Below are 114,023 nucleotides of genomic sequence, written 5' to 3' on the forward strand. Positions count from 1 at the left end.
TGCGTTAATTTCGAACAAAGCAGGGCATTTTGAGGGGTTGCGCGTTATGGGGAAAACGGACGTAGTGAAAGCCGGGACCAATAAGATTGTCGCCGCGGCTTATCCGTGGGCGGAAGAGATCGCCAACAGCATCAGCCACGGCATCGGGCTGGTGTTCGGCATCGTCGGCCTGGTGTTGCTGTTGGTGCAGGCGGTGAATACCGGCGCCGATGCGACGGCCATCACCAGTTACAGCCTGTACGGCGGCAGCATGATCCTGCTGTTTCTCGCTTCCACGCTGTACCATGCGATTCCGCACCAGAAGGCCAAGCATTGGCTGAAAAAGTTCGATCACTGCGCCATTTATCTCCTGATTGCTGGCACTTACACACCGTTTTTGCTGGTGGGGCTGGATTCGCCGCTGGCGAAGGGATTGATGGCGGTAATCTGGGGGTTGGCGCTGCTCGGCGTGCTGTTCAAACTGGCCTTCGCCCACCGTTTTGAAGCCCTGTCGTTGGTGACCTACCTGACGATGGGCTGGCTGTCGCTGATCGTGATTTATCAGTTGGTCACGCGGCTGGAGGCCGGCGGCGTCACGCTGCTGGCGATCGGCGGGGTGGTCTATACCCTGGGCGTGATTTTCTACGCTTCCAAGCGCATTCGCTTTGGCCACGCCATCTGGCACGGCTTCGTGCTCGGCGGCAGCGCCTGCCATTTCATGGCGATCTACCTGTACGTCTAAGCGTTGCCGCTACGTCTGAATGCGTATTGAACTGGCGCCTCTTTTGTTTTAAAAAAGAAGCGCTTGCTTCTTTCGGGTATCCAGCAAGCCCGTTCCTTCATTTCTGAGCCCGCATACCGTTTCTTTAACCTCTGTTCAGGACTCACCAAGATGATCGTTCGCTTATCCAAAGCGCTGCTGGTCTGCGCTATCGCCTTGTTCGCTTCGCTGGTCGCCTTCGGCAACATCACCGACTACGGCTCCAACTTCGCCTTTGTGCGCCATGTCTTTATGATGGACACGATTTTCCCCGACGCCACCATCGGCTATCGCTCGATACAGACGCCGTGGCTGCATCACGCCGGTTATATTTTCATCATCGCGCTGGAAAGCCTGACCGCGCTGCTGTGCTGGATCGGCGGCCTGCGACTGTTGGGCGGCCTGAAACTGCCCGCCAGGGCCTTTAACGGCCGCAAAAAGCTGGCGGTGGTCGGCCTGACGCTGGGCTTCCTCACCTGGCAGGTCGGTTTCATGTCGATAGGCGGCGAGTGGTTCGGCATGTGGATGTCAAAGCAGTGGAACGGCGTCCCCGATGCCTTTCGTTTCTTCATCACCATCATTTTGGTGCTGATTTATCTGGTACAGCGCGACGGGGAGATGGACGAGTAACGAAGATGGCCGCAGGCAGGGCGCCTGCGGCCGACGGATTATTTCTCTTCGGCCAGCGAGTAGGGCAAGGGTTTGATCGCCAACTGGCTGGCGGCATCGTCGCGCACCCGCAGCTTGCTGTCGGCGTCCAAATCGTTGTTCATCACCACCTGCACCCACAGCGTGCCGTCGGCCAATTGGCTCGACGCCAGTACGGTGCCGGTGCGGCGCCAATTTTCACCCAGCTGCAGCTCCAGATCTTCCGCCGCCTGCGGGGCGCGAGCTGCTTTACCTTCCAGCCAGTAGAGCGCGCGTTTGTTGGCGCCGCGGAATTTGGCGCGCGCCACCATCTCCTGGCCGGTATAGCAGCCCTTGCTGAAGCTGATGCCTTCCAGCGCCTGCAGGTTGGTGGCCTGCGGGATCAGCTGCGCGCTGTTGGCGGCGTCGATAACCGGATAACCGGCTTCGAGCTCCAGCGCCAGCCACTGGCTGCTGTCATTCAGTTCCGCCTGATCATGCAGTTTCCCGATCAGCTGTTCGGCCACGGCGGGGCGGGTCACCAGCAGAAAACGTTCCGCCGGCGCAGCGAAGTGCAGCAGCGTGGTTTCGCCTTCCTGCACCACCGGGTGCTCGGCGCTCGGCAGCGTGGCGAACAGGCCCGCCAGCGCGGCGCGCGCCTGGAAACCGGCGACCCCCAGCAATACTGCGTCATTATCGGCGGCGATGGTGACTTTGGAGAACACCGCATATTTTTTGATTTCAGCCAGTTGGCTGTCCAGCACGCTGCGGCGCTCCAGATAGGCGAAGCCTTCGCCACGGTGGAACAGACGCAGGTTGCTCCACATTTTGCCCTTGGCGTCGCAGTGGGCGCACAGCACGTGTTGATCGGCCGCCAGCGCGTCGATGTCCGCCGTCACCTGGCCCTGGAGATATTTCACCGCGTCCGGCCCGTTCAGCGTCACCAGCGCCCAATCTTCCAGCGAGATCAGCGTCAGGGGCAGATGGGTGGAAGCGGAGGGCTGACGGGGTGGGAATGGAATGTTATGCGCCATAGTAAGTTCCTGCTCAACGTTTAGCTTACCTGAAGGGTATTGAACCCATGGTAAAAGAGGCGGCGGGCTTTGCAAACTGTTATTCGCGCCGCGGCGCCGGGGGGCGCTTTTTTTGGCATTTTGCGCTTTATTGCGTTTTCCGCCACAAAGCGCCTTCCCGGCGTGTATGTCAAATTGTTACTCTATAGGCTTGCGGCCAGGGCACCCTTGCAGACAGATCCCCGGTTGATGGAATTATATTGCGACGGCGTTGCCATACAGTGTGTCATTTGAACCCTGCGCTGGCGCTGCCGCGCTGAAAAGAGGTGAGTCATAACAACATGGATATTAACAACAAAGCACGTATTCACTGGGCTTGCCGTCGTGGCATGCGCGAGCTGGACATCTCCATCATGCCGTTCTTCGAATACGAATACGACAGCCTGAATGACGCGGACAAGGCGCTGTTCATCCGTCTGCTCGAGTGCGACGATCCCGATTTGTTCAACTGGCTGATGAATCATGGCGCGCCGCAGGACAGCGAGCTGCAAAGAATGGTGACCCTGATCCAAACGCGAAATAAAGATCGTGGCCCAGTGGCGATGTGATATCCGCATTTCCTGGCGCACCCAGCTGTTCTCTCTGTTGACCCACGGCGTCCTGATCCTGCTGATCCTGATTTCGCCCTGGCCGGAAGGCTTTGGTCCGCTCTGGCTGGTGTTGCTGACGCTGGTGGTGTTTCAGTGCATTCGCAGCCAGAAGCGCATCGCTGCGGTGCAGGGTGAACTGCGGCTGCTGGCGGACAGGCGTTTCAGCTGGCACGGCCGAGAATGGCGGCTGGCGAAAAAGCCCTGGATGCCGGGCTACGGCCTGCTGCTGACGCTACTGCCTATGGAGGGCAAAAAGCGCCGTCGGCTGTGGCTGGCTTCCGACTGCATGAGCAAAGAGGAGTGGCGCCACCTGCGGCAGCTGTTGCTGTATCCGCCGGCGGGTGACGGCGAACAAGACTGATAGGGGCGCCGGCGCGAATCATGTCGCCGGCGCTCGGCGTTTGGGGAAGATCGCCCGATAGCGGCTACAGCAGCGGCTCCATCTCCAACAGGATCTGTTCGCACCATTGCTGCAGGCGCTCTTCGCTCAGGTCGTATTGGTTGACCTCATCGAGCGCCAGGCCGACGAAGTGTTTGCCGTCGGCGCTCAGCGGTTTGGGGCTGGTGAACTCGAAGCCCTCAGTTGGCCAGAAGCCGATGAACTGCACGCCCAGCGGCGCGATGTGATCGTGCAGCATACCTAGCGCGTCGAGGAACCACTCGCCGTAACCGAGCTGATCGCCCATGCCGTACATGGCGACGATCTTGCCTTTCAGATCCAGCGCCGGCAGCTGCGGCCAGATCGCTTCCCAGTCTTCCTGCAGTTCGCCGAAATCCCAGGTCGGGATGCCGAGGATGAGAATGGAATAGTCCTCCATCAGCTTGGGCGAGACGTCTTTCAGGTTGTGCAGGTCGACCAGGTCTTCACCCAGAATCTCACGGATTTTTTCTGCCGCCATCTCGGTGTAGCAGGTGCTGGAGCCGTAAAACAGACCAATCTTCATGTGTAAACCGTTACGTTGCTGTTTAGAGAATTGCAGCGAGTATACCTGATTTGCGTCGGCTTAAGGCATAATGGCGCGGGTGGAAATGCAACGAAGAGAGGACCGCGTGCAACAGCAAGACAATGCGCTGATTGAGCAATTCCTGGATGCGCTGTGGCTTGAGCGCAATCTGGCGGAAAATACGCTGGCCTCCTACCGGCTGGATTTGCAGGCCCTGGGCGCCTGGCTTGGCCAGCAAAACACCGACTTGCTGCAGGCTCAGGCCTTGGATCTGCAGGCGTTTCTCGCCGAGCGGGTGGACGGCGGCTACAAGGCCACCAGCTCCGCGCGCTTGCTGAGCGCCATGCGTCGCCTGTTTCAGTATCTGTACCGCGAAAAGCTGCGCGCCGACGATCCCACCGCACAGCTGGCTTCCCCGAAGCTGCCGCAGCGTTTGCCGAAGGATCTGAGCGAGGCACAGGTCGATGCGCTGCTGCAGGCGCCCTGCGTCGATCAGCCGCTGGAGCTGCGCGACAAGGCGATGCTCGAGGTGTTGTACGCGACCGGGCTGCGGGTCTCTGAGCTGGTGGGGTTGAACATCAGCGACGTCAGCCTGCGTCAGGGCGTGGTGCGGGTGATCGGCAAGGGCAACAAGGAGCGGCTGGTGCCGCTGGGCGAAGAAGCGGTCTACTGGATAGAAAATTATCTGGAGCACGGGCGCCCGTGGCTGGTCAACGGCCAGACGCTGGATGTGCTGTTCCCCAGCAACCGGTGTCAGCAAATGACCCGACAGACGTTCTGGCATCGCATCAAACACTATGCCATCCTTGCGGGCATCGACAGCGAGCGTCTGTCGCCGCACGTGTTGCGGCACGCGTTCGCCACCCATTTGCTGAACCATGGGGCCGATCTCCGTGTCGTACAGATGTTGTTAGGCCACAGCGATCTCTCGACCACGCAAATTTATACTCATGTAGCGACCGAACGACTGAAACAGCTACATCAACAGCATCACCCGCGCGCCTGAGCGGCGGGTTCGAAAGGATTGGAACAATGAAAAAAGGTTTAATGCTGCTCTCTCTGCTGGTGGCTTCGGTGGCCGGCGCCGCCCATGCCGATGACGCGGCGATCAAAAAAGCGCTCGCCAGCCTGGGCATTCAGCAGGCGGACGTGCAGCCTTCGCCGGTCAACGGCCTGAAAACCGTGCTGACCGACAGCGGCGTGCTGTACGCCTCCGAAGACGGCAAGCACATCCTGCAGGGCCCGCTGTTCGACGTCAGCGGCAAAGAGCCGGTCAACGTGACCAACCAACTGCTGAGCACCAAGATGGACGCGCTGAAAGATCAGATGATCGTTTACAAAGCGCCGAAAGAGAAACACGTGATCACCGTGTTCACCGATATCACCTGCGGTTACTGTCACAAACTGCATCAGCAGATGAAAGAGTACAACGATCTGGGCATTACCGTGCGTTACCTGGCGTTCCCGCGCCAGGGGCTGGCTTCCCAGGCTGAAAAAGACATGCAGTCGATCTGGTGCACCGCCGACAAGGCCAAGGCGTTCGACGCCGCCATGAAGGGCGACGCCGTTTCTCCGGCGACCTGCAAAACCGACATCAGCAAGCATTACGAGCTGGGCGTGCAGTTCGGCATTCAGGGCACGCCGGCCATCATCCTGGAAAACGGCATGATGATCCCGGGCTATCAGGGGCCGAAAGAGATGGCCGCCATGCTGGACGCGCATCAGGCCGCCACCAAAGCCGGTGGTTAATCGCCGGTGAGTATCAAAACGCAACTACGCCGCCGCCCGGCGGCGGACGACACGCATCTGCCTGCCAGTTTGCCGCCGCTTCTGCGCCGGCTTTACGCCCTGCGCGGCGTGCAGGCTGAGCAAGAGCTGGAGCGCGGCGTCAAGGGCATGCTGCCCTGGCAACAGCTGGACGGCATCGACGACGCCGTCCAGCTGTTGCAGCAAGCGCTGGCCGACGGTCGCCGCATCATGGTGGTGGGCGATTTCGACGCCGATGGTGCCACCAGCACCGCGCTGACGGTGCTGGCGCTGCGCAGCATGGGCGGCGCAGCCGTCGACTATCTGGTGCCTAACCGTTTCGAAGACGGTTACGGCCTGAGCCCCGAAGTGGTGGAGCAGGCGGCGGCGCGCGGCGCAGAACTCATTGTTACCGTCGATAACGGCATCTCCTCCCACGCCGGCGTCGACGTGGCGCACGCCAAAGGCATGCAGGTGCTGGTGACCGATCACCACCTGCCGGGCGAGACCCTGCCGGCGGCTGAAGCGATCGTTAACCCCAACCTGCGTGGCTGCGGCTTCCCGTCCAAATCGCTGGCGGGGGTAGGCGTGGCGTTCTACCTGATGCTGGCGCTGCGCGCCCGGCTGCGGGACAGCGGCTGGTTCGAGCAGCGCGCGCTGGCGATGCCGAATCTGGCGGAACTGCTGGATCTGGTGGCGCTCGGCACCGTGGCCGACGTGGTGCCGCTGGACGCCAACAACCGCATTCTGGTGTATCAGGGATTAAACCGCATCCGCGCCGGCAAATGCCGACCGGGCATCCGCGCGCTGCTCGAAGTGGCCAACCGCGACGCCCGCCAACTGGCGGCCAACGATCTTGGTTTCGCCCTCGGCCCGCGGCTCAACGCCGCCGGCAGGCTGGACGACATGTCGATCGGCGTGGCGCTGCTGTTGAGCGACGACATCGCGCAGGCGCGCATGCTGGCCAACGATCTCGATGCGCTGAACCAGACGCGACGCGAGATAGAGCAGGGCATGCAGGTGGAAGCCCTGCAGCTGTGCGATCAGCTGGAGCGCACCAGCACCGAGCTGCCTTACGGGCTGGCGATGTATCACCCGGAATGGCATCAGGGCGTGGTGGGCATCCTCGCTTCGCGCATCAAAGAGCGTTTCCACCGTCCGGTGATCGCTTTCGCGCCGGCGGGCGACGGCATCCTGAAAGGCTCCGGCCGTTCGGTGCCCGGCTTGCACATGCGCGACGCGCTGGAGCGGCTGGATATGCTGAACCCCGGGCTGATGATGAAGTTCGGCGGCCACGCGATGGCGGCCGGGCTGTCGCTGGAAGAGGCCAAATTCGACGAGTTCCGCCAGCGTTTCGGCGAGCTGGTGGGCGAATGGCTCGATCCGGCGATGTTGGAAGGGGTGATCTGGTCCGACGGCGAACTGGCGATGCAGGAGCTGTCTCTGACGACGGCGGAGCTGCTGCGCGAGGGCGGCCCGTGGGGCCAGGCGTTCCCGGAACCGACCTTCGACGGCAAGTTCCGTATCCTGCAGCAGCGGTTGGTGGGTGAGAAACACCTGAAGCTGATGGTGGAACCGCTTGGCGGCGGCCCGCTGCTCGACGGTATCGCGTTCAACGTGGACACCACGCTGTGGCCGGACAGCAGCGTGCGCGAAGTGGAACTGGCCTACAAACTCGACGTCAACGAGTTTCGCGGCAACCGCAACGTGCAACTGCTGATCCAACACCTTTGGCCGCGCTGAAGTGAAATTGAACACAACTCGGGGATTGGGCTCTCCAATCCCCGGCATCCTTCCCGATCGCCACAAAAACTGACCAACTCGCTATAAACTGCCGCCCGGATCCGTTAGAATTAGCGGTTCCAATGGCATTCCGCCATCGACGACATCAACGTAAAAGAACGCAAAACCATGTTTGAAATTAACCCGGTAAAAAACCGAATTCAGGACCTGTCCGAGCGGACTGCGGTTCTTAGGGGGTATCTTTGACTATGATGCCAAGAAGGAACGCCTAGAAGAAGTCAACGCCGAGCTGGAGCAGCCGGACGTTTGGAACGAGCCGGAGCGCGCACAGGCGCTCGGCAAAGAGCGCGCCGCGCTGGAAGCCATCGTTGAAACCATCGATCACCTGCAGCAGGGCAGCGAAGACGTCAGCGGTCTGCTGGAGCTGGCGGTGGAAGCCGACGATGAAGAGACCTTCAACGAAGCGGTCGCCGAACTCGATCAACTGATCGCCAAGCTCGAGCAGCTGGAATTCCGCCGCATGTTCTCCGGCGAATACGACAGCGCCGACTGCTATCTGGACATTCAGGCCGGCTCCGGCGGTACCGAAGCGCAAGACTGGGCTAGCATGCTGCTGCGCATGTACCTGCGCTGGGCTGAAGCCAAGGGCTTCAAGACCGAAGTGATCGAAGAGTCCGACGGCGACGTTGCGGGCCTGAAATCGGCCACCATCAAGATCATCGGCGACTACGCGTTCGGCTGGTTGCGCACTGAAACCGGCGTTCACCGCCTGGTGCGCAAGAGCCCGTTCGACTCCGGCGGCCGTCGCCACACCTCGTTCAGTTCGGTGTTCATCTACCCGGAAGTGGACGACGATATCGACATCGATATCAACCCGGCGGATCTGCGCATCGACGTGTACCGCGCCTCCGGTGCGGGCGGTCAGCACGTCAACAAAACCGAATCCGCCGTACGTATTACTCACCTGCCAACCAACATCGTGGTGCAGTGCCAGAACGATCGTTCTCAGCATAAGAACAAGGATCAAGCGTTTAAACAGCTGCGAGCCAAGCTGTACGAGTTTGAGATGCAAAAGAAAAATGCTGATAAACAGGCGATGGAAGACAACAAGTCCGACATCGGCTGGGGCAGCCAAATCCGTTCTTACGTGCTGGATGACTCCCGCATCAAGGATTTGCGCACCAACGTCGAAACGCGTAACACGCAGGCCGTACTGGATGGCGACCTGGATAAATTCATTGAGGCAAGTTTGAAAGCCGGGTTATGAGGAATAGAAATGTCTGAACAACAAGTACAGGGCGCCGATCAGGCGCTGGATCTCAATAACGAGCTGCAGTCCCGCCGCGAGAAACTGGCCGGCCTGCGTGAGAACGGCATTGCGTTCCCGAACGACTTCCGTCGCGACTCCACCTCCGACAAGCTGCACGCCGCGTACGGCGATAAAGACAACGAAGAGCTGGAAGCGCTGGGCGTAGAAGTGACCGTCGCCGGCCGCATGATGACCCGCCGCATTATGGGCAAGGCATCTTTCGTTACGCTGCAGGACGTGGGCGGCCGCATTCAGCTGTACGTCGCGCGCGACGATCTGGCTGAAGGCGTATACAACGAGCAGTTCAAGAAGTGGGACCTGGGCGATATCCTCGGCGCGCGCGGCAAGCTGTTCAAAACCAAGACCGGCGAACTGTCGATCCATTGCACCGAACTGCGTCTGCTGACCAAAGCGCTGCGTCCGCTGCCGGACAAATTCCACGGCCTGGCGGATCAGGAAACCCGTTACCGCCAGCGTTACCTGGATCTGATCGCCAACGAAGAATCGCGCAACACCTTCAAGGTGCGTTCTCAGGTGATGTCGGCTATCCGTAACTTCATGGTGGAACGCGGCTTCATGGAAGTCGAAACCCCGATGATGCAGGTGATCCCGGGCGGCGCGTCGGCGCGTCCGTTCATCACCCACCACAACGCGCTGGATATCGACATGTACCTGCGCATCGCGCCGGAACTGTATCTGAAGCGTCTGGTGGTCGGCGGCTTTGAGCGCGTGTTCGAAATCAACCGCAACTTCCGCAACGAAGGCGTTTCTCCGCGTCACAACCCAGAGTTCACCATGATGGAACTCTACATGGCTTACGCGGATTACAAAGATCTGATCGAGCTGACCGAGACGCTGTTCCGCACCCTGACCGAGAAAGTGCTGGGCACCTCTCAGGTGCAGTACGGCGACGAAGTGTTCGACTTCGGCAAGCCGTTCGAGAAGCTGACCATGACCGAGGCGATCAAGAAATACCGTCCGGAAACCGATCTGGCTGACCTGGCCGACATGGGCAAAGCGGTGGCCATCGCGGAATCCATCGGCATCAAGGTTGAGAAGAGCTGGGGCCTGGGCCGCGTTGTGACCGAGATCTTCGAAGAAGTGGCGGAAAGCCATCTGATTCAGCCGACCTTCATCACCGAGTACCCGGCTGAAGTGTCGCCGCTGGCGCGCCGCAACGACGTGAACCCGGAAATCACCGACCGCTTCGAGTTCTTCATCGGCGGCCGTGAAATCGGCAACGGCTTCTCCGAACTGAACGACGCCGAAGACCAGGCGCAGCGCTTTGCCGATCAGGTGAACGCCAAAGACGCCGGCGACGACGAAGCGATGTTCTACGACGAAGACTACGTCACCGCGCTGGAGCACGGCCTGCCGCCGACCGCCGGTCTGGGCATCGGCATCGACCGTATGGTGATGCTGTTCACCAACAGCCACACCATCCGCGACGTGATTCTGTTCCCGGCGATGCGCCCGCAGAAATAATCGCGTTTAGCGTGAAACCACCGGTGCAGGCAACTGCGCCGGTTTTTTTTCGCCCACCGGACTTAACCGCTTAAAACATCGACAGTTACGCGCCATCTCCGCTTGCCCGCCGCCGATAACCGGTTATAATGCCTGTCGCACACCGATGCGGGTGTAGTTCAATGGTAGAACGGCAGCTTCCCAAGCTGCATACGAGGGTTCGATTCCCTTCACCCGCTCCAAGCCGGTTTACTCCTTCGTCTTACACGTTCACAGCACGCGCTATTTCCCGTTTCAGCCTCTGGCACTCATCTCGCCGAAGTCATTCTGACATTGCGCCTTGTCTCTCAATAAAGCAGGTCAGCGTTTGGCAAAGGCCGCCTGTATGCCGTTATTCTCCGCGTGCAGGGACCTGACATACTCGCTGGGCGACTGGCCCACCAGAGCGCGAAAATCGCGAGCGAAATGGGCCTGATCAAAATAGCCCAATTCCAGCGCCAGCCTGCTCCAATCGCGAGGCGTGTGAGCCTGCAGTTGCGCGATGGCTTCATGCAGACGATAGCGTTGGATCACCCATTTGGGGCCGACGCCTACGTATTTATGAAATAGCCTCTGTAGCGCGCGTTTGTCTATCGCCGCAGTGCCCAGCAATTGGTTTACCGACGTTATGCCAAGGTTGCCGGCGATAGCGGCCACGAGCCTGTTCGCTCGCGCGACGTTAGGATCGGGTTGGGGCCGCTGCGCCAGCAGGAAAGCCTCCGCCACGAGCGTCATCGCACTCGTCGTAGCGCACGTGGCGATACGCTTCGCCAGCGACTGGCAATCAGCGCCAAACACGGTCTGCGCAGGCATCGAGCGGTTCGCGAGCGTCGATATGGGCGCTTGCAGAAAGGGATGGAAGCCGCCCGGCTTAAACTTGATGCCGAAGGCGAAGCCTCGCCCTTCAAGGAGCCGCTCGAAGCGATCGGTGTGAACACCGTAAACGTATGATTCATTCCGTTCGATCACCAGATGCACGTTGGGGTGGGGCAGCGTCGCTTGCCGCTGAGGCGGTAACTCCCGCAGATCCCAGCGCACACACCAGTAGTGCTCGACCAGATCGGCCAACGCAGCTGATGGCGAGTGGCGCTCGTGTATAAACTGACTTTGCGTCGGCTGCGGATGCAGCACTCCGCGCGGTTTGGCATTCCCGGCCGTCATCTTGAGCTACCGTCATGCGGGGCGACTTGTCGCGTTTTTGCAATCATCTACCTGGTCGCTCCTGATACATTCACATATGTCTTCGCGCCGCGTTATGCGCCGCGATAGCTGCTGGAAGATAATGACGATTTTATAACTCGACAGATTGATCTGTATGGGCGCGTTTAATCTTTGCCGCGGCCATTGCCAGGAACGCAGCGCGCACCGATGCGTCTGTGTCATCAACCTTAACAAAGGGGTTTGTAAAATGCATGCGACAGGAACATTCGACATCAAATTGACGCCGCAAACCGCAACGGCCGAAATTGAGACGGCCAAGCTCAGTCGGATGACGATTGATAAGCAATTTCATGGTGACCTGACTGCGGCCAGCCTCGGAGAAATGCTGGCTGTACGCATGGATGCGCATGGCTCCGCCGGTTATGTGGCAATGGAGCGCGTAACGGGGACCTTGCATGGCCACAAGGGCAGCTTCGTGTTACAGCACAGCGGCACCATGAACCGTGGGGTTTCGTCGCTGCAGTTGACGGTCGTCCCCGATTCCGGGACGGGTGAGCTGACGCAATTGAGTGGATCGATGACGATCGAGATCGACCAAGGCACGCACCGCTACACGATGGATTATGTCCTTCCCTAGGGGGAATAAACGAGGTGAACGGCGACCCAAACTTGTGTCAGCGCCGTGGTGAAGAAAGCAGGGCAAAAAAATGCCGCCCCTGGGGACGGCATGTCGGCATTCAGCGCACCAGATGCAAGAAATGCAGATGCTTTTCGTACTGGTCGAGAATATCGTTTATCAACTGCTCCTGATTCCAGCCCATGACATCGTAGTTCTGGCCGCCTTCTTTCAGGTAGATCTCCGCGCGATAATATTTGTGCTGCTCGGCTTGCTGTTCATCATTATCCAGCCCGGCCAGGGCGAAGGTCGGCGAGCTGTAGCCGCGCAGTCTGACTTCATAGATAAAGTTAAGCTCATCGCCTAAATCAACCTCGAAACGAATGCGATCTTCCGCGCCGGTGTTGATACTGCTGAGCGTGCCTTGTTTACTCAGCTCCTCCTGCACCAGCGTCATGGCCGACTGGATGACTTCGTCCATAAAGCGCTTAACCAGCGAGCGCTTTGGCAGATAAGCGATATTACGCAGCCTGCGCTGCCAGGGGATAGGATTGCGGGCGGCGGTAGGGGCGATGGTGGCCATATTCTGGCTGTCGCGCTTGGTCAGATCGCGACGCAGCGCCTTAAGCAAACCGTAAATGGATATCAGCAAGATGGCCGAGAAAGGCAGCGCGCTGGCGATGGTGACGGTTTGCAACGCGCTGAGCCCCCCGGCGATCAGCAAGGCGATGGCGACGATGCCCATCAGCGACGCCCAGAAAATGCGTTGCCATACCGGCGTGTTGCTGGAGCCGCCCGAAGCCAGGGTATCCACGACCATGGCGCCGGAGTCGGCGGACGTGACAAAAAAGACGATAACCATCGCCATGGCGATAAACGAAAGCACGCTGGAGAATGGGAAATGCTCCAGGAAGTTAAACAACGCCAAGGCCACGTCTTGTTGTACCGTAGCGGCGAGATCTGTCGCGCCCTTTTCCATGATGAGGTAAATGGCGCTGTTGCCGAACACGGTCATCCACATGAGGGTGAAGCCGGCCGGGACGAACAGCACGCCCGTGACAAATTCGCGGATGGTTCGGCCGCGGGAAACCCGTGCGATGAACATCCCGACGAAAGGCGACCAGGAGAGCCACCACCCCCAGTAGAGCAGCGTCCATCCGCCTAGCCAGTTGCTGGATTTGGGTTCATAGGCATACAGGTTGAAGGTTTTGCTGACCAGCTCGGACAGATAGCCGCCGGTATTTTCCACAAAAGATTTCAACAGCAAAACGGTTGGCCCCAACAGCAAGACCAAGGCCAGGAGCAACAGCGCCAGGCTGAGGTTCAGCTCCGACAGAAAGCGTATGCCCTTCTCCAGCCCGGAAACCACGGAAATGGTGGCCAGCCCGGTAATCACCACGATTAATATCACCTGAACGGTTTCGTTGATTGGCACGCCAAACAGGTGGTTAAGCCCGGCGTTGACCTGCAATACGCCATAACCCAGCGAGGTCGCGACCCCGAATACGGTGCCGATGACGGCGAAGATATCGACGGCGTGGCCGATAGGGCCATAAATGCGATCGCCGATGATCGGATAAAGCGCGGAGCGCAGGGTCAACGGCAGGCCATGCCGATAGCTGAAGAAGGCCAGAATCAACGCCACGATGGCGTAGATCGCCCAGGCATGCAGCCCCCAGTGGAAAAAGGTCAGGCGCATGGCCTGTTTGGCCGCCTCGATGCTCTCGGGCGTGCCGACCGGCGGCGAGAGATAGTGCATAACCGGTTCCGCCACGCCGAAGAACATCAGACCGATGCCCATCCCCGCCGAAAACAGCATGGCAAACCAGGAGTGGTAGCGAAAATCGGGTTGCGCATGATCGGGGCCAAGTTTGATGTCGCCGTAACGAGAAAGCCCCAGAAACGTCACGCTGAGCAATATGAGCGCCACGGCCAAAATATAAAACCAGCTGGCGTTGGTGAAGATTTGTTGCTGCAGAAGCTTGAAGTTTTTGTCAGCGACGTCGGGGAAAAAGGCGGCGAAGGCGACCAGAAGAAAAATGAGGACTGCAGAGGTGAAGAATACCGCTTTGTTGATATGGCTTTGCGGCTTATTTAAGGAGGTGTCTTTCTCACTCATAAATTGATTTATTCCATTTGTTTGATTATCGCCCTGAATGGAGGAAAGGTGGTGACTGTAATATCGTAGCAAAATAGTCGGGCTGGCGCAGGAGGCCGGCGCCGCTCTATAGAGCGGAATTACCGCTGTCTTTACGCGGTAATTCCGAATAATTCACGTTGCCGTTAGTTAAATAAAAAGGCCAATAACCCCGTCACCTTATTCTTATTTTCCCATCCCTCCAATTTCATGCAGGCATTAACGTGTTCTTTTCTGCGCATTTCATTACGGTCCGAAGGAAAAACGACGCCGTGAGTATTGGGGATATCCGCACCGTTGATATTCATGGAGGAGAATACAGGCGAGCGGGTGTCTAAAGACTGGCTCACGGGATAGCGTTGTTCGGCTTCTTGTCGGCAGCTTGCTCTGGCGGCTTTAAGGGGTGTCGGAGCCGCCGTTTGCGCTTCCCACTTTTCCGGCGTGGCGCAGGAAGACATCATCAACGCGGCGGTGATAACGGCATATTTTCTCAACGTTAAAATCCCTTTTCAAAAAAATCCCGCCTATTCTACCCACCCCCTCAAACAGGGGGAGCGTTATTCACGTTTAACGCCTCCGGCGACACGCACGGCTATTTATGCGGTGTGGCCCGCCGGAAAACCGGGCGGGCCGTTATGGCGCATTAACCGAGGATCTCCTTGGCGAGTATTTCAAACAGCGTATCGATCTCATCAAGGGTGTTGTAGTGCATCATGCCGATGCGCAGCACGCCGCCGTCCTGCAGCCCCAGTTGCTGAATCAGGCCCAGCGCATAGAAATGTCCGCTGCCGGCGCAGATGTTGTGGTGCCCCAGCCGTCGGGCGATCGCGTCGGGCGCCTGGCCGCTGAAGGTCAGGGCGAAGGTCGGCGTGCGGCGTGCGCTGTCCGCCTGCGGATTGCCGTAGAGCCGCACGCCGTCGAGTTGCTGCAGCCGTTGCAAAAAGTGGCGGCACAGCGCCTCTTCATGCCGGTGGTAGGCGGCGAAGCTCTCCTGCAAGCGCTGCCTTAACGGCGCGCCGGGCGTGCCCCACTGCGCCAAATACTCGATAGCGGCCGCGACGCCGGCCAGCGCTTCGAAGCTCTGCGTGCCGGTCTCGAAACGGCCGGGGCCGACGTCGGTGGCCGGCTCGACTTTGTACGGCCGCAGGCGCTGCAGCCACTGCGGCGCGATGTAGGCCATGCCGACGTGCGGGCCAAAGAATTTGTAGGCGGAGCACACCAGGAAGTCACATCCCAACGCCTGCACGTCGATCAGGTTATGCGGCGCGTAATGAACGGCGTCGACATACACCTGCGCGCCCACCCGATGTGCGGCTTCAACGATGGTTTTGATATCGACGATGCTGCCGGTGACGTTGGACGCGTAGCTGACCGCCACCAGACGCGTGTTGGCGTTGATGCGCGCGCACACTTTTGCCGCGTCGAGAGAACAATCGGCGCTCTCCAGCGCTATCTGGTGCACCACGGCGCCTTTGTCGGCGGCGGCCTGCTGCCAGCTGGAGACGTTGGCGTAGTGATCCAGCGCGGTGACGATGACCTCATCGCCGTCCCGCCAATCGCGACTGATGATGCGGCTGAGATGAAAGGTCAGCGTGGTCATGTTCATGCCGAAGACGATGTTGTCGGGCGACGGCGCATTTAACAAGGCGCGCACCGATTCGCGCGCCTGACTCATCACCTCGCCGGTAACCCGGCTGGAGAAGTAGTGCCCGCCCAGGTTGGCGTTGTACTTCCCCAGGTAGTCGGTCATTTTTTCCAGCACGCCCCGGGAAACTTGCGCACCGCCGGGGCCGTCGAAAAAGATCGCCGGTTTGCCGTCGATCTGCCGGGACAGGGCGCTGAACTGGCGTCGGGCGAGCTCGGGGGTAAAGGTCATGCTTTCTCTCCCCGAGCGGTGAGGACGAAGAGATCCAGATAGCCTTCTTCATTCGGGCTTACGGTATTGATCGGCGTGGCGTTGTGCCACAGTTTACTGTCCGCCAACAGCACGGCTTCACCGTCGGCCAGCGCTTTTTTGAAGAAAGGATCGTGGCGGCTGTCGTCGTACAGCATGATTTCGCCGCCGACGATATTGTGGCGATGAATGGCAATCATCGCGATATGGTCGAAACCGTCCTGGTGAATGCCTTCCGGCGCCACCAGCGTATCTTTTTGGATGGCGACCACGCGCATCTGGTGGATCTCTATCTCGGCGCCTTCCGGCAGTTCGTTATTTTCGGCAAACAGGTTGCACATCTCCGCCATGCCGGCGCTCTGCAGCACGGCGCTGTCGATAGGCTCGAAGCGGCGCACCACGTTGCCCTGGAAATGGTTGATCTGATCCGACTGCATGAAGGTGCGCGGCCCTACTTCGGCGATGTTGGGGTTGAGGTATTTCACGACGGAATAACGGCGCAGGCGATATTTGCCGTCGGCATGTTGCGTGTGGGGCAAGGAAGAAAATGAGGGCATCAGCTCTTGGGTGGCTTGCGGGCTTAGTACAGTCATACTTATTACGTTTTCGTGTTTCTGTAACATAATCACCTCTAATAATAATAATTTCTGATGTTGTAGGGGGTAATTCGATTGAATTGTAGACGACTCTATAACCAACGCAATGTGGGGTTGGCGAGGTGTGATGGCGGTCGTAAAGTGGGGAGAGCGCAAAAAGATAACGTGGCGAAAAGTCGGCTGGTGCGGCGGTGAAACGGCGCGGCATCTTGCCCGCACCGGCAGGTATCAAGCGATGGGCGCGCGGCCCTCGTGTTCAGAATGTCTCGAAATAAAGCTCGCGCAACAGCCAGGAGATTTCGTTATTGGTGCGGTTCAGGACGTCTATTCTGTGAACCCCTATCGCTTCTGCGCGCAGGTCGAGCAGCAGGTTGCGAATCTGCCGGAATAATGGGGTTTGCGGGTTGGGTTTGGCCAACTGCTGTCCACACAGTTTGATACCGGCGTCGCAGCCGGTGGCGATGTCCGTCAGGCAGCACGGGCAAGCGGTTTTTTGGCGCGCCATATTGCGGCATTGTTGCCCGATTACCTGGTTGAAGTGGCGTAATTGCAGGCAGACTTCCCGCGAGTTCAACGGTTTGGAATGGGTTGTCATCGGTTTCAGCTCCCTTGTCTTCGCCTATATTGGCACTTACCGATGAAGATAACCACGGACAAGCTGAGGGGGTATCGCCTTGTTTTGTTTGCAAATGGGGAGGGGATGGCGGCCCGCCGTCGGCGGGCCGTTACGATCAGGCGCGTTTAAACAGATTCGCCGCCTGGAACAGGGCAAAGGAACTGACCAGCATCTCGATGCCGACGATCGCCGTCACCAGCGTCACCGATGCCGCAGGGCCTGAGCCGATCAGCATCCAGGCGATGATCAAATCGAGCACGCCGATGACGAACTGCAGCCAGTTGCCCGGCAGGCCTCGGCGCATATAGCCTGCCGCCAGGCGCGCGATGCCGCCGAGCGCAAACAGCACGGCGAGGTAGACCGCCAGCGCCAGAATGCCCGCCAGCGGGCTGGTGATGAACACATAGCCGATAATCAGGTAGGCCACGCCCAGCAGAATGCCGCCGATCATCGGCCAGGTATTCTGCGCCCGGTTGGCTATCATGGCGATAATCAGCCCGGCGCCGCTCAACAGCAGCAGAATGCCCACTACGATGCTCAGCGCTGCGCCGGAGGCGAAAGGATTCACCAGGCACAGTATGCCGCCCGCCAGCAGCAGGAAGGCGATGATCAGCAGGGTGGTGCGTTGCTTTTTGAGCAGCTCTTCGCTCAGGAGGGGCAGATTATTGCGGTCGAGGTTCAACATGACAGTACTCCATTTCGTCGTTGGGTAATTAATCAGTCATCCTTACCTGTTTAGCATAGACCGTCTGGGGGTTTTTGACTGACCCGGCGCAAATGTTACACTGTGCGGCTGACGCGTATCAGAACCGAAAAGACGATTGGGGACAGGATTTGAGCACAGGAAGCAAGCTGGCAAGGTGGCGCCGCATCGCGGTGTGTCTGACATTGGGGCTGCTGTTGGCTGGGTGTTCGGGTAAAAACACCTACAACCGCGACTACGACAAACTGCCGAAGGGCAGCTACACCGGCAAGTCCTACACCGTCAAACGGGGCGATACGCTGTACTACATCGCCTGGATCACCGACAGCGAAGTCGGCGATCTGGCCAGAATCAACAAGATACGCCCGCCCTATAATCTGGAAGTGGGGCAAAAACTGCGGCTGAGCGGCGGCGCGCCGACCAAAACCGCCGCTACGCGCCGTAAAACATCCTCGTCTTCCGCCGCGATCGCCAAGCAAACGCCGCCGCCGGGCGCCGCACGTTGCTGGCGCTGGCCGACCAGCGGCCGGATCGTGCAGGCGTACTCCAATGCCGATGGCGGCAACAAGGGCATCGACATCGCCGGTAAACGCGGCCAGCCGATCTATGCTTCCGCCAAGGGCAAAGTGGTGTACGTCGGCAACCAATTGCGCGGCTACGGCAACCTGATCATGATTAAGCACGGCGAAGACTTTATTACCGCCTATGCGCACAACGACACCACGCTGGTGCGCAACGGCCAGGATGTGAAAGCGGGGCAGAAGATCGGCACCATGGGCAGCACCGGCACCGATTCGGTGTTCCTGCATTTCCAGATCCGCTACCGCGCCACCGCGCTCGATCCGCAGCGCTATCTGCCGCCGCAGGGATCGTCGCCGTCCTGTTAACGTCAATCCGGCTCCTTGCGGGGCCGGATGTCAGCTATTTCAGCGGCAGATAAAGATCGGTCACCAATTCATATTCCGCTACCTCGTGCACGAAGTTGTGGTAGTGGAAATAGAGCGGAAAGTCGCGCAGCTCCTCGCCGCTGGCCGGCAACCACTCGCTGTAGAGATAGCGGGCGCTTTCCGAGAGCCCATCCAGCGATCCGAGATGGCGCAGCACCGCGCAGCGTCCGGCCGGCAGCATGCTGTTCACCACGCCGAAGGCGTTGTCCTCCGGGATCGGCGCCGTGACTTCCCCGCAGAGGTAGAAGCGGAAGTCCTGTGCTTCGGTGGTGGCCGGATCGTGCGGCGCGATGCCGTACGTGCGGCTGCTTCTGACCGGCGACAGGCCGCTGGTTTTACGCCACTCGATAAAGCGCGCGGCGGTTTCATTGACCAGCGCGGACGGGCCGCGATGTTCGAGCATCGCCACCGGCGTGGCCGGGCAGTCGACAATGTCTACCTTCATGGGGTGTTTCCTTCTGTGTTTCGGTTCGGGAAAGCGCTGCTGCCAATCGATCCAGGCCGGCTGTTTGCGAAACTGGCTCGGCGTTTGGCTGAACGCCTGTTTGAAGGCGCGGCTGAAGGACTCCGGGTTTTGAAAGCCGGCGTCCAGCGCGATGTCAATCACCGGCTCCAGCGGGTTATACGCCAGGCGATAAGAGGCGCGTTTAAGCCTCATCCACTGGATATAACGCCACACCGAGATGCCGCAATACGCGCTAAACTGGCGTTGAAAGTGGAAGCGCGAAAAATGGGCCACTTCGCTCAGCTTGTCGACGGTAAGCGCCTCGTCCAGGTGGCGGTCGATATAGTCAAAGACCTGCGCAAAGCGCTTTGCATACGTCTGGGTCATGTGATTGTCTCCTCCATGCCTGAACTTTGCCCGAGTCGCCGCCGCTTCTCCTGACGGATGATGCTGAGTTGCCATCGTAGGAAAACGGAATGGCTGCGGCGTTCGCCGCCGGCCAGGCCAAACTCATAACCCCCGCGCGGCCATGCGCCGCGAGCCCGACCGAGAAGATGAATATTACATGATGGATCGTTCCCGCTTGCTGAAATTCCTGCTGCCCTATCTGTGGCCGAAAGACAACCCGCGGCTGCGGGGGTATTTGGTGGTGGCCTTCGTGTTCATGGTGGCGGCCAAGGTCAGCACCACGCTGGTGCCGCTGGCCTACAAAGCGATGGTCGATGCGCTGAGCGGCGAGACGGCGAAAATGCTGGCGGTGCCGCTGGGGCTGATCGTCGCCTACGGCGTGGCGCGGGTGGGCGGCGCGCTGTTTGAGGAACTGCGCAACGTGATGTTTATCCACGTCAGCCAGAACGCCACGCGCCTGTTGGGCGTGCGGGTGTTTCGCCAGCTGCATGCGCTGAGCCTGCGCTTCCATCTGGAGCGCCAGACCGGCGGGCTGTCGTTGTCTATCGAGCGCGGCACCCAGGCGGTGTCCACGGTGCTGTCGCGATTGTTGTTCTCCATCGTGCCGATCCTGTTCGAGCTGACGCTGGTCACGGCGATCATGTGGCATATGCTGAATGGCTGGTTCGCGTTGGCGATCCTGACCACGGTCGGCTGCTACATCCTGTTCACCGTGCTGGCGGTGAGCTGGCGCACCCGCTTTCGCCGCGAGCTCAACAAGGCCAACGCCGACGCCAACAGCAAATCCATCGACAGCCTGCTGAACTATGAGACCGTGAAGTACTTCGGCAATGAAGCGTTCGAGGCTGAGCGCTTCGATCTGTCGCGCCGGCTGTACGAATACGCCGCCATCAAGAACCAATTCAGTTTTACCGCGATCAACCTGGGGCAAACCGCCATTATCTCGATCGGGCTGATCGTCATGATGGCCATGGCGGCGCAGGGCATTACGCAGGGGACGATGACGGTCGGCGACTTCGTGCTGGTCAACGCCTACCTGCTGCAGCTGTACCAGCCGCTGAACTTCTTCGGCTTTATCTACTCGGAGGTGCGCCAGGCGCTGATCGACATGGAGAACATGTTCGATCTGCTGCAGGAAAAGCGTGAGATCGTCGATAGCCCGGATGCGCAGCCGCTGCGCCTCGAGCGCGGCGAAGTGCGGTTCGACGCGGTCAGCTTCGGTTACGACACGCGTCGGCCGATCCTCAAGCAGGTGAGCTTTACCATTCCGGCGGGCCACACGGTGGCGGTGGTCGGCGCCTCCGGCGCGGGCAAGTCCACGCTGTCGCGCCTGCTGTTTCGCTTTTACGACGTGCAGGGCGGCGCCATTACCCTCGACGGCCAGGACATTCGCCAACTGACCCAGGCCAGTCTGCGGCAGGCGATCGGCATCGTGCCGCAGGATACGGTGCTGTTCAACGATACGCTGCGCTACAACATCGGCTATGGCAAAACCGGCTCCAGCGATGAAGAAATCGAGCGTGCGGCGCGGCTGGCGCATATCCATGATTTTATCGTCGGTCTGCCCGACGGTTACGACACCCGGGTGGGCGAGCGCGGGCTGAAGCTGTCGGGCGGTGAAAAGCAGCGGGTGGCGATTGCGCGCACCATTCTGAAAAATCCGGCCATCCTGGTGTTCGACGAGGCGACCAGCGCGCTGGATACCCAGACCGAGCGCGAAATCCAGGGGCACCTGAGCGAGGTGAGCCGCAACCACACCACGCTGGTGATCGCCCATCGGCTCTCCACCGTGGTGGACGCCGATGAGATCATCGTGCTGGAGGCGGGGGAGATCGTCGAGCGCGGGGGGCATGAGGCGCTGTTGGCGGCGAACGGCCGCTACGCCGCCATGTGGCAAACCCAGTACAGCGAAGAGCAGGAACCGCGCTGACGCTGCCGTTCACACCATCGATGACGCGGCCTTGAGCCGTTGTATCACGTAGTCGCAGGCGATGCGGTAATCCTGCTGAAGATCGGTGTCATCCCCGGCCAGGCTGCCGCGCAGCCAGAGCCCATCGATCATCGCCGCCAGCCCGCGCGCCGCGTCGCGCGCCTGCTGCAGCGGCAGCTCGCGGCGGAACTGGCTGCATATATTGGAATAGAGCCGCCGATCGTTGGCGCGCTGCAGGCGGCGCAGCACCGGCTGGTGCATGCTGGCGGCCCAGAAGTCGAGCCAGGCGCGCATGGAAATGGCGTTGGTTTGACTGGGGTGGAAGTTGCCCTGAATGATGGCGCACAGCTGCGACTGGCTGTCGCTCGCCGCCTGAGCGCGGCACTCGGCCACCGCGTCGCGCAGATCGCGCAGGATCTTGCGCATGGTCGCGCTCAACAATCCCTCCTTATCGCCAAAATAGTGGCTGACGATGCCGGTCGACAGCCCGGCTTCTTTCGCCACCTGCGACAGGGTGACGCCGGCCAACCCCACCACGCTGATGGTTTCGAAGGCGGCGTTAATCAACTGCTCCTTGCGCTGCTCAGGAATGTCTCTGCGGTACATATTTTCCCCAACTGATAGGCAAATCACACTTTGAATTTGATTGATTGAATGGTCAATCAATACTCTATATGCTGCGAAAATGTCAAATAAATGACGATAAAATGTTAATCAAAGGTTGCATTTAAATCGTCTGTCTTTCGCATCATGGAAGCCTGCCAATGACAATAAAAACTCCTCCATCGCTTGACGAAGAACCTGTCAGATTGAATGTCCCGGTATTTTTCGGCTCAGCCGCGGTGATCTTGCTGCTGGGGGCGCTGATTGTGCTGTTTCCCGCCGCTAGCAAACAGTGGCTGAATGTCGCGCAAAGTTGGGTGGCCGACGTGTTCGGCTGGTATTACATGCTGTTGATGGTCGCCTGTATGGTGTTCGTGTTCTGGCTGGCGCTGTCGCGCTTTGGCCATATTCGCCTCAGCCAGGATGACGAGCCGCCGCAGTTCAGCTATCCCTCCTGGGTGGCGATGCTGTTCTCGTCGGGCATTGGCATTGCGCTGGTGTATTACGGCGCCTATGAGCCGTTGGATCACTTCCTGTCGCCACCGGAAGGCAGCGGCGGCAGCGTACAGGCGGCGCGACAGGCAATGGCGCTGACCTTTTTGCACTGGGGGCTGCACGGCTGGGCGCTGTATGCGCTGATCGCCACCGCGCTGGCCTATTTCGCCTATTGTCGCGGTTTGCCGCTGGCGCTGCGTTCGGCGCTATACCCGATCTTCGGCGAGCGCATCCACGGCGGCGTCGGCCATCTGGTGGACAGCTTCGGCATTCTGGTGACGGTTATCTCGATGGTGACCAACCTGGGGATCGGCGCGCTGTTGGTGAACTCGGGGCTGTTCTACCTGTTCGACATTCCGCAAAGCACCGGCGTGCTGCTGGCGCTGATCGTGGTGATGATGGTGGTGGCCACGCTGGCGGCGGTCACCGGCGTCGAGAAGGGCATTGCCATGCTGTCGAACATCAACGTCGGCTTCCTGTGCCTGCTGTTGCTGTTCGTGTTTCTGGCCGGCCCGACGCTGAACCTGCTCAACGGCATGTTGCAGAACATTGGGGATTATCTGACCTCGCTCGTCAGCCGCAGTTTCGATATGTATCTGTACGGCAAGGCGCGCCAGTGGCAGGGTGCCTGGACGCTGTTCTATTGGGCCTGGTGGGTGGCGTGGGCGCCGTTTGTCGGGCTGTTTATCGCGCGTATTTCCAAAGGCCGTACCATCCGCGAACTGATCTTCGGCGTGTTGTTGATCCCGCTGGGGTTCACGCTGGCGTGGCTGTCGATCTTCGGCAATACCGCCATCAGTCTGGTGCTGGAGGGCGGGCAAGCGATTCTGGGGCAGGTGGCGCAAAGCGATCCGCCGATGGCGGTGTTCAAGCTGTTCGAATACCTGCCCTATACCCAGCTGACCGCCGGCTTTGTGGTGGTGATAAGCTTCGTGCTGTTCCTGACGCCGGTGGACTCCGGCACGCTGATGATAGCGAATCTGTCCTGCCAGGGCGGTTCCGCCCACGATGACGCGCCCGCCTGGCTGCGGGTGTTCTGGGCAGCGGTCACCACGCTGGTGTGCGCCGGGCTGCTGTACGCCGGCAGTTTCAGCGCGATGCAGACTGCCGTGGTGCTGTGCGGTTTGCCTTTCTCGGCGGTGATCGTGCTGTACATGCTCAGCCTGCGCAAGGATCTGCGCGGCTACGCCATGAAGCCGGCGCTCCCCTGAGGCGGCTTATTCGTCCGCGCGCGGCCGGTGATGCACGTATTCGATAATCGTGCCGTCCGGCAGGCGCGCATTGAAACAGGCGCCGGTGGGCACTTCCACCGGGCCAAAGAAGATATCGGCGCCGGCGGCCTGTAGCCGCTGGTGGTAGGGATAAATGTCATCGACCAGCAACGTGCCGACGGTGCTGCGAAAAGGACGCAGGTTTTCTTCCGAGCCTTCCAGGATCAGAAATGGCCCCACCGCCGCCAGCACCAGCCGATGCTCGGGGAAGTCGAAACGCATATCCGCTTTCACGCCGTGCAGCTGCTCGTAAAACGCGATGGCGCGGTCAATCTCGCCTTCGTCGACGTAGACTCGGATCAGCACGCGCGGCTCGCGCAGCGATGAAGAGTCGGCGGCTTTGCGCCAGAAAGCGGCTTTTGTCAGTGCTGTCGTCATGTTCATCTCCTTGCTGGTTACCTGCCGCTTATCATGCCGCCGTTTTTCCATCCGGGGTTGGAACGAGTTGGCATAAGCTAGCCGCGCCGGTAATAACCCGCTCGCAGGACGTTAAAGGGGATTCTGTTTGTGATTCCGGTCACGGCCTGCGCTTTTATTATTATTCAGCATTGATAATCTCATGGCGTGATTATTGATTAACACAATAGAGTTAATCGTTCGCGCCATAACCGCGATAAAGCAAACGGATTCAAATAATAAAGCGGGTGGGGCAATGCGGCCGATGAAAAGGGAAATAGCGTCAATTTATAAGGTGAGGTTAAGTTTTATTTGTTAACCTGTTTATAAATCACGGCATTTTGGCTTTTTCAATAAAAGTAAAAAGTGCTGGGTAATTTTATTTAAATCAGTAAAAACATAATGTTGATTTATTTTCATGTCATTCGCGCTCTGTGAAAAATACCTGATTTGCCACCCCGTCGTCGTTTTCAACGGCCCTTTGACATGCCCGTTACTTGAGATAAGTTTATATCGTTAATATGTTAATGAGTTGTTATCGTGACCGATGGCCAATGTTTCTCTTGGCTGCGCGCTTAACCGACTTATGCCATGGCCGCTCGCCATTCATAAGTTAACTTATGGACTAATGACGCTATGAATAATTCGCCAGGACAGCGCTCGCGATTGAGCGAAGAGAACCGATTGCTGATCATTTTGTTTTTCGTTTTCGGCTGCGTGTTCGTCGATCGTCTGACCATCTCGTTTCTGTTTCCGATGATTGCCGCCGACCTCAAGCTCAGCAACGTGCATCTCGGCACGCTGTCGGCGGTGTTGGCGCTAACCTGGGCGCTGTCCGGCGCCGGGTTGGGGGCGATAGCCGATCGCTTTAATATCCGTAAACCGATGCTGATCTTGTCCATCTTGGTGTTTTCGCTGTTCTCCGCGCTGTCGGGGCTGGTCAGCGGGTTTGCCATGTTATTGATCTTCCGTGCGCTGATGGGGATTGCTGAGGGGCCGGTATTGCCGATCGCGCAATCGTTGATGGTGGAAAGATCGCAGCCGCAGCGCCGCGGTTTCAACATGGGATTAATCCAGGGCGCGGCGCCGGGGCTGTTGGGCGGCATCATCGCGCCGCCGCTGATCATCTATCTGGCGCAGAAGTGGGGATGGAGCATGGCGTTTCACCTGACCGCCGTGCCGGGCATCATTCTGGCGTGGCTGATCTATCGCTATGTGAACGGCAAAAAGGATCCCGCTTTCAGCGCCGTGCCGGCGGCCGGTAAGCCGGCGGGCAAGGCCGCTTACGGCGAGCTGTTCAAAATCAAGAACGTGGCGCTGTGCATTCTGATCTCCTGCGTGTTCGTCACCTGGTTCATGATCATCATTACCTTCACCCCTAACTTTTTGGTGACCGACCGTGGCTTCGGTGAAGGCACGATGGGCGGCATCATGAGCGCCATCGGCGCCGCCTGGGTCTTCTGGGGCGTGGCGGTACCGGCGATCTCCGATCGCCTCGGGCGCAAACCGACGCTGATTTTCTTTTCGCTGCTGGCGGTGTGCTGCCCGCTGTTCCTGAGCTACGTCGCCAATCCGTGGCTGCTGGGCGTGCTGGTTTTCCTGTCTTATACCGGCCTTGGCTGTTTCACGCTGTTTATGGCCACCATCCCGTCGGAAACGGTGTCGCCGGCGCGCATCGCCACCGCGTTGGGGCTGGTGATGGGGATCGGTGAGGTGATTGGCGGCTGCCTGGCGCCGTTTATCGCCGGGCTGATCGCCGATCGCTACGGCCTGGTCAGCGTAATGTGGCTGGCGGCCGCCGGCGCCGTGTGCGCCGGGGTACTGAGTTGTTTTCTCGATGAAACCGCCCCTGCCGTGGTGAACCGCCGAGCGGTGAAGCCGGCGGGCGTCGCCGACGTTTGAGACGAGTTTTATCCCATTCAATCAAGGAGAGCGAAGATGTCAGCAGAATCATCCGTACTGAATCAAAATGCCGAGCCGGACTGGAAGAATTACGACGATTTCGCGCGTGGCATCGATACCAACCGGTTGCCGGGTACCCAGGACTGGCGCGGCAAAACGCTGCAGATCGCCTTTGAAGATGGCGGGGACATCACGCTGCGTTTCAGCGCCGACCGGCAACGGGTGCTGTGGGCCTGGGGAGGGGAGAGCGGTGAGGACGCTTACGAAGAGGTGCAAACCTCCGCCGCGCGCTATTTCTTCAATATTCCGCTGCAGTCGCCGGGCAACGAATGCCTGACGCTGGTGCTCAACCGCGGCAGCGGCCGGGCGCTGCTGGTGCGCAGCACGCTGTTGCCCGAACAAACGGTGGAAAAGGGATCCCGCCTCAAGCAAAGCTTCCACGTTGGGCTGATTGCCGGCGTCACGCCGGGCGGCATCGCGCCGCATTTGACCCGCGAGCTGATCGGTTATCGCACGCTGAACGTTTACAGCCCCAACCATTACTATGAGCACTTCTACGTCAACACCGAGCGTTATGCCTGGCAAAACCTGCGCGGCGAGCAGTTCGGGCACGGCGACATGGATTACGCCACTTACTACAAGTTTGAGGACGAGATGTTCCTGTTCACCTTCCGGGAAAAGATTATCCCGGTGTGCTCGGTGTTCTTCTTCGACTTTATCTCCGGGCGCTGCACCGGCACCTTCCTCGGGTTGGACGCCGCCGGCCGGGTTCTGGTGTCACCGGCCGGGGCCTTCATCAGCAAGATGAGCTACAACGCTTATCCGGAGGGCGTGCAGCCGCTGTGAGTCAGGCGTTTCTGACCAGCGATCCGGCGTTGATCTCCGCAATGGTTTTCGCGCCGGTGAGCGTCATGGCGACGCGCATTTCCTTGTCGATCAGATCCAGCAAGTTAGCCACCCCGGCTTCGCCGGCCGCCGCCAGCGCATAGACGAAGGCGCGCCCCAGCAGCACGCTGTCGGCGCCCAGCGCGATCATGCGCACCACGTCCAGGCCGCTGCGGATGCCGGAATCGGCCAGTAAGGTAATGTCGCCTTTCACCGCGTCGGCGATCGCCGGCATGGCGCGCGCGGTCGACAGCACGCCGTCCAGCTGGCGGCCGCCGTGGTTGGAGACGATGATGCCGTCGGCGCCGAAGCGCACCGCATCTTTGGCGTCTTCCGGATCCAGAATGCCTTTGATGATCATCGGGCCGTCCCAGAATTCGCGGATCCACTCCAGATCTTTCCAGGAAATCGACGGATCGAAGTTGGCTCCCAGCCAGCCGATGTAGTCTTCCAGGCTGGTGGGTTTGCCGCGGTAGGCCGAGACGTTGCCCAGATCGTGCGGCTTGCCGAACAGGCCGACATCCCAGGCCCACTGCGGATGGGTAAACGCCTGCAGCACGCGGCGCAGGGCGGCGTTGGGGCCGCTCATCCCCGAATGGGCGTCGCGGTAACGGGCGCCGGGCACCGGCATGTCGACGGTGAATACCAGCGTTTTCACGCCGGCGGCTTTGGCGCGCTCCAGCGCGTTGCGCATAAAGCCGCGGTCTTTCAGCACGTAGAGCTGGAACCACATCGGCCGATCGATCGCCGGCGCCACCTCTTCGATGGGGCAGACCGACACGGTGGACAGCGTGAACGGAATGCCTTTTTTGGCCGCGGCGCGCGCGGCCTGCACTTCGCCGCGGCGGGCGTACATGCCGGTCAGCCCCACCGGCCCCAGCGCCACCGGCATCGCCAACTGCTCGCCGAACAGCGTGGTCTCCAGGCTGAGTTCGGACATATTGCGCAGCACGCGCTGGCGCAAGGCAATATCGGCCAGATCTGCGGTATTGCGCTTCAGCGTATGCTCCGCGTAGGCCCCGCCGTCGATGTAGTGAAACAGAAACGGCGGCAGTTTGGCCTGGGCGGCGGCCCGGTAGTCGGTTGACGCGGAGATGATCATAGTGTTTACCTTCTTGTCTTCTTGCAAATAACGGGTTGTCAGTCAGAGCGAGAGGATCGCCGCCATACCGGCCGCGATCCCGCCGTACGCCAGCATCGGCAGCGCGGTCTTTCTGATGATTTTGCCTTCGGCGTTGCCGATCCCCAGGATCGAACAGACCGCGATAATATTGTTCAGGCACACCATGTTGCCCATGGCGCCGCCGACGGACTGCAAGGCCAGCGTCAGATTGACGTCGAGGCCGCTGCTCTGGGCGATCGATTGCTGAATGCCGCCGAACGTCAGGTTCGAAACGGTGTTGGAACCGGAGAAGAACGAGCCCAGCGCGCCGAGGAACGAAGAGAACAGCAGCCAGCTGTCGCCGGTCAGCGCCGCCAACGCTTTTCCGATCAGGATCACCGGCGCGTTGTCGCCGCCCAGCATCATCAGATTGACCATGACCAGCGCGCCGAACAGGGCGATAAAGGGGCGCGTGATGCGCCCGCCGGTTTCGCTGAACATTTGCCGCACCTGGCCGCCATTCAGACGGAACAGCGGAATGCACAACACCACCACCAACAGAAACGGGATCAGCGCCGGGACATACAGCGTTTTGTAGCCGGCCGCGGCGGAGGTGCCCAGCACTTGCCGCAGTTCGACGATCAGCGCTTGGCTGATGCGCAGCTCCCCGAGCCAGCCGAGGTTTTCCTGCCACAGCAGCGTGGTGGTGTTAAGCAGCGCCTTGAGGCCCAACTGGTGAATGCGCGTCACTATCAGGATAGCAATCAGCAGCAGGGTCGGCGTCATCGCCTTGACCACCTGCATGAACGGCACCGCCTGCGCGGCGTTCTGCGGTTTTTCCGCGCGGGCGAGGCCAATGCCGCCGCGCGCCAGCAGCACCGACAGCGCCAGGCCGAGAGCGCCGCCGACCAGCGCCGGGAACTCATAGTTCACCTGGGCCAGCAGCAGGTAGGGGACGGTGCAGCTCAGCACGCTGAGCAAGATAAACGGCAGGTTGCGGCGAATATCCTGCCAGGAAACGATAAAGCGCAGCGCCAGCAGAGGAATGACGAAGCCGGCGACAACGTGGATCAGCGCGGTTTGCCGGCCGATCTCCAGTAGGCTGGCGTCCGACAGGCCGAGGTTGGCGAAGCCGAACCAGGTGGGGGTGCCCACGGCGCCGAAGGAGACCGGTACCGAGTTCATCACCAGCGTCAGCAGGGCGACGCGCAGCGGGTTGAAGCCCAGCCCGACCAGAATCGGCGCGGCGATGGCGGCCGGAGTGCCGAAGCCGCTGGCGCCCTCGATCATAAAGGCGAACGCCCAGCCGATAATCATCAGTTGGGCCACCGGGTTGGGGCTAACGGTTTCCAACCAGCGGCGCACCACGTTTTCCGCACCGCTTATCTGCATCAGTTTGTTGAGTAGAATGGCGCCGGCAATGATGGTGATCGGCGTCAGCGTCGAGACCAGCGCGGTGATGATATTGGCATGCAGCAGCCGCAGTGAGGCATCGAACCACCAGAGCTGCAGGGCATATACCACGGCGGCCGTCAGCGGCAGGGCCAGATAAGAGGGCACACCATTCCTTTTGGTCATCATCCATATTAGCAGGACGATGGGCGCAATACTGAAAAGCAGGGGCATAAGATCCTCAGGGTTATTATTTTTATGGGCAGAGATATGTAACTGAAAGGTTAATTACCGCAACATTTTCATTCTAATCACAACGTTGGCGATGATGCCACGCGATAATTTTTTAACATCGGCGAATGGCGCCGGCGGTGGGAAAAATGCCGGCTGTTGAGGCTGAATTAAATTGATTTAAAATCAATTGGATGGGTTTTTATGTTGTGTAATGAATGCGCTGGATCACATTAATTAGGCGTTAATGTTCACGAGTTCATGTCCAAAAATGCGGTAATCCACGCGGTACTTTACGACGCGTGGAAATAATCAGGAGTGGAAACTTAAAAGTAGTGGCTGATATTTTGATAGGAACCGATGATATGTTCGATCAGCAGGCGAGTTTTTAACGGCAGATTGCGGGTGTAAGGATAGACGGCGTATATGCCCAATACCTTGCCGCAGTGGCCGGCCAGGATCTCCGTCAGTTTGCCGTCCTGCAAATCTTCATACACCATGCAGCGCGGCACCATGGCGATGCCGTGGCCGCCGATCACTGCTTTGCGGATCGCTCGCGCATTGTTGGCCGACAGGTTGCCGTTAACCTGCAGCTCGTAGATTTCGTTGCGCCCCGGCCGTTTCATCAGCCAGTTGGCGGTGCCGCTTTCCTGGTAGGTGTAGGTCAGGCAGTTGTGGTCGAGCAGGTCTTCGGCGCTGCGCGGTTCCGGGTGGCTTTCCAGGTATTCCGACGAGCAGACGATCACCCAGCGGGAATCGAAGATCGGCCGGGCAATCAGGCTCGAATCCGGCATGGTGCCGGTGCGGATCGCCAGATCGATACCTTCTTCCACCAGATCGACAAAGCGATTTTCCAGCCGCATCTCGACTTTCAGGTTGGGGTGCAGAGCGCAAAATTCCGCCACGCTCTCGCTCAGCAGCAGCTCGCCCGAGATGGTCGGCACCGACATGCGAATGGCGCCGGTCAATTCTTCGCTCTTTTCGCTGACGGCGTACAGCGCCTCCTGCACTTTGGCGCCGATCTCTTTGGCCTGCTGGTAGAGCGTCTGGCCGCTTTCGGTCAGCGTCAGGCTGCGGGTGGTGCGGTACAACAGCCGGGCGCCCAGCGATTTTTCCAGCCGCCCGATGCGTTTGCTGACCACCGAGCTGGTGATGCCGGCGCTCTCGGCGGCCTTGCTGAACGAGCCGCAGTCGACAATCAGGGCAAACAGAATCAGGTCGTTGGCGTATTCGTGAGTGGCGAGCATGGGCATCCTGTAGAGTGAGAGTCCTGCTGCCCAGTGTAAATCCGGCGCGGCAGGAAGCAATCTTTTCAGCGTGTTGCACGTCATTGCCAACTGGTCAGATCTGATTTTTTCTTATTTTATTTTTCATTTTATTGAGAATTATCCTTTTTTGTTTTCCTTGCTGTAACAGGAGTTGGTCTGGCTTTCTTGTTTTTGGTCCAATTTAAATTGGAATAGTCCCGTAATAGAGGGTTACTTATTCGATTAACTTTAACTTGCAGTGTAAATAATTGTATTGATCTGCTCGTTTGGGATGGCTATGCTTTTTCCCGAAGTGCTCTCATTGTTATTTATTAAATGTTTTTGAAATGTATTGAAGAATTGCTCTGTCTGCCGACAGAGTAATGGGTAGTGTGTTTATGTTTTAATATAAATAAGGATATTGTAATGAAGAAAATCAATCTGTCAGAAGCGGAAAACATCGTCGGCGGTACTTTTGTGTGTACCAAGGAGTTTGCCTGGGTGGGCAGCGGCAACAACCGCACCTGCCAGCTGGTGAAAACCTGTGCGAACAAATTCGGTGGCGTACAGAAGTTCTATTACCCTGCGCCGGTAGCAAGCTGCCCGTCTAACCCAACCACGCCAAGTTGATGCGGGTTGACCCCCTGCATTTAGATTAGCGGTGGGCAGGCGGGCAACGTTTGCGTTGTCCCGCCTGATACCGGGCGACAAAGTCGTCTTTACGTCCTCATTATTTACGGTATTAACTCTTTTTCACGTGTTCACTCTGCCAAGTGAATATTAATATATGCGCAGGATGCGTCCGTTATGTATAAACGTCCCTTGCTTTTCATCAGCTATACGCTCGTTATTATTTTGGCCTCTTCTTTTTTGACCGCATTTTATTTTCAGCATTACGTCATGCAACCGCCGGAGGCGGAAAGCCTGAGCTTTATCTCCCCGGAAAAAATCGAGCAAGGCCCGTTGCAAGACGATAATACCATTGTCGAAGTCTTCTCTTATGCCTGCCACTATTGTGAAGTCAACGAAAGCGGCGTGGCCGAGCTGGAAAAAAGTTTACCGGCGGGGGCCAAGTTGGTGCGCTTGCACCTCAGCGACGACAGTCAAGCCGGCATGGCGGCTTTTGCGCCCCTGTTCGCCACGCTGACGATCATGGGGATCGAAGCGCAGCATCGCCCCGCCGCTTACCGCGCCATTATCAAAGAAAATCTCAACCTGGCGGACGACAAACAGCTCAGCGCCTGGCTGAAGGCCAACGGCATCGACGAAGCCGCCTATCAGCAGGCCAGAGAGTCTGAGCGGGTCAAAGAGCTGTTGGCGTATATGACGGCAGTGAGCCGCTATTACCAGATCAACGCGACCCCCAGTTTTATCGTCAATCGCAAATGGCTTGCGCTGCAAGATCGTGAGTTTTCCGCTTTCAGCCAGCAGCTGCTGTCGCTGTTGCAGCACGATAAGCCGCTGGCCCCCTGATGCGCCTGCTCGCGGTTCGGGGCTATCTGGCCTGGCGTAACGGCCTGGACGCCGTGGCGCGTCTCTCGGCTGTCCGCACCGGGGTGAGCCGGAGTCTGACGTGCGCTCTGCTGCGGCGCGTGGATTATCGCCTGTGGCTAAAGATGCAGAGGCGGTTGAGGTGGGGTCTGCAGCAACGCCGTTTTCGCCACCGGCAAGCGGTCGCTGAGGCGAATCGCCAAAGCCTGTTGGGCGACGGCAGGCTGAACTTCGCCTGGCTGATGCAGCGGCGACAATGGCTGGATTTGGCGGCGATCCAGGCCCGCAACGCCGCGTTGATGGAGCATTTGGCGCAGTGCACCTCACAGCTCAATCAGGTGGTGGAGCCGCTGCATCGCGCCGGGGTGCCGGTGTTGTTGGCGCCGATGCACACGGTTTCCGATGTGCTGGCGACGCTGGTCGGCGCGGGCGTTTATCCCGGGCGGGCAACGGTGATCGTTTCCGGCGACGCACAGACGTTAGCGCGGCGAGCGCCTGAGGGGGAATGGCGGCAGCGGCTCGACTATTGCTCGATTCACGACGATCCCCGGCATATTGCCGGCACCTTGTCGCAGGCGCTGCTGGAGGCGACGGAGCATCGGCGCAACATCATCCTCTTCCCGGACATCACGCCGGATTACACCTTGAACAGCACCCGGGACGCCTCGGCCAAACTGGCTTGCCGTTTGTTCAACCGGCCAGCGCATTTGCATAGCGGCATCGTTCGATTATCTCGAGCGATGCGGGCTCGAGTGGTGTGCTATTCGCTTTATTACGATCGCGGCGTTCGCATTCACATAGAAGAACCGATTGCCACAGAGCTGGTCGGCCGCGCCGTGCCGGAGATCGTCGAGCGCACCCTGCGGCGACATGCGGATGATTGGTTGCTGTGGCATTCGCACTCTTTATTTTTTATCAACGAATAAGTCAGGGATATCACTACGCATGGAAAACACCCTCCCTACGCCGGTCTTGCAGAGCGAAATCAATGAGTGCGGGCTGGCCTGCATCGCCATGCTGGCGGAAACGCAGGGCGTTCGCGCGCCATTGACGGAACTGCGTGAGCGTTACCCCGCTTCGCAACACGGCACTTCGCTGGCGACGCTGTGCGCCATTTTAGGGGAGCTGGCGTTGCCGGCTTATCCGGTGGCGTTCGAGCACCGGGATCTGGCGGCGCTGCCTTTACCGGCGATTCTGCATTACGGCGCGGGCCACTATGTATTGCTGGCATATCGTCAGGGCGGTTACGTGTGCGTAATGAATCCGGCGTTGGGGCAACAGCTGCTGCCGTACGCCGCTTTGAAAGCGGAAATCAGCGGCTACGCATTGGTGCTCGATCGCGATGATTTACCGTCCACCGCCCCCGCTGCGCGGAGCCGCCGACGCGGCGCTTTCGCCAGTTTAAGCCTGAAGGATACCGCCGGCATCGCCGGCATTTATCGCCTGGCGGCGATGACGTTTCTTATCTCGCTGACGCTGTTCATCATGCCGATGATGGTCGCCAGCGCGATCAATCAGGTGTTCGCCATGGCCGGTGAGGTCGCGTTCCCTTACGCCTACTATCTGCTGGCGTTTGTGGCATCCACGGCGCTGGCCTTGATGGCGCGCATCATCACCGAGCGTTTTATCAAAAACTTCGTGTTGCTGCACGGCGCCGCCGGGTTTTCCCGCCTGCTGGAAAATTCGCTGAATTTCTTCAGCAAGCGCGCGCCCGGCGAGATTTTCAGCCGTTTCACCAGCTGGCAGATGGCCGCCGGCCAGAAAATCGAGCTGGATAACGGCCTGCGCACCGACTGGATCATCGCTGCTATCGCGCTGGCGGTGATGGGCTATTTGAGCCCGATGTTGGCGCTGGTGCCGATTGCCGGCGTACTGCTGATGGGGGCGATCAGCGTTTGGGCTATTTATCGCGATCGCCACTTCACCCAGCAGCTGCAGGTGAGAGGGGCGGCGCAGAATGATTTTATTCTGGAAACCATTCAGGGGTTTTCGACCATCAAGTCCGCCGGGCTCGCCGGCCAGCGGCAAGAGGGCTTTGCCGAGCATGCCCGTTCGCTGTTCAACTGCCTGCAGCGGCAAAAAGTCTATGAGCAGGTCAAGGGCAGCATTTATCAACTGATTGGCAGCCTGGAAATGGTGGTGTTCATGCTGCTGGCGCTGCCGCTGCTAAAGGGGGGCGAACTCAGTCTGGGGGCATTCTTCGCCTACAGCTTTCTGCGCGAAATTTTTACCTCTTACACCAGCAAGATCTTTTTTGCCGTCCTGCAGAAAAACCAACTGCACGTGATCGATGAGCGCGCGCGGGATCTGTTTCCTGCCGTATCTCTGCGTACCGGGTCTGGCGACGAAAGCGTGAACCATTTTGATGTGCAGTTGGCGTATCGGGGAGTGAGCTTTGCGTACGACGCCGGCCAACCGGTTTTGCGCGACCTGTCGCTGACGCTGGAACGGGGCGAGTGTATCGCCATCTGCGGCGGTTCCGGCGCGGGCAAGAGCACCTTGCTGAAGGTGCTCGCCTGTCTGTTGACGCCGCAGCGGGGGGAACTGACGCTGGATGGCCGCGTGCTGGCTAACGCCGCCGCGCAGCGGCTGTTCTTCCTGCAAAGCCAGGAGGACATTCTGTTCAATGCCTCGGTGTTGCAAAACGTCACGCTGTTCGCCCCGTCGGCGCCAGGCCAGCAGAGACAAGTGGAACAGGCGCTATGCAGTTTGGGGCTGGCGGATGCGGTGGCGCAACTGCCCGGAGGCGTAAACGCTCTGGTGAGAGAGAGCCATGCCGGGCTGTCGCTGGGGCAACGGCAGCGTCTGTTGCTGGCGCGTGCCATGTACAGCCGTTGTCCGGTGTTGGTGCTGGATGAACCGACGGCGAATCTGGATGAAAAAACCGCTGCGGCGGTGATGTCGGCTCTGGTAGCGCATTGCCGTGAGAAGGGTAAAACCCTGGTGACCGTGACGCATAACCCGCGGCTGCTGCCGTTGTTTGATCGGGTGCTGCACTTGTCGCAGGGCCGGTTGTTGGCCGCCGTTGACACCAGGATGAATGACTGTGCTGAGGTGGAGTGACGTGCCCGGAAAGAAACGCTGGCGGCGTGTGGCGCTGGTGGCGATCGTGTTGGGGGGGCTGGCCGGCGGGCTGTTAGGGTTGAATCGGGCGCCTGACGTATCACCGCCGCAGACGGCGCGCGTCGATCGCGGCGACATCGAAAAAAGCGTGTTGGCTACCGGCATTTTGAAACCGGCCCGGCAGGTGAACGTTGGCGCGCAGGTCAACGGCCAACTGAAAAAACTGTATGTCAAACCGGGGGACAGAGTGGCTCAGGGCCAGCTGTTGGCCGAGATAGATCCGACGTTGCAACTTAACGAACTGCGCAAGTCGCAGGCCGAATTACGCAGCGCGCAGGCGCAGAAATTGGCGAGTCAGGCGCAGCTCAAGCAGTACCAACTGGAGTTGACGCGGCAAAGGGCGTTGGCGCGAGATCGTGCCGGCGTGGCCAGCGATTTGGAAAAAGCGCAGGCGCAGCACGACGCGCAACTGGCGCAGTTGAAAGTGAACGAGTCGCAGATCGTTCAGGCCGAAGTCGCGCAGGAAACGGCGAGAGCCAACCTGGCTTTTACCCGTATTACCGCGCCTATCGACGGCGAAGTGCTGGGTATCGTCACTCAGGAAGGGCAAACCATCGTCTCATCGCAAAGCGCACCGACCATTTTGGTGATGGCAGACGTGGATACGATGATGGTGCATACCCGCATATCGGAAAATGACATCTTGCAGGTGAGGGCGGGGCAGCCGCTGTGGTTTTATGTCGCCGCCGATCCCCGCCGCCGATATGAGGGGGTCATGGGTGCGATACAGCAAGCGCCGGCAGAAGCGCTGGAAGCCGATCCGCTGGGCAGAAATTCAAGCCAGCAAACGGCGGCGGTGTATTACAACGGCGTATTTGCCGTCGCCAACGGCGAACGTCGATTACGCACCGCGATGACGGCGCAGGTATTCATCATTACCGAACGCGCCACGGGGGTGGTGCGGCTGCCGATGGCGGCATTGGGAGAGGCTCTGGATGGCGAGCGCTATCAGATCAGAGTGTTGGAAGGCCAGCGGGTCGTCGCGCGCAGCGTGCGCATCGGGAAGCGCGATCGCCGCTATGCGGAAGTGTTGGAAGGCGTGAGAGTGGGTGAGCAAGTGCTGCTGGAACACCAGCCAGATACGGAGGGTGAGCATGTCAGCTAGCACGGATCCCATTATCGTTTTGGAGAACGTTTCGCGCGAGTTTCAAGCCGGAGAGCAGAAAATCACGGTCCTCAAACGCGTTTCCCTGAGCATTCAGCGGGGAGAAATGGTCGCTATCGTCGGCGCCTCCGGCTCCGGAAAATCGACGTTGATGAATATTATCGGTTGTCTGGACAAGCCTTCTCAGGGGGACGTGTACATCAACGGGGTGGCGATTGGGCAAGCCGACGGCAATCGCCTGGCGCGGCTCCGCAGTCGGCATATCGGCTTTATTTTCCAGCGCTATCATCTGATGCCCTATCTGACGGCCGGTGAGAACGTGGCGATCCCTGCATTGTATACCGCCATGCCGGCCGCCGAGCGCCGCTTGCGGGCCGCGCATTTGTTGGCTCGCCTCGGGTTGGCGCAGCGCGGTGGCCATCGTCCGGCGCAGCTTTCCGGTGGGCAGCAGCAGCGGGTCAGTATTGCCCGAGCTCTTATGAACGGCGCGGAAATCATTTTGGCCGATGAACCTACCGGCGCGTTGGATAGCACCAGCGGTCAGGCGCTGATGGCCATTTTGCATGAGCTGAACGCTGTCGGACACACCGTGGTCATCGTGACGCACGATCGGCGGATCGCCGAGCAGGCGCAGCGGATCATTGAGATCGGCGACGGCGAGATCGTGGCGGATCGTCGCCACGATGCCGCCCGACAGCGTTTTGCGTTCGAGAGGCCGCTGGCGTTGGCTGCGCCGATGAAACGCATGAGCCCTTGGGCGGCGCTGCGAGAGGCGCTCGGCATGGCTTGGCGGGCATTATTAGGGCATCGGGTCCGGGCATTATTATCGATGCTCGGCATCATCATCGGCATTGCGGCGGTCGTTTCCGCCATCGCCATCGGTGAAGGCACACGCCAAAGCATCCTCAGGGAAATCAGCCAGCTCGGCTCCAGCACGTTGGACATTCGTCCCGGATTGGGATGGGAAAAAACGCGTCCCGATTTTGCGCGTTCGCTGAGTGCGCGGGATGCAGCGCTGCTGGCGGCCTTGCCTTATGTCGACAGCGTTTCGCCGGTCATCAGCACTCAACTGTCGGCCGTGCGCGAAGGCAAGCAGGTGCCGCTCGCCGTGATGGGCGTCGGCGAAGGGTATTTCCGCACGCAGGGCATTCGGCTGCTTTCCGGTGGCCTGTTTACTGCGCAGGATCTGAGTGACCGCGCACCGGTGGCGGTGATCGATCCCTTGCTGCAACAGGCTCTGTTTTCTTCCCGGCAAGATCCGGTGGGCGCGGTTTTGCTGATCGCGGGTGTGCCTTATCGGGTGATCGGCGTCGCGCAGCGCCGCGGCGCCCAATACGCCGGTTCTCAACCGCTTGCCTGGCTGCCCCATACCTCCCTGACTGGCCGCATCGCCGGCGATATGCCGCTGGAATCGATTGTGATGCGAGTGAATGAAAAATTGACGTTGGAAGCGGCAAGGCGGGATGTGACCCGGCGTTTGACCGTAGAACATGGCCGGCGGGATTTTTTCACGCTGACCGACGATCAGCTGACGCAATCCATTCAGCGTGCCTCCGACTCCATGCGATTGCTGATTACCGCGATTGCCGCCATCTCGCTGCTGGTCGGCGGGGTGGGGGTGATGAACATCATGTTGGTTTCGGTGACGGAACGAACCCATGAGATCGGTATTCGATTGGCGGTGGGCGCCGCTGAGAAAGACATTATGCGGCAATTTTTGATTGAGGCGGTGGTGATCTGCAGCCTGGGGGGCGTGTTGGGGATCGCCTGCGCCGCGCTGGTTAAAGGGATTCTGAGCAGCTTGGCGCCGCAGGTGACGATGATCTTTACCTGGCCGCCATTGCTGCTGGCCTGCGGGTTCTCGGCGTTGATCGGCGTCGGGTTCGGCTTCTTTCCAGCCCGTGCCGCCGCGCGCCTGCAGCCGGTGGAGGCGTTGGCGCGAGAATGAACCGACTTTTGATTTATGGACTGGTCATGCTGTCTTTGAGCGCTTGCGGAGGGCGGCCGATCGACGCCACGGCGCCACCGTCGTTGCCGCAGCAGTGGCGCGTGGTCGATGAACGTTCCGGTTCATTGCGGGCAGGCGTCGCCTGGTGGGAAAACTTCAATGATCCGCAGCTTTCCTCGCTGATCGATGGCGTGCTCATCGCGAATCAGGATCTGGCGCTGGCTGGATTGCAGTGGCGTGAGGCGATGTTGGAGGCCGGGTTGGTAGCCGGCAATGCGACCCCCGACCTGGCCGCCAGCCTGAGTGGCCGCAATACCAAGGCATTGCGCGGCGCGGCGCGGCCGCAAGAAAGTTACCGCGCAGGGCTGTCACTGAGTTATGAACTGGATTTATGGGGCAAGCTGGCGCGCATTCGCGAGCAGGCTCAGTGGCTGGCCGTCGCTTCGGAGTTGGATCGGCGCAATACCGCGTTGACTTTGATCGGCGCTACCGCTCGCGGGTATTGGCAGATCGCCGATTTGAATCAGCAAGTCAACCATCAGCAACAGGCGGTGGCGTTCGCGCGTGAGACTGTACGGCTGGTGGCGGCACGTCACACCGCTGGCGACGTCGGCCAATTCGAGTTGTTGCAGGCGGAGCAAAACCTATTGGCGCGGGAGAATCAACGGGATGAACTGGCTCGGCAGCGGGAAGACGCTCGCAACTCGCTGGCGCTGTTGTTCGGCCGTTCACCCTTGCTGCGATACAGCGAAAGGCGAGCGCTACCGATCAACGAGGTGCCCATTGCGCCACGTTTGCCGGCGGCGGTGATGGCGCGACGGCCGGATGTGCAGGCGGCGGAGCGGCGCCTGCGGGCGGCGCTGGCCGGTGCGGAGGCCGCTAAATTGCGTTTTTATCCGGCGTTGAGTCTGGATGCCGCACTGGATGCCGGCAGCGGGCTTTTCCGCCAATGGTTCAGTGAACCTTCGCGCTCGCTGGGTGCGACGTTGACGCTGCCGTTCATCGAGTGGCGCAAGATGCGCTTGTCCAGCGACAAAGCGGCGTTGCAGGCGCAGCGCGCGGAGATTCAATTTCGCGATGCGGTTTACCGCGCGCTGGCTGAGGTAGACAGCGCCATGCGGGAGCGTCTGGAAGCGCAGCGGCAAATCGGCAATCAGCAGCGGCATCTGGCGATGGAGCGACAAGCCGTGGCATTGGCCCGCCATCAATATCAGGCCGGTTCCGTCGCGCTGCAAACGTTGCTGGACGCGCAAGAGGCGGTGTTAGCCAGCGAGAATTCACTGTCGGCACTGCAATATCGCTACCTGAACGCCACGATGCAGCTCTGGCTGGCGCTGGGCGGCAACGAGGCTTTCGCATCCGGGCAAGGGGAGTAAGCATGGACAGAGAACGGAATACAAGACGTGTGGTGGTCACCGGTTACGGCGCCGTCACCGCGCTGGGTGGCAACGCGCAGCAAAACTGGCAGGCTATCATGGCCAACCGTTTGGCCTATCGCTATCACGATAAATCGGCGGCGGGGATCCACGCGCGCTTTTTTGCTTTGCTGGAGGTCGAACCGGCGCTGGAAGGTGTTGCCGCGCGGGTAAGCCGCCGGCTGCCCAGATTCGCCAGGCTGGCGCTGGCCGCCGCCTCGGAGGCGGTCGACATGGCGTTTTCATCCAGTTTTGTGGGGCCTGCGCACTTTTATTCATCGTTGGAGTGCGGGGCGATTATCGGCAGCGGCTGGGGCGGCCAGGATGAGATCATGCAAAACAATGCGGATTATCTGCAATCCGGCATAGGGCAGCTGTTTGGCTGTTTTCACGCGATGCCCAATATCGCGACCGCCATATGCGGCCAACATTGGTTGCTGCGGGGCTATCAGGGCTCGCCGGCGGCGGCCTGCGCGACCGGCGGCATCGCTATTGGCGATGCGTTTGAGGTGATCCGCAGCGGTCGCGCTTCAATGATGTTGGCCGGCGCGTCGGAATCACTGAGCGGCAATGGCGCGATATGGAACATCGACGCGCTGCGTTTGCTGAGTCGGGAGCAAAAGGATATCACCAAGGCCAGTTGCCCGTTCAGCCGGGAGCGCAGCGGCTTCGTGTTGGCGGAAGGGGCCGCCGTGTTGTGTCTTGAGGAGCGAGAGGCGGCTTTAGCGCGCGGCGCGACAATACTGGGGGAGGTCAAGGGATACGGCAACTTTTCAGACGCTTTCGATCTTACCGCCCCGGCGGAGGATCCGCAGGCCAAGGTGAAAACCATTCGACGGGCTCTAGAGCAGGCGGGGCTAAGCAATCATGAGATCGACTATATCAATGCGCATGGCACGTCGACGGCGCAAAGCGATGTGAACGAAACCGCTGCGATCAAGGCGGCTTTGGGGCACGATGCTTACCGCACACCCATTTCCAGCACGAAATCCTATACCGGGCACTTGCTCGCCGCATCCGGCAGCTTTGAGGCGATCGTCTGCCTACAGGCATTGCAGCAGCAAATGATGCCGGCAACCTGCCATTTGCACGAGAGCGATCCCGAATGCGATCTTGATTATATTCGCGAGGGGCATCGTCGCGGTCGTTTGCGCAATGTCATGAGCCTCAGCTTCGGTTTCGGCGGCGCCAATGCGGCGCTGGTATTTGGTTATCACAATGAATAACGGTAGGGCCTATGGAAAAGTATCATCGATTGTATGAGGCGATTTGCGGCCTGTTGTATGAAGCCAAAGGATTGGACAGAACGCTGCTGTCGGCCGATATGCCGCTGCAACAGTTGGGGTTGGACAGCCTGGATTATATGGAGTTGATGCTGCTGGTTAGGCGTGAGTTCGGCATTACGCTCAATGCGGAAATGTTTATCGAACGGCCTGACCTGACCCTTGGCGAGCTGTGTCACGTTATGACCAGTCAATAATTCTCCCCCCAGGCGGCCGTGTGATGCGGTCAGGCCTGGGTTATTCCCCATCGTGACTTTATTTCCTCCTGCCCTGATTTTTCCTCTTATCGATTCACATAAAGATTAATACTTATCGGTTTGGTTAAGATACGTTCGCGCCGGCGGATTTATTTCGTTTTTTTACGAGCCGTATAACGCTTTGAAACCCATGGCGCCTCGCGATTTTATTAGGATTTTTCTTTGTTTTGTCGGTTTGTTTGTCAATTTCAGCGCATGTGTGAAATGGAAGTATTAACGCAAACTAAAGTGAATCGGGAAGTATGCCGTGCTTATTATTTCTGACAGTGACAGTTGAGCTGCGGTTTTCATTAACGAGGGGGCCTCAAGGGGGGATTAATCCCTGTACACTGTTTGCGTTTGGCAAATCCGTTATACTCCGCGCTGGATGCAGGAACCTATCCATAGCCAGGGGAAACCCTGAGTGTCCATTGTGGTGATGTAAAAGGAAAATGACAGCCACATTTTTCCGATCAAAGTAATAGAGGTTGTATGTCTAATCGTAAACATCTGACGCCTTCTGAAGTGGAGAGACTGCTTGAGGTCACGCTGCATGGAAAGAATCCAGAACGCGATTATTGTCTGATTTATATGTGTTTTATTCATGGTTGCCGCGCCAGCGAAATTGGGGGATGGCGTTTGTCGGATATCGATCTGGAAGGCGGCAACATTTATGTTCATCGCTTGAAGAATGGTTTTTCCACGGTGCATCCGCTTTATCTGCGAGAAAGGCAATGTTTGCGGCGTTGGCTGGATAAACGCCGGCAACACCGCTGGGCCGATCAGGAATGGTTATTTCTTTCCAATCGGGGCGGGCGTTTGTCGCGCCAACGTATTTACGGCCTGCTTCGTCATTACAGTAAGGTGGCGAAACTGGAGATTAACGCCCATCCGCATATGCTGCGGCATGGTTGCGGATTTGCGTTGGCGGACCGAGGTATCGATACCCGATTAATTCAGGATTACCTCGGGCACCGAAATATTCAGAATACGGTGATTTATACCGCCAGCAATGCACAGCGCTTTAAAGAAATTTGGTAAGCACGATTTAATAGAGTAACGGCAAGGAGTCACTTTGAACTAAACTGAAACATACTGTAAGGACGCGTAAAAACAATGTCAATATTCCTACGCTCACTTTCCCTGATAAAGGAAAATCTTATTTAAAAACATAGTGTTGTGTTCATGCTTCATTTCTTCCGCACTCCAGCCATCTAAGCAAAATCCTAATCAAAGAAAAGTCAGTTTAAATCAATCGGCCAATCCCTTGGTTTTTTGGTCTGATTTGAGGTTATTTTGTTTTCTATTTAGCTTTAAATTCTGTCTTTTATTTGTTTTTTGGTTTTAAAAACCAAAGGAGTCACTTTAGTTCAAAATGAATCGTTTGGGTGAATAAGCCTTAGGCCATCAATAAGTTTGGTCAAGGGTATTTGCTCTTCGTGGAACTAAATAAAAGGGAATGACATTAAGGATATGTCGGAAATAAAACCATGCATATTTTGCATAATTTTAAGGAAAGTAGGATGAAAAAGAATCTGCTGGCTGTAGCTGTTTTGACCGCGTCTGCATTTACCACCTCCGTATTTGCCGCTGATGGCAAGCTGAATATCACCGGTAGCATCACCGATCAGTCGTGCACCGTCGATCCGGACTCCCAAAACAAGCAGGTCGCTCTGGGTAAGATCGCCAAAGATGCGTTTATTCAATCTAATACTGCAGGTGCCAAGGCATTCAACCTGGTGTTAAAAAACTGCCCGGCTACTGTCACTGGCGCCACCGTGCGTTTTGACGGCACTCAAGTTCAGGGCCAGTCCGGGCTGTTGAAGCTGACTGACGCCGCCGATGTTGCTGGTGGCGTTGGCGTACAGTTGCTGGATGATGCCAGCAACGTGCTCAATATTGGCAACGATTCCCGCGTATATACGCTGGCAGAGAACAAAGACAACGTTCTGGGCTTTGTGGCGCGTTATTACGCTTACGATACCGTTTCCGTCGGTAGCGCGAACGCCACTGCCAACTTCACTATTGTCTATCAGTAAATTCACGCCGTTATGTCGGCGTGAGCGTTAGAAAAATGGGCCAGAGGCTGCGTCTCTGGCTCTTTATTCATCGGGGAAGATAACAAAATGAAAGCGGGATATTTTGCGCTGACGGCAGCGTTATTGATGGCGCTTTGGGCTCCGGCTCAGGCCGGCGTGATCGTGGGCGGGACACGGCTGATATACGACGGAGGTAAAAAAGAGTCCGCTCTGAATATCAATAATCCGGATGCGGTGCCTTATTTGATCCAGTCCTGGGTCGATGCTCAAGAGGGGGAAAGCGCTAAAGCGCCGTTTATCATCACCCCACCGTTGTTTCGCTTGGACGGCGGCCAAAATAACCTGCTGCGCGTAGTGCGTGCGGTCGGCAATTTGCCGACGGACAGAGAATCGCTGTATTGGCTGAATGTGAAGTCTATTCCTTCGGTAGAAAAGAAAGAAAACACGCTGCAAATTGCGATCAAGACCCGCATCAAGCTGATTTATCGTCCCCAGGGGCTGGCCGGCAATCCGGAAGAAGCGGCCGGCAAAGTAACGTGGCGGCGCAGCGGCGATCGGCTGCAGGTGACCAACCCTTCACCCTATTACCTCACCTTTTTTAATTTGAAGCTGAACGGCAGTGCCATTACCGGCAACACCATGGTTGCGCCGCAAGCTACCGCCAGTTTTCCGTTACCGACGGCGCAGGGTGGGGGAGGCAGCCTGAGCTGGCAAATCATCAACGACTATGGCGGAACCGGCCAGACCTATACCGGCACGTTATAGCCGGGCCGCGATGCGTGTTTTTTGGCCCCGGAGTAACGCTGGGGCCGGCGTTCGGCTTACCTGAATTTTAGGCGGCTGAGCCAATCGGGACAGGGAGTTAAAAGGATGAATAACCCGAATAGCATTGGTTTACCAGGGACACGATCGATTTTGGCCGGTTTGATGTCTTGCCAGGTGGCGCTGCTTTATCCAATCGGTGCGGCGCATGCGCGTGATTACTTCAACCCGGCGCTGTTGGAGATTGACAACCCGGCGCTGCGCGGCGCCGATCTCTCCGTATTTGAGGAAAACAACAGCCAGGCGCCCGGCACTTATCGGGTCGATCTTTACCTTAACGGCGAACAGGTTGACAGTCTCGACGTCGAGTTCCGGCTGATGCCGACGGCTGGCGGAAAGCAAGCGCTGCAGCCTTGTTTCAGCGCGGAAAAATTGGCCGAATTGGGGGTGAGAGTCTCCATGTTACCGGCGATTGCGGCGGAGGAGCGCTGCGTCAATCTGGCGCAGGCCATTCCTCAGGCTTCGACGGTGTTCCAGTTTAATCAGCTGAGATTGAATCTGAGCATTCCGCAAGCGGCATTGAACTTAAATGCGCGCGATTATGTTTCTCCGGATAAATGGGACTCCGGCATACCGGCGCTGTTGGTCAATTACAACTTCAGCGGCGCCAATAGCCAGGTGCGCGACAGCGAACGGCAAAACAACAATAACTATTACCTCAATCTGCGCTCGGGCATCAACTGGGGCGCCTGGCGTTTGCGTAACTATTCCATCTGGAATCACTACACCGGCGGCGCTTCTTCCTGGCGCTCAATCAATACCTACCTGCAACGCGATATCGTTGCGTTGCAAAGCCGCCTGACCCTGGGGGACAGCACAACGCCCAGCGATGTGTTCGATAGCGTGCAGTTCCGCGGCGGGCAGTTGGCCTCAGAGGACGACATCCTGCCGGACAGCATGAAAGGGTACTCGCCGGTAGTACGCGGGATCGCACGCACGAATGCACAGATCGTCATCCGGCAAAACGGCTACGTGATTTATCAAAGCTATGTGCCGCCGGGGGCGTTTGAAATTACCGATTTGTATCCCACGGGCGGCAGCGGCGATCTGAACGTCAGCGTGCGTGAGGCAGACGGCCAAGAACAGCATTTCGTGGTGCCTTATGCCGTGGTGCCGGTATTACAGCGCGAGGGGCGGTTTAAATACAGCCTGACCAGCGGGAAATACCGTTCATACGGCGGCGGTGTTGATGAACGCCCGTTCAGCCAGGCGACCGGGATCTATGGCCTGCCGTGGGGCGCTACGCTGTACGGCGGCGTGCAGGCAGCCAGTAAATATCAGGCGCTGGCGCTGGGATGGGGGCAGAACATGGGGGCGGTGGGCGCGCTGTCCGCCGATGTCACCCAGGCTTGGACCAAACAGGAAACCCGGCCTAAGGAGCAAGGGCAATCATGGCGCCTGCGTTACGGCAAAAACTTCATTGAAACCGGCACTAACTTCAGCTTGGCCAGTTACCGCTACTCCACGCGCGGTTTTTACAACCTGCAAGAGGCGCTGGAGAGCTACGGCGGCAACAGTGCGATCTATAACGATCACAAGAAGAGCCGCGCCGAGCTGACGATGAGTCAGAGTCTGTGGGATCAGGGGGGGACACTGTCGCTCAGCCTGTTTAACGAAGACTACTGGGATGACAATCGCCGTTCGCAGTCGGTCAGCCTCAGTTACAACAACAGCTGGGAAGCCGTCAGTTACGGGCTGAATTACACCTTCAACCAGAACGGCTACGACAGTAACGGCAATCGCAGCAGTATTCGTGACCATATCGTGGCTTTCAACGTCAGCGTGCCGCTCAGCAAATGGCTGCCTGGCAGCTACGCCACCTACAACATGAACGCCAGCCGCAATGGCGCCACCAGCAACAACCTTGGGTTGAGCGGTACCGCCCTGCCGGACAATAACCTCAACTACAGCATCAGCCAGGGCTATACCGGCAGGGACGTGGGGGCGAACGGCAATATTCAGGCGGACTACAAAGGCGCCCTCGCCGAGTGGAACCTGGGATATGGCTACGATCGCCATCGCCAACAGGTGAACTACGGCGTGCAGGGCGGTGTTCTGGTGCATCAAAACGGCGTCACGCTGTCGCAGCCGCTGGGCGATACGGTGGCATTAGTGCAGGCGCCCGGCGCTTCAGGGGTGGATGTTTTGAACCAGACCGGGGTCAGCACCGACTGGCGCGGCTATGCGGTTGTGCCTTACCTGACACCTTATCGGCGCAATATCGTCGGATTGGACGGTGAATCTTTTGCCGAGGATGTCGATATGACCTTGAGCAGCCAAACGGTGATCCCAACCCGTGGCGCCGTGGTGCGTGCCAGCTTCAATCCGGATGTCGGTGCCCGCGTGTTGCTGACATTACTGACGCGCAGTGGCAATCCGGTGCCGTTCGGCGCCACCGTCAGCCATCTCAATAGCCCCTCTGATAATGCCGGCATTGTCGGTGACGGCGGGCAGGTTTATTTGGCCGGCATGGCGGAGAGTGGCCGGCTGCAGGTTAAGTGGGGCAATGACGCGGCTCAGCAGTGTCAGGCTAACTATCAACTGGCCAGTCAGCCTGAGAGCGGTGGCATACGTCTCGTTAACGGGCAGTGTTTATAAGGTGCAGACAATGGCGACAGGAATATCGATTCAACGAAGGATTATTGCCGGCGGGCTATGGGCATGCGCAATGTTGGGCGCTCAACAGGCGCAGGCCGCTTTCGGGCAGTGTGCCCCTATTTCGGGGACACATGGTTTTTCATTCCTTTTTTCCCCGGTTTTAACCGATCCGTCGCAAAACGTGATGGGGCGGATTATCAAGAATGCAGACGGTGGTAACTGGAACCTGCCCGGTTCTTATCGGGTGAAGTGCGAATGCCAGACGCGTACGGCTTCTTATGTCACCGCCAAAATGCTGCTGAGCGAGCCGGTATTCAGTAGCGGAGGATTAACGTATTACGCGTTAAATGAATACCTGGGCGTGGCCAGTGAGGTTTTTGTGGCGGGGTATCGCAATGAATACATTGCTGCACCGTTTGCCAATCAATCGAATTATAAAACAGACATGGATGGCGATGATGAATCCTGTGCCAGTACGCCCTACAACAGCGGTGCTCGCGGGCGAATTCATCTGTATTTCCGTCGCCCTTTCGTGGGTGTGACGACGATCCCCAGCACTCGGCTGGTGGACACCTATGTCTCTGTGGCGAGCGGGGTGAAAAGCGATGTGCCGGTTTCCACTATCTCCATGAGCGGCACAGTCACCGTGCCGCAGAGTTGTGAAATCAGCCCGCAAACGGTCACGGTCGATTTTGGCGATATCTTGACGTCGAAGATCCAAACCAAGGGGGCTATGCCGCCCGGTTTTACTCCAGTAGAGAGAACGCTGACGCTGGCCTGCCGCAATATTTCTGCTGGCGTCAAGGTCAGTCTGTCATTTCGCGGTGAGGCGGACGGCAGCATGCCGGAGGCGCTGAAGACCAGCAATCGCAACATTGGCGTGATGATTAAGGATATGCAGGGCAATGTTATTCGGCCTCAGAGCGGGCGCTTGCCGATCGATAACTTCCAATACCCTAACCAGAGTGGCAGTTCACGGATCAGCATCTATCCGATCAACACCACCGGCCAACCTCCTGCCGTGGGGCAGTTCAATGCAACGGCGACCATTCAGGCAGAAATTCAATAACGGATATTTCAACGGTAGCGAGCCGGGGTCCCCGGCGTTTAACGAGAAGGAGCAGATTATGGGGAAGGTTTTTAGCGGTATCGGCTGCAAATTGGCGCTGGCAGGCCTGTTTCTCCTGGCGATGCCGTCGGCGTATGCCGTTTCAAAAATAGTGATTACCGGCAACATTAAAGCGGCACCCTGTGAAATCGACGGCGCGAACGGTACGGTTTCGGTCAATCTGGGGGATGATATTTCTGCCGCCGTTCTGGCGACCTCCGGTGCCTTTAGCCCTTGGGTGGAGTTCCCTTTGACGCTGAAAAACTGCCCGAGCACCACTACGTCGGTCGTCGCGACCTTCAGCGGAACGGCTGCGGATGAAGGTGCCAGCTTGTACAAAAGCACCGGCAGTTCTCGTCGAGTGCAAATTGAGTTGCAGAATAGCCAAGGGGCCAACCTGGGCAATGGCAAGAGCATGACGCAACTGGTGGATCGCGCGACGAATAATGCCAGATTCGATTTGCGTGCGCGGGCATACAGCACCCATGGCGGATCGACGCCAGGTTCAATAGACGGCGCTCTGCAGGTCACTTTTGTCTATCAGTAGGCAATGGGACAAAAGGGCCGGCGTGGGCGGAAGGTTAACGACAGAGTTAAGGTGATGATATGAAAATCAATTATCCCAATGGAATGGCCTTGGCGGCGGGCAATGAAGCGGCGGGCGCCGTGGCTGTCATGGAACCCTGCGCCATGACGGCTCTGGGGATGAGAAACCGGTTGATTGAATCCTGCGGTCTCCAACCTGGCAACATTCGGCAGGTGGCGAATCTGGTGGAACTGAGAGCCTTATTGACTGAGCATCCGCATCGTTTATTGGTGATGGAGCTGTGTGGTCAATCAGAGTCGGTATTGGAGGGATTCAAGCTGATCGCCGAGGTGCGGGAAAACTCGCCGGACACCGCGATTGTCATTTGTACGGCATTGGATGAACCGAGGCTGTTGCGGCAGCTCATCGCTTCCGGTATTCGCGGCCTGATGCTGAAGCAGGAACCGGCTATTGCATTGACCCACTGTGTTCAGCAAGTCCTGACAGGCAGTTGCAGCTTCAGCCACCGGGTACGCCAACGTCAATTGCATGAGGCTGGCGCCGATAAACCGCTGACGGCGAAGGAATTGGATGTGTTGACCCAACTGTTTTCCGGTAAGAGCGTGACCAGCGTGGCGCTGACCATGTGCCGTGATATCCGCACCGTCAGCACCCATAAACGCAATGCGATGTTGAAGCTGGGGTTTCACAGCGATGGGGAACTGTATCTTCAGGGGAAATGGATGGCTGCGCAAGGTTCATCCTTGGTTCGCTAGGCAAGCGCACGAGGTCTCGTGGGCAAGCAAGCATAGGAGCAGATTATGCATTTATGGCGTCAGCAACCGCTGAACATAGCATTAATGGACAGATGTCCATTGACGCTGGAAGGGTTGGCCAGTTTTTTAAAAACGCTGCCAACCCAGGTAAAAGTCGTCGTAAAGGAAACCAGCGTACGTGCGGTAGTGGATAGCGTGGTCTATCAGCAGGCTGACGTGCTGATTACCGAACTGGACGGTGAAGATGAGACGCCCGCTAAGGGCAGGGAAGCGTTGCTGGCCCTGTGCACGCAACTGCCCGAATTACGGGTGATTGCCTATACCCGTTGCCGTAATGCAGAAGCGTTAGGGCGATTGTTGCCTCAGCCCAATGTCAGCATCGTCGCCAGAGATGACGCTTTACCGCTGGTGGCGGAGTTTTTTAATCGGGTCTTGCTTGGGGAGCGAGTGTTGAGCCCACAGATAGGGACTTTTCTGGCACCCTCGGTTAGCGGAGATGAGGTGTTCACCCGAAAGCTGACTCGCTGCGAGACTGATGTGTTGGCCTTTTTGTTCAACGGCATGAGCCTGCGGCAAATTGCCGAATTACAACGCCGCAGCATCAAGACGATCAGCGCGCATAAATGTAGCGCCATGCGCAAACTGCAGGTGAAGAATGACAGCGAACTATTTTCATTGCACGGCAATATTACGCGACAATTTGGCGGGAAGTGGTCAAAGGGGACTTAATCGTTAATGACAGGGTATAAGCAGGTAGCATAGGCGTTGAAAAAACAATCAAACAAGTGTTCCCCTGGGCGGATGGATGAAAGCAGCTCGGCGTTGGAATAGTGCTGAATTAGACCGTTGTTGGCGTGCCGGGCTGCATTTTCCCATCCGATATTTTTTACCTTACTCAATGCGCATGTTAAAAGAAGATGAGCGCCTGCACCGTTATTTCCATCGTAAGATTAAATGCTGATCGTGCGGAATCGCTCTACATTGGTTGCGGTGTAGATCACCGTATTCTGGATATTTTTGTGCCCTAAATAATCCTGAATCAAGCGCGTATCGACCCCGTTATCTGCAAGCGCGTAACCGCAGGAGTGTCGCAGCATGTGAGGATGAACCTGAACGCTAATGCCGGCCATTTCACCGTACATTCTCATTAGGCGATACAGTTGCTGACGTGAAATTTGCCCGCCGTGGCGCGACAGAAATAACCATGGGGAATTGGCGTCAGGATAGTTCGCCCGCTGGGCCAGCCAGTTTAACAGCGCCTGTCGTTCTCGTGGCTGAATGGGGTGTTGAACGGAAAAACCGTTCTTTAGCCGAGATATATGGATCCGATGGGAGGTAAGATCAATATCTTGCAGGCGTAATGATCGCAGTTCGCTCACCCGCAAGCCGTGAATGAAGCACATTAATAGTAAACAACGATCTCGAATGCTATTTTTACCCTCATGCACGGCGGCAATCAGTTGTTCAATTTCAATCTGGCTAAGGAATTTCCTTTTTTTCATTTTCCTTTCCTGCGTATCTGGTACTGGCGATTTTCATCATGAATTTTTATTAAAGCATTGGAACGTAATAGGCGGCAAAGGAAATAAATAATTTTATTTGCTAATGCATGGGTTTATTTTATCTTTTTCTTTTTGTTATTTTTTTAGTGAATGCATTTTGATTTTATAGATCTATTTTTTTAGCGGCTTATTTAATTGGCGAATATTTAGCGCCCAGAGTGAACCATGCTGCGAATTGGCCGCCGGCAGGCGGCAACGCCTCTCCCCCGACCAGTGCTTGATAAGCTGTGATGAGAATTCGTCTTGATCTCATTCTCGCGCCGCTTACAATGCCTGCCAGATCGCGATTTCAGAGGTTTGTTCATGGAACTGCTACGGGTGGTTTATCGGCAGTATCGTTGGCCATTTCTGGCGGTTATGGCATTGACCATGGCCAGCGCCGGTTTAGGCATCGGTATCATTGCTTTTATCAATCAATATCTGATGGACGCCAGCGGCAACCCATTGGCCGTGTTGCCGATGTTTCTCGCCCTGCTGGCATTGTTGATAGCGGTCACGTTGGGTTCGCAACTGGCGCTGACCACATTGGGCCATTACTTCGTCTATCGATTGCGTGGGCAACTGGTGAAGCGCATTCTGGATACCGAGATCGAGCGCCTCGAACAGTTAGGCAGCGCCTCATTGCTGGCCAGTCTGTCCAGTGACATCCGCAATATCACCATCGCCTTCGTGCGCTTGCCCGAATTGGTACAAGGGGTGATTTTGACCCTGGGGGCAGCGGCCTATCTGGGGTGGTTATCGCCGAAAATGCTGGCGGTCACGGCGGTTTGGGTGGCGGTGACCGTGGTGGGTAGCGGCTGCCTGGTGTCACGGGTTTATCGCCATATGGCCAGTTTGCGCGAGTCAGAAGAGCGTCTCTATCATCGTTATGAATCGGTGATTGACGGCCGTAAGGAACTGACGTTGAACCGCAAACGGGCGCAGGCGTTATACGAGCAGGCCTATCAGCCCGACGCGCAAGCCTATCGCTACCATATCATTCGCGCCGATACCTTCCATTTGAGTGCGCTCAATTGGTCAAACATCATGATGTTGGGGGCGATCGGGTTGGTGTTCTTTATGGCCAACAGTTTGGGATGGGCGGACTCGACGGTGGCCGCGACCTACTCGCTGACGCTGCTGTTCTTGCGCACGCCCTTACTGCAGGCCGTGGGGGCGTTTCCGACGCTGGTCGGCGCCGAAGTGGCCTTCAACAAGCTGAAAGCGCTGCGTTTGGCCGAGTATCAGTCGGGGTTTCCAGCCGCCGTTGGCCGTTCCTGGCAGACGCTGGAGCTGCGCGACGTGGTTTTTCACTATGCAGATGCGGAACAACAGCCCGGTTTTACCGTCGGGCCGCTCAATCTGACGCTGCGGCGCGGTGAGCTGGTGTTTCTTATCGGCGGCAACGGCAGCGGCAAGTCAACGCTAGCGATGCTGTTGACCGGATTGTATCGGCCGGTAAGCGGGCACATCGTTCTGGATGGCGTCGCACAGACCGCGGCGGATATGCCGGACTATCGCCGGCTGTTTTCAGCGATTTTCACCGATTTTCATCAGTTCGATCGTTTACAAGGTCCGGAGGGCGGCGAACCTGATGCGGCGCTGGTCGCGCATTGGCTTGAACGGTTGAATATGAAAAGCAAATTGCAGTTCGACGGCGCCAGAGTGACCAACCCGCAACTGTCGCAGGGGCAGCGCAAACGTCTGGCCCTGTTGCTGGCGGTGGCGGAACAACGCGATATTTTGCTGTTGGATGAATGGGCCGCTGATCAGGATCCGCAGTTCCGGCGCATTTTCTATCGCGAACTGTTGCCGGCGCTGCGCGCGTCAGGCAAAACGGTGTTCGCCATCAGCCATGACGATCACTATTTCGAACACGCCGATCGGTTGCTGGAGATGCGTTCAGGCCATTTAAGCGAGTTGACCGGCAGCGAGCGTGAACACGCCAGCCGGGATTCCGTCAGCAGGATCGGTTAACTTACGCCGGCCCGTGCCAGACCAAAACGGGCCGGCGCTTCTCCCGCGCATTATTTCAGTGCGTCGCTTCATTTTCTCTCCCTCCTCCAATGCTGTCTGCTGCCGATTTGGCTTACGACCAGTCAAATAATTGATGTTTGAATTATTTACCGGTGGTTTAATTTTGACCTTTAAAGGTGTGGCACACTGCGCATTCGTTCGCCTATCAAAACACGTTCTCGCCTGCCGATAACAGTGATATCCACGGTGCCGTTCTGGCTGATTCGGCAATGCAGACCTATGGGTAGCAGCATTTTTTTAAATTTCCATAGGAAAAAGCGACTTTATTGATCGTTAAAATAGATCAATAATTTTATTTTGAGTGGTTTAATCTATTGGTTAGGGGCGCTGTGGTGAGCAAGGATGGATCAAATATCAAACGTAAAGCATGGCTATGCGTGTTTATCGGTAGCGGGCTGTTCTGGCTGCTAACCGCTGCCGTGATTTACTGGTTACTGAGTTAGCAGGTTAAGCAGGAAGACGATTCGTGAACAAGAAGCAGGCTAAAAACCGTGAGGGCGCTCAGCGTCGCGCGCAGTCAAAAATTCCGCCTTCATGGGGGCTGAGCGATGAGCAGCGCGCCTTTATTGAAGATTTATGGCAGGATACCGCCCCCGAAGCGGCGCGGCCCATCGCTCAGCGACGTTAGCCGATCACGCGGCTGCGGCCGGCCAGCGCGCCGAACAGCATTTGCAAGACGGTCAGGCATAGCAGAGCGATCAACGGCCAGCGCCAGCCTTCCGTCAGATCGTGCAACAGGCCGAATAAGGTGGGTCCCAGCGCGGCCAACAGATAACCGACGGATTGCGCCATGCCCGACAGCAGCGTCGCCTGATGATGATGCTGACTGCGCAATCCAAAGAACGACAGCGCCAGCACCAGCGAACTCCCCGCTCCCAACCCGGCAAATGTCAGCCACACCAGTGAACTGGCGGGTTGCACCAATAATCCCCCGACGCCGATAAAGATCAGCAGAGAACTGCCCAGCGCTATCGCCCGCTGATCGCGCGCCCGCGGCAAAATCACCACCATGACAAAGTTGGCGACGATCGCCACCACCTGATAAACGAACAGCTCGAAGCCCGCCTGCTGGGCTGAGGCGCCGTGGCTGACGGCAAAGGCGCTGAACCAGCCGATAATGGTGTAGAAGGCGATCGATTGCAGCCCCATGAACATCGCCACTTGCCAGCCCAGCGCGCTGCCCCAGGGAGAGCGATAGCGTTGCGGCTCTGCCGATTGTGGCTCTTTGGCTGCGGGTGTGGCTGTGCGCCGCAGCTGCGGCAACCAGATCAACAGCGCCAACAGCGCAGGTAATCCCCAGCACAGCAAGGAGAAGCGCCAGCCGAGATCGGCCAGGGAAGCCAGCGGTACCGCCAGACCGGAGGCGATGGCGGCGACCAGTGACATCACCGCCGCATAGGCCGCTATCATCGCGGCGGCGCGATGAGGAAAATCTCTTTTCACCAGCGTTGGCAGCACCACATTGGCGAAGGCGATGGCGGCACCTATCAGAACGCTTCCCAGCCACAGCATGGCGTCTTGCGGCAGGGAACGCAGCGCGATGCCGCAAACCAGCAGTGCGAGGGCAAAGCCCAGGGTGCGTTCGATTCCGATGCGTTTCGCCAGCGCCGGGGTGAGTGGCGAGAGGACGGCGAACAGGATCAGCGGCAGCGAGTTGATCAGGCCGGCAGCGGTGGCGGACAACGCCAGCTGTTGCTGAATCTGTTCCAGCAGCGGGCCGACGCTGGTGAGGGCGGCGCGCAGGTTAGCCGCGATCAGCATGATGCCAACGATCAGCAAAACAGGGCGATGCAAACGGCGACGCGGGGTCGCGATGGATGATGAAGATGAAGCGGGTTGCGGCATGAGTTCCTCGCACCAGGGCATGCAGACAATCAGCGTTGCATGGCGTGATGCGTTGATTGACGTTAACGCTTACGTACCGACAAGGGGCCGATATCTGATCGCAAGTGTAGGGAAGATGGCTCGTGCTGACAAGGGGATGGCCCAGCGGGATGGAGAGGGCTGACCCCCGCCGGCCGCAGGATAATTACTATTATGTGATCCTGGTCACTTAGCGAACTAAAAGTCATGGCGCAGGGCGGGTTCTGCAGCGCTTTCACTTCTGCCGCCGTCGGTGCGGCTGCTCTCCGGCGCTCATGCTCGTCATGGCATTTCATTTTTCTCCCATTCCATTTTTGGGCTTTTCGATTCGTTTCGATTCGAAAGGTTTTTTGGCGGTTTTTTTGCTAAAACGGGGCTGTAAGCCCGATCACAATTTCATTGCTTTCGCTTTGCTGTAATGCCAGCGCAGTAGAGCGAAAGCCATCTTCTCCCCGGCGATACCGGAAACCTGAGGACCGCAGCTCATGCCAGTGAATACCGCAAAGCGACGTGAACACATCATCGATCTGTTATGCGAGCACGGCAGCGTGCGTGTGGAACAGCTCAGCAAACAGTTTGCAGTATCCACGGTGACGATCCGCAACGATCTGCGCTTTCTGGAACGAAAAGGGTGTGCGCTGCGCGCTTACGGCGGCGCAATGCTCAATCAGCAATTCGCTTTCGATCGGCCGCTGCGGGACAAAGGGCGGTTGAATCGCGATGTCAAAACGCTGATCGCCAACGCGGCGGCCGGCTATGTGCGCGACGGCGAGGCGCTGATCCTCGATTCCGGTTCAACCACCGCGCAGATTGTGCCGTTCCTGAAGGGGCGGCGCGATCTGGTGGTGATGACCAACGCGCTGAACATTGCCTATGAGCTTTCGGGAAACGACGGGGTGGAAGTCATGGTGCTGGGGGGCAGCGTGCGCCGCAACTCTTACTCGCTCTACGGTCCGGCTGCCGAGCAGCAATTGCGTCAGTACCGCTTCGACAAGCTGTTTTTGGGCGTCGACGGGTTCGATCTGAGCGCCGGCATCACCACGCCTCACCCCGGTGAGGCGCACCTCAATCGCGTAATGTGCGAGGTGGCGCGCGAGATTATCGCGGTGGCGGATGCCAGCAAATTCGGTCGCAAGAGCTTTTGCATGATTCGCGAAGCCGGACAAATCCATCGGCTGATCACCGACAGCCGTCTTCCGGACGATTACGAGCGGGCGTTAACCGAGCTGGGCGTGGAGGTCATCATCGCCGATCGGTAGCAGGGCGCCTGCATGGGGGCTTCATGCAGCAGTTGTTACAGCTTGTCGAGCAGCACAAGGCCGGTATGCCGGTCGGGATCTTTTCCGTCTGTTCCGCCCATCCCTGGGTTCTGAAGGCCGCGCTGCGGCAGGCCAAAGCGCGCGGCACGCCGGTATTGGTAGAGGCGACGTCCAACCAGGTCAATCAGTTCGGCGGCTATACCGGCCAAACGGCGACCCAGTTCCGCGATGCGCTGTGGCGCCTGGCGGATGAGGTTGGCCTGGCGCGCGATCGCGTGTGGCTGGGCGGCGATCATCTGGGGCCCAACGCCTGGCAAGATCGCCCGGCTCAGGAGGCGATGGCGCTGGCAGAAACCTTGATCGACGATTACGTTCGCGCCGGATTTCGCAAAATTCACCTCGATTGTTCCATGTCGTGCGCCGGCGATCCCTCGCCCTTGGGGGATGCCACGGTCGCTGAGCGTGCGGCGCGCCTGTGCGCGGTGGCGGAGCGGGCCTGGGCGCAGAGCGGCGGCGAAGCGCCGGTTTATGTGATCGGCACCGAAGTGCCGGTGCCGGGCGGCGCGCAGGAGGCGCTGGCGGGTCTGCAGGTCACCACGCCGCAGGCGGTGGCGCAAACGCTGGAAACGCACCGCATCGCCTGGCAAAAAGCCGAGCTGAACGATGCCTGGCAGCGAACCATTGCGCTGGTGGTGCAGCCGGGCGTCGAGTTCGATCACCACCGCGTCGAACGTTATCAGCCGCAGCGCGCCGACGCATTGAGCTGTTTCATCGAACGGCAGCCGGGCATGATCTATGAAGCGCACTCTACGGATTACCAACCGCCGCAGGCCTACCGCCAACTGGTGCGCGATCACTTCGCCATCCTGAAGGTGGGGCCGGCGCTGACCTTCGCGCTGCGCGAAGCGCTGTTCGCCCTCGATCGCATCGAACGCGAATGGCTGGGGGAACGCCAGTCGGCGCAGCTGTGCGCCACGCTGGAGCAGGTGATGCGCGAGCAGCCGCAGCAGTGGAGCCGCTATTACCACGGCACGCCGCACCAACAGTATCTCGATCGCCACTACAGCCTGAGCGATAGGGTGCGTTACTACTGGCCGCAGCCGCAGGTGCAGCAGGCGGTCGACGGTTTGCTGGACAACCTGCGCCGCAGCCCGGCGCCGCTGGCGCTGCTCAGCCAGTACCTGCCGGATCAGGCGAGGGCGCTGAACGCCGGCGAATTGAGCGCCGATCCGCAGGAGTGGGTGCTGCATAAAGTGACGCAGGTACTCGACGATTACCACGCCGCCTGTTACCCGGAGGGCCGCTAGCATGCCGAACATTTTAATGACCCGCATCGACAATCGCCTGGTGCACGGCCAGGTAGGCGTGACCTGGACCAATACCCTCGGTGCCAACCTCGTGGTGGTGGCCAACGACGAGGCCGCCGCCGATCCGGTGCAGCAGAACCTGATGGACATGGTGGTGGCGGAGGGGGTGCAAACCCGTTATTTCACGCTGCAGAAAACCATTGACGTGATCCACAAGGCGGCGGATCGGCAGAAGATTTTTCTGGTGTGCAAAACGCCGCAGGACGTGTTGACGCTGGTGCGCGGCGGGGTGCCGATCCGGTTCGTCAACGTCGGCAATATGCACTTCGCCGAGGGGAAGCGGCAGGTGCACAAAACGGTGTCGCTGGACGACGGCGACGTGGCCGCGTTCCGCGCGCTGGCGGAACTGGGCGTGGAGTGCGAAGTGCGCCGGGTGCCGGATGAAGCGGGTGAGGCGATCGGCAAACTGCTCTTTTGAGCCAGGGGGAAAGTATGTTGACGGATGCGTTATTGATTGCGCTGTTGGCCGGGCTGGCGGGGGTTGACCTGTTCGACGGCCTGACCCACTTCCACCGGCCGGTAGTGATGGGGCCGCTGGTGGGGCTGATTTTGGGCGATGTCTACACTGGGTTGCTGGTGGGCGGCACGCTGGAGTTGGTGTGGATGGGGATGGTGCCGCTGGCGGGCGCCCAACCGCCTAACGTGGTGATCGGCGGGGTGATCGGCACCGCATTCGCCATTCTGACCAAAGCCGATCCTAAAGTGGCGATCGGCGTGGCGGTGCCGTTCTCGATCGCGGTGCAGGGCTGCATCACGCTGCTGTTTACGCTGTTCTCGCCGATGATGCACCGCTGCGATCGCATGGTGAAGGAGCTGAACTGGCGCGGCATCGAACGGGTGAATTATCTCGGTATCAGCATCCTGTTCATCTTCTATTTCGTGGTGGCATTCCTGCCGATTTACTTCGGCGCCGATGCGGCCAGCGCCATGGTGCAGAAGGCGCCGGGCTGGCTGCTGGACGGGCTGGCGGTGGCGGGCGGCATGATGCCGGCGATCGGCTTCTCGCTGCTGATGAAGGTGATGATGAAAAAAACCTACGTGGCCTATTTTATCCTTGGCTTCATCTCGGTCACGTTCCTCAAGCTGCCGATCCTGGCGGTGGCGCTGGGCGCCCTGGCGATCGCCCTGATCGACTTCTTCAACACGCAACGCGGCGCGGCAGAGGCGACGGCCCGGCCCGCTCCGCAGGAGGACGCCGAAGATGGCATTTAACGATTCCGACGATCTGCTGGCGCAAAAGGCCGAGCAGCGCATGGCGCAGGCGCTGGCCACCAGCCAGGTGGAGCAGGACGATTATCTGGACAGCCAGCCCGCCGAAGCGCTGACGCGCGGCGACATCAACCGCATGGCCTGGCGTTCGCTGCTGTTGCAGGCGTCGTTCAACTACGAGCGCATGCAGGCGGGCGGCTGGCTGTATCAGCTGATCCCCGGGCTGCGCAAGATCCACCGCAACCCGCAGGATCTGGCCAACTCGATGAAGATGCACATGGAATTTATCAACGTGCACCCGTTCGACGTCACCTTCCTGTCCGGTTTGGTGCTGGCGATGGAGCAGAATAAGGAGAAGATCTCCACCATTCGCGCGGTGAAAGTGGCGCTGATGGGGCCGCTCGGCGGCATCGGCGACGCGCTGTTTTGGCTGACGCTGTTGCCGATCTGCGCCGGCATAGGCGCTTCGCTGGCATTGGAGGGCAGCCTGTTCGGGCCTATCGTCTTCCTGCTGCTGTTCAACCTGTTCCACTTCGGCCTGCGTTTTGGGCTGGCGCACTACGGTTATCAGGCCGGCACCAGCGCGCTGGCGCTGCTGAAGACCCACACCCGGCGCATTTCTCACGCCGCGTCGATCGTCGGCATGACGGTGATCGGCGCGCTGGTGGCCTCGTATGTGCACCTGTCCACGCCGCTGGTGATGCACGCCGGCAAGGCCAGCGTGGCGCTGCAGACCGACGTGCTGGACAAGCTGATGCCCAACCTGTTGCCGCTGTGCTTCACGCTGCTCATTTTCTTCCTGATGAAGCGCGGTTTCTCGCCGGTGAAGCTGATTGGCGTCACCGTAGCGATCGGCGTAGCGGGCAAATTTATCGGTATTTTGTGAGGAGCGGGCTATGCCAGGCATTGTGATTACCGGCCACGGCGGCTTTGCCACCGGGCTGTTGCAGGCGGTGGAACAAGTGGTGGGGCCGCAGCGGCACTGTGCGGCGGTCGATTTCCCTGAACAGATGAGCACCGCGCAGCTCAACGACGCCCTACGCTCGGCGCTGGCGGCGGTGGCGCAGCCGGACGGTGTGGTGTTCCTGACCGATATGCTCGGCGGTTCGCCGTTTCGCAGTGCCTGCGAACTGGCGGATGCGCAGGGCGATTGCGAAGTGCTCACCGGCGTCAACATGCAGCTGGCGGCGGAAATGATGCTGGAGCGCGATGGGCTGAATCTGGATGAATTTCGCGAGATGGCTTTGGCGTGCGGTAAACGCGGCCTGACCAGCCTGTGGCATGAACGCCGCCGGGTGAAGTGCGAAGATGCGCAGGCCGACGGCATCTGAACGAAAACCGGGCGCGCCCGCGCCCGGCTTCGTGAGTTATGCCGGCAACGGGCTCAGCGCCAGGCGCGCCGGTTGGTCTTCGCCGCGGCTGAAGCGCCAGCAGGTCTGATGGTACTTCGCCACGCTGTTGCGGTGCGCTACGCTGATCAGCGTCATGTCCGGCAGTTCATCCACCAGCAGGCAGTACATCAGTTGCTCGGTTTCGTCGTCCAGCGCGCTGGTGGCCTCATCGAGGAACAGGATGCTCGGGCGAATCAACAGGGCGCGGGCGAACGCCAGCCGCTGTTGCTCACCCGGCGACAGGCGATGGCTCCAGTTGGCGGAGGTATCCAGCCAGCGCTGCAGGTGTTTCAGACGGCAGTTTTCCAGCACCCGCATCAGCTGTTCGTCGCTGTATTCTGACGCCAGGCTCGGGTAGCTCAGCGCTTCGCGCAGCGTGCCGATCGGAATGTAGCTGCGCTGCGGCAGGAACAGCATGTTGGCGTTGCCCGCTACCCTGATGGCGCCCGCGCCGTAAGGCCAGATACCGGCGATGGCGCGCAGCAGCGTCGACTTGCCGCAGCCGGAAGGCCCGACGATCAGCAGGCGATCGCCGCGTTGCAGCGTCATCTCGGCGCCGGTCAGCAGCGGCTGGCCGTCGGGCAAGTGCAGGCTGAGGTTGTCCAGCGTTAACGGATGGGCGGTCTCCTCCCGCAGTTGAATACCGCGCGGCTGATGGTGAACCTGATCGACGGCGGCGTTGAAGCCGGCCAGACGGTTAACGCAGGCTTTCCAGGTCGCCAAATCGTTAAACGCGTCGATAAACCACGACAGCGCGCCCTGCACTTGGCCGAAGGCCGAGGCGATCTGCATCAGGCCGCCCATCTGGATGGCGCCGGAGAAGTAGCGCGGCGCCGCCACCAGCAGGGGAAACACGATGGCGAACTGGCCGTAGAAGTTGGTGGCGATGTTCAGCCGCCGGGTGATGCGCATAATTGCCCACCAGTTGCTGCGAATGGTGTCGAAACGATCGCCCAGCTGCTGCGCTTCGCGCGGTTCGCCGTGGTACAGCGCAATGGCGTCGTTGTTTTCGCGGATGCGGATCAGGCCGAAACGGAAGTTCGCCTCATACCGTTCCTGGTTGAAGCCCAGCATGACCAGCGGTTTGCCGACCCACCAGATCAGCAGCGATCCCAGCACCGCATACAGCAGCGCAAACCACACCATATAACCGGGCAGCGTGATGGCGTGCTGGCCGAGCGCGAAGGTCATCGGCCCGCTGACGTGCCACAAGATGTCGATAAAGGAAAACAGCGTCACCAGGCTGGAGAGCAGCCCGAGCGACAGCGACAGGGTATATTGGGTCAGCACGTTGAGATCTTCGGCGATACGCTGATCGGGGTTATCGACGATCTGCTGCTGCTCGGTGTGGTAATACGCCTGGTGCGCCAGCCATTTTTCCATGAACTTTTCCGTCATCCAGCGCCGCCAGCGCATCTGCAGCCCCTGAGTCAGGTAGATCTTATAGACCGCCAGCACGATGAAGATCAGCGCCAGGTAGGTAAAGCGCCACAGCTGCGCCTTGAATACCGGGTAGTTTTTGTTCTGCAGCGCGTCGTAGAACACCTGGTTCCACTGGTTGATCTGCACGCTGATATAGACCAGGCCGAGCGACAGGACGACGATGGCGATCAGCATCATCCAGGCGCGCCATCGTTCCTCCGACACCCAAAAGGGTTTGATCAACTGCCAAATGGCGTGTTTCTGCAAGGGGGTTGCGTTCATAACGGCTCGATAATTGCGGTATTTTGTTCAGCATGGGCTGCGGGCCGGTAACAAACAAACCGCGACTGTAAGCAGTTTTGACTCCGCTAACCGTTTGAAATAAGGCGGCTGAATCGCCGGCGGCGCGCAGGTGAGCGCAATTGCGGCATACACTCCGGCGCCGGGCGGTTATACTGGCGCCGAATTTTTGCAGAAAGGATAAACGATGAAGGCTTGGTTTCCCCTGTTGCTGACCTGCGGCGTCTTCGCCAGCGCCCGGGCCTGGGCGCACATTGACGAGCCGGACATCGCCGCCGACTGCCAAAAGGTGGCGAGCTACGCCGAACTGGGAAAAAAGGCCTATCAGCGCCAGGATTACGCCAAAGCCGCCGACATTTTTCGCGATCAGGCGGCCTGGAGCGAGTTTTGCGGTCTGAGCGAGCAGGCTGTCGCCACGGCTTACAACAACGTGGCGCTGTCGCTGATGCACGCCGGTGAATTGCTCAAGGCGCAGGCATATCTGGCGCTGGCGCCGCACGATGACAAATCGCAGCACAACATGAGTCTGTTGCGCCAACGCCTGGCGCAGCGGCCGCAGCCGCAGGGGCCGGGCGGCGTGTACTGGCAATACGCCGGGCGCGGCGTGTGGAGCGAAGTGGTGGTGAAGCCGCAGGGCGAGCGCTGGTTGATCGATTTTTCCGGCTACGCCATGCCGCAGATGGGGCTGTATTACGGCCCGAACATGGGCGACTTCACCGCCGAGCTGCCCATTGAGCACGGCAAGGCCGTCTACCATCAACATGACTCGGAAAGCGCGCAGGTCTGCGACGTGACGATGGCGTTTGGCGAGCAAGCGCTGGAGATGCATACGCGGGGGGATTGCGGGTTCGGCCACAATGTGCGGGCGGAAGGTCGGTTCGTGCGGGTCGAATGACCCGCCCCGGTGCCCGGGGCGAGAAGGGTTACGCCAGCGCGGCGGCGCCCAACAGATTCTTCCAGGCTTCCACATTGCCCAGATAATTGCCGGCCGGCAGCAGATGCAGCTGGCCCTCGCTATCCTGCAGCGCAAAGGTCGGGAAGCCCTGGCCCTGCACTTTGGCCAGCAGCGCCCGGCTTTCCGCGATGTGTTGCGCGGTCGGCGCGCCGCTGTTGAAGCGCATTTCGGCGATAAACGCCGCCGAAGGCAACCCCAGCTCTTTCGCCAACGCTTCCAGCACCGGCGTGTCGGCGATGCGTCGCCCTTCCTGATAGTGCGCCTGCTGAATGCGGTGCAGCATGTCCAGCCCGCGTCCCGCCAGTTTTTCCGCCGCCAGGATAGCCGTGATCGGCGGCTCGGAATCCATCACCGCCGTGGTGTCGCGCAGCAGGCCGTTGAAATAGGCTTCGCCGAAAGGCTGGCCCGTCATCTCGGCGATGCGCTTGTCGTGCGGAATGACGTAGTTGCGCCATTCGTCGGTGATTTGGCGGCGGTTGTTGCCGGTCATCATGCCGCCGGCGTGCGGCACGACCTTCAGCCCGGGGAGGCTCTGAGCCGCTTTCACCAGCGGCGCGGCGCCGTAGCACCAACCGCACAGCGGATCGAAAATGTAATGCAGAGTGGTTTCGGTCATTTTTACTCCTCGCTTGGCGCGCGGCAAGCCGCCGCGGCGCCAGGGCTGGTTCAATCACGCATGGGCGCTTATTGCGGCCACTTCATCTCGCCTTTCAGCACTTTCGCGCTCAGTTCCAGGCTCGATTCGTCTTTCAGCGTCGGGTAGTGCTTTTTCATCGCTTCAATCAGCGCGGCGGAATCCTTGGCTTTCGGCAGTTCGGCTTCCAGCGTGGTCAGGTATTTTTGGGTAAAGTGCACCGATGCCAGCGTCTGTGCGGCACCCGGCAGGAAGTGGCCCGGCACGACGACCTGCGGCTTCAGCGCTTCGATGTTTTTCAGCGTCTGCTGCCAGTGCTGGCGCGATTCTACGCTCTGGTTATCGGCGATCCACGGATGGATATTGTCACCGGCGACCGCCACGCCGCCCACTACCGCTTTCAGCGCCGGGATCCAGACGAAGGTGCGATCGGGAGTCGGGCCGTTCAGGCCTTTCACTTCCACTTTTTGACCGTCGATGGTGAAGCTGTCGCCCTGCAGCGGCTGCGGCACGATCACGGTTTTCGGCGCGTTGTCTTTCAGGATTGGGCCCCAGTAGGCGATTTTGCCGTCTTTGGTGGCGTTAATGTCCTTGATGGTGCCAGGCGAAGCGATGATTTTCGCCTCCGGGAAAGCGGCCTTAATCACGTCCAGACCGAAATAGAAATCCGGATCTGAGTGGCTGATGTAGACGGTGGTCAGTTTCTTGCCGGTCGCCTTGATTTTTTTCACCAGCTCTTCGGCATCGTTGCGCTGGAACTGTGCGTCGATCAGCGCCACTTCGTGTTTGCCGCTGATGATTTCGGAAGACACCGGGAACACGCTTTTCTCGCCCGGGTTATACACTTCCATGGTCAGAGTATCGGCAGCGGTGGCGTAGGTGCTCAGGGTGGCGACGCCGGTGAAGGCCAGAGTTAACAGTGATTTCTTAAACATGGGCAGAGGTCCTTAGGTATCGGTTAATGTTGTAATGATGTTAGGTTGCATAAAGCGATAGAAAAACCGGATAATAAGCAATTATTCGTTGCATAAATCGGACTAATCATGGATCGCATTACCGCCGCTGAGGTTTTTGTCACCATCGTCGATCGCGGCAGCATGATCGCCGCTGCGGAAACGCTGGAGATGTCGCGCGCGATGGTCACTCGCTACCTGGCCCAGATGGAGCAATGGGCCGGGGCGCGTTTACTGCACCGCACTACCCGTAAGCTTAGTCTGACCGACGCCGGTGAGCGTACTTTGGAGCGCTGCCGACAAATGTTGGCGCTGGCGGGGGAAATCGATCTGGTGGAGGAAGGGCAGAGCGACGAACTGCGCGGCCTGCTGCGCATCACCTGTTCGCAATCGCTCGGGCAAACGGCGCTGGTGGGGGCCGTCGCCCAGTATCTGAGGCGTCATCCGCAGGTGGCGGTCGATCTGCAGATGAACAACCGGGCGGTGAACCTGGTGGAAGAGCGCATCGATCTGGCGCTGCGCATCACCAATGAGCTGGATCCCAACCTGATCGCCCGGCCGCTGTCCACCTGCGCGTCGGTGGTGTGCGCCGCGCCCGCTTATCTGGCGGCGCACGGCACGCCGCGCCAGCCGCAGGATCTGGCGTTGCACAACTGCCTGACTTATTCCTATTTCGGCAAAAGCCTGTGGCATTTCGACGCTCAGGGGGTGAAATCGGCAGTGGCGGTCAGCGGCAACCTGAGCGCCAACGAATCGGTGGTGCTGATGGCCGGTACGGTGCAGGGCGCGGGCATTTCCCTGCAGCCCTACTATTCGGTGGCGCCGCTGTTGGCCAGCGGCGAACTGGTGGAGCTGCTGCCGGGTTACCGGCCGCAATCGATGGGTATCTACGGCATCTACACCTCACGCCGACAAATGCCCGCCACCTTGCGCACCATGCTGGACTTTCTGGTGGAATGGTTCGCCAGCGATCCGCAGTGGCAGGCGACGCTGCGCTAAGGCCGTGGCAACATTCCCACGCCGTTTTCACCGTTTGACGGCGGCGGCCAGGCGGGCGGAGAACAGTGCCGCCTGTTGATGCAGATGGTCGATAAAGGCCGTCACCAGCGCCGATGAAGGGCGGTGCAGCGGCCGTATCAGGCTGACGGTGAACGGCACGTCGATGCTGAATGGCCGCACGTGCACGCCGCTGCCGGCATAGTCGAGCGCCGTCAGCGGGTTGACGATCGAGACCCCCACGCCGGCTCTCACCATGGCGCACACCGACGCCGCGCTGTGCGTTTCCATCACCATGCGGCGCTCGACGCCCTGCTCGGCGAACAGCGCATCGAGCAAGTGGCGATAGCTGTCGGTGCTCGACAGGCTGATAAAGTTTTGCCCGGCGAAATCCTGCGGCGTCAGTTGGCCTTTCGCCAGCAAAGGATGGCCCGCCGGCAGCACGCAGACCTCATTCAACGTCATCAGCGTTACCTGCTCGGTGCCCGCCGGCGTCAGGGTGGTTTCCGTCAGCCCCAGATCGTGGCGCTGGGCCGACAGCCACTCTTCCAGCAGCGGCGATTCTTGCGGGATCACGCTGAAGCTGACTTCCGGGTAACGTTCGATAAAGGGCCGGCACACCGCCGGCAGCAGCGATTGGGAAAATACCGGCAGGCACACGATCGACAGCTGCGCCTGCTGAAACTGGCGAATGCCGGCGGCGGCGTTGACGATGCGATCGAGGCCATAATAGGAGCGTTGCACCTCCTCGAACAGCCGTAGGCCCTGCACCGTGGGGGACAAGCGCCCGCGAACCCGATCGAACAGCTGCAGCCGAATCAGCTTCTCAAAGCGCGCCAGCTCACGGCTGACGGTGGGTTGCGAGGTTTGCAGCAGGGCTGCCGCCTCGGTCAGGTTGCCGGTGGTCATCACCGCCCGAAAGATTTCTATCTGCCGCAAAGAGATGCTGTGCATGACGAGGCTGCTCGACTGTAAAGAAAGCTATATCATAAATGAATAGACTACGGCTAAATAGATATTTTCCACCCAATTCAGAGTGCGGCACTATGGCCTTATCTGCCGTCACTTTCGAATTGGGAATATCGCCATGCCACGCCCGTTGCACGACACCTCCACCGCGTTGAACGCCGCTAACCTGCTGGCCTTGCCGCAGCGCTTCGGTTGCCCGGTCTGGGCTTATGATGCCGACATCATCAGCCAGCGCATCGCTCAGCTGCGCCACTTCGACACTATCCGTTTCGCGCAGAAAGCCTGTTCGAACATTCATATTTTGCGCCTGATGCGCGAGCAGGGCGTGAAGGTGGATTCGGTGTCGCTCGGCGAAATCGAGCGGGCGCTGCAGGCCGGTTTTCAGCCGGGCGGCGAGCCGAGCGATATCGTGTTTACCGCGGACGTATTGGATCACGCGACGCTGGCGCGCGTCAGCGCATTGAAGATCCCGGTCAACGCCGGTTCCATCGATATGCTGGATCAGCTCGGCCAGGCTTCCGCGGGGCATCCGGTGTGGCTGCGCATTAATCCGGGGTTTGGCCATGGCCACAGCCAGAAAACCAACACCGGCGGCGAGAATAGCAAGCACGGCATCTGGTATGCCGACCTGCCGCAGGCGGTGGAGAAGATCCGCCGCTACGGCCTGAAGCTGATCGGCGTGCATATGCATATCGGCTCCGGCGTCGATTACCAGCATCTGGAGCGCGTCTGCGATGCGATGGTGCAGCAGGTGATCGATCTCGGTCATGACATCAGCGCCATTTCCGCCGGCGGCGGCCTGTCTATCCCGTATCAGTACGGCGAAGAGGCGATCGATACCGAACACTATTTCGGTTTGTGGAACCGGGCGCGTGAGCGCATCGCCGCGCATCTGGGGCACCCGGTGCAGTTGGAGATTGAACCCGGACGTTTCCTGATGGCGGAGGCGGGCGTATTGGTGGCCGAGGTGCGGGCGGTAAAAGACATGGGGAGCCGCCACTTTGTGCTGGTGGATGCCGGTTTTAACGATCTGATGCGCCCGGCGATGTACGGCAGCTATCACCATATTTCACTGTTGCCGGCCGATGGGCGCGCTACCTCGGGGCAACCGCTGCGCGACACGGTGATCGCCGGGCCGCTGTGCGAATCCGGCGACGTCTTCACCCAGCAGGCGGGCGGCGGCGTGGAAACCTGTGAGCTGCCGCCGGTGCAGATCGGCGATTATCTGGTGTTTCACGATACCGGCGCCTACGGCGCATCGATGTCCTCCAACTACAACAGCCGTCCGCTGTTGCCTGAAGTGCTGTTCGAAAACGGCGAGCCGCGTTTGATCCGCCGCCGCCAAACCATCGAAGAACTGATCGCGCTGGAACTTATCTGATAAACGGGCGGGCGCCTGGCGCCCGCTTCACAGCGTCATGCGGCGGCATGATTACGGCTGTTCGTGCGCGTTGTTGAGGGTGGCGACCGAGTGGCGGCGCACCAGCGTTGGGCTGAACATGTTGGTGATTTCCGGCAACGGTTGCCGGTTGGCCAGCGCCAGCGCCAGCTCCGCCGCCTGGGTCGCCATCGCCACGATAGGGTAGCGAATGGTGGTCAGGCGTGGGCGCAGGTAGCGCGAAATCAACACGTCGTCGAAACCGATCAGCGAAATTTCTCCCGGTACGTCGACGCTGTTATCGCTCAGCACCGACAGCGCGCCGGCGGCCATCGGATCGTTGTAGCAGGTAATGGCGGAGAACGAACGGCCGCGGCCGAGCAATTCGGTCATCGCCTGTTCGCCGCCGATCTCGTCCGGTTCGCCGTAGGCGATCAGCTTTTCATCCACCGCAATGCCGTGTTCCTGCAGCGCGTCGAGATAGCCTTGCAGACGATCGGTGGCGTCGGAAATCTGGTGGGTGGAGCAGATGATAGCGATGCGCTGGTGCCCTTGCTGGATCAGATGACGGGTCGCCAGCCAGGCGCCGTAGCGATCGTCGAGCGCCACGCAGCGCGTTTCAAACCCCGGCAGCGTGCGATTGATGAGCACCATGCCCGGGATCTGTTGCATCCAGCCGCAAAGTTCCTGATCGCTCAGCCTTTTGGCGTGCACCACCAGCGCTTCGCAGCGGTGCCGCACCAGCTGTTCAATCGCCTGACGCTCTTTTTCGGCGTCGTGGTAACCGTTGCCAATCAGCAGAAAATTGTGGGTGGCGTAGGCCACCTGCTCGACCGCCTTGACCATCGCGCCGAAGAAGGGATCGGAAACGTCGGAGACGATCAGCCCCAGCGTCTCGGTGGATTGCTGCGCCAGCGCTCGTGCGTTGGCGTTAGGGTGATACTGCAGCTGTTCCATGGCGGCCTGCACCGCAGTGCGCGACCCTTCGCTGGCCTTGGGGGAATTGTTTATCACGCGGGATACCGTGGCCACGGAAACACCCGCCAGCCTGGCAACATCCTTTATCGTAGCCATATCAGTCAACACATCCTGGGTAATCGCTTACATCCCCCAGTTTTGCGGAAAAAAACCGGGGCTGCAAGCGGTCTCGTGCGCAACTTGTGGTGGCGGTTGCAGAATCTCTTCGAGTCTGTACGCATAACCGACTGCTACCGAACGATAGCGCAATTTGTACGTTGGCACTGGCGGCGGGCTGAGGTAACGTCTGTGCATTCCGATTTGCGCCGAGAACGCCATGTCCATTAAACGCTATCCGCAGCTCGCCCATTGGGGCGCTTATACCGCCGTGGTTGAAGACGGCCGGCTTATCCATTGTGAACCCTTCGTCGACGATCCCGACCCTTCGCCGCTGCTCGATTCCATCGTCCCGATGGTCTACTCCGACAAACGCATCCGCAAGCCGGCGGTGCGCCGCTCGTGGCTGCAAAAGCGCGAGGGCAGCGACCGGACGCTGCGCGGCAGGGAAGATTTCGTCGAGGTGGACTGGGAATTGGCGCTCGATTTGGTGGCGGAAGAGAATCGCCGGGTGCGCGAGCGTTACGGCGCCTCCGGGTTGTTTACCGGCTCTTATGGCTGGTCGTCGGCCGGGCGGCTGCACCATGCCCGCTCGCTGGTGCGGCGGTTCTACTTCAGCGGCGGCGGCGGCGTCGATCAGCAGGGCAACTACAGCTGGGGCGCGGCGCAGTTCTTTCTGCCGTATGTGATCGGCACTTTCTCGCCCTTGACCGGGCGCGTCACCAGTTGGCCGAGCGTGGTGGAGCATTGCGAGCTGTTTGTGGCGTTTGGCGGGTTGGCGCTGAAAAACGCTCAGGTCTCTTCCGGCGGCGCGGCGGAACATGCGCTCAAGCCCTGGCTGCAAAAGCTGGCGCGCAAGGGCACGCCGGTTGTCAACATCAGCCCGATGCGCGATGATTGTCCCGAGTTCGTCAACGCGGAATGGATCCCGATCCGGCCGAATACCGACGTGGCGCTGATGCTGGCGCTGGCTTACGAAATCCAGCGGCTGGGCGCGCAGGATGAAGCCTTCCTGCACAGCCACTGCGTGGGCTATCAACAGCTGGCGGATTACCTGAACGGCGCCGGTGACGGCGTGGCGAAAACCCCCGTTTGGGCCAGCGCCATTACCGGCATTCCGGCGGCGCGCATTGCGCTGCTGGCGCGGCAACTGATCGGCGTGCGCAGTTTCATCACCTGTTCCTACTCCGTGCAACGCGCGCATCGGGGGGAGCAACCGTATTGGATGATGATCGCGCTGTCGGCGATGCTGGGCCAGGTGGGGCTGCCGGGCGGCGGTTTCTCGTTCGGCCACGGCTCGATGAACGGCGTCGGCAATCCGCGCGTGGATACGCCTGCGCCGACCATGCCGGTAGGCGAAAATCCGGCCGGGCTGGCGATCCCGGTGGCGCGCATCTGCGACATGCTGTTGCACCCCGGTGAGGCCTATCAATTTTGCGGTGAGACGCGGCATTATCCGGATATCCATTTGGTGCACTGGGCCGGCGGCAACCCGTTCCATCATCATCAGCAATTGAACCGGCTGGTGGAGGGCTGGCAGAAGCCGGACACGGTGATCGTCCAAGATATCTGGTGGACGGCGGCGGCCAAAATGGCGGACATCGTGCTGCCGGTCACCAGTTCGCTGGAGCGTAACGATATCGGCGGCTCGTCACGCGATCGCTACGTGTTGGCGATGCATCAGGCCATTGCGCCGCAGCATCAGGCGCGCAACGATTTCGATATCTTCGCCGATCTGGCGGAGCGTCTCGGCTATCGTGAGCGCTTTACCGAGAATCGCGACGAGCGGGCCTGGATCGAAGCTATCTACCGGCAATGCGGCGCAGCGCAGCAGCGCGCCGGCGTCGCCTGGCCCGAGTTTGAGGCCTTCTGGCAACGGGGCTATGTCGAGCTGCCCGCGCCGGCTAAAGAGTTCGTATTTTTTGACGCGTTCCGCGCCGATCCGCAGGCTAACCCGCTGCAAACGCCCAGCGGCAAGATAGAGCTGTTCAGCGAGCGGATCGCCGGCTATCGCTACGAAGATTTCGCTCCGCATCCGCAGTGGCGGCCGCCGGTGGAGTGGCTGGGCGCGCCGCAGGCCAAAAACTGGCCGCTGCACCTGATCTCCATTCAGCCGAGCGATCGCCTGCATAGCCAGATGGATCCGGCGCCGCTGGCGCAGGGCAACAAGACCGCCGGGCGAGAAACCTTGTACATGCATCCGGACGATGCGGCGCCGCGCGGCGTGGCGGACGGCGCCGAAGTGCTGGTCAGCAACGCGCGCGGCAGCTGTCTGGCGGGGGTATCGTTCACCGATGGCGTGACGCGCGGCGTGGTGCTGATGGCGACCGGTGCCTGGTTCGAGCCGGGTTTCGACGCGCAGCGCCGGCCGGTCGAGCAGGCGGGCAACCCGAACGTGCTGACGCTGGATATCGGCACCTCGCCGCTGACGCAGGGGCCGAACGCCATGAGCTGTCTGGTCGAGGTCAGCGCACGATGAGCGAAGATGTCACGTCTGGGTCACTGGCTCGTCGTTGTTATATTTATTTTCGTCGCTGCGGTAAGGTTTAAGTTTCATTGAGTTATTACAGCAGATCGTGGGAAATTTACAGCTGGTTGCATTTGGAGCAGAACTCTTGCGATTCGCCGGTAGTTTCCTGCACGCCATCTCTCTAGAGTAGGTGATCCCAGAGGTATTGATTGGTGAGAAATCAGCGTGCCTTGCATGCTGAAGCCATTTTCAATTGCACCAACCTACGCGGATGCGTAGGTTTTTTTTTGCCTGCCATATAGTATTCTTTTCCCTACAACGATTTACGCCTCCATGGCCAAGGGAGAAGGGCATGATCTTTTCACTGCTGCGCGCGCTGTTTCGCCTGTTGTTTCGGGTACGGGTCGAAGGGGACGTCCAGCACTTCGAACGGCAAAAATTACTGATTACGCCGAACCACGTCTCTTTCCTCGACGGCGTACTGCTGGCGCTGTTCCTGCCGATAAAACCGGTGTTTGCGGTCTATGCCAGCATCGGCGAGAGCTGGTTTATGCGCTGGCTGCGGCCTTACATCGATTTTGTCTCGCTCGATCCCACCAAGCCGATGGCCATCAAGCAACTGGTGCGCATGGTCGAGCAGGGACGGCCGATCGTGGTGTTCCCTGAAGGGCGCATCACCGTGACCGGCGCGCTGATGAAAATTTACGACGGAGCGGCGTTTATCGCCGCCAAATCGGGCGCGACCGTGGTGCCGGTGCGGATCGATGGCCCGGAGTTCAGCCCGTTTGGCCGCATGGCCGGGGTGTTCAAGATCCGCTGGTTCCCGCAAATCAGCATCCGCATCTTGCCGCCGACCACGCTGCCGATGCCGGAAGCGCCGCGCGCGCGTGAACGCCGGGCGCTGGCGGGCGATCGGCTGATGCAGATCATGATGCGGGCGCGGATGGAGACGCGCGAGCCGCAAACGCTGTTCCATGCTTTGCTGGCGGCGCAGCACCGCTATGGGCGCCGCAAGCCTTGCATCGAAGACATCGCTTTCAAAGAAGACAGTTACCAGACGCTAGTCAAGAAATCGCTGGGCGTCAGCCGCATTTTGCAGCGCTTTACCGCCGAGGGGGAGCACGTTGGGCTGCTGTTGCCCAACGCCACCATTACCGCGGCGGCGATCTTCGGCGCTTCGCTGCGCAATCGCATCCCGGCGATGCTCAACTACACCGCAGGTGCCAACGGCCTGAACAGCGCGATGACGGCCGCCGGCATCAAGACCATCATCACCTCGCGCCAGTTTCTGGAGAAAGGCAAGCTGACCCACCTGCCGGAACAGGTGCCGCAGGCTAACTGGGTGTATCTGGAAGATCTGAAAGAGACGGTCACGCTGGCGGATAAGCTGTGGATCCTGCGTTACTTGCTTCAGCCGCAGCGCGCGGCGTTGCCGCAACGTCCGGAGGACCCGGCGCTGATCCTGTTCACGTCCGGATCCGAAGGCCATCCCAAGGGCGTGGTGCATTCGCACGCCAGCCTGCTGGCCAACGTAGAACAAATCCGCACCATCGCCGATTTCACGCCGCGCGACCGCTTCATGTCGTCGCTGCCGCTGTTCCACTCGTTCGGACTGACGGTGGGGCTGCTTACGCCGCTGATCACCGGCAGCCGCATTTTCCTCTACCCCAGCCCGCTGCACTATCGCGTGGTGCCGGAGCTGGTGTATGACCGTAACTGCACGGTGTTGTTCGGCACGGCGACCTTCCTTAACAACTATGCGCGCTTCGCGCATCCGTATGATTTTGCCCGCCTGCGCTATGTCGTGGCCGGCGCGGAGAAACTGGCGGACAGCACCAAACAGATCTACCAGGACAAATACGGCATCCGCATTTTGGAAGGCTATGGCGTGACCGAGTGCGCGCCGGTGGTCTCGATCAACGTGCCGCTGGCGACCAAGGTGGGCACCGTCGGCCGCATCATGCCGCAGATGGAGGCGCGTCTGATCGCGGTGCCGGGTATTGATAACGGCGGCCGTCTGCAGCTGAAGGGGCCGAATATCATGAAAGGCTATCTGCGGGTTGAACGCCCCGGCGAACTGGAGCCGCCGGCGGCGGAAGATGCGAACGGCGTGCTGCAGCCGGGCTGGTATGACACCGGCGATATCGTCAGCCTGGATGAGCAGGGTTACTGCACCATTCGCGGGCGCGTGAAGCGCTTCGCCAAGCTCGCGGGCGAGATGGTGTCGCTGGAGAGCGTCGAACTGCTGGCGCAACGGCTGTCGCCGGATAAACTGCATGCCGCCACGGTCAAAAGCGACAGCAGCAAAGGCGAGGCGTTGGTGCTGTTCACCACCGATCCCGCCATTACCCGCGAGGCATTGCTGCGGGTGGCGCGCGAACTGGGCAGCCCGGAGCTGGCGGTACCGCGCGATGTTCGCCTGTTGAAAACGCTGCCGGTGCTCGGCAGCGGCAAACCTGATTTCGTCACCCTGCGTCATATGGCCGAACAGCCGGAGAGTGTCTGATGAATCCTTCGACCGAATCCCCTTTGTTGTCACGCGGCATGATCGCGGTGATCAGCGCGCAGTTCCTTTCGGCGTTCGGCGACAATGCGTTGCTGTTCGCCACGCTGGCGTTGATCAAGCAGCAGCTGTATCCGGACTGGAGCCAGCCGATCCTGCAGATGGCCTTTGTCGCCACCTATATCATTCTGGCTCCGTTCGTCGGCCAGATCGCCGACAGCTTTGCCAAAGGGCGGGTGATGATGTTCGCCAACGCCCTGAAATTGGCGGGGGCATTGGTGATCTGTTTTGGGGGTAATCCGTTTCTGGGTTACAGCCTGGTCGGCGTGGGAGCCGCCGCGTATTCACCGGCCAAATACGGCATTCTGGGCGAGATCACCAGCGGTGAGAAACTGGTCAAGGCTAACGGCCTGATCGAGGCTTCGACCATTGCGGCCATTCTGACCGGTTCGGTGGCCGGCGGTATTCTGGCGGACTGGCACGTGGCGGCGGCGCTGGCGGCCTGCGCGTTGGTTTACGCGGGAGCGGTGGTCGCCAACCTGTATATTCCGCGTTTGGCGGCGGCGCGTCCTGGCGCTTCGTGGCGTCCTCAGGCCATGACGCACAGCTTCTTTGCTGCCTGCGTTACGCTGTGGCGCGATGGACAGACGCGTTTCTCATTGATTGGCACCAGCCTGTTTTGGGGGGCCGGCGTGACGCTGCGTTTTCTGCTGGTGCTGTGGGTGCCGGTGGCGCTCGGCATCGCCGATAACGCCACGCCAACGCTGCTGAACGCCATGGTGGCCGTCGGCATCGTGGTGGGCGCGGGTGCCGCCGCGCGCTTCGTCACGCTTAAAACGGTGAAACGCTGTATGCCGGCCGGGATCCTGATCGGCGTCGCGGTCGCGGTGTTTGCGCTGCAAACGACCATGCTCAATGCCTACGTCTTGCTGGCGCTCATCGGCATGCTGGGGGGCTTCTTCGTCGTGCCGCTCAATGCGTTGCTGCAGGAGCGGGGAAAACATTCGGTCGGCGCCGGCAATGCGATCGCAGTGCAAAACCTGGGTGAAAACGCCGCCATGTTGCTGATGCTGGGCCTGTATTCTTTGGTCGTGAAGCTGGGCGTGCCGGTGGTGGGCGTCGGCGTAGGGTTTGGCGTGGTGTTTGCGCTGGCGATTAGCGCGTTGTGGTGGTCGCAGCGGCGGTGAAACGGGGCGCAGCCAGGCTGCGCCCTCAGGCTATCAAGGCGCCGGAATGGTAAACCGGGTGTGGATTTCTTCGAGCGCCTGCAGCACGTCCTCATCCAGAATCACGTCGAGGCTATCGAGGTTGATTTTCAACTGCTCCACCGAGGTGGCGCCCAACAGGGTGCTGGCGACGAACGGCTGCTGACGCACGAAGGCCAACGCCATCTGTGAAGGATCCAGCCCGTGTTTTTTGGCCAGCGCCACGTATTCGGCGATCGCCCGTTGGGTTTGCTGCCCTGAATAACGGTTGAAGCGGGTGAACAGCGTATTGCGCGCACCAGCCGGTTTAGCGCCGTTGAGGTATTTACCGCTCAGCGTGCCGAACGCCAGGCTGGAATAGGCCAGCAGTTCTACCCCTTCGTGCTGGCTGATTTCGGCCAGGCCAATCTCAAAGCTGCGGTTCAGCAGGCTGTACGGGTTTTGAATCGACACGATGCGCGGCAGCTCGTGTTTCTCCGCCAGTTGCAGATAGCGCATCACGCCCCAGGGCGTTTCGTTGGAGACCCCGATATAGCGAATTTTACCGGCGCGCACCTGCTCGGTCAGCGCCTCCAGGGTTTCCAGCAGCGTGACCGTGGCTTTGTCATCGGTATATTGATAGTTGAGTTTGCCAAAGCAGTTGGTGGCGCGCTGCGGCCAGTGCAATTGGTAAAGATCGAGATAATCGGTGTTCAGCCGCTTGAGGCTGGCGTCCAGAGCGGCGCGGATGTTTTTGCGATCGAGCGCCTGCTGCGGGCGGATGCTGCTGTCAGTGCCGCGCACCGGGCCCGAGACTTTGCTGGCCAGGACGATTTTTTCGCGATTGCCGCGCGCTTTGATCCAACTGCCGATATAGCTTTCGGTCAGGCCCTGGGTTTCCGGGCGGGGTGGCACCGGGTACAGTTCGGCGGTATCTATCAGGTTCACGCCTGCGGCCAATGCATAGTCCAGTTGCGCATGGGCGTCGGCTTCGCTGTTCTGTTCGCCAAAGGTCATGGTGCCCAGTCCCAGCACGCTCACTTCTAAAGAACTGTGGGGAATACGGTGGTATTGCATTAACGGCCTTCCTTTCTTGTTAGCGCTGACGGGCCGTGCGGCCCGGTGAAACAGGAGCCCAATTCAGAAGACGGCGCAAAGTCCGTCGGGCGGCGATGTCGCCTTTCCTGACTATAACCAAGCGGTGAAGATGGGGGAAGCGGATTCCGTGCGGACACGAATGAGGGCTACCGCGCTCGAACGGGCGATAGCCGGGCGTGCGGTGATTAGCGTTCGATAACCTGGGAAACCTGATCGCCGTTGATCTGGCGGTGATTGCCTTTCTCATCTTTATAACTGATGAGCCCGGTATCGGTGTCGATCTCCGGTTTGCCTTGCGTCAGGATCATGTTGCCGTCTTTGGTCGCCATGACGTAGTCGCTGGAACATCCCGCCAAACCGGCGGCCATAACCAGCGCAGACACTGCCATTACCCACTTTTTCATCCTGCGGATCCTCGATTATGCAGAAAACAATGTTCTTTCAAGATTAGCAAACTCTTGGCAGAGGGCGTCTCAGATAAGTCTTTATCTGATAAGAAAAACTGAAATGAAGGGCAACGAAACGGCGGAAGCCGCCGATGGCGGCCTCCGCGCAGGGTTATTCCGGCGAACGGTTTTTCTTGCTGCGCATCAGATTGAGCGCTTCTACCGACATGGAGAAGAACATGGCGAAGTAGATGTAGCCTTTCGGCACGTGCACCTGGAAGCTTTCCAGCATCAGCGTGAAGCCCACCAGGATCAGGAACGCCAGCGCCAGCATTTTCACCGACGGATGGCGATTGACGAATTCGCCGATCGGCCGGGCGGCGAACATCATCACGCCGACGGCAATCACCACCGCCGCCATCATGATGAACAGGTGATCGGAAAGGCCCACGGCGGTAATCACCGAATCCAGACTGAAGATGATATCCAACAGCATGATCTGTACGATCGCGCCGAAGAAGCTGTGCACCTTGGTGTGGTGCTCTTCTTCCGACCCTTCGATGGTTTCGTGGATCTCTTTGCTGGCTTTCCAGATCAGGAACAGTCCCCCCAGCAGCAGGATCAGATCGCGGGCGGAAATGGCGTGATCCAGCACGGTGAACAGCGGGTGCGTCAAGCGGATCACCCAGGCGATGGAGGCCAGCAGCGCCAGGCGCATCAGCATGGCAGCGGCCAAGCCCATTCGGCGAGCTTTGTTCTGTTGCGCTTTGGGCAGCTTCGCCACCACCAGCGACAGAAAAATGATGTTATCAATACCCAGTACGATCTCAAGAATGGTTAGCGTACCTAACGCTAACCAGGCATTGGGATCCATAATCCATTCGAACATTGCCCGACACACCTTAGTACTTAATAAATGCAAAGCGAGAATTATACGCGTTTATCGTGGCGCTGACAGGGCTAGCTAAACCAGAGTTAAACGAAATCGCTTAGATTGAGAAATGTCTTGCCAGCAGCGCGCCGGTAAAACCCTTTTTCAGATAGAAACCGCGCGGCAGCGTCATGATAGGTTGCCCCTGTTCGCCGATGGCTTCGGTGAGCGCCTTGTTGTTGGCCGCTTTGGGGCGCAGTTGCAGCACTTCGCCGTGGCGTGCGGTGATGCGTTCTACGTGGCCGAGCACAATCAGATCCATCAGCTCTTCCCAATCGCGGCGCAGCATCTCTTCTTCAGCAAGGCTCGGGCTCCACAGCAGCGGCGAACCGACGCGGCGCTGCGCCAGAGGGATTTGCCGTTCGCCCTCTACCGGTATCCACAACACGCGCGCCAGCTTGTGGCGAACGTGGCTGCTGGCCCAGGTGACGCCGCTGTTGCCGGTGAGCGGGGCGACGCAGACGAAAGTGGTCTCCAGCGGTTTGCCGGCGGCGTCGACAGGAATGGTTTTCAGCTCAATGCCCAGCTCAGGAAAATCCTGTTCCGGTTTACTGCCGGCCATGGCGCCGAGGTACAGCTCCAGCAGCATGCCCACCCAGCCTTTATCGCGTTTCAGATCCTTGGGGATCGGCAACTGCGCGCGGGCGGCCAGTTCGCCAAAACTGAAGCCGGCCAGCGCCTGAGCGCGCTCGAACAGCTGCCGTTCATTTTCCGGCGGGGGCGGCAGAGGGGATAAAAACGCCATAAATCAAGCCTGTCGAATTTGGTTGAAAAACGTACTGCATAGATACACGGGAAACGCTAACCCCAGTCGCCTGGGGAAAAGAATAATAGTAGCATGATTTTACATGACTTTTTTTCTTTCCTTGCGCGGGCGACAATGCACTTGCGGGGCTTGTTCACCTGAAGCCACCGACAATAAACAGGATCTTACACCTATTTATCCACAGATTTATGGGATAACCCAAATTTTTACCGATCACTGGTTCAATTTACAGCCTTGACTCAGGCGGATTTTTACGAATTTGTCCGTTTTGTGCGTAACTTGCCCGGATAATCTGTGGATAAAAACGGCGTTGGTGGATCTTTCGCCAGGGTAAGATCCTTACCGTGCATAGATCACATTTTTGCCCTGTAAATCACTGTGGGATATTGGTTAACTATATGTTTTTAATATTAATATTTGTTTTTAGGTATGAGAGGGGATTTTAGGGGGCGAGAGTTTTACCGGCTTATCCCTCGAGTTCTGCACACACCTATCCACAGAAAAAGTGAATAAAACCGGTCTGAAAGGCTGGGGTATGTTTATAACTTTGCCTATATCTGTGAGTTATCCCAATGTTATCCGGCCCGCAGCGCCGTAAAGCAGTGGTTTACCGCCTGTAGCTTGTGTGAAACAATCAGGACATCTATGCGAATTTAAGCTTATCGAGGTAGTCCGGTGATCGATGATGATGGCTACCGCCCGAATGTTGGTATCGTAATCTGTAATCGTCAGGGGCAGGTCCTATGGGCCCGCCGTTACGGTCAGCACTCCTGGCAGTTTCCCCAAGGTGGGATTAACCCTGGCGAAACTGCGGAGCAGGCGATGTACCGTGAGCTGTTCGAAGAAGTGGGGCTGAGTAAAAAGGATGTGCGCATCCTGGCTTCGACCCGCAACTGGTTGCGCTATAAATTGCCGAAACGTTTGGTGCGTTGGGACACAAAGCCGGTTTGTATCGGCCAAAAGCAAAAATGGTTTTTGTTGCAGCTACTGTGCAATGACGCTGATATCAATATGCAGCGCAGCAGCACGCCGGAGTTCGACGGTTGGCGCTGGGTGAGCTTCTGGTATCCGGTGCGCCAGGTGGTGTCGTTCAAACGCGACGTCTACCGCCGGGTGATGAAAGAATTCGCCGTGACCGTGATGCCGATGCAAGAGCAGGCGGCGCCGCGGCAGGCCCCCGCTTATCGCCGAAAGAGAGGTTAAGTTAAGCCGACTATGCTCACGCGCTTGCGAGAAATTGTAGAGAAGGTGGCCGCGGCGGCCAGTCTGACGGATGCGCTGGATCTGCTGGTCAATGAAACCTGTCTGGCGATGGACACCGAAGTGTGTTCCATCTACCTGGCGGACAACGATCGCCGCTGTTACTACCTGATGGCCACGCGCGGGCTGAAAAAGCCGCGTGGGCGCACTATCGCATTGGCGTTTGACGAGGGCGTCGTCGGGTTGGTCGGCCGCCGGGCCGAGCCTATCAACCTGGCCGATGCCCAAAGCCACCCCAGTTTTAAATACGTTCCGCAGGTGAAAGAGGATCGTTTCCGATCCTTCCTCGGGGTGCCGATCATTCATCGGCGCCAACTGCTGGGGGTGCTGGTGGTGCAGCAGCGTGAGCTGCGCCAGTTCGATGAAAGCGAAGAGTCTTTCATGGTCACCCTGGCCACGCAGATGGCCGGGATCCTGTCACAGTCGCAGCTCAACGCCATTTTCGGTCAGTATCGCCAAACGCGCGTGCGCGCGCTGGCGGCCTCGCCCGGCGTGGCGGTGGCGGAAGGGTGGCAGGACAGCAGCCAGCCTTCGCTCGATCAGGTTTACCGCGCGTCGACGCTGGACACCGCCAGCGAGCGCGAGCGCCTGACGCTGGCGCTGGAAGAGGCCGGCGCGGAGTTTCGCCGTTTCAGCAAGCGTTTTGCCGCCAGCTCGCAAAAAGAGAGCGCGGCGATCTTCGATCTTTATTCTCACCTGTTAAACGACGCTCGCCTCAAGCGCGAACTGTTCGCCGAAATCGACAACGGCTCGGTGGCGGAATGGGCGGTGAAGCAGGTGATAGAAGCCTTTGCCGAACAGTTCGCCAAACTGCAGGACACCTATATGCGCGAGCGCGGCAGCGACCTGCGCGCGCTGGGCCAGCGCCTGCTGTTCCACCTCGACGACACCACTCAGGGGGCCACCCAGTGGCCGGCGCGTTTTGTGCTGGTGGCGGATGAACTGACCGCGACATTGCTGGCCGAAGTGCCGCAGGATCGCCTGGTTGGCGTGGTCGTGCGCGACGGCGCCGCCAATTCGCATGCGGCGATTTTGGTGCGGGCGATGGGGGTGCCGACGGTGATGGGCGCCGACATCCAGCCTTCTCTGCTCAGCCAGCGGCTGCTGATCGTTGATGGGTATCGCGGCGAACTGCTGGTCGATCCTGAGCCGGTGCTGGTGCAGGAATACCAACGGCTGATCAGCGAAGAACAGGAACTGAGCAAGCTGGCGGAAGACGACGTCGAACAGCCGGCGCAGTTGAAAAGCGGCGAACGCGTTCAGGTGATGTTGAACGCCGGCCTCAGCCCGGAACATGAACAGCTGTTGGGCGGCCGGGTGGACGGCGTGGGGTTGTACCGCACTGAAATTCCGTTCATGTTGCAAAGCGGTTTCCCTTCCGAAGAAGAACAGGTCGCGCAGTATCAAGGCATGCTGCAGCTTTACCCCAACAAACCGGTCACGCTGCGCACGCTGGACATCGGCGCCGACAAGCAACTGCCCTACATGCCGATCAGTGAAGAAAACCCCTGCCTGGGCTGGCGCGGCATTCGCATCACTCTGGACCAGCCGGAGATTTTTTTGATACAGGTGCGCGCCATGCTGCGCGCCAATGCCGGCACCGGCAATCTGGGCATTTTGCTGCCGATGGTCACCAGCCTGGAAGAGGTCGATGAGGCCAAGCGCCTGATTGACCGAGCCGGGCGCGAGGTGGAAGAGGTGCTTGGCTACGCGATCCCGAAACCGAAAATCGGCGTGATGCTGGAAGTGCCGTCGATGATTTTCCTGATCCCGCATTTGGCCGGGCGCGTCGACTTCATCTCGGTAGGCACCAACGATTTGACCCAGTACCTGCTGGCGGTGGATCGCAACAACACGCGGGTAGCCTCACTGTACGACAGCCTGCATCCCGCGATGCTGCAGGTGCTGAAGCTGATCGCCGAACAGGGGAAAGCGGCCGGGCTGCAGCTTAGCCTGTGCGGTGAACTGGCCGGCGATCCGATGGGCGCGCTGTTGCTGGTGGGCATGGGCTATCGCAATCTGAGCATGAACGGACGCAGCGTGGCGCGCATCAAATACCTGCTGCGGCATATCGATCTTGCCGACGCCGAAGTGTTGGCGCACCGGGTGTTGAACACCCAAATGACCACGGAAGTGCGCCATTTGGTGGCGGCGTTTATGGAGCGACGCGGCATGGGCGGGTTGATTCGCGGCGGCAGATAATCGCCGCGCGATGTGATTTTTTTACAGAACTTTTCCCGTGCTGCCGGCCCGGACCGCGCTAAGCCTATGTTATGATGCGCAACCTCAGCGCGACGCATGTTCGTCGTCTTGCAAACCGCAGCGGCCAACGCTGCCGTTTGAAAGGCGTGTGACAACCTGCGCCGACGTTTGGCACCTGCCGCCCCCGCATGGGGAAAAATAACAGACATGTTGTGGTGATAGATGAGCAATAGCTATCTGGCGTTTCCTAAATTTGATCCGGTCATTTTCTCCATTGGCCCGGTTTCTTTGCATTGGTACGGCCTGATGTATCTGGTCGGCTTCGTTTTTGCCATGTGGCTGGCGGTGCGCCGCGCCAACAAGCCGGGCAGCGGCTGGACCAAAGACGAAGTGGAAAACCTGCTCTACGCCGGTTTCCTGGGCGTATTCGTCGGCGGCCGCGTGGGCTATGTGCTGTTCTACAACCTGCCGTTGTTCCTGGATAATCCGCTCTATCTGTTTAAAGTCTGGGATGGCGGCATGTCGTTCCACGGCGGATTGATGGGGGTGATTCTGGTGATGTTCTGGTTCGCTCGCCGCACCAAACGCACCTTCTTCCAGGTTTCCGATTTTATCGCGCCATTGATCCCGTTCGGTTTGGGCGCCGGCCGCCTCGGCAACTTCATCAACGGTGAACTGTGGGGCCGCGTGACCACCGACACCCCTTGGGCGATGCTGTTCCCAAGCTCGCGCAGCGAAGACGTGGCGCTCGCCGCCGCCGATCCTTCTCTGCTGCCGCTGCTGAATCAGTACGGCGTGCTGCCGCGTCACCCGTCCCAGCTGTATGAACTGCTGCTTGAAGGCGTGGTGCTGTTTATCATTCTGAACCTGTTCATCCGCAAGCCGCGGCCGATGGGTGCCGTATCGGGCCTGTTCCTGATCGGTTATGGCGCATTCCGCATCATCGTTGAAGCGTTCCGCCAGCCTGATGCCCAGCTTGGCCTGTTCGACGGCGTGATCAGCATGGGGCAGATCCTGTCCATCCCGATGGTGGTGGCCGGTGTTATTATGATGATTTGGGCGTACCGTCGTCGCCCGCAGCAACAACTGTCGTGAGGGACAAATGAAACAGTATCTGGATTTGATGAACAAGGTGCTCGCCGAGGGCACTCCTAAAGCCGACCGTACCGGCACTGGCACGTTGTCGATTTTCGGCCACCAGATGCGTTTCAATTTGCAGGAAGGCTTCCCGTTGGTGACCACCAAGAAATGTCATCTGCGTTCGATCATTCATGAGCTGTTGTGGTTCCTGAACGGCGATACCAACATCGCCTATCTGCGTGACAACAAGGTCACCATTTGGGACGAGTGGGCCGATGAAAACGGCGATCTCGGCCCGGTGTACGGCAAGCAGTGGCGAGCCTGGGGGGCGGCGGACGGTCGTCAGATAGATCAGCTGAGCAACGTGCTCCAGCAGCTGAAACAAGATCCGGATTCGCGCCGCATCATCGTTTCCGCCTGGAACGTCGGTGAGCTGGACCAGATGGCGCTGGCGCCGTGCCACGCGTTCTTCCAGTTCTACGTGGCGGACGGCAAGCTCTCTTGCCAGCTGTACCAGCGTTCCTGCGACGTGTTCCTCGGCCTGCCGTTCAACATCGCCAGCTACGCGCTGTTGGTGCATATGATGGCGCAGCAGTGCGATTTGGACGTCGGCGACTTCGTCTGGACCGGTGGCGATACCCATCTGTACAGCAATCATATGGAACAGACGAAGCTGCAGCTGACGCGTGAACCCCGTCCGTTGCCGAAGCTGGTGATCAAACGCAAGCCGGCTTCGCTGTTCGATTACCGTTTCGAAGACTTCGAGATCGAAGGTTACGATCCGCACCCGGCCATCAAGGCACCGGTCGCGATCTGACCTTAACCGCATCACACCAGGGGCGCAGCGATTGCGCCCCTTTTTTTATCCGCATTGCGCGCCGCGCCGCATTTTATTGTCGCCATTTGTCGCTATAGGGAAAACATTGCGCAACTTGCCGCAAGGCTTGCGCATGCGGCTTTACCGCCTTGTTACGGCCCTTAAACTGGCCGCATGAAAGAAAATACGCTCTCGAACATCGATGACCGCCAGCGTGGCATGACGCTGATTGAGCTGTTGGCGGCGCTCCTGATCGCCGGCATGCTCACCGGCTGGGGCGTCGGTCAATGGCGCCACCATCAGCAAACGTTGCGTCTGGAACATACTGCCCAGCAGCTGCTGGCGTTTTTACTGCGACTGCAGGCGGACGCCAACTGGCGCAACCGCACGACGCTGCTGTGGTTCAAGAACGGCACGCCCTGGTGCCTGGGCGGCGGTGTGCCGCCGCCGGATTGCGCTTCCGCCGAGGGTTCCGTTTTCTCACCGTCTTACCGCGACGTCGTTTTGAGCGGCTACACCGACAAAGAGATCGGGTTTTACGGCTTGCGCAATACCGCGCAGGCGGGGCACATCCTGCTCAGCAACGAGTCAGGCGGCCTGCGGCTGGTGCTGTCCGCCCGAGGGCGGCTGCGTTTGTGCAGCGAAGGGCTCCGGATAAGGGGGATCGCGCCATGCTGACTGTCGAACGCGGTTTTACCTTGCCGGAGGTGATGTTGGCGCTGGTGTTCGGCAGCGTGATCGCGCTCGGCGCCGCGAAAACCTATCCGCTGTTGCGCCAGCAAAACGTGGCCGTCGGCCAGCATTTTCGGCTGGAGTCAACGCTGCGGCAACTGGCGTTCGGCATCGAGAAAGACCTGCGCCGCGCCGGTTTCTGTGCCGGGCAGTGCGCCGGCCGCCCGCTGCTGATCGGCCAGGCGGCGGGAGAAGCGGCGGGCAGCTGCGTTATCGTCGCTTACGACATCACCCGCAGCGGGCAATGGCTCACCTCGGGTGAGGATGCAGGTTATTTCGGTTATCGGCTGCGCAATGGCGGCTTGGAAGGGCAGCGCGGCGTAAGTCAATGCGACGGCGGCGGCTGGGAGCGGCTGCTCGATCGTGACGAAGTGCGCATTGAGCGGTTTCATGTGGCGATAGAGCGCGGGGAGCATGGCGGTGCGCTGGGCCGTTTGACTCTGGCGGGGCGCTCTGTCGGCGATGCGCGTATCAGGCGCAGCCTGAGCGGGAACGTCGAAATGGCGGCGTTGCCATGAACCGGCGGAGCCAGCGAGGCGGCAGTACTTTGGCGGCGGTAATGTTGCTGTTGGCGTTGGGGTTGATGTTGCTCAATGCCCAGCACCGGCAATTGGATAACGCGCTGTTACTGGCCGCCGATCAGCAGCGCTACCTCCAGGCTTACAATCAGGCCGCTTCCGCGCTGAGTTGGGGCATGCTCCAGCGTTGGCCGCGCGCCGAGCTGAGTGCGGTGGCCTGGTTATGCAGGCAGCGCGCGGAACTGACGGCCTGCGCCCGGCTGTCTGCCAGAGCGGGCGTCGTGACGGTACGCGGCCTTGGGGAGATGCGCGGCGGTGAGCCGCTTTGGCTGTATCAATGGGGCGCGTTTGACGGTGCGGAATCGGTCGGCAGGGTGCAAGCGCAGCCGGGCGGCCGGCTGGATTTTTGCCCCGAGAAAAGGCCGGCCGACTGTGAGGGTTAACGCTCGCGCAGGGCGGTTATCCCGCAACGGCTTCAGCCTGCCGGAAGTGTTGGTGGCGGCATTGTTGTTCTCGGTGTCGCTGCTGGGCTTGTTACAGTATCATCAGGTGCTGTTGCAGTCGTTCCAGCGCCAGTGGCACTACCGGCAAGCCTGGGTGATGGCGCATCAGCAGTTGGAGGCGTTCGCCGTCACCGGTCGGCTCGATGCCGAACCGCTGCCGGAAGGCTGGCGACGCGAGACGGCGTTCGACGGCGCGGATGCGGATTGCCGCCGATTGACGGTCAGAGTACAAACTCCGCAACGGCAGTGGGCGACGCTGAGCCGCTGGTATTGCACCCGTTTTTGAGCCGGTACGTATCTTGTTTTAAAGGAGCCATCATGTTCACGGTTTATCATTCCAATCAGCTGGATTTATTGAAAACGCTGACCAGCGCGCTGATAGCCAGAGATCCGTTGGCCGATCCTTTTCAACAGGAAGTGGTGCTGGTTCAGAGCCCCGGTATGGCGCAATGGCTGCAAATGCAGCTGGCGGAGCAGTTCGGCATCGCCGCCAATGTCGCGTTTCCGCTGCCGGCGACCTTCATTTGGGACATGTTCACCCGCGTATTGCCGGATATCCCGAAAGAGAGCGCCTTCAGCAAGGACGCCATGACCTGGAAGCTGATGTGGCTGCTGCCGGAGATGCTGACCCAGCCGGCGTTCGCGCCACTGCAGCACTATCTCACCGATGACGGCGACAAGCGAAAAATCCACCAATTGGCCGGCCGGGTTGCCGACCTTTTCGACCAGTATTTGGTTTATCGCCCGCAGTGGCTGGAGAGCTGGCAGCGCGGCGAACGCATCGACGGTCTGCCCGAGGCTCAGCAGTGGCAGGCGCCGCTCTGGGCGCGGCTGGTGGAGTACACGCGCGAATTGGGGCAGCCGGAATGGCACCGCGCCAATCTGTATAGCCGCTTTATCCACGCGCTCGAGCAGGCAACAACGTGTCCGCCCGGTTTGCCGCCGCGGGTGTTTATCTGCGGCATCTCGGCGTTGCCGCCGGTCTATCTGGAAGCGTTGCAGGCGCTGGGGCGGCATATCGACATCCACCTGATGTTCACCAACCCTTGTCGTTATTACTGGGGCGACATTCAGGATTACGCTTTCCTGGCCCGCTTGCAGAGCCGCAAGCGCCGTCACTATCATCAGGCGCGCGAGCAAGGGCTGTTTCGCGAACCGGCCGACGCGGCGCGTCTGTTTGACGCTGAAGGGCAGCAGCAGCTCAGTAACCCGCTGCTGGCCTCCTGGGGCAAGCTCGGGCGCGATCACCTCTATTTGCTGTCGCAGATGGAAGGGGCGCAAGAGGTCGATGCCTTTGTCGATATCCCGGCGGATACCATGCTGCACGCCGTTCAACGCGATATGCTGGAGCTGGAAGATCACGCGGTGATCGGCATCACGGCGGAAACGCTGGAAAGCAGTTTCAGCAAGCGCAGGCTCGATCCGCAAGATCGTTCCCTCAGCCTGCACGCCTGCCACAGCCCACAGCGGGAAGTGGAGGTGCTGCACGATCAACTGCTGACCATGCTGGCGCAGGATCCCGCGTTGACGCCGCGCGACATCATCGTGATGGTGGCGGATATCGACAGCTATACGCCTTATATTCAGGCCGTGTTCGGCAATGCTCCCGCCGAGCGCTACCTGCCGTTCGCCATTTCTGACCGTAAAGCGCGGCAGGTGCATCCGGCTTTGCAGGCCTTCATCTCACTGCTCGATTTGCCGCAAAGCCGCTTTACTTCGGAACAGGTGCTGGCGCTGCTGGAAGTGCCGGCCCTGGCCGCCCGTTTCGCCATTGGCGAAGAAGGGCTGCGCCTGTTGCGTCACTGGGTCGGTGAATCCGGCGTGCGCTGGGGTCTGGACGACGATAACGTGCGCGAACTGGATCTGCCCGCCACGGGCCAGCACACCTGGCGATTCGGCATTACGCGCATGTTGCTCGGCTACGCGATGGACAGCAACGCCGGCGATTGGCAGGGCATTTTGCCTTACGACGAGTCGAGCGGGTTGGTCGCCGAACTGGCGGGGCAGTTGGCGGATCTGCTGGCCGAATTGAGCCATTGGCGGCAAGTCTTGAGCGAAGCGCGCTCGCTCGAGGCGTGGCTACCGCTGTGCCGACAGCTGTTGGATGCCTTCTTCGAAGCGGATAGCGATACCGAAGTGGTGCTGGCATTGATCGAGCAGCAGTGGCAGCAGGCCATCAATTTTGGCCTGGCAGCGCGCTATCCGGATGACGTGCCCTTGACGATTCTGCGCGACGATTTGGCGACGCGCCTCGATCAGGAACGCATCAGCCAGCGCTTCCTCGCTGGGCAAATCAACTTCTGTACGCTGATGCCGATGCGCTCGATTCCGTTCAAGGTGGTGTGCCTGCTGGGCATGAACGACGGCGTGTATCCGCGCACGTTGCCGCCGTTGGGTTTTGATCTGATGGCGCAGCAGGTCAAGCGCGGCGACCGCAGCCGGCGCGATGACGACCGCTATCTGTTCCTGGAGGCGATTCTGTCCGCGCAACAACGGCTGTATATCAGCTTCATTGGCCGTTCCATTCAGGACAACAGCCCGCGCTATCCTTCGGTGCTGGTTACCGAGCTGCTGGAGTATCTGGAGCAAAGCTATTGCCTGCCGGGAGACGAGGCGCGCACCGCAGACGACAGCGCCCGGCGAGTGGGCGAGCATTTGCTGAAGTGGCACGCGCGCATGCCGTTCGCCGCCGAGAATTTCTTGCCGGGCTCGGAGGCGCAAAGCTATGCCGCCGAGTGGCTGCCCGCCGCCGACGGGCGCGGGGCGGCGCACCCGGCCTTCAACCAGCCGCTGCCCGCCGAAACGCTGCAGCAAATAGCGTTGGAGGAGCTGCTGCGGTTTTACCGCCATCCTATTCGCGCCTTCTTCCAGCTGCGGTTGGGCGTCAGCTTTATCCTGGAAGAGACCGAGCTGCCGGACGAAGAGCCCTTCACGCTGGATAACCTCAGCCGCTACCAGTTCAACAGTCAACTGCTGAATACCCTGATTGACGGCGACGATCCCGAGCGGCTATTCCAGCGGGTGCGCGCCGCCGGGGGGTTGCCCTATGGCGCATTCGGAGAAATCTATTGGCAAAAGCAGCAGGAAGAAATGAGCGACCTGGCCGAACAGGTGCGCGCGGAGCGCGCGCAGAGCCACAGCCTGGAATTGGACATCGATATTGCCGGCGTGCGCCTCAGCGGCTGGCTGCATCAGGTGCAGGATGACGGCCTGTTGCGCTGGCGGCCCGCCACGTTGTCGGCGGTGGACGGCATATTGCTGTGGCTGGAGCACCTGGTGTACTGCTGCGCCGGCGGCACCGGCGAGAGCCGCATGTATGGTCGCAAGAACTCCGCTTGGCGCTTTGCCGCGCTTGCGCCTGAAGAGGCGCAGGCGCAGCTGGCGGAACTGCTGGCGGGCTATCAGCGCGGTCTGTGTCAGCCGCTGTTGTTGCTGAACAAGAGCGGCTGGGCGTGGCTGAGTCAGTGCTATCAGCCGGAAACGCAGCAAATCGACTGGGAGGAAGAAGCGCAAACAAAGGCTCGCGCCAAATTGCTGCAGGCTTGGCAGGGCGATCAGCGCATTCCCGGAGAAGGGGAAGATCCCTATGTTCAGCGAGTGTTCCGCCAATTGGACAATGACTACCTGGCGCAAATACTGGCCGAAACAGAGCGTTATCTGCTGCCGGTGGCGCGTCATAACCTGGGGTAACAATCCCCCGGTGGTGCTGTGCGGCGGGAGGTGGTAAAAATAACGAAGGTTATATTCAACCATTGGGGTAATTCCCGGTCTTACATAACGTACAGGCATATACCCGCCGCGTTTTGGGGCGCCACATTGGCGAAGAACCCGGCGAGTACAGATTTGGTTATGTGGTTTTGATGTACGTCGCCAGCGTCAGGGAGTGGGCGTGGCGATGTCAGAATAGGGGTTTATTTTGGATATGCGCAGACAGTTGGCCCGCATCACCGGGCTGGTATTATTGGCTATGTGTTGGGCGCCGTTGAGCTGGGCCGCACAAGGATGGCAACCGCTGGCGGAGAAGATCAACAAGAGCGAGCACGATCCGCGTCAGTACGAGGCGATCAAGTTGGCTAACGGCATGACGGTGCTGCTGGTGTCCGATGTCCAGGCGCCGAAATCGCTGGCGGCGCTGGCATTGCCGGTCGGGTCGCTCGAAGATCCGAACAGCCAACTGGGCTTGGCGCACTATCTGGAACATATGGTGCTGATGGGCTCCAAACGTTATCCCGAGCCGGAAAACCTGTCCGAATTCCTGAAAAAGCACGGCGGCAGCCACAACGCCAGCACGGCTTCTTATCGCACCGCCTTCTATCTGGAAGTGGAGAATGACGCGCTGGAGCCGGCGGTCGATCGCATGGCCGACGCCATTGCGGAGCCGCTGCTGGATCCGGGCAATGCCGATCGCGAGCGCAACGCGGTGAATGCAGAATTGACGATGGCGCGTTCGCGCGACGGCATGCGTATGGCGCAGGTCGGTGCGGAAACCCTCAACCCGGCGCACCCGAGCGCGCGCTTCTCCGGCGGTAATCTGGACACGCTGAAAGACAAGCCGGGCAGCAAGTTGCACGATGAGCTGACGGGGTTCTATAAGCGCTACTACTCCGCCAATCTGATGATGGGGGTGCTGTACGGCAATCAGCCGCTGCCGCAGCTGGCTGACATTGCCGCAAAAACCTTTGGCCGCGTGCCGAATCATGACGCCAGCGTGCCGCCGATCACCGTACCGGCCGTCACGCCGGAGCAGCAGGGCATCATCATTCACTATGTGCCGGCGCAGCCGCGCAAGCAGCTGAAGGTTGAGTTCCGCATCGATAACAACAGCGCCGCGTTTCGCAGCAAAACCGATACCTACATCGGTTACCTGATCGGCAACCGCAGTAAAAATACCCTGTCCGACTGGTTGCAGAAGCAGGGATTGGCGGACGCCATCAATGCCGGCGCCGATCCGATGGTGGATCGCAACGGCGGCGTCTTCGCCATCAGTGTCTCGCTGACTGACAAAGGCTTGGCCCAGCGCGACCAAGTCGTCGCCGCCATTTTCAACTACCTGAAAATGCTGCGCAGCGAAGGCATCAAGCAGAGCTACTTCGACGAAATCTCGCATGTTCTGAACCTGGACTTCCGCTATCCGTCGATCACGCGCGACATGGACTACATCGAATGGCTGGTGGACACTATGCTGCGCGTGCCGGTTGAGCATGCGCTGGACGCGCCTTACCTGGCCGATCGCTATGATCCTAAGGCGATCGCTGAACGTCTGGACGCCATGACGCCGCAAAATGCGCGCATCTGGTTCGTCAGCCCCGATGAGCCGCACAACAAGACGGCCTATTTCGTCAATGCGCCTTACCAGGTCGACAAAATCACGCCACAGCGCTTTACGCAGTGGCAGCAGTTGGGCAGCGGCATTTCCCTGTCATTGCCGGCGCTCAACCCGTACATTCCGGATGATTTCACCCTGACCAAACCGTCGCATGAATTCAAAAAGCCGGAAATGGTGGTGGATAAGCCCGGCCTGCGCGTGCTGTATATGCCGAGCCGTTACTTCGCCGATGAGCCGAAGGCCGACGTCACCGTCGCTTTCCGCAACGCCAAGACCATGGATTCCGCGCGCAACCAGGTGCTGTTCTCGCTGACGGATTATCTGGCCGGCCTGGCGCTGGATCAGCTGAGCTATCAGGCGTCGGTCGGCGGGTTGAGTTTCTCGACGTCGCCGAACAACGGCCTGATGTTTAACGCCAACGGCTTTACCCAGCGCCTGCCGCAGTTGTTGACGGCGCTGATCGAGGGCTATTCCAGCTTCACGCCGACGGAAGATCAGCTGGCGCAGGCCAAGTCCTGGTACCTGGAGCAGTTGGACGCCGCCGAGAAGGGCAAGGCGTTTGAACTGGCCATTCAGCCGGTGCAGATGGTTTCCCGCGTGCCGTATTCCGAACGCAGCGAGCGCCGCGAAGTGCTGAAAACGCTGACGCTGAAAGACGTGCTGGCGTATCGCGACAGCCTGCTGGCCGAGGCCACGCCGGAGCTGCTGGTGGTGGGCAACATGAGCAAGCAACAGGTCGATACGCTGGCGTCGACGCTGAAGCACCGTCTGGGCTGTACCGGTATTGAGTGGTGGCACGGCGAAGACGTGGTGGTGGACAAGAATCAGCTGGCCAACCTGCAACAGGTAGGCAGCAGCACCGACTCGGCGCTGGCGGCGGTCTATGTACCGACCGGTTACGACGAAGTGACCGGCATGGCCTACAGCTCGCTGTTGGGGCAGATTATTCAGCCGTGGTTCTACAGCCAGCTGCGCACTCAGGAACAATTGGGGTATGCGGTCTTTGCCTTCCCGATGTCGGTGGGCCGCCAGTGGGGCGTAGGCTTCCTGTTGCAGAGCAACAGCAAACAGCCGGCCTACCTGTACCAGCGCTATCAGGATTTCTATCCGAAAACCGAGAAACGCCTGCGTGACATGAGCGAGGCCGATTTTGAGCAGTACAAACAGGCGCTGATCAACGAACTCAAACAGCGGCCGCAAACCCTCAGCGAGGAGGCCAGCCGGTTCGCCAATGATTTCGATCGCGGCAACTTCGCCTTTGATACCCGCCAGAAGCTGATCGCGCAGGTGCAACAGCTGACGCCGACCAAACTGGCGGATTATTTCCACCAGGCAGTGATCCAGCCGCAGGGGCTGGCGGTGTTGTCGCAGGTCAGCGGCAGCGGGCAGGACAAAGCGGATTACGCGGCGCCTAAGGATTGGGTCACCTATCCGAACGCGTCGGCATTGCAGCAGATCCTGCCGCGTAAAGTGGCGACGCCATGACGGAAGTCGCCCCGCAGAGGCTAGAACCGCTGACGCTGCCGCTGTTTGGCGAACGCCTGATCGAGGCGTCGGCGGGCACCGGCAAAACTTTTACCATCGGCGCGCTGTATCTGCGCTTGCTGCTGGGATTGGGGGGGGAAGCGGCGTTTCCCCGCCCGTTGACGGTCGAAGAAATCCTGGTGGTGACCTTTACCGAGGCCGCCACCGAGGAGCTGCGCGGGCGTATCCGTGACAATATCCACGGGCTGCGCATCGCCTGCGTGCGCGGCATCAGCGCTAACCCGCTGTTTTCGGCGCTGATGGAAGAAATTGACGATTTGTCTGACGCCGCTGCGCAGCTGCTGGCGGCGGAGCGGCAGATGGACGAAGCGGCGATTTACACTATCCACGGTTTTTGCCAACGGATGTTGACCCACAACGCCTTCGAGTCCGGCATGCTGTTTGAACAAACGCTGGTACAGGACGAACTGCCGCTGCGGCGACAGGCCTGCGCCGATTTCTGGCGCCGTCATTGCTATCCGTTGCCGCTGGGCGTGGCGCGTGCGATCAGCCAGGAGTGGAGCGGCCCGGAAGCGTTGCTGGCCGACCTTTCCGGTTATCTGCACGGTGAAGCGCCGGCGCTGCGGCGGCCGCCGAAGGACGAAGAAACCGTCCTGATGCGCCACGAGCAGATCGTCGCGCGCATCGACGCCATCAAGGCGCAATGGCGGGCGGCGGCGGGCGATCTTGAGGCGTTAATCGCCCAGTCCGGCGTCGATAAGCGCAGCTACAGCAGCAAACACCTGCCGAACTGGTTGAACAAGGTCGGCGAATGGAGCGGGCAGGAGACCCAGGATTACCAACTGCCGAAGGAGCTGGACAAGTTTCGTCAGTCGGTGCTGCTGGAGAAGACCAAGAAGGGCGAGCCGCCGCGTCATGCGCTGTTCACGGCGATAGACGAACTGTTCGATGAACCCTTGACGTTGCGCGACCTGATCATGGCGCGCGCGCTCAGCGAGATCCGCACCTCCATTCAGCAGGAAAAGCGCCAGCGCGGCGAGCTGGGGTTTGACGACCTGCTCAGCCGTTTGGACAGCGCCCTGCAAAGCGGCGGCGGCGAACAGTTGGCGCAGGCGATCCGCCAGCGCTATCCGGTGGCGATGATCGATGAATTCCAGGATACCGATCCGCAGCAATACCGTATTTTCCAAAAACTTTACGTCGGCCGGCCTGATTGCGGCCTGCTGCTGATCGGCGATCCCAAGCAGGCGATTTACGCCTTTCGCGGCGCCGACATCTTTACCTACATGCGCGCGCGTTCAGAGGTGAGCGCCCACTATACGCTGGAGACCAACTGGCGCTCGTCGCCGTCGATGGTTGCCAGCGTCAATCACCTGTTTTCTCAGGTAGAAAAACCTTTCCTGTTCGGCCAAATCCCCTTTATTGAGGTTAACGCGGCGGAAAAGAACCAAGGGCTGGCGTTTGAATTGCACGGCAAGCCGCAGCCGGCGATGCAATTCTGGCTGCAGCAGGGGGAAGGCGCGGGTGTAAGTGATTACCAACAGCTAATGGCGCGCCTGTGCGCCACGCAAATTCGCGACTGGCTCAGCGCCGGGCAGCAGGGCCTGGCGCGGCTGCAGAGCGGCAAGGCGTCACGGCCGGTGCAAGCCTCTGATATCACGGTGCTGGTGCGCAGCCGCAACGAGGCGGCGTTGGTGCGCGATGCGCTCAGCGCGCTGTCTATTCCGTCGGTCTACCTGTCCAACCGCGACAGCGTGTTTGACACCCCGGAGGCCAAAGACCTGCTGTGGTTGCTGCAGGCGGTGTTGGCGCCGGAGCAGGAGCGCACGCTGCGCAGCGCCATGGCCACCGGGCTGATGGGGCTGGACGCGCCGACGCTGGACGGCCTGAGCCGCGATGAGCGCGCCTGGGACGCGCTGGTTAATGAATTCGACAATTACCGCACGCTCTGGCTGCGCCGCGGCGTGTTGCCGATGCTGAGCGAGGTGATGAAAGCGCGCCAATTGGCGGAGAACCTGCTGGCCAGCGCCGGCGGCGAGCGTCGCTTGACCGACGTGCTGCATCTGGGGGAGCTGTTGCAAGAAGCGGCGGCGCAGCTCGACAGCGAGCATGCGCTGGTGCGCTGGCTGGCGCAGCAGATCGCTCAGCCTAATCGCCAGTCCGACAATCAGCAACTGCGGCTGGAGAGCGACCGGCATCTGGTGCAGGTGATCACGATCCACAAGTCCAAGGGGCTGGAGTTCGATCTGGTGTGGCTGCCGTTCGTCGGCAACTTCCGCCAGCAGCAGCAGGCGCTGTATCACGATCGCCACAGTTTCCAGGCGCTGCTGGACCTCGACGCCAATGAAGAGAGCCAGGCCTGGGCGGAGGAGGAGCGGTTGGCGGAGGATCTGCGTCTGCTGTATGTGGCGCTGACCCGCTCGGTGTACCACTGCAGTATCGGCATTGCGCCGCTGTTCCAGGGCACGCGCAAGAAACAGGGCGATACCGACCTGCACCGCAGCGCATTGGGCTATCTGGTGCAGGGCGGGCAGCCCGGCGACGCCGTGTATCTGCAGGAGCGGCTGCAGCAATTGGTGGGCGGCGGCATCGCGCTGTCGCTGGTTGAACCGCCGGATGCAGAACCTTGGCAACCCCAGGCGTCGCTGGCCGAAGCGTTGGCGGCGAAAAGCTTTACCCGGCGGATCCAGGATTTTTGGCGGGTGACCAGCTATACCGGTTTGCAACAGCACGGCGCGAGCCTGATGCAGGATCTGCTGCCGCGTCTGGATGTCGACGCGGCCGGTGAGCGCGGGGAAGAAAGTGAGCCAGCGCTTACACCGCATACCTTCCCGCGCGGCGCAACGCCCGGCACCTTCCTGCACAGCCTGTTTGAAACGCTGGACTTCACCCAGCCGCTCGACGAACAGTGGCTGCTGGAACAGCTGCAGCAGCAAGGGTTTGCCGAACACTGGCAACCGATACTGCTGGCGTGGATGCAGGTGCTGCTCAATACGCCGCTCGATGACAGCGGCGTGACGTTGGCGGCGCTGACGCCGCAGCATAAGCAGGCAGAGCTGCAGTTCTATTTACCGATTAACCGGCTGTTGCAGGCGAAGGAGCTCGATGCTCTGGTGAAGCGTTACGATCCGCTTTCCGCCCGCTGCCCGGCGCTGGATTTCCATCAGGTGCAGGGCATGCTGAAAGGCTTTATCGACCTGGTGTTCTGCTGGCAAGGCAAATACTACCTGCTGGACTACAAGTCCAACTGGCTGGGGGAGGACAGCAGCGCCTATACCCGGCCGGCGATGGAGCAGGCGATGGCGGAGCATCGTTATGATCTGCAATACCAGCTGTATACGCTGGCGTTGCATCGTTATTTGCGCCATCGGTTGCCGGATTATGATTACCGGCGCCATTTCGGCGGGGTGATTTATCTGTTCCTGCGCGGCGTGGATGCGGCGCACCCGGGCAACGGCATTTTCACCTGTCTCCCCGCGTTTGAACTGGTGGCGGGAATGGATAGCTTGTTCAGCGGCGAAGCTGCGGCGACGGAGGAAAAATCATGATCGCACTGCTGGAGCAGGCGGTGGCGCTTGGCGCGCTGCGCCCGCTGGACGTGCAGTTCGCCCGCGTGGTGGCGAGCGAAGACGAGCCTGATATTTTACTGGCCGCCGCCTGTCTGAGCGCAGAGGCGGGGGCGGGGCATGTTTGCCTGATGCTGGAGCAGCTGCAGGCGGACACGCTGTTTGAAGGGCGCCAACCGGCGCTGGCGCTGGCGCTATGGGAGGCGGCCGGGCGACCGGATAGCGCACGTTGGCAGCAGCGCCTGGCGAGCAGCGCGGCGGTTGGGGACGGCAGCGGCGCTACGCCGCTGGTGCTGCGTGGGCAGCGCTTATATCTGCAACGCATGTGGCAAAACGAAGGTGAAGTGGCGGCGTTTATCGGCGGTGAAGGTGAATCGCTGACGGTGCCGGAGGAGGCGTTGCGCGCCATTCTCGACCGCTTGTTCGGCGCGGCGAGCGATGAACCCGACTGGCAGAAGATCGCCGCCGCGGTAGCTGCCACGCGGCGCATCGCGGTGATTTCCGGCGGACCGGGCACCGGTAAAACCACCACCGTCGCTAAACTGCTGGCGGCGCTGGTGCAGCTGGATGAAAGCGCGCGCTTGCGGATTCAGCTGGCGGCGCCAACCGGCAAGGCGGCGGCACGCCTGACGGAGTCGCTTGGCAGCGCCAGCCGTCAGCTGGCGTTGACCCCGGCGCAGCAGGCGTTGTTCCCAATGGAGGCGGCGACGTTGCACCGTTTGTTGGGGGCGCAACCCAACAGTCAGCGCATGCGCTATCACCGCGGTAACCGGCTGCATTTGGATGTGTTAGTGGTGGATGAGGCCTCGATGGTCGATCTGCCCATGATGGCGCGCCTGATTGCGGCGTTGCCCGATCGGGCCCGGGTGATTTTCCTCGGCGACCGCGATCAGCTGGCTTCGGTAGAGGCCGGCACGGTGCTGGGGGATATTTGCCGTTTTGCCGAGCAGGGATACAGCGAGGCGCGCGCCGCAGAGCTGAGCCGCCTGACCGGTTGTTCGATCGCTGGGCAGCGGGCCGACGCGCAAGCGGCGGTGCGCGACAGCCTGTGCCTGTTGCGTAAGAGCTATCGCTTCGACGCCCGTTCCGGCATCGGTCAACTGGCGTTGGCGGTCAACGCCGGTGCGGGGGATCGCGCGCTGGCGGCATTAAACGGCCGTTTCGGCGATGTCGCGGGCTATGCGCTGGCGACGAGCGAAGAGTATCAGGCGCTGCTGGACGCGTGCGTGGCGGGCTATCGCGACTATCTGCTGCTGACTGCCGAAGGCGCGGATGCGGCGGCGGTGCTGGCCGCCTTTAGCCGCTTCCAGGTGCTGTGCGCGCTGCGTGAAGGGCCGTTCGGCGTCGCCGGCCTGAATGAACGTATTGAACTCGGGCTGCAGCGCGCCGGCCTGATCGACCGCAAACCGGGTGTGCTCGGCCGCTGGTATCGGGGGCGGCCGGTGATGATCGGCCGCAACGACAGCGCGCTGGGGTTATTCAATGGGGATATCGGCATTACTCTGCCGGATGAGCGCGGCGAGCTGCGCGTGCATTTCCAACTGCCGGACGGCAGCATCAAGTCGGTGCAGCCGAGCCGTTTGCCGGCGCATGAAACCGCTTACGCCATGACGGTGCACAAGTCCCAGGGATCGGAGTTTGAGCATACGGTTCTGGTGTTGCCGAACCATTTCCTGCCGGTGCTGACGCGTGAGCTGGTCTATACCGCGATCACCCGTGCGCGTCAGCAGCTCTCGCTGTACGCCACGGACGCGGTGCTGCTGCGGGCCATTCGCACGCCGACCCAGCGTCGCAGCGGATTGGCTGAACGGCTGCAGACGACGGAATAAGCGATGAAGGGGCGCGGTAGCGGCCGCGCCCACAGGGATTACAGATCCGCCAGCAGAATTTTGGAGCGGCGTTGGTAGTTGTACAACGCCTGTTTCTGCATCGGCAGCACGTCGACCTCCGCCGGGGTGAAACCACGCTCCTGAAACCAGTGGATGCTGCGGGTGGTCAGCACGAACAGCTTCTTCAATCCCATCTGCCGCGCCTGATTTTCTACCCGCTGCAGCAGCATCTCGCCGCGCGAAGAGCTGCGGTAATCGGGATGCACCGCCACGCAGGCCATCTCGCCGATTTTTTCCTCCGGGAACGGGTACAGCGCCGCACAGGCGATGGTCAGGTTATCGCGTTCGATAATGGTGAACTTGTCGATCTCCATCTCCAGCTGTTCACGCGAACGGCGCACCAGAATACCCTGCTGTTCGAGCGGCCGGATGAGCTCCAGAATACCGCCGATGTCGTTGATCGTCGCCCGGCGCACCTGTTCGGCGCTCTCCATCACGATTTGGGTGCCGATGCCGTCGCGTGAGAACAGTTCTTGCACCAGCGCGCCGTCCTCCTGATAGCTGATCAGGTGGCTGCGGCGCACGCCGCTGCGGCAGCCTTTCACTGCGCCGCGCAGGAAGCGCACGGTGCCGGAATGGTAATCACCGCCTTCCTCCAGCTCTTCAAGACGCTTTTGCGCGTCGTTAGGGAACAGCTCGGAAAGGATGTTGCCTTCCGCGTCGGTCACGCCCTGCGAGGAGCAGAAACCGATCATTTTTTCCGCTTTCAGTTTGATCGCCAGCTGAGTCGCGACTTCCTCCGAAGTCAGGTTGAAGCTCTCGCCGGTTACCGAGACGGCGACCGGGCCGATCAGCACGATGGCGTTGCTGTCGAGCTGACGATGGATCGCTTCTTCATCGATGCGGCGAATGCGGCCGCTGTGGCAGTAGTCGATGCCGTCATCGACGCCCAGTGGCTGCGCGATGATGAAGTTGCCGCTGACCACGTTAATGTGCGCGCCCTGCAGCGGCGTGTTGTTGAGGCTCATCGACAGCCGGGCGGTGATGTCCAACTGCAATAAACCGGCCGCCTGCTTGACTAACTCAAGCGTATGGGCGTCGGTCACGCGCGTATGCTTGTGGTAGATCGGTTCATAGTTGTGCTGCGCCAGGTTGGCGTCGATCTGCGGCCGTGCGCCGTAAACCACCACCAGGCGAATGCCCAGGCTATGCAGCAGCCCGATATCATTGACGATGTTGGAAAAATTCTCGTGTTCGATGGCTTCCCCACCGAGCATGATGACAAACGTCTTGCCGCGGTGGGCGTTGATATAGGGGACGGAGTGACGGAATCCTTGCACCAGCTCTGTACTACGTTCCTTCACGGGTAAACCTCTTTGCATATTTATACGATATTTTTGTATTTTTATTCTTTTATTGCGCCAATGGCAAGTGGGAAATCGTCATGAAGAGCGAGCTAAGGGCGCTAAATCGTTAATAAATTGAAAAACCATAAAAAGATTTTCTGATGACAGGGCTGGAATGATTGGTTAAAGTTTTCGGCATTCCCAAGTCATTGGTGTTTTTTTCATCTGTTGTAAACAGTTATTACTGCCGGAGCCGCATGCCAAACGCTAATCACAATCTGGGCCGCCGTCGTTTATTACAGGGCGTTGCCGCCAGCTGGTTGCTGAGTGTGAGTCGCACGGGCTTCGCCGCGTCATCGCACGTGATTGCCGTGCGCGTCTGGCCGTCCTCCACTTATACCCGCGTCACGCTGGAATCCAACGTCGAACTGAAATACAAGCAGTTCGCCCTGACCAATCCCGATCGCGTGGTGGTGGATATCGAAGGCGTGCATCTCAACAGCGTGCTGAAGGGCATCGCCGGGCAGGTGCGCGCCGACGATCCTTATCTCAAGCAGGCGCGCGTCGGCCAGTTCGATCAGAATACCGTGCGGCTGGTGCTGGAGCTCAAGCAAAGCGTCAGCCCGCACATGTTCTCGCTGGCGCCGGTGCCGGAGTATCGCAACCGTCTGGTGATGGATCTCTACCCGACCAAGGGCGGCAGCGGCGGCGAGGAGTATGATCCGCTACTGGCGTTACTGGAAGATTACAACAAAGGCGATCTGGAGCGCACGCTGCCGCCCGAAGCGCCGCAGGCCGGCAAGGCGGGGCGCGATCGGCCGATCGTCATCATGCTGGATCCTGGCCACGGGGGCGAAGATCCCGGTGCGATCGGCAAGTATAAGACGCGCGAGAAAGACATTGTGCTGCAGATTGCCCGCAAGCTGAGCGCCATGATCAAGCGCGAGCCGAACATGAAGGTGTTCATGACGCGCAATGAAGACGTGTTTATCCCGCTCAAGGTGCGCGTCGCCAAGGCGCGCAAGCAACGCGCCGATCTGTTCGTTTCGATTCACGCCGACGCCTTCACCAGCCGCGCCGCGCGCGGGTCATCGGTGTTCGCGTTGTCCACCAAAGGCGCCACCAGCTCGGCGGCCAAGTTCCTGGCGCAGACGCAGAACGCCTCGGACCAAATCGGCGGCGTCAGCAAGAGCGGCGACCGCTATCTCGACCACACCATGTTCGATTTGATCCAGACCGCAACCATCAACGATAGCCTGAAGTTCGGCAAGGAAGTGCTGAACCGGATGGGTAAAATCAACCGGTTGCACAAGAATCGCGTCGATCAGGCCGGTTTTGCGGTGTTGAAGGCGCCGGATATCCCGTCGATCCTGGTGGAAACGGCGTTTATCAGCAATATTGAAGAGGAGCGCAAGCTGCGCACCAGCCATTTCCAGCAGCAGGTGGCGGAGTCGATTCTGGCGGGCATCAAGGCTTATTTCGCCAACGGCGGCGCGCTGGCGAGCCGATAGCGGCAGGGCCGGGCGCAAGTCCGGCTGTTTTTGCGGATTGCAGATACAAAAAAACACCCGTCAGGGTGCTTATCTGTTGTCATCAAGAGTTGGTTGCGGGGGCCGGATTTGAACCGACGACCTTCGGGTTATGAGCCCGACGAGCTACCAGGCTGCTCCACCCCGCGTCCGTCTTGATGCGGTATTACGACGAAACCACCGTTCATGTTATGCCGCTGGTACGGCATTCGGTTGGTTGCGGGGGCCGGATTTGAACCGACGACCTTCGGGTTATGAGCCCGACGAGCTACCAGGCTGCTCCACCCCGCGTCCGTGTAATACTTTGTTATCGAACTCAAACGCAAAATACCGCCACTGCGGCATCGGTTGGTTGCGGGGGCCGGATTTGAACCGACGACCTTCGGGTTATGAGCCCGACGAGCTACCAGGCTGCTCCACCCCGCGTCCGATGGATGCGCACTATACTCTCCATGCGTTTTGTTGCAAACCCTTTTTGCATTTTATTGGCCTAAACTCGTTTTTCTGCTGAATTTGCCCGCAATTTGCCTTCTTTTTCATCACCATCCTCCGTGCGGCTTTTTTTATTTGCAGCGATTCCTTTATCAATGAGCGTTTGTTATCGTTCAGCCGGTAGATCATATCAGTTTGAGAGTGTGCGCGATGAAAGGACGTTGGGGCAAATACCTGCTGGGCGGGTTGATGGTGGCGGTATTGGCGGGCTGTTCGTCCAAGCCGACCGATCGGGGTCAGCAATATAAGGACGGCCGTCTGGATCAATCGCTGGAGCTGGTCAATCAGCCCAACGCCAAAGGTTCGCCGGTCAACGCCAAGGATTATTCGGATCAGCTGATGGAGATCAAGTACGCGTCGCCTTCGCTGTTTAACCGCAACAACAGCACCTATCAGGCGGTGCAAAACTGGATGGCGTCCGGCGCCGACACGCGCATGCTGAGCCAGTACGGCCTCAGCGCTTACCAGATGGAAGGCGTCGACAATTATGGCAACGTGCAGTTTACCGGCTACTACACGCCGGTGGTGCAGGCGCGCTATACCCAACAGGGCGAGTTCCGTTATCCGCTGTACCGCATGCCGCCGAAGGGTAGGGGCCGCTTGCCGGATCGCGCGGGCATTTATTCTGGCGCGCTCGACGATCGCTATATCATCGCTTACACCAACTCGCTGATGGACAACTTCATGATGGAAGTCCAGGGCAGCGGCTACGTCGACTACGGCAACGGTCAGCCGCTGGTGTTCTTCGGCTACGGCGGCAAGAACGGCCACGCCTACCGCAGCATCGGCAAAGTGCTGATCGATCGCGGTGAAGTGGCCAAGGCGGACATGTCGATGCAGGCGATCCGTCAGTGGGCGGATACCCACAGCGCCGCAGAGGTGCGCGAGCTGCTGGAGCAGAACCCGTCGTTCGTGTTCTTCCGCCCGGAAGCTTTTGCGCCGGTGAAAGGCGCCAGCGCGGTGCCGCTGATCGCCAAAGCGTCGGTGGCCTCCGACCGTTCGCTGATCCCGGCAGGCACCACGCTGCTGGCCGAAGTGCCGCTGCTGGACAACAAGGGTAAATTCACGGGAAAATACGAGATGCGTCTGATGGTCGCGCTCGACGTGGGCGGCGCCATCAAGGGCCAGCATTTTGACATGTATCAGGGCATCGGGCCGGAAGCCGGCCACTCGGCGGGGTACTACAACCACTATGGCCGCGTCTGGGTGCTGAAGAACAACGGCGGCGGCCAGCTGTTCAGCGCCAATCAGTCAAACGGCGGCGGTTCGTTGCTGGTCACCCGCTAAACGCGCACGGCGTGAAAAGATTGACCCGCAAGGGCCGGATTTTCCGGCCCTTATCATTTGCATTACGAAGGTAATTAAAGCGTTATGAGCACAGCTTATTCGGAAGCCTATCTGCAGCGTTTCGGCGGCACGGCGCGGTTATACGGCCAGCAGGCGCTGGCGGTGTTCGCGCAGGCGCATGTCTGCGTGATCGGCATCGGCGGCGTGGGTTCCTGGGCGGCTGAGGCGCTGGCGCGCACAGGCATCGGCGCCATCACTCTGATCGACATGGATGATGTTTGCGTCACCAATACCAACCGTCAGATCCACGCGCTGCGCCAGCACGTCGGGCAATCGAAAACCGAGGTAATGGCGGAGCGTATCCTGGCGATCAACCCGGAATGCCGGGTGACCTGCATTGACGATTTCATTACCCCGGACAACGTCGCCGAGCTGCTGGACCATAACTTCAGCTACGTCATCGACGCGATCGACAGCGTGCGGCCGAAAGCGGCGCTGTTGTCATACTGCCGCCGCTTCAAGATCCCGGTGGTGACCACCGGCGGCGCCGGCGGGCAGATAGATCCGACCAAAATCGAAGTGGCCGATCTGGCGAAAACCATTCAGGATCCGCTGGCCGCCAAGCTGCGCGAGCGGCTGAAGCACGATTTTAACGTGGTGAAAAACGGCAAGGGCAAGCTGGGCATCGACTGCGTCTTTTCCAGCGAGCCGCTGGTTTATCCGCAGCCGGACGGTTCGGTATGCGCTTCGCGCAGTACGGCGGAAGGGCCGAAAAGAATGGATTGCAGCGCAGGTTTCGGCGCGGCGACCATGGTCACCGCCACCTTTGGCTTCGTCGCCGTGTCGCACGCGCTGAAAAAGATGGTGGCGAAGGCGGCGCGTCAGGCGTAACGGGCGGCGATCGCCTGCACGGCGGCGGCCAACGCCGCCAGCCCGCTGGCGCGAGTGGCGCTCAGCTGAGCGCGCAGCGCCAGGCGGTCGAACAGCGCCAGCGGATCCAATTCGGCGATCTGCTGCGGCGTTTTCCCTTCCACTTCGGTCAGCAGCACCGCCAACAGGCCACGCACGATGCGGCCTTCGCTGTCGCCATAAAAGTGCAGCGTGCCGTCTTCCAGCAACTGGTGCCCCAACCAGACGCGGTTTTCACACCCGCTCAACGCCATTTCTTCACTGCGCAAGGCCTCCGGCAGCGACGGCAGCCGTTTTGCGAGCATAATCAGTTGTCGGTAGCGGTCTTCCCACTGTTTCAGCGCGCTGAAGGTGGCGATCAACGCTTCGGCGGTGATCTCTCGGCCAAAAGGATGGGGGGCGAGCATAGCGTCTCCGGGAGTCAAGTCAGTCGGCCAGCAGGTCGAGGGCGTGGGTCAACGCGCTGACCAGCGTATCGACGTCCTGTTGAGTATTGTAGGGGGCGAACGACGCGCGCAACGTGCCGCTGACGCCTAACGCCGCCATCAGCGGCTGCGCGCAGTGCTGGCCGGCGCGCAGCGCAATGCCTTGCTCCGCCAGCAGCGTGACGATGTCGCTGTGGTGTACGCCGGCGATATCGAACGCCAGCAGGCTGGAACCGGAACTGCGGAAGCTGCGAAAGCCCGGCAGCTGCGCCAACCGCTGTTCCGCCCGGTCAGCCAGCTCGCGACTGTAGCGTTCCGCCGCCGCCATGTCCTGTTCGCGAAGCCAGGTGATCGCGGCGGCCAGCCCCAGCACACCGGCGATGTTCGGCGTGCCGGCTTCGAAGCAGTGCGGCGGTTTTTGCGGGATAAAACCGTCGAACGACGCCTGGGTCAGCATCTTTCCCCCTCCTTGCCACGGCGCCATCTGCGCCAGCAGCTCGGATTTGCCGTACAGCGCGCCGATGCCGGTCGGGCCATACAGTTTGTGGCCGGAGAAGGCGTAGAAATCGATATCGAGCCGCTGTACGTCGGCCGGGTCGTGAACCACGCCCTGTGCGCCGTCGATCATCACGCGCGCGCCGGCGGCATGGGCCAGCGCGATCGCCGGCGCCAGATCCGGGCAGCCGCCGGTGACATTGGACATTTGCCCCAGCGCCAACAGGCGGGTTCTATCGTTGAGCAGGGCGGGCAGCTGCGCCAGGTCCGGCAGCCGGTCGGCGCCGATCGGCAGTTTCACTACCCGCGCGCCGGTTTGATCCGCCACCATCAGCCAAGGGATCAGGTTGGCGTGGTGTTCCGCTTCGCTCACCAGAATTTCATCGCCCGGCTGCAGACGCGGACGCAGATAACTCTGCGCCACCAGGTTGATCGCCTCGGTGGTGCCGCGCGTCCAGACGATGTCGTCGGCCGACGGCGCATGGATCAGTTGCGCGACCTGGCCGCGCGCCTGCTCGAAACGGGCGGTCAGATCCTGCGCCGCCCGATGCTGGCTGCGGTGCACGGTGGCGGCGTCGTCGCGATAAAACTGCTGCGTGGCGTCGATCACCGCCTGCGGTTTCAACGCGGTGGCGGCGCTGTCCAGATAGATGCCGTCCTGCGCGAGCGCGGGAAACTGTTGGCGAAAAAGGCTGGGGTTAAAAGGCGTCATACCCTGATTGTCACTGGCTTGAGTCGATGGGTGATCCTGTCCTATTTTGCCGCCGGAGACAAGCGTTCGCGCCGATTAGGACTTATCGCCTGGCAAAATTGGGAAAGTTTGTTATGCTATTAAATGTGCGCTTATTAATCGCATCTATACACATAAAAGGTATTTATCAGCATTTAAAACTACAAAGGAGTCCTCAATGAAGAAAACAGCCGCAGTTCTCTCTGCCCTGATGCTTACGTTCACCCTGGCCGCCTGTTCCAGCAACTACGTGATGCATACCAATGACGGACGCACCATTGTCGCTGACGGCAAGCCTAAAGTGGATAACGATACCGGCATGATCAGCTATAAAGACGCCAACGGCGTCGAACAGCAGATCAACCGCGCCGATGTGAAAGAGATGGTTGAAAGCAACCAGTAACCGTCAGGCAAAAAAAAAAGCACCGCAAGTTTTGCGGTGCTGCATAAAATCACTATGGACAGACAGGGTAAATGTACAGGAAGTGAAAAAACAGTAGCCTAGCTACCATGTCCGGAATCGCCGGACAATTTGCAAACACAACATCACAACCACAAGCCAAAAGTTCATCGGCGTCCTCGACACCCACTCCCTTTTCGTTCCGGCCCGGGAAGTGCCGCCACTATAGGTATTTGCTGGCGCATCCTCAACGGACAAATTATAATGGCTCGGATTAAAAAAACTAATGGCAATGCGCCGTTAGCGTTTGTCCATGGCTTGCCATACAAAGCCGCCCGATTTTCGGCGCCGAATCATTCGGATTAATGTTACACAAAAGTAGCTAATTTAATGTCTAAACGCTTACCTCCCCTCAATGCGCTGCGCGTGTTCGATGCGGCCGCTCGCCACCTGAGTTTCACCAAGGCGGCGGAAGAGCTGTTCGTGACTCAGGCCGCGGTGAGCCACCAGATCAAGTCGCTGGAGGACTTCCTCGGGCTGAAGCTGTTTCGCCGGCGCAATCGCTCGCTGCTGCTGACCGAAGAGGGGCAAAGTTACTACCTTGATATCAAGGAGATCTTCTCTTCGATCAACGAGGCGACGCGCAAGCTGCAGGCGCGTAGCGCCAAGGGGGCATTGACCGTCAGTTTGCCGCCGAGCTTCGCCATTCAGTGGCTGGTGCCGCGTTTGTCCGGCTTTAACTCAGCTTATCCGGGCATCGACGTGCGCATCCAGGCGGTGGACCGTGAAGAGGACAAGCTGGCGGACGACGTCGACGTGGCGATTTTCTATGGCCGCGGCAATTGGCCGGGGCTGCGCGCCGAGCGCCTGTATGCAGAATATTTGCTGCCGGTTTGTTCGCCGAGCCTGCTGACCGGCGATCATCCGCTGAAAACCGCAGACGATCTGGCTTATCATACGCTGCTGCATGACGTTTCACGTCGCGACTGGCTGGCCTATACGCGCCAGCTGGGGTTGCAGCACATCAACGTGCAGCAGGGGCCAATCTTCAGCCACAGCGCCATGGTGGTGCAGGCGGCGGTGCACGGTCAGGGCGTGGCGCTGGTGAACAACGTGATGGCGCAAACCGAGATTGAAGCCGGTCGTCTGGTGTGCCCGTTCAACGATGTGTTGGTCAGTAAAAATGCTTTTTATCTGGTATGTCATGACAGCCAGGCAGAACTGGGTAAAATAGCCGCCTTCCGGCAGTGGATCCTGGCGCGTGCCGCCAGCGAACAAGAGAAGTTCCGCTTCCGCTACGAACAATAAGGCCGGCCGCCGCCTTGCCGCGGCCGGTGATTTTTAATGGGATAGATCACGATGAGCAGCCGTTCCATGCTGGTTTTCGCCGCTATCAGCGGCTTTGTGTTTGTCGCGCTGGGCGCATTCGGCGCGCATGTGTTAAGCGGCACGCTGGGCGCCAACGAAATGGCCTGGATCCGCACCGGGCTGGAGTATCAGGGGTTCCACACCCTGGCTATCCTGGCGCTGGCGGTCGCGATGCAGCGCCGCGTGAGCCTGTGGTTTTACTGGAGCGGAGCGCTGTTGGCGTTCGGCACCGTGTTGTTCAGCGGCAGCCTCTATTGTCTGGCGCTGTCGCACCTGAAGGTCTGGGTATATATCACGCCGGTTGGCGGCGTGTGCTTCTTGATCGGCTGGATATTGATGTTGATTGGCGCTTTGCGTCTGAGGAAAAAGGCCGAGCGCCATGAATAAGATTGCGTTGTACTGCCGTCCCGGCTTCGAAAAAGAGTGTGCGGCGGAGATCACCGATAAAGCCGCCCAGCTGGAGATTTACGGCTTTGTGCGGGTAAAAGAGCACAGCGGTTACGTGTTGTTCGAATGCTATCAGCCGGACGATGCCGACCGCCTGGCGCGGGAGATTCCGTTCCGCGAACTGATTTTCGCCCGCCAAATGATCGTGGTGGGTGAGCTGCTGCGCGATCTGCCGCCGGAAGATCGGGTATCGCCGATCGTCGGCATGCTGATCGGCGTGGTTGATCGCGGCGGCGAGCTGCGGGTGGAAGTGCCGGACACCAACGAAAGCAAAGAGCTGATGAAATTCTGCCGCAAGCTGACGGTGCCGCTGCGCGCCGCGATGCGTGAGCAGAAGGTGCTGATGGCGCGGGAGAACCCGACTCGCCCGGTGGTGCACGTGTTCTTCATCGCGCCGGGCTGCTGTTACGTCGGTTACTCCTACAGCAACAACAACTCACCGTTCTATATGGGCATTCCGCGTCTGCGTTTCCCGGCCGATGCGCCGAGCCGTTCGACGCTGAAGCTGGAAGAAGCGTTCCATGTGTTCATCCCCGCCGACGAGTGGGACGAGCGCCTGGCCAGCGGCATGCATGCGGTCGATCTGGGGGCCTGCCCGGGCGGCTGGACCTATCAGCTGGTGAAGCGCAGCATGATGGTGCATTCGGTGGATAATGGCCCGATGGCGCCGAGCCTGATGGAAACCGGCCAGGTAACGCATCACCGCGCCGACGGCTTCAAGTTCGAGCCGAACAGCAGCAAGATCTATTGGTTGGTGTGCGACATGGTGGAGAAACCGGCGAAGGTGACCAGCCTGATGATTCAGTGGCTGGTGAAAGGCTGGTGCCGCGAAGCGATCTTTAACCTCAAACTGCCGATGAAAAAACGCTACGAGGAAGTGTCGCAAAACCTGATGAGCATCCGCGAAGCGCTGAGCGCCGCCGGCATCAGCGCTGAAGTGCACGCCAAACAGCTGTATCACGACCGCGAAGAGATCACCGTACACGTGCGCCGCATGTGGTCGGCGGTGCCGGGCCGCCGCGACGAGCGCGATTAATCGCGTTAAACCTGATGAAGGGCGCTGCTTGCAGCGCCCTTATTGTATCGGCAGTCGCAGCTGCTGCAGGTTGCCGTCCAGCGACAGATCGGTGCGCAGCGTGGCGACTTGTTTGCTGACGTAGGCCAGCTCGCGGTGCTGCTCCAGCTTGCCGCGCCATTTCTCCGGCACCTGCTCCAGGTGCTGATAGATCCCGTCCAGACTGCCCGACTGCTGCAACAGCAGCACGGCGGTTTTCGGCCCGATGCCGGCCACGCCGGGGATCTTGCTGCTGCCGATCCCCGCTAACCCCCAGTAGTCCGGCAGTTGCTGCGGCTGCACGCCGAATTCCTGCTGCACGAAAGGCATATCCAACCAGCGTTTCTGGAAGTAATCGCGGATCTGTACGTTCGGCGCCAGCAGCTGGCAATAGCCTTTGTCGGTGGAGACGATGGTCACCTGGTGGCCGCCGCCGGCGACCTTCGCCGCCAGCGTGGCCGCCAGATCGTCGGCCTCGTTGCCGGGTGAATGCCAGCTGGCGACGCCCAGTTCGGCGAAGGCTTCACGCAGCTGCGGCATCTCCTGTTGCAGGTTTTCCGGCATCGGCGAGCGCCCGGCCTTATAGTCCGGCAGAATTTGGTGGCGCCAGCTTTCGCTGCGGTCGTCCTCGTCAAATACCGCCACCGCGTGGGTCGGGCGGCTGTGCTGAAGCAACTGCTGCAGCGCGTGGCGGCAGGCGTTGACGCAAGGGGAGCCCTGTACGGCGTGAATGCGGCGGATGAGGTTCAGGGCGTCGACAATCAGTAGGTGTATCATCATGGGCGGCAAGGTCAGAAAAAACAGGGCGGCCGTTACGCCGCCCGGGATTGAGGATCAGGCGACGATTTCGTAGCAGGGCACATAGGCGCTGCCCGGCAGCTTCATGCGGTGCTGGGCGACAAAGCCCTGCAGCAGGCTGTCCATCTGCTTCATCATCTGCGGTTCGCCGTGCAGCTTGTACGGGCCGAACTGCTCAATGGCGTGGATGCCGTTTTCCTTCACGTTGCCGGCCACGATGCCGGAGAAGGCGCGGCGCAGCGCGGCGGCCAATTGCTCCGGCGGCTGGTTCGGATACAGATTGAGGTTCTCCATGTTCTCGTGGGTCGGCTCGAACGGCAGCTGCAGATCCGGTGCGATGCGGATCGACCAGTTGAAGCTGTAGGCGTCGCCGGTGTTGCGGCGGTTTTCCTTCACCAGCGGCATGGCTTTTTTCATCTGCCGTGCCACTTCCGCCGGATCGTCGATGATGATGGTGTAGTGACGGCGCGCGGCGTCGCCCAGCGTGTTCATGATGAACTCGTCCAGCACGCGGAAGTAATCGGCGCTCTCTTTTGGCCCGGTCAGGATCAGCGGCAGCACCTGCTCGCTGTTCTCCGGGTTCATCAGGATACCCAGCAGGTACAGCAGCTCTTCGGCGGTGCCGACGCCGCCCGGGAAGATGATGATGCCGTGCGCGATGCGCACGAACGCTTCCAGACGTTTTTCGATGTCCGGCATGATCACCAGCTCGTTCACCAGCGGGTTAGGCGGCTCGGCGGCGATGATTGACGGTTCGGTCATGCCGATGAAGCGGCTGTTGCGGTAACGCTGCTGCGCGTGGCCGACCGCCGCGCCTTTCATCGGCGCTTCCATGGCGCCCGGCCCGCAGCCGGTGCAGATGTTCAACTCGCGCAGGCCCAGCTGGCTGCCGACCTTGCGCGCGTACAGGTATTCGTTCTCGTTGATCGAGTGCCCGCCCCAGCACACCACCATGTTGGGATCTTCATCCAGATGCAGCGTGCGCGCATTGCGCAGGATCGAGAACACCAGGTTGGTGATGTGGGCCGAGTTTTCCAGGTTTAGGTGTTGGAAACGGCCGGCGCTGGCGATTTGGCCGTGCACGAACAGAATGTCGCGCAACACGGCGAACAGGTTGGCCTGCAGTGAACGGATGATGCGGCCGTCGACGAACGCCTCTTCCGGCGGATTGACCAGCTCCAGCTTCACGCCACGCTCGCGGCGCAGCACGTTGATATCGAAGGTTTCATAGCGCGACAGCAGCTGTTTGCTGTTGTCGGTTTGGCTGCCGGAGTTCAACACGGCCAGCGAACAGTTGCGAAACAGGCGGTACAGGTCGCTGCTGGCGGTGCGCTTCAGCATGTCTACTTCCAGCTGCGACAATAAATCCATAGAGCCAAGCGGGCTGATGTGTGTAATCAAGGTAACTCCTTTGCACCCGGTGCGGGGCGGTAGTAATCCATACGCAGCAAAACAGCATCTCGTTATGGTTGGCGTGCTGCGGCGAAGCGGGCGCTCTGCCCGGCCGCAGCCTCGTTTTAACCTTACCGCCGTCCCTGCGCTTTTACCAACACAAACCGCTCGTTAGCTCAGTTGTTGAGCAATGTTTCGCACTTATTGGCGCGCCAGGCGGCCGTGCTCGGGAGCGAATGCTACGTTGCTGCGCCACGGGTTGATATCCAGTCCGCCGCGGCGGGTATAGCGGGCGTAAACCGTCAGGCTTTGCGGCTGGCAATAGCGCATCAGATCGTTGAAGATGCGCTCGACGCATTGCTCGTGGAATTCGTTGTGGTGGCGGAAGGAAACCAGATAGCGCAGCAGCGCTTCGCGATCGATCTTGCCGCCGCGGTAGCTTATCTGCACCGAGCCCCAGTCCGGCTGATGGGTGATCAGGCAGTTGGACTTCAGCAGGTGGCTGACCAATTGCTCTTCCACTACCTCTTCACCGGCGGCGTTCTGCAGGTAGTCGGCGTTGAACTCATAATTGTCGATGCGAATATCCTGCTGGTCGATGCAGTCGCCGGCCAGACGAGCGATCGGGCTGCCTTCCAGTTGGTTGACGCTGAACAGAGTGACGCTCACCTCGCCTTGGGCGCAGGCGGACAGATCGCGTTGCAGCGTGCTGCGCACCGTTTCCCAATCGGCGAACGGCGTTTGGTTGAAGCTGTTGAGATACAGCTTGAAGCTTTTCGATTCGATCAGGTTCAGGCTGTCGGCGTTGAGGCTGATCTCGCCAACCGCCACCTGCGGCAGCCCGTTGGCGTTCAGCCAGGAGAGTTCGTACAGCGTCCAGATGTCCGCGCCGTGGAAGGGCAGGTTGTCGGGATACAGCCCCAGCGGCTCGCGGTTCATGCTGCGCGGCACCGCCTGCAGCAGCGTGGCGTCGTAGCGATCGCGATAGGCGGTGGGTTTGCCCAGCGTCAGCCCTGACAGGGCCTGGTGGTCTTGATATGAGGACATCTGCTGTCACCTCGGTCAGAGATAGGTACAATGGCCGTCAGTTTAACGTATGCGAGAAAGAATATGGACCATGATGTATCGCACGCTCTGCGTGAATTCACTCAACGCTATGTCGAGTTGTGGCAGCAAGAGCGCGGCCACGCGCCGGCCAGCGAGGCGCTGTACGGCGTGCCGTCGCCCTGCATCGTGGAGAATCGCGAGGACGACGTGCTGTGGTTGCCGCAGCCTTTCGAACCGGCGGCGACGCTGGAGAAGGTAGAGGCCGCGCTGGAGCTGCGTTTGCAGCCGGATGCGCACCGTTTCTACACGCAGCAATACGCCGGTGACATGAGCGCGCAATTTGGGGAGCATCGCCTGAGCCTGCTGCAGGTATGGAGCGAAGAGGATTTCATCCGCCTGCAGGAGAATCTGATCGGCCATCTGGTGACGCAAAAGCGCCTCAAATTGTCACCGACCCTCTTCCTGGCGACCACCGAATCCGAGATGACGATGGTGTCGCTGTGCAACGTCAGCGGCAACGTGGTGCTGGAGCAGTTCGGCAGCGATAAGCGCACCTTGTTGGCGGCGACGCTGGGGAATTTCCTCGATGCGCTGCGCCCAGTGCTGGACTGAAGCGCGGCGGATTCGCCGTCGGTCGTGTAAGAGATCTCTCACACGGGCTGTGAGAGATCGCTCTTAATTTTTTTCACCTCTCTTTGGACCATGAGATTATTGTTATCCAGATCAATTGGTTAGAATTTCTTTAGGATAACTCTTAGTCTTAATTTAGTGTGAGACACCTCTCAAACCCTTGTGATTCCGGGAAATTTGAGCGATCTTATCATTACCGGCACGGACCCGGCGGAGCAGGAAAGCATCAGGATGATGCAGCTTCAGGAAGAAGAAAGGGATGCGCTCAGGCAAGAGCGAGGGATGGCGTCAGGAGATGCCCAGGATGTTTCAGGATTGAAACCAAGGACACCTCCAGGACGGAGATTGAGAGCCGGCGCAGGACTGTCGGCGGGTCAGGAAGGCTGAGGAACCGCGTCAGGACGATGCTGCAGGATGATGCAAGGACCACTTGGTCAGGATGGCCGCAGGAAAAGTTTTCAAGGATTGAGCAGGGAGCATGCTGTGTAGCGGGATGGCTATAAAACGAACCGGGGGCACTGTTAACGCAGTGCCCCCAACTTTTTGTTCTATTCCGCCGCGCGTGCGCCCCGTCTCAATCCTTCTTCCGTGTTAACCAATCGCGCCCAGCGTATCGCCTGCGCCCTGTTTTTTCGGCAGCAGGAACAGCGTGGCGTAGATATCCAGCAGGTAAATCGCCGCCAACAGGCTGATGGCGGCGGTAAACGACACCTGCGTCACCAGCGCGCCGATCACCAATGGCCCCAGGCCGCCGACGCCGCGTCCCAGATTGAACAGGATGTTTTGCGCGGTGGCGCGCGCTTGCACCGGGTAGGTATCGGAAATCAACGCGCCGTAACCGCCGATCATGCCGTTGACGAACATGCCCATCACTGCGCCGGCGAACAGCATCAGCATCGGATCGCTCAACTGGGCGTAGCCGATCACCATCACCACCGCGCCGACCTGATACAGCACGAAAATCTTCCAGCGGGCGAAGCGGTCGGCCAGGACGCCGAACAGCCAGATGCCGAACGTCATGCCGACCACCGTCACCGCCGTCCACAGGCCGGACTTGGTGAGCGAGAAGCCGAAGTTTTTCGCCAGATAAGTCGGCATCCAGATCATCAGCCCGTAGTAGCCGAAGTTCTGCACCGAACAGAGAATGAAGATGCCGATGCTGGCCTTGCTGGTGGCGCGATCCTTAAACAGCAGGCGCAAACGCTGAAGGAAGGAGAGCGGCTGCCCGGCGTCTTTTTGCCGCACGAATTCCTCCGGTTCGCCCAGCGTGCGGCGGATCAGGAATGACGCCAGCGCCGGCAGCAGGCCGACCAGGAACATGCCGCGCCAGCCGATATGTTCCAGCAGCAAAGGCGTCAGGAAAGCGGCCGCCAGCACCCCCAACTGCCAGCCCATGCCGACGTAGGCTGAAGCGCGGTTGCGTTTCTCCGCCGGCCAGGCTTCGGCGATCAGCGCCATGCCGATGCCGAACTCGCCGCCCAGCCCGATGCCCGCCAGCGTGCGATAGGCGAGTAGATCCCAATAGCCTTGCGCCACGGCGCACAGGCCGGTGAACAGGGAAAACATCAGGATGGTGATAGTCAGCACCCGGATGCGGCCGAAGCGATCGCTGAGATGGCCGAAGATCACGCCGCCCAGCACCGCGCCGATCAGCGTCCAGGTGACCAGCGAGCCGGCGGCCGATGAGGTTAATCCTAATTCGATGCTGATGGCCGGCAGCATAAAGCCGAGGATCAGCAGGTCAAACCCGTCCATGGCGTAACCGGTGACCGAGGCCAGCATGGCCTTACCGGGCGTCGCGTGATTTTTTTTCTCTGTTATTACGGACATGAATCTTTATCTGTGTGGTGAATTCGGTGGGCCTATTGTGCCGCGCGGCGGCGCACGCCACCAGATAAAAACGGCAGCCGGTCTCGGGCGCGCCAAATTTGGGCTATAAAAATGCTATG

At 59.7% G+C, this 114,023-nt stretch carries 100 protein-coding genes and 4 tRNA genes; 68 read left to right on the forward strand and 36 right to left on the reverse strand.

Annotated features, from left to right (window positions below):
- Window positions 1-46 precede the first annotated feature (46 nt).
- Window positions 47-721, forward strand: a complete 675-nt coding sequence (gene trhA, locus ACJ8PE_RS16715; protein WP_033644772.1) for a PAQR family membrane homeostasis protein TrhA — start codon at window positions 47-49, stop codon at window positions 719-721.
- A gap of 150 nt (window positions 722-871) precedes the next feature.
- The gene (locus tag ACJ8PE_RS16720; RefSeq protein ID WP_142002926.1) at window positions 872-1,369 is read left to right on the forward strand and encodes a DUF2165 family protein; all 498 of its coding nucleotides are present in this window, start codon (window positions 872-874) and stop codon (window positions 1,367-1,369) included.
- Window positions 1,370-1,407: 38 nt separating this feature from the next.
- Here the strand turns inward: ACJ8PE_RS16720 and ygfZ are convergent, their stop codons facing one another.
- The gene (gene ygfZ, locus ACJ8PE_RS16725) at window positions 1,408-2,400 is read right to left on the reverse strand and encodes a tRNA-modifying protein YgfZ (RefSeq protein WP_197793090.1); all 993 of its coding nucleotides are present in this window, start codon (window positions 2,398-2,400) and stop codon (window positions 1,408-1,410) included.
- 320 nt (window positions 2,401-2,720) lie between these two features.
- Between ygfZ and sdhE the strand changes: the two genes are divergently transcribed.
- Both sdhE and ACJ8PE_RS16735 read left to right on the forward strand, forming a co-directional pair.
- The gene (sdhE, locus tag ACJ8PE_RS16730) at window positions 2,721-2,987 is read left to right on the forward strand and encodes an FAD assembly factor SdhE (RefSeq protein WP_019455657.1); all 267 of its coding nucleotides are present in this window, start codon (window positions 2,721-2,723) and stop codon (window positions 2,985-2,987) included.
- Entirely contained in the window at window positions 2,968-3,390 is a 423-nt protein-coding gene (locus ACJ8PE_RS16735; RefSeq protein WP_197793089.1) for a protein YgfX, read from the forward strand. The genes sdhE and ACJ8PE_RS16735 overlap by 20 nt, the downstream gene beginning before the upstream one ends.
- Before the next feature lie 64 nt (window positions 3,391-3,454).
- Here the strand turns inward: ACJ8PE_RS16735 and fldB are convergent, their stop codons facing one another.
- Window positions 3,455-3,973 (reverse strand): flavodoxin FldB, encoded by a 519-nt coding sequence (gene fldB / locus ACJ8PE_RS16740; protein WP_033635825.1) that lies wholly within the window; start codon window positions 3,971-3,973, stop codon window positions 3,455-3,457.
- A 106-nt stretch (window positions 3,974-4,079) separates the two neighbouring features.
- Here fldB and xerD point away from each other — a divergent pair, with 106 nt between their 5' ends.
- The 6 genes from xerD to ACJ8PE_RS16770 all read left to right on the forward strand — a co-directional run bounded on the left by xerD (window position 4,080) and on the right by ACJ8PE_RS16770 (window position 10,477).
- On the forward strand, window positions 4,080-4,979 hold the full coding sequence (gene xerD, locus ACJ8PE_RS16745; protein WP_033644935.1) for a site-specific tyrosine recombinase XerD: 900 nt from the start codon (window positions 4,080-4,082) through the stop codon (window positions 4,977-4,979).
- Window positions 4,980-5,005: 26 nt separating this feature from the next.
- Window positions 5,006-5,722, forward strand: coding sequence for a bifunctional protein-disulfide isomerase/oxidoreductase DsbC (dsbC, locus tag ACJ8PE_RS16750; protein WP_033644784.1), 717 nt, complete (start codon window positions 5,006-5,008; stop codon window positions 5,720-5,722).
- 6 nt (window positions 5,723-5,728) lie between these two features.
- Window positions 5,729-7,462, forward strand: coding sequence for a single-stranded-DNA-specific exonuclease RecJ (gene recJ / locus ACJ8PE_RS16755; RefSeq protein ID WP_197793088.1), 1,734 nt, complete (start codon window positions 5,729-5,731; stop codon window positions 7,460-7,462).
- Between the two features lie 168 nt (window positions 7,463-7,630).
- A protein-coding gene (gene prfB / locus ACJ8PE_RS16760) for a peptide chain release factor 2 (RefSeq protein ID WP_099783420.1) occupies window positions 7,631-8,729 on the forward strand; the annotation gives its coding sequence in 2 pieces (ribosomal slippage) (window positions 7,631-7,705 and window positions 7,707-8,729; 1,098 coding nt in all).
- Between the two features lie 9 nt (window positions 8,730-8,738).
- On the forward strand, window positions 8,739-10,256 hold the full coding sequence (gene lysS, locus ACJ8PE_RS16765; protein ID WP_004931697.1) for a lysine--tRNA ligase: 1,518 nt from the start codon (window positions 8,739-8,741) through the stop codon (window positions 10,254-10,256).
- Window positions 10,257-10,403: 147 nt separating this feature from the next.
- A tRNA-Gly gene (locus tag ACJ8PE_RS16770) sits at window positions 10,404-10,477 on the forward strand.
- A 118-nt stretch (window positions 10,478-10,595) separates the two neighbouring features.
- Here the strand turns inward: ACJ8PE_RS16770 and ACJ8PE_RS16775 are convergent.
- On the reverse strand, window positions 10,596-11,435 hold the full coding sequence (locus ACJ8PE_RS16775; protein WP_197793087.1) for a helix-turn-helix domain-containing protein: 840 nt from the start codon (window positions 11,433-11,435) through the stop codon (window positions 10,596-10,598).
- A gap of 247 nt (window positions 11,436-11,682) precedes the next feature.
- Here ACJ8PE_RS16775 and ACJ8PE_RS16780 point away from each other — a divergent pair, with 247 nt between their 5' ends.
- Complete coding sequence (locus ACJ8PE_RS16780) at window positions 11,683-12,072, forward strand: DUF3224 domain-containing protein (protein ID WP_164107275.1); 390 nt, start codon at window positions 11,683-11,685, stop codon at window positions 12,070-12,072.
- Window positions 12,073-12,172: 100 nt separating this feature from the next.
- Here the strand turns inward: ACJ8PE_RS16780 and ACJ8PE_RS16785 are convergent, their stop codons facing one another.
- From ACJ8PE_RS16785 to ACJ8PE_RS16810, 6 genes are all read right to left on the reverse strand, one after another.
- Window positions 12,173-14,170 carry a BCCT family transporter gene (locus ACJ8PE_RS16785; RefSeq protein ID WP_033644786.1) on the reverse strand — a complete coding sequence of 666 codons (1,998 nt, stop codon included), beginning with the start codon at window positions 14,168-14,170 and terminating at the stop codon, window positions 12,173-12,175.
- A gap of 164 nt (window positions 14,171-14,334) precedes the next feature.
- Window positions 14,335-14,682 carry a hypothetical protein gene (locus ACJ8PE_RS16790; RefSeq protein WP_232099405.1) on the reverse strand — a complete coding sequence of 116 codons (348 nt, stop codon included), beginning with the start codon at window positions 14,680-14,682 and terminating at the stop codon, window positions 14,335-14,337.
- 149 nt (window positions 14,683-14,831) lie between these two features.
- Window positions 14,832-16,064 carry a cysteine desulfurase-like protein gene (locus ACJ8PE_RS16795; protein WP_089192220.1) on the reverse strand — a complete coding sequence of 411 codons (1,233 nt, stop codon included), beginning with the start codon at window positions 16,062-16,064 and terminating at the stop codon, window positions 14,832-14,834.
- On the reverse strand, window positions 16,061-16,675 hold the full coding sequence (locus tag ACJ8PE_RS16800) for a 2OG-Fe dioxygenase family protein (protein ID WP_223524591.1): 615 nt from the start codon (window positions 16,673-16,675) through the stop codon (window positions 16,061-16,063). The genes ACJ8PE_RS16795 and ACJ8PE_RS16800 overlap by 4 nt, the downstream gene beginning before the upstream one ends.
- 259 nt (window positions 16,676-16,934) lie before the next feature.
- Window positions 16,935-17,273: a hypothetical protein gene (locus tag ACJ8PE_RS16805; RefSeq protein WP_033644790.1), complete on the reverse strand. Its 339-nt coding sequence runs from the start codon at window positions 17,271-17,273 to the stop codon at window positions 16,935-16,937.
- Between the two features lie 136 nt (window positions 17,274-17,409).
- Entirely contained in the window at window positions 17,410-17,979 is a 570-nt protein-coding gene (locus tag ACJ8PE_RS16810; protein ID WP_033644791.1) for an HdeD family acid-resistance protein, read from the reverse strand.
- A gap of 149 nt (window positions 17,980-18,128) precedes the next feature.
- Here ACJ8PE_RS16810 and actS point away from each other — a divergent pair, with 149 nt between their 5' ends.
- Window positions 18,129-18,884 (forward strand): amidase activator ActS, encoded by a 756-nt coding sequence (gene actS / locus ACJ8PE_RS16815; RefSeq protein ID WP_033644792.1) that lies wholly within the window; start codon window positions 18,129-18,131, stop codon window positions 18,882-18,884.
- 34 nt (window positions 18,885-18,918) lie between these two features.
- On the opposite strand, the gene ACJ8PE_RS16820 is transcribed toward actS, so the two are convergent.
- Window positions 18,919-19,776 (reverse strand): AraC family transcriptional regulator, encoded by an 858-nt coding sequence (locus tag ACJ8PE_RS16820; protein ID WP_033652160.1) that lies wholly within the window; start codon window positions 19,774-19,776, stop codon window positions 18,919-18,921.
- Between the two features lie 181 nt (window positions 19,777-19,957).
- Here ACJ8PE_RS16820 and ACJ8PE_RS16825 point away from each other — a divergent pair, with 181 nt between their 5' ends.
- Window positions 19,958-21,727, forward strand: coding sequence for an ABCB family ABC transporter ATP-binding protein/permease (locus tag ACJ8PE_RS16825; protein WP_197760495.1), 1,770 nt, complete (start codon window positions 19,958-19,960; stop codon window positions 21,725-21,727).
- A gap of 9 nt (window positions 21,728-21,736) precedes the next feature.
- Here ACJ8PE_RS16825 and betI read toward each other — a convergent pair whose 3' ends face one another.
- Window positions 21,737-22,333, reverse strand: coding sequence for a transcriptional regulator BetI (betI, locus tag ACJ8PE_RS16830; RefSeq protein WP_197760464.1), 597 nt, complete (start codon window positions 22,331-22,333; stop codon window positions 21,737-21,739).
- Window positions 22,334-22,491: 158 nt separating this feature from the next.
- On the opposite strand from betI, the gene ACJ8PE_RS16835 reads away from it, so the two are divergent.
- Window positions 22,492-24,036: a BCCT family transporter gene (locus ACJ8PE_RS16835; RefSeq protein WP_197793085.1), complete on the forward strand. Its 1,545-nt coding sequence runs from the start codon at window positions 22,492-22,494 to the stop codon at window positions 24,034-24,036.
- A 6-nt stretch (window positions 24,037-24,042) separates the two neighbouring features.
- On the opposite strand, the gene ACJ8PE_RS16840 is transcribed toward ACJ8PE_RS16835, so the two are convergent.
- On the reverse strand, window positions 24,043-24,474 hold the full coding sequence (locus ACJ8PE_RS16840; protein ID WP_197793084.1) for a VOC family protein: 432 nt from the start codon (window positions 24,472-24,474) through the stop codon (window positions 24,043-24,045).
- Between the two features lie 654 nt (window positions 24,475-25,128).
- Here ACJ8PE_RS16840 and ACJ8PE_RS16845 point away from each other — a divergent pair.
- Both ACJ8PE_RS16845 and ACJ8PE_RS16850 read left to right on the forward strand, forming a co-directional pair.
- On the forward strand, window positions 25,129-26,394 hold the full coding sequence (locus ACJ8PE_RS16845; RefSeq protein WP_232094967.1) for an MFS transporter: 1,266 nt from the start codon (window positions 25,129-25,131) through the stop codon (window positions 26,392-26,394).
- Window positions 26,395-26,430: 36 nt separating this feature from the next.
- Window positions 26,431-27,240: a MoaF C-terminal domain-containing protein gene (locus tag ACJ8PE_RS16850; RefSeq protein WP_197760462.1), complete on the forward strand. Its 810-nt coding sequence runs from the start codon at window positions 26,431-26,433 to the stop codon at window positions 27,238-27,240.
- Window position 27,241: 1 nt separating this feature from the next.
- On the opposite strand, the gene lldD is transcribed toward ACJ8PE_RS16850, so the two are convergent.
- The 3 genes from lldD to ACJ8PE_RS16865 all read right to left on the reverse strand — a co-directional run bounded on the left by lldD (window position 27,242) and on the right by ACJ8PE_RS16865 (window position 31,251).
- The gene (lldD, locus tag ACJ8PE_RS16855; protein WP_033632193.1) at window positions 27,242-28,381 is read right to left on the reverse strand and encodes an FMN-dependent L-lactate dehydrogenase LldD; all 1,140 of its coding nucleotides are present in this window, start codon (window positions 28,379-28,381) and stop codon (window positions 27,242-27,244) included.
- A gap of 42 nt (window positions 28,382-28,423) precedes the next feature.
- Window positions 28,424-30,007, reverse strand: coding sequence for an L-lactate permease (locus ACJ8PE_RS16860; RefSeq protein ID WP_197796348.1), 1,584 nt, complete (start codon window positions 30,005-30,007; stop codon window positions 28,424-28,426).
- A gap of 323 nt (window positions 30,008-30,330) precedes the next feature.
- On the reverse strand, window positions 30,331-31,251 hold the full coding sequence (locus ACJ8PE_RS16865; protein WP_197793082.1) for a LysR family transcriptional regulator: 921 nt from the start codon (window positions 31,249-31,251) through the stop codon (window positions 30,331-30,333).
- A 426-nt stretch (window positions 31,252-31,677) separates the two neighbouring features.
- Here ACJ8PE_RS16865 and ACJ8PE_RS16870 point away from each other — a divergent pair, with 426 nt between their 5' ends.
- The 17 genes from ACJ8PE_RS16870 to ACJ8PE_RS16950 all read left to right on the forward strand — a co-directional run bounded on the left by ACJ8PE_RS16870 (window position 31,678) and on the right by ACJ8PE_RS16950 (window position 50,450).
- Complete coding sequence (locus tag ACJ8PE_RS16870; protein ID WP_055313389.1) at window positions 31,678-31,881, forward strand: DUF4762 family protein; 204 nt, start codon at window positions 31,678-31,680, stop codon at window positions 31,879-31,881.
- Between the two features lie 177 nt (window positions 31,882-32,058).
- A complete protein-coding gene (locus tag ACJ8PE_RS16875; RefSeq protein ID WP_197793081.1) occupies window positions 32,059-32,724 on the forward strand; it encodes a DsbA family protein in 666 nt (221 codons plus the stop codon).
- The gene (locus tag ACJ8PE_RS16880) at window positions 32,724-33,668 is read left to right on the forward strand and encodes an ABC transporter (RefSeq protein WP_197760459.1); all 945 of its coding nucleotides are present in this window, start codon (window positions 32,724-32,726) and stop codon (window positions 33,666-33,668) included. The genes ACJ8PE_RS16875 and ACJ8PE_RS16880 overlap by 1 nt, the downstream gene beginning before the upstream one ends.
- 19 nt (window positions 33,669-33,687) lie before the next feature.
- Window positions 33,688-35,805 (forward strand): peptidase domain-containing ABC transporter, encoded by a 2,118-nt coding sequence (locus ACJ8PE_RS16885; RefSeq protein ID WP_198772584.1) that lies wholly within the window; start codon window positions 33,688-33,690, stop codon window positions 35,803-35,805.
- A gap of 70 nt (window positions 35,806-35,875) precedes the next feature.
- A complete protein-coding gene (locus tag ACJ8PE_RS16890; RefSeq protein ID WP_227711503.1) occupies window positions 35,876-36,970 on the forward strand; it encodes an efflux RND transporter periplasmic adaptor subunit in 1,095 nt (364 codons plus the stop codon).
- A complete protein-coding gene (locus tag ACJ8PE_RS16895) occupies window positions 36,960-38,918 on the forward strand; it encodes an ABC transporter permease (protein ID WP_197793079.1) in 1,959 nt (652 codons plus the stop codon). Before ACJ8PE_RS16890 ends, ACJ8PE_RS16895 begins: the two co-directional genes overlap by 11 nt.
- Window positions 38,919-38,944: 26 nt before the next feature.
- Window positions 38,945-40,294, forward strand: a complete 1,350-nt coding sequence (locus ACJ8PE_RS16900; protein WP_197793078.1) for an efflux transporter outer membrane subunit — start codon at window positions 38,945-38,947, stop codon at window positions 40,292-40,294.
- A gap of 2 nt (window positions 40,295-40,296) precedes the next feature.
- Complete coding sequence (locus ACJ8PE_RS16905; protein WP_197793077.1) at window positions 40,297-41,559, forward strand: beta-ketoacyl-[acyl-carrier-protein] synthase family protein; 1,263 nt, start codon at window positions 40,297-40,299, stop codon at window positions 41,557-41,559.
- Window positions 41,560-41,570: 11 nt separating this feature from the next.
- Window positions 41,571-41,813, forward strand: a complete 243-nt coding sequence (locus ACJ8PE_RS16910) for an acyl carrier protein (protein ID WP_033644937.1) — start codon at window positions 41,571-41,573, stop codon at window positions 41,811-41,813.
- Window positions 41,814-42,344: 531 nt separating this feature from the next.
- Complete coding sequence (locus ACJ8PE_RS16915) at window positions 42,345-42,893, forward strand: tyrosine-type DNA invertase (RefSeq protein WP_033644811.1); 549 nt, start codon at window positions 42,345-42,347, stop codon at window positions 42,891-42,893.
- 482 nt (window positions 42,894-43,375) lie between these two features.
- Window positions 43,376-43,891, forward strand: a complete 516-nt coding sequence (locus tag ACJ8PE_RS16920; protein ID WP_033644812.1) for a fimbrial protein — start codon at window positions 43,376-43,378, stop codon at window positions 43,889-43,891.
- Window positions 43,892-43,978: 87 nt separating this feature from the next.
- The gene (locus ACJ8PE_RS16925; protein WP_197793076.1) at window positions 43,979-44,656 is read left to right on the forward strand and encodes a fimbrial biogenesis chaperone; all 678 of its coding nucleotides are present in this window, start codon (window positions 43,979-43,981) and stop codon (window positions 44,654-44,656) included.
- Window positions 44,657-44,761: 105 nt separating this feature from the next.
- Window positions 44,762-47,311, forward strand: a complete 2,550-nt coding sequence (locus ACJ8PE_RS16930; RefSeq protein ID WP_197793075.1) for a fimbria/pilus outer membrane usher protein — start codon at window positions 44,762-44,764, stop codon at window positions 47,309-47,311.
- A gap of 10 nt (window positions 47,312-47,321) precedes the next feature.
- Window positions 47,322-48,380: a fimbrial protein gene (locus tag ACJ8PE_RS16935; protein ID WP_232099404.1), complete on the forward strand. Its 1,059-nt coding sequence runs from the start codon at window positions 47,322-47,324 to the stop codon at window positions 48,378-48,380.
- Between the two features lie 58 nt (window positions 48,381-48,438).
- The gene (locus tag ACJ8PE_RS16940; protein WP_197793074.1) at window positions 48,439-48,966 is read left to right on the forward strand and encodes a fimbrial protein; all 528 of its coding nucleotides are present in this window, start codon (window positions 48,439-48,441) and stop codon (window positions 48,964-48,966) included.
- A gap of 59 nt (window positions 48,967-49,025) precedes the next feature.
- The gene (locus ACJ8PE_RS16945) at window positions 49,026-49,721 is read left to right on the forward strand and encodes a response regulator transcription factor (RefSeq protein WP_042785287.1); all 696 of its coding nucleotides are present in this window, start codon (window positions 49,026-49,028) and stop codon (window positions 49,719-49,721) included.
- Between the two features lie 45 nt (window positions 49,722-49,766).
- Complete coding sequence (locus tag ACJ8PE_RS16950) at window positions 49,767-50,450, forward strand: response regulator transcription factor (RefSeq protein ID WP_197793072.1); 684 nt, start codon at window positions 49,767-49,769, stop codon at window positions 50,448-50,450.
- Between the two features lie 221 nt (window positions 50,451-50,671).
- Here the strand turns inward: ACJ8PE_RS16950 and ACJ8PE_RS16955 are convergent, their stop codons facing one another.
- Complete coding sequence (locus ACJ8PE_RS16955; protein ID WP_033644817.1) at window positions 50,672-51,223, reverse strand: tyrosine-type DNA invertase; 552 nt, start codon at window positions 51,221-51,223, stop codon at window positions 50,672-50,674.
- A gap of 363 nt (window positions 51,224-51,586) precedes the next feature.
- Here ACJ8PE_RS16955 and ACJ8PE_RS16960 point away from each other — a divergent pair, with 363 nt between their 5' ends.
- The 3 genes from ACJ8PE_RS16960 (at window position 51,587) to ACJ8PE_RS16970 (ending at window position 53,927) form a co-directional block, all read left to right on the forward strand.
- On the forward strand, window positions 51,587-53,239 hold the full coding sequence (locus tag ACJ8PE_RS16960; RefSeq protein WP_197793071.1) for a multidrug ABC transporter permease/ATP-binding protein: 1,653 nt from the start codon (window positions 51,587-51,589) through the stop codon (window positions 53,237-53,239).
- Between the two features lie 389 nt (window positions 53,240-53,628).
- Complete coding sequence (locus ACJ8PE_RS16965) at window positions 53,629-53,742, forward strand: YmiA family putative membrane protein (protein ID WP_071845171.1); 114 nt, start codon at window positions 53,629-53,631, stop codon at window positions 53,740-53,742.
- A gap of 23 nt (window positions 53,743-53,765) precedes the next feature.
- Window positions 53,766-53,927: a hypothetical protein gene (locus ACJ8PE_RS16970; RefSeq protein WP_162882355.1), complete on the forward strand. Its 162-nt coding sequence runs from the start codon at window positions 53,766-53,768 to the stop codon at window positions 53,925-53,927.
- Here the strand turns inward: ACJ8PE_RS16970 and ACJ8PE_RS16975 are convergent.
- The gene (locus ACJ8PE_RS16975; protein ID WP_197779853.1) at window positions 53,924-55,144 is read right to left on the reverse strand and encodes a CynX/NimT family MFS transporter; all 1,221 of its coding nucleotides are present in this window, start codon (window positions 55,142-55,144) and stop codon (window positions 53,924-53,926) included. The genes ACJ8PE_RS16970 and ACJ8PE_RS16975 overlap by 4 nt on opposite strands.
- A 503-nt stretch (window positions 55,145-55,647) precedes the next feature.
- Here ACJ8PE_RS16975 and agaR point away from each other — a divergent pair.
- The 6 genes from agaR to agaF are packed head-to-tail and all read left to right on the forward strand — an operon-like array spanning window position 55,648 to window position 60,328.
- Window positions 55,648-56,421: a transcriptional repressor AgaR gene (agaR, locus tag ACJ8PE_RS16980; protein WP_033644822.1), complete on the forward strand. Its 774-nt coding sequence runs from the start codon at window positions 55,648-55,650 to the stop codon at window positions 56,419-56,421.
- Between the two features lie 23 nt (window positions 56,422-56,444).
- Complete coding sequence (locus tag ACJ8PE_RS16985; protein WP_197760448.1) at window positions 56,445-57,728, forward strand: D-tagatose-bisphosphate aldolase, class II, non-catalytic subunit; 1,284 nt, start codon at window positions 56,445-56,447, stop codon at window positions 57,726-57,728.
- A 1-nt stretch (window position 57,729) separates the two neighbouring features.
- Window positions 57,730-58,206 (forward strand): PTS N-acetylgalactosamine transporter subunit IIB, encoded by a 477-nt coding sequence (agaV, locus tag ACJ8PE_RS16990; RefSeq protein WP_004931808.1) that lies wholly within the window; start codon window positions 57,730-57,732, stop codon window positions 58,204-58,206.
- Between the two features lie 14 nt (window positions 58,207-58,220).
- Window positions 58,221-59,000 (forward strand): PTS N-acetylgalactosamine transporter subunit IIC, encoded by a 780-nt coding sequence (gene agaW, locus ACJ8PE_RS16995; protein ID WP_019455697.1) that lies wholly within the window; start codon window positions 58,221-58,223, stop codon window positions 58,998-59,000.
- Window positions 58,990-59,883, forward strand: a complete 894-nt coding sequence (locus ACJ8PE_RS17000) for a PTS system mannose/fructose/sorbose family transporter subunit IID (RefSeq protein ID WP_016929936.1) — start codon at window positions 58,990-58,992, stop codon at window positions 59,881-59,883. The genes agaW and ACJ8PE_RS17000 overlap by 11 nt, the downstream gene beginning before the upstream one ends.
- A gap of 10 nt (window positions 59,884-59,893) precedes the next feature.
- Window positions 59,894-60,328, forward strand: coding sequence for a PTS galactosamine/N-acetylgalactosamine transporter subunit IIA (gene agaF / locus ACJ8PE_RS17005; protein ID WP_016929935.1), 435 nt, complete (start codon window positions 59,894-59,896; stop codon window positions 60,326-60,328).
- A 36-nt stretch (window positions 60,329-60,364) separates the two neighbouring features.
- On the opposite strand, the gene ACJ8PE_RS17010 is transcribed toward agaF, so the two are convergent.
- The gene (locus tag ACJ8PE_RS17010; RefSeq protein WP_197793070.1) at window positions 60,365-62,092 is read right to left on the reverse strand and encodes an ABC transporter ATP-binding protein/permease; all 1,728 of its coding nucleotides are present in this window, start codon (window positions 62,090-62,092) and stop codon (window positions 60,365-60,367) included.
- Between the two features lie 205 nt (window positions 62,093-62,297).
- Between ACJ8PE_RS17010 and ACJ8PE_RS17015 the strand changes: the two genes are divergently transcribed.
- On the forward strand, window positions 62,298-63,005 hold the full coding sequence (locus tag ACJ8PE_RS17015) for a hypothetical protein (RefSeq protein WP_033644832.1): 708 nt from the start codon (window positions 62,298-62,300) through the stop codon (window positions 63,003-63,005).
- 28 nt (window positions 63,006-63,033) lie between these two features.
- Here ACJ8PE_RS17015 and ACJ8PE_RS17020 read toward each other — a convergent pair whose 3' ends face one another.
- Both ACJ8PE_RS17020 and ACJ8PE_RS17025 read right to left on the reverse strand, forming a co-directional pair.
- The gene (locus tag ACJ8PE_RS17020) at window positions 63,034-63,681 is read right to left on the reverse strand and encodes a DsbA family protein (protein ID WP_033644834.1); all 648 of its coding nucleotides are present in this window, start codon (window positions 63,679-63,681) and stop codon (window positions 63,034-63,036) included.
- A gap of 68 nt (window positions 63,682-63,749) precedes the next feature.
- Complete coding sequence (locus ACJ8PE_RS17025) at window positions 63,750-64,634, reverse strand: MBL fold metallo-hydrolase (protein ID WP_046687735.1); 885 nt, start codon at window positions 64,632-64,634, stop codon at window positions 63,750-63,752.
- A 108-nt stretch (window positions 64,635-64,742) separates the two neighbouring features.
- On the opposite strand from ACJ8PE_RS17025, the gene ACJ8PE_RS17030 reads away from it, so the two are divergent.
- On the forward strand, window positions 64,743-65,651 hold the full coding sequence (locus ACJ8PE_RS17030; protein ID WP_197793069.1) for a LysR family transcriptional regulator: 909 nt from the start codon (window positions 64,743-64,745) through the stop codon (window positions 65,649-65,651).
- A 27-nt stretch (window positions 65,652-65,678) separates the two neighbouring features.
- On the opposite strand, the gene ACJ8PE_RS17035 is transcribed toward ACJ8PE_RS17030, so the two are convergent.
- On the reverse strand, window positions 65,679-66,602 hold the full coding sequence (locus ACJ8PE_RS17035) for a LysR family transcriptional regulator (protein ID WP_197760445.1): 924 nt from the start codon (window positions 66,600-66,602) through the stop codon (window positions 65,679-65,681).
- Window positions 66,603-66,735: 133 nt separating this feature from the next.
- Here ACJ8PE_RS17035 and lysA point away from each other — a divergent pair, with 133 nt between their 5' ends.
- Window positions 66,736-67,998 carry a diaminopimelate decarboxylase gene (gene lysA, locus ACJ8PE_RS17040; protein ID WP_197793068.1) on the forward strand — a complete coding sequence of 421 codons (1,263 nt, stop codon included), beginning with the start codon at window positions 66,736-66,738 and terminating at the stop codon, window positions 67,996-67,998.
- A gap of 51 nt (window positions 67,999-68,049) precedes the next feature.
- Here lysA and galR read toward each other — a convergent pair whose 3' ends face one another.
- A complete protein-coding gene (galR, locus tag ACJ8PE_RS17045; protein ID WP_033652132.1) occupies window positions 68,050-69,069 on the reverse strand; it encodes an HTH-type transcriptional regulator GalR in 1,020 nt (339 codons plus the stop codon).
- Between the two features lie 220 nt (window positions 69,070-69,289).
- Between galR and ACJ8PE_RS17050 the strand changes: the two genes are divergently transcribed.
- The 3 genes from ACJ8PE_RS17050 (at window position 69,290) to lplT (ending at window position 75,229) form a co-directional block, all read left to right on the forward strand.
- Window positions 69,290-71,548, forward strand: coding sequence for a molybdopterin guanine dinucleotide-containing S/N-oxide reductase (locus tag ACJ8PE_RS17050; protein ID WP_404769126.1), 2,259 nt, complete (start codon window positions 69,290-69,292; stop codon window positions 71,546-71,548).
- Window positions 71,549-71,891: 343 nt separating this feature from the next.
- Window positions 71,892-74,045 carry a bifunctional acyl-ACP--phospholipid O-acyltransferase/long-chain-fatty-acid--ACP ligase gene (gene aas / locus ACJ8PE_RS17055; RefSeq protein ID WP_197793066.1) on the forward strand — a complete coding sequence of 718 codons (2,154 nt, stop codon included), beginning with the start codon at window positions 71,892-71,894 and terminating at the stop codon, window positions 74,043-74,045.
- Window positions 74,045-75,229: a lysophospholipid transporter LplT gene (lplT, locus tag ACJ8PE_RS17060; RefSeq protein ID WP_033644843.1), complete on the forward strand. Its 1,185-nt coding sequence runs from the start codon at window positions 74,045-74,047 to the stop codon at window positions 75,227-75,229. The genes aas and lplT overlap by 1 nt, the downstream gene beginning before the upstream one ends.
- Before the next feature lie 33 nt (window positions 75,230-75,262).
- Here lplT and ACJ8PE_RS17065 read toward each other — a convergent pair whose 3' ends face one another.
- The 4 genes from ACJ8PE_RS17065 to mutH form a co-directional block, all read right to left on the reverse strand.
- The gene (locus ACJ8PE_RS17065) at window positions 75,263-76,303 is read right to left on the reverse strand and encodes an NADP(H)-dependent aldo-keto reductase (RefSeq protein WP_033644844.1); all 1,041 of its coding nucleotides are present in this window, start codon (window positions 76,301-76,303) and stop codon (window positions 75,263-75,265) included.
- Window positions 76,304-76,509: 206 nt separating this feature from the next.
- Window positions 76,510-76,728, reverse strand: coding sequence for a YgdI/YgdR family lipoprotein (locus tag ACJ8PE_RS17070; protein ID WP_016929923.1), 219 nt, complete (start codon window positions 76,726-76,728; stop codon window positions 76,510-76,512).
- 154 nt (window positions 76,729-76,882) lie between these two features.
- Window positions 76,883-77,599, reverse strand: coding sequence for a TerC family protein (locus tag ACJ8PE_RS17075; RefSeq protein WP_004931845.1), 717 nt, complete (start codon window positions 77,597-77,599; stop codon window positions 76,883-76,885).
- A gap of 100 nt (window positions 77,600-77,699) precedes the next feature.
- On the reverse strand, window positions 77,700-78,386 hold the full coding sequence (gene mutH / locus ACJ8PE_RS17080; protein ID WP_004931848.1) for a DNA mismatch repair endonuclease MutH: 687 nt from the start codon (window positions 78,384-78,386) through the stop codon (window positions 77,700-77,702).
- A gap of 696 nt (window positions 78,387-79,082) precedes the next feature.
- Between mutH and rppH the strand changes: the two genes are divergently transcribed.
- The 12 genes from rppH (at window position 79,083) to recD (ending at window position 97,725) form a co-directional block, all read left to right on the forward strand.
- On the forward strand, window positions 79,083-79,610 hold the full coding sequence (gene rppH / locus ACJ8PE_RS17085) for an RNA pyrophosphohydrolase (RefSeq protein ID WP_004931849.1): 528 nt from the start codon (window positions 79,083-79,085) through the stop codon (window positions 79,608-79,610).
- A 12-nt stretch (window positions 79,611-79,622) separates the two neighbouring features.
- Window positions 79,623-81,869: a phosphoenolpyruvate--protein phosphotransferase gene (gene ptsP, locus ACJ8PE_RS17090; protein ID WP_033644849.1), complete on the forward strand. Its 2,247-nt coding sequence runs from the start codon at window positions 79,623-79,625 to the stop codon at window positions 81,867-81,869.
- Window positions 81,870-82,091: 222 nt separating this feature from the next.
- Complete coding sequence (lgt, locus tag ACJ8PE_RS17095; protein WP_015378920.1) at window positions 82,092-82,964, forward strand: prolipoprotein diacylglyceryl transferase; 873 nt, start codon at window positions 82,092-82,094, stop codon at window positions 82,962-82,964.
- Between the two features lie 7 nt (window positions 82,965-82,971).
- Window positions 82,972-83,766, forward strand: coding sequence for a thymidylate synthase (gene thyA / locus ACJ8PE_RS17100; RefSeq protein WP_015378919.1), 795 nt, complete (start codon window positions 82,972-82,974; stop codon window positions 83,764-83,766).
- A gap of 174 nt (window positions 83,767-83,940) precedes the next feature.
- On the forward strand, window positions 83,941-84,444 hold the full coding sequence (locus tag ACJ8PE_RS17105) for a prepilin peptidase-dependent protein (RefSeq protein WP_072627060.1): 504 nt from the start codon (window positions 83,941-83,943) through the stop codon (window positions 84,442-84,444).
- On the forward strand, window positions 84,438-85,016 hold the full coding sequence (locus ACJ8PE_RS17110) for a prepilin peptidase-dependent protein (protein ID WP_033652127.1): 579 nt from the start codon (window positions 84,438-84,440) through the stop codon (window positions 85,014-85,016). Before ACJ8PE_RS17105 ends, ACJ8PE_RS17110 begins: the two co-directional genes overlap by 7 nt.
- A complete protein-coding gene (locus ACJ8PE_RS17115) occupies window positions 85,013-85,459 on the forward strand; it encodes a YgdB family protein (RefSeq protein WP_197760439.1) in 447 nt (148 codons plus the stop codon). Before ACJ8PE_RS17110 ends, ACJ8PE_RS17115 begins: the two co-directional genes overlap by 4 nt.
- Window positions 85,449-85,805: a prepilin-type N-terminal cleavage/methylation domain-containing protein gene (locus ACJ8PE_RS17120; protein ID WP_015378915.1), complete on the forward strand. Its 357-nt coding sequence runs from the start codon at window positions 85,449-85,451 to the stop codon at window positions 85,803-85,805. The genes ACJ8PE_RS17115 and ACJ8PE_RS17120 overlap by 11 nt, the downstream gene beginning before the upstream one ends.
- A 32-nt stretch (window positions 85,806-85,837) precedes the next feature.
- Entirely contained in the window at window positions 85,838-89,209 is a 3,372-nt protein-coding gene (gene recC / locus ACJ8PE_RS17125; RefSeq protein WP_442536824.1) for an exodeoxyribonuclease V subunit gamma, read from the forward strand.
- Between the two features lie 232 nt (window positions 89,210-89,441).
- The gene (gene ptrA / locus ACJ8PE_RS17130) at window positions 89,442-92,330 is read left to right on the forward strand and encodes a pitrilysin (RefSeq protein ID WP_197793063.1); all 2,889 of its coding nucleotides are present in this window, start codon (window positions 89,442-89,444) and stop codon (window positions 92,328-92,330) included.
- Entirely contained in the window at window positions 92,327-95,878 is a 3,552-nt protein-coding gene (gene recB / locus ACJ8PE_RS17135; RefSeq protein ID WP_197793062.1) for an exodeoxyribonuclease V subunit beta, read from the forward strand. Before ptrA ends, recB begins: the two co-directional genes overlap by 4 nt.
- Complete coding sequence (gene recD, locus ACJ8PE_RS17140; protein WP_442536825.1) at window positions 95,875-97,725, forward strand: exodeoxyribonuclease V subunit alpha; 1,851 nt, start codon at window positions 95,875-95,877, stop codon at window positions 97,723-97,725. Before recB ends, recD begins: the two co-directional genes overlap by 4 nt.
- A gap of 38 nt (window positions 97,726-97,763) precedes the next feature.
- Here the strand turns inward: recD and argA are convergent, their stop codons facing one another.
- Window positions 97,764-99,089 (reverse strand): amino-acid N-acetyltransferase, encoded by a 1,326-nt coding sequence (argA, locus tag ACJ8PE_RS17145; RefSeq protein WP_015378910.1) that lies wholly within the window; start codon window positions 99,087-99,089, stop codon window positions 97,764-97,766.
- A 239-nt stretch (window positions 99,090-99,328) separates the two neighbouring features.
- Between argA and amiC the strand changes: the two genes are divergently transcribed.
- On the forward strand, window positions 99,329-100,582 hold the full coding sequence (gene amiC / locus ACJ8PE_RS17150; RefSeq protein WP_033644859.1) for an N-acetylmuramoyl-L-alanine amidase AmiC: 1,254 nt from the start codon (window positions 99,329-99,331) through the stop codon (window positions 100,580-100,582).
- A 90-nt stretch (window positions 100,583-100,672) separates the two neighbouring features.
- Here the strand turns inward: amiC and ACJ8PE_RS17155 are convergent.
- From ACJ8PE_RS17155 to ACJ8PE_RS17165, 3 genes are all read right to left on the reverse strand, one after another.
- A tRNA-Met gene (locus tag ACJ8PE_RS17155) sits at window positions 100,673-100,749 on the reverse strand.
- A gap of 65 nt (window positions 100,750-100,814) precedes the next feature.
- Window positions 100,815-100,891: transfer RNA gene (locus tag ACJ8PE_RS17160), tRNA-Met, on the reverse strand.
- Window positions 100,892-100,949: 58 nt separating this feature from the next.
- A tRNA-Met gene (locus ACJ8PE_RS17165) sits at window positions 100,950-101,026 on the reverse strand.
- 216 nt (window positions 101,027-101,242) lie between these two features.
- Between ACJ8PE_RS17165 and mltA the strand changes: the two genes are divergently transcribed.
- Together mltA and tcdA are read left to right on the forward strand one after the other, a co-directional pair.
- Window positions 101,243-102,379 carry a murein transglycosylase A gene (gene mltA, locus ACJ8PE_RS17170; protein ID WP_033644860.1) on the forward strand — a complete coding sequence of 379 codons (1,137 nt, stop codon included), beginning with the start codon at window positions 101,243-101,245 and terminating at the stop codon, window positions 102,377-102,379.
- Window positions 102,380-102,463: 84 nt separating this feature from the next.
- Window positions 102,464-103,270: a tRNA cyclic N6-threonylcarbamoyladenosine(37) synthase TcdA gene (gene tcdA, locus ACJ8PE_RS17175; RefSeq protein ID WP_004931886.1), complete on the forward strand. Its 807-nt coding sequence runs from the start codon at window positions 102,464-102,466 to the stop codon at window positions 103,268-103,270.
- On the opposite strand, the gene csdE is transcribed toward tcdA, so the two are convergent.
- Both csdE and csdA read right to left on the reverse strand, forming a co-directional pair.
- Window positions 103,261-103,695: a cysteine desulfurase sulfur acceptor subunit CsdE gene (gene csdE / locus ACJ8PE_RS17180; protein ID WP_046687719.1), complete on the reverse strand. Its 435-nt coding sequence runs from the start codon at window positions 103,693-103,695 to the stop codon at window positions 103,261-103,263. The genes tcdA and csdE overlap by 10 nt on opposite strands.
- A gap of 19 nt (window positions 103,696-103,714) precedes the next feature.
- Window positions 103,715-104,920 (reverse strand): cysteine desulfurase CsdA, encoded by a 1,206-nt coding sequence (gene csdA, locus ACJ8PE_RS17185; protein ID WP_197760435.1) that lies wholly within the window; start codon window positions 104,918-104,920, stop codon window positions 103,715-103,717.
- A 196-nt stretch (window positions 104,921-105,116) separates the two neighbouring features.
- On the opposite strand from csdA, the gene ACJ8PE_RS17190 reads away from it, so the two are divergent.
- The 4 genes from ACJ8PE_RS17190 to rlmM all read left to right on the forward strand — a co-directional run bounded on the left by ACJ8PE_RS17190 (window position 105,117) and on the right by rlmM (window position 108,189).
- On the forward strand, window positions 105,117-105,341 hold the full coding sequence (locus ACJ8PE_RS17190) for a YgdI/YgdR family lipoprotein (protein ID WP_025304050.1): 225 nt from the start codon (window positions 105,117-105,119) through the stop codon (window positions 105,339-105,341).
- A gap of 387 nt (window positions 105,342-105,728) precedes the next feature.
- Complete coding sequence (locus tag ACJ8PE_RS17195; protein WP_004931894.1) at window positions 105,729-106,646, forward strand: transcriptional regulator GcvA; 918 nt, start codon at window positions 105,729-105,731, stop codon at window positions 106,644-106,646.
- Between the two features lie 51 nt (window positions 106,647-106,697).
- Window positions 106,698-107,093, forward strand: a complete 396-nt coding sequence (locus tag ACJ8PE_RS17200; protein ID WP_004931896.1) for a DUF423 domain-containing protein — start codon at window positions 106,698-106,700, stop codon at window positions 107,091-107,093.
- Entirely contained in the window at window positions 107,086-108,189 is a 1,104-nt protein-coding gene (rlmM, locus tag ACJ8PE_RS17205) for a 23S rRNA (cytidine(2498)-2'-O)-methyltransferase RlmM (protein ID WP_197760434.1), read from the forward strand. The genes ACJ8PE_RS17200 and rlmM overlap by 8 nt, the downstream gene beginning before the upstream one ends.
- 39 nt (window positions 108,190-108,228) lie before the next feature.
- On the opposite strand, the gene xni is transcribed toward rlmM, so the two are convergent.
- The 3 genes from xni to queF all read right to left on the reverse strand — a co-directional run bounded on the left by xni (window position 108,229) and on the right by queF (window position 111,444).
- Window positions 108,229-108,987 (reverse strand): flap endonuclease Xni, encoded by a 759-nt coding sequence (xni, locus tag ACJ8PE_RS17210; RefSeq protein WP_033644942.1) that lies wholly within the window; start codon window positions 108,985-108,987, stop codon window positions 108,229-108,231.
- A gap of 54 nt (window positions 108,988-109,041) precedes the next feature.
- Complete coding sequence (gene ppnN, locus ACJ8PE_RS17215; protein ID WP_197760433.1) at window positions 109,042-110,406, reverse strand: nucleotide 5'-monophosphate nucleosidase PpnN; 1,365 nt, start codon at window positions 110,404-110,406, stop codon at window positions 109,042-109,044.
- A gap of 192 nt (window positions 110,407-110,598) precedes the next feature.
- Window positions 110,599-111,444, reverse strand: a complete 846-nt coding sequence (gene queF / locus ACJ8PE_RS17220; protein ID WP_197760432.1) for an NADPH-dependent 7-cyano-7-deazaguanine reductase QueF — start codon at window positions 111,442-111,444, stop codon at window positions 110,599-110,601.
- Window positions 111,445-111,507: 63 nt separating this feature from the next.
- On the opposite strand from queF, the gene syd reads away from it, so the two are divergent.
- Entirely contained in the window at window positions 111,508-112,056 is a 549-nt protein-coding gene (gene syd, locus ACJ8PE_RS17225) for a SecY-interacting protein (RefSeq protein WP_033644866.1), read from the forward strand.
- A gap of 609 nt (window positions 112,057-112,665) precedes the next feature.
- Here the strand turns inward: syd and ACJ8PE_RS17230 are convergent.
- The gene (locus ACJ8PE_RS17230; RefSeq protein WP_033644867.1) at window positions 112,666-113,904 is read right to left on the reverse strand and encodes an MFS transporter; all 1,239 of its coding nucleotides are present in this window, start codon (window positions 113,902-113,904) and stop codon (window positions 112,666-112,668) included.
- Window positions 113,905-114,023 lie beyond the last annotated feature (119 nt).

Origin of the sequence: Serratia sp. CY74737, assembly GCF_052166775.1 — a bacterium.
Classification (GTDB): Bacteria; Pseudomonadota; Gammaproteobacteria; order Enterobacterales; family Enterobacteriaceae; genus Serratia; species Serratia ureilytica.

Coding starts and splice junctions, on each gene's coding strand:
- trhA (WP_033644772.1), top strand. CDS start 47: ATGGGGAAAACGGACGTAGTGAAAGCCGGGACCAATAAGATTGTCGCC.
- ACJ8PE_RS16720 (WP_142002926.1), top strand. CDS start 872: ATGATCGTTCGCTTATCCAAAGCGCTGCTGGTCTGCGCTATCGCCTTG.
- ygfZ (WP_197793090.1), bottom strand. CDS start 2,400: ATGGCGCATAACATTCCATTCCCACCCCGTCAGCCCTCCGCTTCCACC.
- sdhE (WP_019455657.1), top strand. CDS start 2,721: ATGGATATTAACAACAAAGCACGTATTCACTGGGCTTGCCGTCGTGGC.
- fldB (WP_033635825.1), bottom strand. CDS start 3,973: ATGAAGATTGGTCTGTTTTACGGCTCCAGCACCTGCTACACCGAGATG.
- dsbC (WP_033644784.1), top strand. CDS start 5,006: ATGAAAAAAGGTTTAATGCTGCTCTCTCTGCTGGTGGCTTCGGTGGCC.
- lysS (WP_004931697.1), top strand. CDS start 8,739: ATGTCTGAACAACAAGTACAGGGCGCCGATCAGGCGCTGGATCTCAAT.
- ACJ8PE_RS16775 (WP_197793087.1), bottom strand. CDS start 11,435: ATGACGGCCGGGAATGCCAAACCGCGCGGAGTGCTGCATCCGCAGCCG.
- ACJ8PE_RS16780 (WP_164107275.1), top strand. CDS start 11,683: ATGCATGCGACAGGAACATTCGACATCAAATTGACGCCGCAAACCGCA.
- ACJ8PE_RS16785 (WP_033644786.1), bottom strand. CDS start 14,170: ATGAGTGAGAAAGACACCTCCTTAAATAAGCCGCAAAGCCATATCAAC.
- ACJ8PE_RS16795 (WP_089192220.1), bottom strand. CDS start 16,064: ATGACCTTTACCCCCGAGCTCGCCCGACGCCAGTTCAGCGCCCTGTCC.
- ACJ8PE_RS16800 (WP_223524591.1), bottom strand. CDS start 16,675: ATGACTGTACTAAGCCCGCAAGCCACCCAAGAGCTGATGCCCTCATTT.
- ACJ8PE_RS16805 (WP_033644790.1), bottom strand. CDS start 17,273: ATGACAACCCATTCCAAACCGTTGAACTCGCGGGAAGTCTGCCTGCAA.
- ACJ8PE_RS16810 (WP_033644791.1), bottom strand. CDS start 17,979: ATGTTGAACCTCGACCGCAATAATCTGCCCCTCCTGAGCGAAGAGCTG.
- ACJ8PE_RS16820 (WP_033652160.1), bottom strand. CDS start 19,776: ATGACCCAGACGTATGCAAAGCGCTTTGCGCAGGTCTTTGACTATATC.
- ACJ8PE_RS16825 (WP_197760495.1), top strand. CDS start 19,958: ATGGATCGTTCCCGCTTGCTGAAATTCCTGCTGCCCTATCTGTGGCCG.
- betI (WP_197760464.1), bottom strand. CDS start 22,333: ATGTACCGCAGAGACATTCCTGAGCAGCGCAAGGAGCAGTTGATTAAC.
- ACJ8PE_RS16835 (WP_197793085.1), top strand. CDS start 22,492: ATGACAATAAAAACTCCTCCATCGCTTGACGAAGAACCTGTCAGATTG.
- ACJ8PE_RS16840 (WP_197793084.1), bottom strand. CDS start 24,474: ATGACGACAGCACTGACAAAAGCCGCTTTCTGGCGCAAAGCCGCCGAC.
- ACJ8PE_RS16845 (WP_232094967.1), top strand. CDS start 25,129: ATGAATAATTCGCCAGGACAGCGCTCGCGATTGAGCGAAGAGAACCGA.
- ACJ8PE_RS16850 (WP_197760462.1), top strand. CDS start 26,431: ATGTCAGCAGAATCATCCGTACTGAATCAAAATGCCGAGCCGGACTGG.
- lldD (WP_033632193.1), bottom strand. CDS start 28,381: ATGATCATCTCCGCGTCAACCGACTACCGGGCCGCCGCCCAGGCCAAA.
- ACJ8PE_RS16860 (WP_197796348.1), bottom strand. CDS start 30,007: ATGCCCCTGCTTTTCAGTATTGCGCCCATCGTCCTGCTAATATGGATG.
- ACJ8PE_RS16865 (WP_197793082.1), bottom strand. CDS start 31,251: ATGCTCGCCACTCACGAATACGCCAACGACCTGATTCTGTTTGCCCTG.
- ACJ8PE_RS16870 (WP_055313389.1), top strand. CDS start 31,678: ATGAAGAAAATCAATCTGTCAGAAGCGGAAAACATCGTCGGCGGTACT.
- ACJ8PE_RS16875 (WP_197793081.1), top strand. CDS start 32,059: ATGTATAAACGTCCCTTGCTTTTCATCAGCTATACGCTCGTTATTATT.
- ACJ8PE_RS16880 (WP_197760459.1), top strand. CDS start 32,724: ATGCGCCTGCTCGCGGTTCGGGGCTATCTGGCCTGGCGTAACGGCCTG.
- ACJ8PE_RS16885 (WP_198772584.1), top strand. CDS start 33,688: ATGGAAAACACCCTCCCTACGCCGGTCTTGCAGAGCGAAATCAATGAG.
- ACJ8PE_RS16895 (WP_197793079.1), top strand. CDS start 36,960: ATGTCAGCTAGCACGGATCCCATTATCGTTTTGGAGAACGTTTCGCGC.
- ACJ8PE_RS16900 (WP_197793078.1), top strand. CDS start 38,945: ATGCTGTCTTTGAGCGCTTGCGGAGGGCGGCCGATCGACGCCACGGCG.
- ACJ8PE_RS16905 (WP_197793077.1), top strand. CDS start 40,297: ATGGACAGAGAACGGAATACAAGACGTGTGGTGGTCACCGGTTACGGC.
- ACJ8PE_RS16910 (WP_033644937.1), top strand. CDS start 41,571: ATGGAAAAGTATCATCGATTGTATGAGGCGATTTGCGGCCTGTTGTAT.
- ACJ8PE_RS16915 (WP_033644811.1), top strand. CDS start 42,345: ATGTCTAATCGTAAACATCTGACGCCTTCTGAAGTGGAGAGACTGCTT.
- ACJ8PE_RS16920 (WP_033644812.1), top strand. CDS start 43,376: ATGAAAAAGAATCTGCTGGCTGTAGCTGTTTTGACCGCGTCTGCATTT.
- ACJ8PE_RS16925 (WP_197793076.1), top strand. CDS start 43,979: ATGAAAGCGGGATATTTTGCGCTGACGGCAGCGTTATTGATGGCGCTT.
- ACJ8PE_RS16930 (WP_197793075.1), top strand. CDS start 44,762: ATGAATAACCCGAATAGCATTGGTTTACCAGGGACACGATCGATTTTG.
- ACJ8PE_RS16935 (WP_232099404.1), top strand. CDS start 47,322: ATGGCGACAGGAATATCGATTCAACGAAGGATTATTGCCGGCGGGCTA.
- ACJ8PE_RS16940 (WP_197793074.1), top strand. CDS start 48,439: ATGGGGAAGGTTTTTAGCGGTATCGGCTGCAAATTGGCGCTGGCAGGC.
- ACJ8PE_RS16945 (WP_042785287.1), top strand. CDS start 49,026: ATGAAAATCAATTATCCCAATGGAATGGCCTTGGCGGCGGGCAATGAA.
- ACJ8PE_RS16950 (WP_197793072.1), top strand. CDS start 49,767: ATGCATTTATGGCGTCAGCAACCGCTGAACATAGCATTAATGGACAGA.
- ACJ8PE_RS16955 (WP_033644817.1), bottom strand. CDS start 51,223: ATGAAAAAAAGGAAATTCCTTAGCCAGATTGAAATTGAACAACTGATT.
- ACJ8PE_RS16960 (WP_197793071.1), top strand. CDS start 51,587: ATGGAACTGCTACGGGTGGTTTATCGGCAGTATCGTTGGCCATTTCTG.
- ACJ8PE_RS16975 (WP_197779853.1), bottom strand. CDS start 55,144: ATGCCGCAACCCGCTTCATCTTCATCATCCATCGCGACCCCGCGTCGC.
- agaR (WP_033644822.1), top strand. CDS start 55,648: ATGCCAGTGAATACCGCAAAGCGACGTGAACACATCATCGATCTGTTA.
- ACJ8PE_RS16985 (WP_197760448.1), top strand. CDS start 56,445: ATGCAGCAGTTGTTACAGCTTGTCGAGCAGCACAAGGCCGGTATGCCG.
- agaV (WP_004931808.1), top strand. CDS start 57,730: ATGCCGAACATTTTAATGACCCGCATCGACAATCGCCTGGTGCACGGC.
- agaW (WP_019455697.1), top strand. CDS start 58,221: ATGTTGACGGATGCGTTATTGATTGCGCTGTTGGCCGGGCTGGCGGGG.
- ACJ8PE_RS17000 (WP_016929936.1), top strand. CDS start 58,990: ATGGCATTTAACGATTCCGACGATCTGCTGGCGCAAAAGGCCGAGCAG.
- agaF (WP_016929935.1), top strand. CDS start 59,894: ATGCCAGGCATTGTGATTACCGGCCACGGCGGCTTTGCCACCGGGCTG.
- ACJ8PE_RS17010 (WP_197793070.1), bottom strand. CDS start 62,092: ATGAACGCAACCCCCTTGCAGAAACACGCCATTTGGCAGTTGATCAAA.
- ACJ8PE_RS17015 (WP_033644832.1), top strand. CDS start 62,298: ATGAAGGCTTGGTTTCCCCTGTTGCTGACCTGCGGCGTCTTCGCCAGC.
- ACJ8PE_RS17020 (WP_033644834.1), bottom strand. CDS start 63,681: ATGACCGAAACCACTCTGCATTACATTTTCGATCCGCTGTGCGGTTGG.
- ACJ8PE_RS17025 (WP_046687735.1), bottom strand. CDS start 64,634: ATGTTTAAGAAATCACTGTTAACTCTGGCCTTCACCGGCGTCGCCACC.
- ACJ8PE_RS17030 (WP_197793069.1), top strand. CDS start 64,743: ATGGATCGCATTACCGCCGCTGAGGTTTTTGTCACCATCGTCGATCGC.
- ACJ8PE_RS17035 (WP_197760445.1), bottom strand. CDS start 66,602: ATGCACAGCATCTCTTTGCGGCAGATAGAAATCTTTCGGGCGGTGATG.
- lysA (WP_197793068.1), top strand. CDS start 66,736: ATGCCACGCCCGTTGCACGACACCTCCACCGCGTTGAACGCCGCTAAC.
- galR (WP_033652132.1), bottom strand. CDS start 69,069: ATGGCTACGATAAAGGATGTTGCCAGGCTGGCGGGTGTTTCCGTGGCC.
- ACJ8PE_RS17050 (WP_404769126.1), top strand. CDS start 69,290: ATGTCCATTAAACGCTATCCGCAGCTCGCCCATTGGGGCGCTTATACC.
- aas (WP_197793066.1), top strand. CDS start 71,892: ATGATCTTTTCACTGCTGCGCGCGCTGTTTCGCCTGTTGTTTCGGGTA.
- lplT (WP_033644843.1), top strand. CDS start 74,045: ATGAATCCTTCGACCGAATCCCCTTTGTTGTCACGCGGCATGATCGCG.
- ACJ8PE_RS17065 (WP_033644844.1), bottom strand. CDS start 76,303: ATGCAATACCACCGTATTCCCCACAGTTCTTTAGAAGTGAGCGTGCTG.
- ACJ8PE_RS17070 (WP_016929923.1), bottom strand. CDS start 76,728: ATGAAAAAGTGGGTAATGGCAGTGTCTGCGCTGGTTATGGCCGCCGGT.
- ACJ8PE_RS17075 (WP_004931845.1), bottom strand. CDS start 77,599: ATGTTCGAATGGATTATGGATCCCAATGCCTGGTTAGCGTTAGGTACG.
- mutH (WP_004931848.1), bottom strand. CDS start 78,386: ATGGCGTTTTTATCCCCTCTGCCGCCCCCGCCGGAAAATGAACGGCAG.
- ptsP (WP_033644849.1), top strand. CDS start 79,623: ATGCTCACGCGCTTGCGAGAAATTGTAGAGAAGGTGGCCGCGGCGGCC.
- lgt (WP_015378920.1), top strand. CDS start 82,092: ATGAGCAATAGCTATCTGGCGTTTCCTAAATTTGATCCGGTCATTTTC.
- thyA (WP_015378919.1), top strand. CDS start 82,972: ATGAAACAGTATCTGGATTTGATGAACAAGGTGCTCGCCGAGGGCACT.
- ACJ8PE_RS17105 (WP_072627060.1), top strand. CDS start 83,941: ATGAAAGAAAATACGCTCTCGAACATCGATGACCGCCAGCGTGGCATG.
- ACJ8PE_RS17110 (WP_033652127.1), top strand. CDS start 84,438: ATGCTGACTGTCGAACGCGGTTTTACCTTGCCGGAGGTGATGTTGGCG.
- ACJ8PE_RS17115 (WP_197760439.1), top strand. CDS start 85,013: ATGAACCGGCGGAGCCAGCGAGGCGGCAGTACTTTGGCGGCGGTAATG.
- recC (WP_442536824.1), top strand. CDS start 85,838: ATGTTCACGGTTTATCATTCCAATCAGCTGGATTTATTGAAAACGCTG.
- ptrA (WP_197793063.1), top strand. CDS start 89,442: ATGCGCAGACAGTTGGCCCGCATCACCGGGCTGGTATTATTGGCTATG.
- recB (WP_197793062.1), top strand. CDS start 92,327: ATGACGGAAGTCGCCCCGCAGAGGCTAGAACCGCTGACGCTGCCGCTG.
- recD (WP_442536825.1), top strand. CDS start 95,875: ATGATCGCACTGCTGGAGCAGGCGGTGGCGCTTGGCGCGCTGCGCCCG.
- amiC (WP_033644859.1), top strand. CDS start 99,329: ATGCCAAACGCTAATCACAATCTGGGCCGCCGTCGTTTATTACAGGGC.
- mltA (WP_033644860.1), top strand. CDS start 101,243: ATGAAAGGACGTTGGGGCAAATACCTGCTGGGCGGGTTGATGGTGGCG.
- tcdA (WP_004931886.1), top strand. CDS start 102,464: ATGAGCACAGCTTATTCGGAAGCCTATCTGCAGCGTTTCGGCGGCACG.
- csdE (WP_046687719.1), bottom strand. CDS start 103,695: ATGCTCGCCCCCCATCCTTTTGGCCGAGAGATCACCGCCGAAGCGTTG.
- csdA (WP_197760435.1), bottom strand. CDS start 104,920: ATGACGCCTTTTAACCCCAGCCTTTTTCGCCAACAGTTTCCCGCGCTC.
- ACJ8PE_RS17190 (WP_025304050.1), top strand. CDS start 105,117: ATGAAGAAAACAGCCGCAGTTCTCTCTGCCCTGATGCTTACGTTCACC.
- ACJ8PE_RS17195 (WP_004931894.1), top strand. CDS start 105,729: ATGTCTAAACGCTTACCTCCCCTCAATGCGCTGCGCGTGTTCGATGCG.
- ACJ8PE_RS17200 (WP_004931896.1), top strand. CDS start 106,698: ATGAGCAGCCGTTCCATGCTGGTTTTCGCCGCTATCAGCGGCTTTGTG.
- rlmM (WP_197760434.1), top strand. CDS start 107,086: ATGAATAAGATTGCGTTGTACTGCCGTCCCGGCTTCGAAAAAGAGTGT.
- xni (WP_033644942.1), bottom strand. CDS start 108,987: ATGATGATACACCTACTGATTGTCGACGCCCTGAACCTCATCCGCCGC.
- queF (WP_197760432.1), bottom strand. CDS start 111,444: ATGTCCTCATATCAAGACCACCAGGCCCTGTCAGGGCTGACGCTGGGC.
- syd (WP_033644866.1), top strand. CDS start 111,508: ATGGACCATGATGTATCGCACGCTCTGCGTGAATTCACTCAACGCTAT.
- ACJ8PE_RS17230 (WP_033644867.1), bottom strand. CDS start 113,904: ATGTCCGTAATAACAGAGAAAAAAAATCACGCGACGCCCGGTAAGGCC.